The 114,445-nt window shown below is 68.7% G+C and carries 102 protein-coding genes, 3 tRNA genes and 2 pseudogenes (2 of these 107 only partly in view); 62 read left to right on the plus strand and 45 right to left on the minus strand.

What is annotated here, in order from left to right; all coding sequences use genetic code 11:
* The 3 genes in view from AC5Y5B_RS08550 to AC5Y5B_RS08560 are tightly spaced (each overlapping or abutting the next) and all read left to right on the plus strand, a layout consistent with a single transcriptional unit that may run on beyond the window.
* Positions 1-259, plus strand: the final stretch of a protein-coding gene (locus AC5Y5B_RS08550) for an acyl-CoA dehydrogenase family protein (protein WP_500005061.1). 1,025 nt of this gene lie to the left of the window's left edge; 259 of the gene's 1,284 nt are visible here — the last part of the coding sequence; its start codon lies off the left edge, out of view; the stop codon is at positions 257-259.
* Complete coding sequence (locus tag AC5Y5B_RS08555; RefSeq protein WP_500005276.1) at positions 240-863, plus strand: TetR/AcrR family transcriptional regulator; 624 nt, start codon at positions 240-242, stop codon at positions 861-863. The genes AC5Y5B_RS08550 and AC5Y5B_RS08555 overlap by 20 nt, the downstream gene beginning before the upstream one ends.
* Positions 863-1,831: an NADPH:quinone oxidoreductase family protein gene (locus tag AC5Y5B_RS08560; RefSeq protein ID WP_500005063.1), complete on the plus strand. Its 969-nt coding sequence runs from the start codon at positions 863-865 to the stop codon at positions 1,829-1,831. Before AC5Y5B_RS08555 ends, AC5Y5B_RS08560 begins: the two co-directional genes overlap by 1 nt.
* Positions 1,832-1,838: 7 nt before the next feature.
* Here the strand turns inward: AC5Y5B_RS08560 and AC5Y5B_RS08565 are convergent, their stop codons facing one another.
* The gene (locus AC5Y5B_RS08565) at positions 1,839-3,719 is read right to left on the minus strand and encodes an alkyl/aryl-sulfatase (protein WP_500005065.1); all 1,881 of its coding nucleotides are present in this window, start codon (positions 3,717-3,719) and stop codon (positions 1,839-1,841) included.
* 171 nt (positions 3,720-3,890) lie between these two features.
* On the opposite strand from AC5Y5B_RS08565, the gene AC5Y5B_RS08570 reads away from it, so the two are divergent.
* The gene (locus AC5Y5B_RS08570; protein ID WP_112632555.1) at positions 3,891-4,361 is read left to right on the plus strand and encodes a lipoprotein LpqH; all 471 of its coding nucleotides are present in this window, start codon (positions 3,891-3,893) and stop codon (positions 4,359-4,361) included.
* Position 4,362: 1 nt separating this feature from the next.
* Here the strand turns inward: AC5Y5B_RS08570 and AC5Y5B_RS08575 are convergent, their stop codons facing one another.
* From AC5Y5B_RS08575 to AC5Y5B_RS08600, 6 genes are all read right to left on the minus strand, one after another.
* The gene (locus AC5Y5B_RS08575; RefSeq protein WP_500005068.1) at positions 4,363-5,871 is read right to left on the minus strand and encodes a sensor histidine kinase; all 1,509 of its coding nucleotides are present in this window, start codon (positions 5,869-5,871) and stop codon (positions 4,363-4,365) included.
* Positions 5,849-6,553: a response regulator transcription factor gene (locus AC5Y5B_RS08580; protein WP_064880192.1), complete on the minus strand. Its 705-nt coding sequence runs from the start codon at positions 6,551-6,553 to the stop codon at positions 5,849-5,851. Before AC5Y5B_RS08580 ends, AC5Y5B_RS08575 begins: the two co-directional genes overlap by 23 nt.
* 150 nt (positions 6,554-6,703) lie before the next feature.
* The gene (locus tag AC5Y5B_RS08585; protein ID WP_007771976.1) at positions 6,704-6,859 is read right to left on the minus strand and encodes a DUF6131 family protein; all 156 of its coding nucleotides are present in this window, start codon (positions 6,857-6,859) and stop codon (positions 6,704-6,706) included.
* Positions 6,860-6,882: 23 nt separating this feature from the next.
* Positions 6,883-7,122, minus strand: a complete 240-nt coding sequence (locus tag AC5Y5B_RS08590; protein ID WP_064880197.1) for a hypothetical protein — start codon at positions 7,120-7,122, stop codon at positions 6,883-6,885.
* 104 nt (positions 7,123-7,226) lie between these two features.
* A complete protein-coding gene (locus AC5Y5B_RS08595; protein ID WP_500005070.1) occupies positions 7,227-7,637 on the minus strand; it encodes an MmcQ/YjbR family DNA-binding protein in 411 nt (136 codons plus the stop codon).
* A gap of 63 nt (positions 7,638-7,700) precedes the next feature.
* Positions 7,701-8,645 (minus strand): class I SAM-dependent methyltransferase, encoded by a 945-nt coding sequence (locus tag AC5Y5B_RS08600; RefSeq protein ID WP_500005072.1) that lies wholly within the window; start codon positions 8,643-8,645, stop codon positions 7,701-7,703.
* Positions 8,646-8,770: 125 nt separating this feature from the next.
* Here AC5Y5B_RS08600 and AC5Y5B_RS08605 point away from each other — a divergent pair, with 125 nt between their 5' ends.
* The 4 genes from AC5Y5B_RS08605 to AC5Y5B_RS08620 all read left to right on the plus strand — a co-directional run bounded on the left by AC5Y5B_RS08605 (position 8,771) and on the right by AC5Y5B_RS08620 (position 11,293).
* Complete coding sequence (locus AC5Y5B_RS08605) at positions 8,771-9,130, plus strand: nuclear transport factor 2 family protein (protein WP_112632559.1); 360 nt, start codon at positions 8,771-8,773, stop codon at positions 9,128-9,130.
* A 39-nt stretch (positions 9,131-9,169) separates the two neighbouring features.
* Positions 9,170-10,168 (plus strand): phosphotransferase family protein, encoded by a 999-nt coding sequence (locus tag AC5Y5B_RS08610; protein WP_500005277.1) that lies wholly within the window; start codon positions 9,170-9,172, stop codon positions 10,166-10,168.
* 19 nt (positions 10,169-10,187) lie between these two features.
* Positions 10,188-10,709 (plus strand): hypothetical protein, encoded by a 522-nt coding sequence (locus tag AC5Y5B_RS08615; protein ID WP_500005074.1) that lies wholly within the window; start codon positions 10,188-10,190, stop codon positions 10,707-10,709.
* A gap of 335 nt (positions 10,710-11,044) precedes the next feature.
* A complete protein-coding gene (locus AC5Y5B_RS08620; RefSeq protein ID WP_500005077.1) occupies positions 11,045-11,293 on the plus strand; it encodes a GNAT family N-acetyltransferase in 249 nt (82 codons plus the stop codon).
* Here AC5Y5B_RS08620 and AC5Y5B_RS08625 read toward each other — a convergent pair.
* The 3 genes from AC5Y5B_RS08625 to AC5Y5B_RS08635 all read right to left on the minus strand — a co-directional run bounded on the left by AC5Y5B_RS08625 (position 11,290) and on the right by AC5Y5B_RS08635 (position 11,722).
* The gene (locus AC5Y5B_RS08625; protein WP_500005079.1) at positions 11,290-11,418 is read right to left on the minus strand and encodes a hypothetical protein; all 129 of its coding nucleotides are present in this window, start codon (positions 11,416-11,418) and stop codon (positions 11,290-11,292) included. The two genes, AC5Y5B_RS08620 and AC5Y5B_RS08625, sit on opposite strands and share 4 nt — an antisense overlap.
* A 92-nt stretch (positions 11,419-11,510) precedes the next feature.
* Positions 11,511-11,583, minus strand: a tRNA-Arg gene (locus tag AC5Y5B_RS08630).
* Between the two features lie 50 nt (positions 11,584-11,633).
* A tRNA-Ser gene (locus tag AC5Y5B_RS08635) sits at positions 11,634-11,722 on the minus strand.
* Between the two features lie 83 nt (positions 11,723-11,805).
* On the opposite strand from AC5Y5B_RS08635, the gene hisC reads away from it, so the two are divergent.
* Positions 11,806-12,873, plus strand: a complete 1,068-nt coding sequence (hisC, locus tag AC5Y5B_RS08640) for a histidinol-phosphate transaminase (protein WP_500005081.1) — start codon at positions 11,806-11,808, stop codon at positions 12,871-12,873.
* Positions 12,874-12,882: 9 nt separating this feature from the next.
* Positions 12,883-13,347 carry a DUF4334 domain-containing protein gene (locus AC5Y5B_RS08645; RefSeq protein WP_112632563.1) on the plus strand — a complete coding sequence of 155 codons (465 nt, stop codon included), beginning with the start codon at positions 12,883-12,885 and terminating at the stop codon, positions 13,345-13,347.
* A 131-nt stretch (positions 13,348-13,478) separates the two neighbouring features.
* Here AC5Y5B_RS08645 and AC5Y5B_RS08650 read toward each other — a convergent pair whose 3' ends face one another.
* Positions 13,479-14,063, minus strand: coding sequence for a TIGR03086 family metal-binding protein (locus AC5Y5B_RS08650; protein ID WP_205869069.1), 585 nt, complete (start codon positions 14,061-14,063; stop codon positions 13,479-13,481).
* A gap of 23 nt (positions 14,064-14,086) precedes the next feature.
* Here AC5Y5B_RS08650 and AC5Y5B_RS08655 point away from each other — a divergent pair, with 23 nt between their 5' ends.
* From AC5Y5B_RS08655 to AC5Y5B_RS08670, 4 genes are all read left to right on the plus strand, one after another.
* Positions 14,087-14,911, plus strand: coding sequence for a crotonase/enoyl-CoA hydratase family protein (locus AC5Y5B_RS08655; protein WP_112632565.1), 825 nt, complete (start codon positions 14,087-14,089; stop codon positions 14,909-14,911).
* A 78-nt stretch (positions 14,912-14,989) separates the two neighbouring features.
* On the plus strand, positions 14,990-16,228 hold the full coding sequence (gene lipE, locus AC5Y5B_RS08660; RefSeq protein WP_500005084.1) for a lipase LipE: 1,239 nt from the start codon (positions 14,990-14,992) through the stop codon (positions 16,226-16,228).
* A 28-nt stretch (positions 16,229-16,256) separates the two neighbouring features.
* Positions 16,257-16,445, plus strand: coding sequence for a hypothetical protein (locus AC5Y5B_RS08665; RefSeq protein ID WP_112632567.1), 189 nt, complete (start codon positions 16,257-16,259; stop codon positions 16,443-16,445).
* Positions 16,446-16,482: 37 nt separating this feature from the next.
* Positions 16,483-17,601: an Rv2629 family ribosome hibernation factor gene (locus tag AC5Y5B_RS08670; RefSeq protein ID WP_112632568.1), complete on the plus strand. Its 1,119-nt coding sequence runs from the start codon at positions 16,483-16,485 to the stop codon at positions 17,599-17,601.
* A 7-nt stretch (positions 17,602-17,608) separates the two neighbouring features.
* Here the strand turns inward: AC5Y5B_RS08670 and AC5Y5B_RS08675 are convergent.
* Positions 17,609-17,695 (minus strand) — tRNA-Ser (locus AC5Y5B_RS08675).
* A 37-nt stretch (positions 17,696-17,732) separates the two neighbouring features.
* Here AC5Y5B_RS08675 and AC5Y5B_RS08680 point away from each other — a divergent pair.
* Entirely contained in the window at positions 17,733-18,701 is a 969-nt protein-coding gene (locus tag AC5Y5B_RS08680; RefSeq protein ID WP_205869070.1) for an NAD(P)H-quinone oxidoreductase, read from the plus strand.
* Here the strand turns inward: AC5Y5B_RS08680 and AC5Y5B_RS08685 are convergent.
* Complete coding sequence (locus tag AC5Y5B_RS08685) at positions 18,698-19,894, minus strand: cysteine desulfurase-like protein (protein ID WP_500005085.1); 1,197 nt, start codon at positions 19,892-19,894, stop codon at positions 18,698-18,700. The two genes, AC5Y5B_RS08680 and AC5Y5B_RS08685, sit on opposite strands and share 4 nt — an antisense overlap.
* Positions 19,895-20,012: 118 nt before the next feature.
* On the opposite strand from AC5Y5B_RS08685, the gene AC5Y5B_RS08690 reads away from it, so the two are divergent.
* The 20 genes and pseudogenes from AC5Y5B_RS08690 to AC5Y5B_RS08785 all read left to right on the plus strand — a co-directional run bounded on the left by AC5Y5B_RS08690 (position 20,013) and on the right by AC5Y5B_RS08785 (position 46,213).
* On the plus strand, positions 20,013-22,010 hold the full coding sequence (locus tag AC5Y5B_RS08690) for a DUF6541 family protein (protein WP_500005086.1): 1,998 nt from the start codon (positions 20,013-20,015) through the stop codon (positions 22,008-22,010).
* Positions 22,011-22,088: 78 nt separating this feature from the next.
* Positions 22,089-22,544 (plus strand): bacterial proteasome activator family protein, encoded by a 456-nt coding sequence (locus AC5Y5B_RS08695; RefSeq protein ID WP_500005278.1) that lies wholly within the window; start codon positions 22,089-22,091, stop codon positions 22,542-22,544.
* A gap of 19 nt (positions 22,545-22,563) precedes the next feature.
* Positions 22,564-23,358, plus strand: coding sequence for a galactan export ABC transporter ATP-binding subunit Wzt/RfbE (gene wzt, locus AC5Y5B_RS08700; protein WP_500005087.1), 795 nt, complete (start codon positions 22,564-22,566; stop codon positions 23,356-23,358).
* Positions 23,355-24,269 (plus strand): galactofuranosyltransferase GlfT1, encoded by a 915-nt coding sequence (glfT1, locus tag AC5Y5B_RS08705; protein ID WP_500005088.1) that lies wholly within the window; start codon positions 23,355-23,357, stop codon positions 24,267-24,269. Before wzt ends, glfT1 begins: the two co-directional genes overlap by 4 nt.
* Positions 24,266-25,096: a galactan export ABC transporter permease subunit Wzm/RfbD gene (gene wzm, locus AC5Y5B_RS08710; RefSeq protein WP_500005089.1), complete on the plus strand. Its 831-nt coding sequence runs from the start codon at positions 24,266-24,268 to the stop codon at positions 25,094-25,096. Before glfT1 ends, wzm begins: the two co-directional genes overlap by 4 nt.
* A 69-nt stretch (positions 25,097-25,165) precedes the next feature.
* Positions 25,166-26,591, plus strand: a pseudogene (locus AC5Y5B_RS08715) (HNH endonuclease signature motif containing protein).
* Positions 26,592-26,663: 72 nt separating this feature from the next.
* A complete protein-coding gene (locus tag AC5Y5B_RS08720) occupies positions 26,664-27,143 on the plus strand; it encodes a GreA/GreB family elongation factor (protein WP_112632575.1) in 480 nt (159 codons plus the stop codon).
* A 112-nt stretch (positions 27,144-27,255) separates the two neighbouring features.
* Positions 27,256-27,621 (plus strand): GtrA family protein, encoded by a 366-nt coding sequence (locus AC5Y5B_RS08725; RefSeq protein ID WP_112632622.1) that lies wholly within the window; start codon positions 27,256-27,258, stop codon positions 27,619-27,621.
* 32 nt (positions 27,622-27,653) lie between these two features.
* A complete protein-coding gene (dprE1, locus tag AC5Y5B_RS08730) occupies positions 27,654-29,045 on the plus strand; it encodes a decaprenylphosphoryl-beta-D-ribose oxidase (protein WP_112632576.1) in 1,392 nt (463 codons plus the stop codon).
* Positions 29,046-29,810 (plus strand): decaprenylphospho-beta-D-erythro-pentofuranosid-2-ulose 2-reductase, encoded by a 765-nt coding sequence (dprE2, locus tag AC5Y5B_RS08735; RefSeq protein WP_500005090.1) that lies wholly within the window; start codon positions 29,046-29,048, stop codon positions 29,808-29,810.
* Between the two features lie 2 nt (positions 29,811-29,812).
* Positions 29,813-31,735: a galactan 5-O-arabinofuranosyltransferase gene (locus AC5Y5B_RS08740; RefSeq protein ID WP_500005091.1), complete on the plus strand. Its 1,923-nt coding sequence runs from the start codon at positions 29,813-29,815 to the stop codon at positions 31,733-31,735.
* 6 nt (positions 31,736-31,741) lie between these two features.
* Complete coding sequence (locus AC5Y5B_RS08745) at positions 31,742-35,020, plus strand: arabinosyltransferase domain-containing protein (RefSeq protein WP_500005092.1); 3,279 nt, start codon at positions 31,742-31,744, stop codon at positions 35,018-35,020.
* 67 nt (positions 35,021-35,087) lie between these two features.
* Positions 35,088-35,411: an ArsR/SmtB family transcription factor gene (locus AC5Y5B_RS08750; protein WP_112632580.1), complete on the plus strand. Its 324-nt coding sequence runs from the start codon at positions 35,088-35,090 to the stop codon at positions 35,409-35,411.
* Positions 35,408-35,893 (plus strand): SRPBCC family protein, encoded by a 486-nt coding sequence (locus tag AC5Y5B_RS08755; protein ID WP_112632581.1) that lies wholly within the window; start codon positions 35,408-35,410, stop codon positions 35,891-35,893. Before AC5Y5B_RS08750 ends, AC5Y5B_RS08755 begins: the two co-directional genes overlap by 4 nt.
* A complete protein-coding gene (locus tag AC5Y5B_RS08760) occupies positions 35,890-36,513 on the plus strand; it encodes a maleylpyruvate isomerase family mycothiol-dependent enzyme (protein WP_500005093.1) in 624 nt (207 codons plus the stop codon). Before AC5Y5B_RS08755 ends, AC5Y5B_RS08760 begins: the two co-directional genes overlap by 4 nt.
* 78 nt (positions 36,514-36,591) lie before the next feature.
* Positions 36,592-39,918: an arabinosyltransferase domain-containing protein gene (locus tag AC5Y5B_RS08765; protein WP_500005095.1), complete on the plus strand. Its 3,327-nt coding sequence runs from the start codon at positions 36,592-36,594 to the stop codon at positions 39,916-39,918.
* On the plus strand, positions 39,915-43,154 hold the full coding sequence (locus tag AC5Y5B_RS08770; RefSeq protein WP_500005097.1) for an arabinosyltransferase domain-containing protein: 3,240 nt from the start codon (positions 39,915-39,917) through the stop codon (positions 43,152-43,154). Before AC5Y5B_RS08765 ends, AC5Y5B_RS08770 begins: the two co-directional genes overlap by 4 nt.
* Positions 43,155-43,320: 166 nt before the next feature.
* A complete protein-coding gene (locus AC5Y5B_RS08775; RefSeq protein ID WP_112632585.1) occupies positions 43,321-43,836 on the plus strand; it encodes a hypothetical protein in 516 nt (171 codons plus the stop codon).
* A gap of 114 nt (positions 43,837-43,950) precedes the next feature.
* The gene (locus AC5Y5B_RS08780) at positions 43,951-44,397 is read left to right on the plus strand and encodes an FHA domain-containing protein (protein WP_112632586.1); all 447 of its coding nucleotides are present in this window, start codon (positions 43,951-43,953) and stop codon (positions 44,395-44,397) included.
* Between the two features lie 40 nt (positions 44,398-44,437).
* Positions 44,438-46,213, plus strand: a complete 1,776-nt coding sequence (locus AC5Y5B_RS08785; protein ID WP_500005099.1) for an acyl-CoA dehydrogenase family protein — start codon at positions 44,438-44,440, stop codon at positions 46,211-46,213.
* Positions 46,214-46,216: 3 nt separating this feature from the next.
* Here AC5Y5B_RS08785 and AC5Y5B_RS08790 read toward each other — a convergent pair whose 3' ends face one another.
* The 11 genes from AC5Y5B_RS08790 to glf form a co-directional block, all read right to left on the minus strand.
* Complete coding sequence (locus tag AC5Y5B_RS08790; protein ID WP_112632623.1) at positions 46,217-47,782, minus strand: acyl-CoA carboxylase subunit beta; 1,566 nt, start codon at positions 47,780-47,782, stop codon at positions 46,217-46,219.
* Between the two features lie 5 nt (positions 47,783-47,787).
* Positions 47,788-53,112, minus strand: a complete 5,325-nt coding sequence (gene pks13 / locus AC5Y5B_RS08795) for a polyketide synthase Pks13 (protein WP_500005279.1) — start codon at positions 53,110-53,112, stop codon at positions 47,788-47,790.
* An 85-nt stretch (positions 53,113-53,197) separates the two neighbouring features.
* Complete coding sequence (gene fadD32, locus AC5Y5B_RS08800) at positions 53,198-55,096, minus strand: long-chain-fatty-acid--AMP ligase FadD32 (RefSeq protein WP_112632588.1); 1,899 nt, start codon at positions 55,094-55,096, stop codon at positions 53,198-53,200.
* A gap of 325 nt (positions 55,097-55,421) precedes the next feature.
* A complete protein-coding gene (gene culp6, locus AC5Y5B_RS08805; RefSeq protein WP_112632589.1) occupies positions 55,422-56,432 on the minus strand; it encodes a carboxylesterase Culp6 in 1,011 nt (336 codons plus the stop codon).
* Between the two features lie 111 nt (positions 56,433-56,543).
* Positions 56,544-57,455 carry an esterase family protein gene (locus AC5Y5B_RS08810; RefSeq protein WP_112632624.1) on the minus strand — a complete coding sequence of 304 codons (912 nt, stop codon included), beginning with the start codon at positions 57,453-57,455 and terminating at the stop codon, positions 56,544-56,546.
* Between the two features lie 151 nt (positions 57,456-57,606).
* Positions 57,607-58,644 (minus strand): diacylglycerol acyltransferase/mycolyltransferase Ag85A, encoded by a 1,038-nt coding sequence (gene ag85A / locus AC5Y5B_RS08815; RefSeq protein ID WP_500005104.1) that lies wholly within the window; start codon positions 58,642-58,644, stop codon positions 57,607-57,609.
* 339 nt (positions 58,645-58,983) lie between these two features.
* Entirely contained in the window at positions 58,984-60,957 is a 1,974-nt protein-coding gene (gene aftB / locus AC5Y5B_RS08820) for a terminal beta-(1->2)-arabinofuranosyltransferase (RefSeq protein WP_500005106.1), read from the minus strand.
* Positions 60,944-61,852: a decaprenyl-phosphate phosphoribosyltransferase gene (locus AC5Y5B_RS08825; RefSeq protein WP_112632592.1), complete on the minus strand. Its 909-nt coding sequence runs from the start codon at positions 61,850-61,852 to the stop codon at positions 60,944-60,946. The genes aftB and AC5Y5B_RS08825 overlap by 14 nt, the downstream gene beginning before the upstream one ends.
* A complete protein-coding gene (locus tag AC5Y5B_RS08830) occupies positions 61,845-62,381 on the minus strand; it encodes a phosphatase PAP2 family protein (RefSeq protein ID WP_205869072.1) in 537 nt (178 codons plus the stop codon). The genes AC5Y5B_RS08825 and AC5Y5B_RS08830 overlap by 8 nt, the downstream gene beginning before the upstream one ends.
* Positions 62,374-64,260 carry a glycosyltransferase gene (locus tag AC5Y5B_RS08835; protein ID WP_500005110.1) on the minus strand — a complete coding sequence of 629 codons (1,887 nt, stop codon included), beginning with the start codon at positions 64,258-64,260 and terminating at the stop codon, positions 62,374-62,376. The genes AC5Y5B_RS08830 and AC5Y5B_RS08835 overlap by 8 nt, the downstream gene beginning before the upstream one ends.
* Complete coding sequence (gene glf, locus AC5Y5B_RS08840) at positions 64,261-65,469, minus strand: UDP-galactopyranose mutase (protein WP_500005112.1); 1,209 nt, start codon at positions 65,467-65,469, stop codon at positions 64,261-64,263.
* A 253-nt stretch (positions 65,470-65,722) separates the two neighbouring features.
* Between glf and AC5Y5B_RS08845 the strand changes: the two genes are divergently transcribed.
* Both AC5Y5B_RS08845 and AC5Y5B_RS08850 read left to right on the plus strand, forming a co-directional pair.
* On the plus strand, positions 65,723-66,787 hold the full coding sequence (locus AC5Y5B_RS08845) for a PirG (protein WP_289176316.1): 1,065 nt from the start codon (positions 65,723-65,725) through the stop codon (positions 66,785-66,787).
* 130 nt (positions 66,788-66,917) lie between these two features.
* Positions 66,918-68,555 (plus strand): N-acetylmuramoyl-L-alanine amidase, encoded by a 1,638-nt coding sequence (locus AC5Y5B_RS08850; protein ID WP_500005117.1) that lies wholly within the window; start codon positions 66,918-66,920, stop codon positions 68,553-68,555.
* Positions 68,556-68,619: 64 nt separating this feature from the next.
* On the opposite strand, the gene AC5Y5B_RS08855 is transcribed toward AC5Y5B_RS08850, so the two are convergent.
* The 4 genes from AC5Y5B_RS08855 to AC5Y5B_RS08870 are packed head-to-tail and all read right to left on the minus strand — an operon-like array spanning position 68,620 to position 71,799.
* On the minus strand, positions 68,620-69,435 hold the full coding sequence (locus tag AC5Y5B_RS08855) for an HAD family hydrolase (protein ID WP_500005119.1): 816 nt from the start codon (positions 69,433-69,435) through the stop codon (positions 68,620-68,622).
* 34 nt (positions 69,436-69,469) lie between these two features.
* Entirely contained in the window at positions 69,470-70,255 is a 786-nt protein-coding gene (locus AC5Y5B_RS08860; RefSeq protein ID WP_112632598.1) for a lysophospholipid acyltransferase family protein, read from the minus strand.
* 14 nt (positions 70,256-70,269) lie between these two features.
* Positions 70,270-71,025: a lysophospholipid acyltransferase family protein gene (locus AC5Y5B_RS08865; RefSeq protein ID WP_112632599.1), complete on the minus strand. Its 756-nt coding sequence runs from the start codon at positions 71,023-71,025 to the stop codon at positions 70,270-70,272.
* 6 nt (positions 71,026-71,031) lie between these two features.
* The gene (locus AC5Y5B_RS08870; protein WP_112632600.1) at positions 71,032-71,799 is read right to left on the minus strand and encodes a lysophospholipid acyltransferase family protein; all 768 of its coding nucleotides are present in this window, start codon (positions 71,797-71,799) and stop codon (positions 71,032-71,034) included.
* A 153-nt stretch (positions 71,800-71,952) separates the two neighbouring features.
* On the opposite strand from AC5Y5B_RS08870, the gene AC5Y5B_RS08875 reads away from it, so the two are divergent.
* Together AC5Y5B_RS08875 and AC5Y5B_RS08880 are read left to right on the plus strand one after the other, a co-directional pair.
* On the plus strand, positions 71,953-73,503 hold the full coding sequence (locus AC5Y5B_RS08875; RefSeq protein ID WP_500005123.1) for a Rieske 2Fe-2S domain-containing protein: 1,551 nt from the start codon (positions 71,953-71,955) through the stop codon (positions 73,501-73,503).
* Positions 73,500-73,832 carry a hypothetical protein gene (locus tag AC5Y5B_RS08880; protein WP_500005126.1) on the plus strand — a complete coding sequence of 111 codons (333 nt, stop codon included), beginning with the start codon at positions 73,500-73,502 and terminating at the stop codon, positions 73,830-73,832. Before AC5Y5B_RS08875 ends, AC5Y5B_RS08880 begins: the two co-directional genes overlap by 4 nt.
* Here the strand turns inward: AC5Y5B_RS08880 and AC5Y5B_RS08885 are convergent.
* Together AC5Y5B_RS08885 and AC5Y5B_RS08890 are read right to left on the minus strand one after the other, a co-directional pair.
* The gene (locus AC5Y5B_RS08885) at positions 73,829-75,403 is read right to left on the minus strand and encodes a phytoene desaturase family protein (RefSeq protein WP_500005128.1); all 1,575 of its coding nucleotides are present in this window, start codon (positions 75,401-75,403) and stop codon (positions 73,829-73,831) included. The two genes, AC5Y5B_RS08880 and AC5Y5B_RS08885, sit on opposite strands and share 4 nt — an antisense overlap.
* A gap of 47 nt (positions 75,404-75,450) precedes the next feature.
* Positions 75,451-76,074, minus strand: a complete 624-nt coding sequence (locus AC5Y5B_RS08890) for a TetR/AcrR family transcriptional regulator (RefSeq protein ID WP_112632604.1) — start codon at positions 76,072-76,074, stop codon at positions 75,451-75,453.
* Between the two features lie 69 nt (positions 76,075-76,143).
* Here AC5Y5B_RS08890 and AC5Y5B_RS08895 point away from each other — a divergent pair, with 69 nt between their 5' ends.
* Positions 76,144-76,629, plus strand: coding sequence for a DUF2834 domain-containing protein (locus AC5Y5B_RS08895; RefSeq protein WP_500005131.1), 486 nt, complete (start codon positions 76,144-76,146; stop codon positions 76,627-76,629).
* On the opposite strand, the gene AC5Y5B_RS08900 is transcribed toward AC5Y5B_RS08895, so the two are convergent.
* Positions 76,626-77,198: a class I SAM-dependent methyltransferase gene (locus tag AC5Y5B_RS08900; protein WP_112632606.1), complete on the minus strand. Its 573-nt coding sequence runs from the start codon at positions 77,196-77,198 to the stop codon at positions 76,626-76,628. The genes AC5Y5B_RS08895 and AC5Y5B_RS08900 overlap by 4 nt on opposite strands.
* A gap of 54 nt (positions 77,199-77,252) precedes the next feature.
* On the opposite strand from AC5Y5B_RS08900, the gene AC5Y5B_RS08905 reads away from it, so the two are divergent.
* A complete protein-coding gene (locus AC5Y5B_RS08905; protein WP_500005133.1) occupies positions 77,253-78,002 on the plus strand; it encodes an AraC family transcriptional regulator in 750 nt (249 codons plus the stop codon).
* On the opposite strand, the gene serS is transcribed toward AC5Y5B_RS08905, so the two are convergent.
* Positions 77,999-79,258 (minus strand): serine--tRNA ligase, encoded by a 1,260-nt coding sequence (gene serS, locus AC5Y5B_RS08910; RefSeq protein WP_500005136.1) that lies wholly within the window; start codon positions 79,256-79,258, stop codon positions 77,999-78,001. The two genes, AC5Y5B_RS08905 and serS, sit on opposite strands and share 4 nt — an antisense overlap.
* A gap of 108 nt (positions 79,259-79,366) precedes the next feature.
* Here serS and AC5Y5B_RS08915 point away from each other — a divergent pair, with 108 nt between their 5' ends.
* The 3 genes and pseudogenes from AC5Y5B_RS08915 (at position 79,367) to AC5Y5B_RS08925 (ending at position 81,386) form a co-directional block, all read left to right on the plus strand.
* Positions 79,367-80,767 carry a septum formation family protein gene (locus tag AC5Y5B_RS08915; protein WP_112632609.1) on the plus strand — a complete coding sequence of 467 codons (1,401 nt, stop codon included), beginning with the start codon at positions 79,367-79,369 and terminating at the stop codon, positions 80,765-80,767.
* A 4-nt stretch (positions 80,768-80,771) separates the two neighbouring features.
* Positions 80,772-81,194 (plus strand): annotated as a pseudogene (locus tag AC5Y5B_RS08920) (metallopeptidase family protein); the annotation flags it as partial.
* Positions 81,195-81,386, plus strand: a complete 192-nt coding sequence (locus AC5Y5B_RS08925; protein ID WP_112632611.1) for a hypothetical protein — start codon at positions 81,195-81,197, stop codon at positions 81,384-81,386.
* An 8-nt stretch (positions 81,387-81,394) separates the two neighbouring features.
* Here the strand turns inward: AC5Y5B_RS08925 and AC5Y5B_RS08930 are convergent, their stop codons facing one another.
* Positions 81,395-82,081: a histidine phosphatase family protein gene (locus AC5Y5B_RS08930; protein ID WP_500005138.1), complete on the minus strand. Its 687-nt coding sequence runs from the start codon at positions 82,079-82,081 to the stop codon at positions 81,395-81,397.
* Complete coding sequence (gene pheA, locus AC5Y5B_RS08935) at positions 82,078-83,028, minus strand: prephenate dehydratase (RefSeq protein WP_500005140.1); 951 nt, start codon at positions 83,026-83,028, stop codon at positions 82,078-82,080. Before pheA ends, AC5Y5B_RS08930 begins: the two co-directional genes overlap by 4 nt.
* An 89-nt stretch (positions 83,029-83,117) precedes the next feature.
* Here pheA and AC5Y5B_RS08940 point away from each other — a divergent pair, with 89 nt between their 5' ends.
* Both AC5Y5B_RS08940 and AC5Y5B_RS08945 read left to right on the plus strand, forming a co-directional pair.
* Complete coding sequence (locus AC5Y5B_RS08940) at positions 83,118-83,912, plus strand: DUF2470 domain-containing protein (protein WP_112632614.1); 795 nt, start codon at positions 83,118-83,120, stop codon at positions 83,910-83,912.
* 52 nt (positions 83,913-83,964) lie between these two features.
* A complete protein-coding gene (locus tag AC5Y5B_RS08945; RefSeq protein WP_500005143.1) occupies positions 83,965-85,158 on the plus strand; it encodes an LCP family protein in 1,194 nt (397 codons plus the stop codon).
* Between the two features lie 9 nt (positions 85,159-85,167).
* On the opposite strand, the gene AC5Y5B_RS08950 is transcribed toward AC5Y5B_RS08945, so the two are convergent.
* Entirely contained in the window at positions 85,168-85,992 is an 825-nt protein-coding gene (locus AC5Y5B_RS08950; RefSeq protein WP_289176314.1) for a glycerophosphodiester phosphodiesterase, read from the minus strand.
* 4 nt (positions 85,993-85,996) lie between these two features.
* Positions 85,997-87,043, minus strand: coding sequence for a DUF4328 domain-containing protein (locus tag AC5Y5B_RS08955; RefSeq protein WP_289176313.1), 1,047 nt, complete (start codon positions 87,041-87,043; stop codon positions 85,997-85,999).
* A gap of 482 nt (positions 87,044-87,525) precedes the next feature.
* On the opposite strand from AC5Y5B_RS08955, the gene AC5Y5B_RS08960 reads away from it, so the two are divergent.
* The 9 genes from AC5Y5B_RS08960 to rraA all read left to right on the plus strand — a co-directional run bounded on the left by AC5Y5B_RS08960 (position 87,526) and on the right by rraA (position 93,224).
* The gene (locus AC5Y5B_RS08960; RefSeq protein ID WP_165821908.1) at positions 87,526-87,681 is read left to right on the plus strand and encodes a hypothetical protein; all 156 of its coding nucleotides are present in this window, start codon (positions 87,526-87,528) and stop codon (positions 87,679-87,681) included.
* 148 nt (positions 87,682-87,829) lie between these two features.
* Complete coding sequence (locus AC5Y5B_RS08965; protein ID WP_112635762.1) at positions 87,830-88,453, plus strand: superoxide dismutase; 624 nt, start codon at positions 87,830-87,832, stop codon at positions 88,451-88,453.
* Between the two features lie 194 nt (positions 88,454-88,647).
* Positions 88,648-89,181, plus strand: a complete 534-nt coding sequence (locus AC5Y5B_RS08970; protein ID WP_066863795.1) for a peptidase — start codon at positions 88,648-88,650, stop codon at positions 89,179-89,181.
* 601 nt (positions 89,182-89,782) lie between these two features.
* Positions 89,783-90,181, plus strand: a complete 399-nt coding sequence (locus AC5Y5B_RS08975) for a helix-turn-helix domain-containing protein (RefSeq protein ID WP_112635758.1) — start codon at positions 89,783-89,785, stop codon at positions 90,179-90,181.
* A 142-nt stretch (positions 90,182-90,323) separates the two neighbouring features.
* Complete coding sequence (locus tag AC5Y5B_RS08980; RefSeq protein WP_500005147.1) at positions 90,324-90,980, plus strand: DUF6474 family protein; 657 nt, start codon at positions 90,324-90,326, stop codon at positions 90,978-90,980.
* A gap of 28 nt (positions 90,981-91,008) precedes the next feature.
* Positions 91,009-91,671, plus strand: coding sequence for a YcnI family copper-binding membrane protein (locus AC5Y5B_RS08985; RefSeq protein WP_112635754.1), 663 nt, complete (start codon positions 91,009-91,011; stop codon positions 91,669-91,671).
* Complete coding sequence (locus tag AC5Y5B_RS08990) at positions 91,668-92,168, plus strand: copper resistance CopC family protein (RefSeq protein ID WP_289176312.1); 501 nt, start codon at positions 91,668-91,670, stop codon at positions 92,166-92,168. Before AC5Y5B_RS08985 ends, AC5Y5B_RS08990 begins: the two co-directional genes overlap by 4 nt.
* A 107-nt stretch (positions 92,169-92,275) precedes the next feature.
* Positions 92,276-92,716: an Rv3852 family protein gene (locus AC5Y5B_RS08995; protein ID WP_500005150.1), complete on the plus strand. Its 441-nt coding sequence runs from the start codon at positions 92,276-92,278 to the stop codon at positions 92,714-92,716.
* A 25-nt stretch (positions 92,717-92,741) separates the two neighbouring features.
* Positions 92,742-93,224, plus strand: coding sequence for a ribonuclease E activity regulator RraA (gene rraA, locus AC5Y5B_RS09000; protein ID WP_112635156.1), 483 nt, complete (start codon positions 92,742-92,744; stop codon positions 93,222-93,224).
* A 4-nt stretch (positions 93,225-93,228) separates the two neighbouring features.
* Here rraA and AC5Y5B_RS09005 read toward each other — a convergent pair whose 3' ends face one another.
* A complete protein-coding gene (locus AC5Y5B_RS09005) occupies positions 93,229-94,698 on the minus strand; it encodes a flavin-containing monooxygenase (RefSeq protein ID WP_500005153.1) in 1,470 nt (489 codons plus the stop codon).
* Positions 94,699-94,774: 76 nt separating this feature from the next.
* On the opposite strand from AC5Y5B_RS09005, the gene AC5Y5B_RS09010 reads away from it, so the two are divergent.
* The 3 genes from AC5Y5B_RS09010 to AC5Y5B_RS09020 all read left to right on the plus strand — a co-directional run bounded on the left by AC5Y5B_RS09010 (position 94,775) and on the right by AC5Y5B_RS09020 (position 97,550).
* A complete protein-coding gene (locus tag AC5Y5B_RS09010; protein ID WP_500005155.1) occupies positions 94,775-95,416 on the plus strand; it encodes a TetR/AcrR family transcriptional regulator in 642 nt (213 codons plus the stop codon).
* A gap of 23 nt (positions 95,417-95,439) precedes the next feature.
* Complete coding sequence (dinB, locus tag AC5Y5B_RS09015) at positions 95,440-96,645, plus strand: DNA polymerase IV (RefSeq protein WP_500005157.1); 1,206 nt, start codon at positions 95,440-95,442, stop codon at positions 96,643-96,645.
* Positions 96,646-96,794: 149 nt separating this feature from the next.
* The gene (locus tag AC5Y5B_RS09020; RefSeq protein ID WP_500005160.1) at positions 96,795-97,550 is read left to right on the plus strand and encodes a YoaK family protein; all 756 of its coding nucleotides are present in this window, start codon (positions 96,795-96,797) and stop codon (positions 97,548-97,550) included.
* Between the two features lie 8 nt (positions 97,551-97,558).
* On the opposite strand, the gene AC5Y5B_RS09025 is transcribed toward AC5Y5B_RS09020, so the two are convergent.
* The gene (locus AC5Y5B_RS09025; protein ID WP_500005162.1) at positions 97,559-98,566 is read right to left on the minus strand and encodes a PHP domain-containing protein; all 1,008 of its coding nucleotides are present in this window, start codon (positions 98,564-98,566) and stop codon (positions 97,559-97,561) included.
* 22 nt (positions 98,567-98,588) lie between these two features.
* On the minus strand, positions 98,589-99,029 hold the full coding sequence (locus AC5Y5B_RS09030; RefSeq protein WP_500005164.1) for a hypothetical protein: 441 nt from the start codon (positions 99,027-99,029) through the stop codon (positions 98,589-98,591).
* A 51-nt stretch (positions 99,030-99,080) separates the two neighbouring features.
* Here AC5Y5B_RS09030 and AC5Y5B_RS09035 point away from each other — a divergent pair, with 51 nt between their 5' ends.
* Positions 99,081-99,932, plus strand: a complete 852-nt coding sequence (locus AC5Y5B_RS09035; protein WP_112635142.1) for an LLM class F420-dependent oxidoreductase — start codon at positions 99,081-99,083, stop codon at positions 99,930-99,932.
* Between the two features lie 381 nt (positions 99,933-100,313).
* Here the strand turns inward: AC5Y5B_RS09035 and AC5Y5B_RS09040 are convergent, their stop codons facing one another.
* A complete protein-coding gene (locus AC5Y5B_RS09040; RefSeq protein ID WP_500005165.1) occupies positions 100,314-101,780 on the minus strand; it encodes a glutamate synthase subunit beta in 1,467 nt (488 codons plus the stop codon).
* Positions 101,773-106,356: a glutamate synthase large subunit gene (gene gltB, locus AC5Y5B_RS09045; protein WP_500005166.1), complete on the minus strand. Its 4,584-nt coding sequence runs from the start codon at positions 106,354-106,356 to the stop codon at positions 101,773-101,775. The genes AC5Y5B_RS09040 and gltB overlap by 8 nt, the downstream gene beginning before the upstream one ends.
* Before the next feature lie 644 nt (positions 106,357-107,000).
* On the opposite strand from gltB, the gene AC5Y5B_RS09050 reads away from it, so the two are divergent.
* Positions 107,001-108,218: a MinD/ParA family ATP-binding protein gene (locus AC5Y5B_RS09050; protein ID WP_289176311.1), complete on the plus strand. Its 1,218-nt coding sequence runs from the start codon at positions 107,001-107,003 to the stop codon at positions 108,216-108,218.
* On the opposite strand, the gene sigI is transcribed toward AC5Y5B_RS09050, so the two are convergent.
* Positions 108,215-109,072, minus strand: a complete 858-nt coding sequence (sigI, locus tag AC5Y5B_RS09055; RefSeq protein ID WP_112635666.1) for an RNA polymerase sigma factor SigI — start codon at positions 109,070-109,072, stop codon at positions 108,215-108,217. The two genes, AC5Y5B_RS09050 and sigI, sit on opposite strands and share 4 nt — an antisense overlap.
* A 112-nt stretch (positions 109,073-109,184) precedes the next feature.
* On the opposite strand from sigI, the gene AC5Y5B_RS09060 reads away from it, so the two are divergent.
* Positions 109,185-110,036, plus strand: a complete 852-nt coding sequence (locus AC5Y5B_RS09060; protein WP_112635668.1) for an NAD(P)H-binding protein — start codon at positions 109,185-109,187, stop codon at positions 110,034-110,036.
* A gap of 1 nt (position 110,037) precedes the next feature.
* Positions 110,038-110,478, plus strand: coding sequence for a nitroreductase family deazaflavin-dependent oxidoreductase (locus AC5Y5B_RS09065; RefSeq protein WP_112635670.1), 441 nt, complete (start codon positions 110,038-110,040; stop codon positions 110,476-110,478).
* 5 nt (positions 110,479-110,483) lie between these two features.
* Here AC5Y5B_RS09065 and eccA2 read toward each other — a convergent pair whose 3' ends face one another.
* From eccA2 to mycP2, 3 genes are all read right to left on the minus strand, one after another.
* A complete protein-coding gene (gene eccA2 / locus AC5Y5B_RS09070; protein WP_112635672.1) occupies positions 110,484-112,322 on the minus strand; it encodes a type VII secretion system ESX-2 AAA family ATPase EccA2 in 1,839 nt (612 codons plus the stop codon).
* A gap of 62 nt (positions 112,323-112,384) precedes the next feature.
* Entirely contained in the window at positions 112,385-113,995 is a 1,611-nt protein-coding gene (gene eccE, locus AC5Y5B_RS09075; RefSeq protein ID WP_112635674.1) for a type VII secretion protein EccE, read from the minus strand.
* A protein-coding gene (gene mycP2, locus AC5Y5B_RS09080) for a type VII secretion system ESX-2 serine protease mycosin MycP2 (RefSeq protein ID WP_289176310.1) crosses the window boundary here: on the minus strand, positions 113,992-114,445 show its end. The gene runs 1,178 nt beyond the window's last position; the window shows 454 of its 1,632 coding nt (coding positions 1,179-1,632); the start codon falls outside the window, past its right edge; it ends in the stop codon at positions 113,992-113,994. The genes eccE and mycP2 overlap by 4 nt, the downstream gene beginning before the upstream one ends.

Here is a 114,445-nt window from a genome sequence, read left to right on the forward strand (position 1 = left end):
AGTGCTCAAATCGATTGCCCTGCGGGCGATTCAGGTGCACGGCGCGCTGGGCCTCACCGACCAACTGCCACTGGTCAACGTCCTGCTGGGTGGCATCGCGCTAGGCCTGGCGGACGGGCCCACCGAGGCGCACAAGGTGAACCTGGCCCGGATGCTGCTCAAGGGCTACGCGGCCGAAGAAGGTGACTGGCCCAGCGAGATGCTCGATGTGCGGCGTGCGGCCGCACGCGCCAAATATGGTGAGCTCGTTGACCTCTGACCGGGTGACCGCGGCGGTCGAGCGGGCGCTCGACGACCGCCACCGGGGGGCCACCGAGGAAGTGGAACGCATCCTGGCCGCCGCGGTGCGCGTCATGGAACGCGTCGCGCCCGAAGCACCCCGGGTTAGCGATATCGTCGCCGAGGCGGGCTCGTCGAACAAGGCGTTCTACCGATATTTCGCCGGCAAGGACGACCTGATCCTGGCCGTGATGGAACGCGGCGTGGCGATCGTGGTGTCCTACCTCGAGCACCAGATGGCCAAGGAACCCCGCCCGCGCGACAAGGTCATGCGGTGGATCGAGGGCACGCTGGCCCAGGTGGCCGACCCCCACCTGATCAGCATGACCCGCGCGGCGGCCGGCCAGATGTCGGCGGGTACCACGTGGCATGCGGCCGACCAGGAGATGATGCGGCCGCTTCGCGATCTCCTCGTGGAACCCGTTGCGGCCCTCGGCAGTACCGACGTCGAGCGCGACGTCGAGGCGGTGTTCAGCTGCACCGCCGCCACCATGCGTCGCTACGTGGGTTCGGCCCAGCAGCCCGGCGCCGACGACATCGCCCACCTGGTGCGGTTCTGTTTACACGGATTGGGGGTCAGTTGATGCGCGCGGTGATTTGTCGCTCCTACGGCACACCCGAGGACCTGGTGATCGACGACGTGCCCGAACCCGTCGCGGCTCCGGGCCAGCTGCTGGTGCGGGTCCGTGCCGCCGCGGTCAACTTTCCCGACGTGCTGTTCATCGCCGGCAAGTACCAGGTCAAAATCCCGCCTCCGTTCATACCCGGCAACGAGATCGCCGGCGAGGTCATCGCCGTCGGGGACGGCGCGCCGTTCCGTCCCGGGCAGCGTATTTCCGGAACCACCTTCGGTGCGTTCGCCGAACAGGCGCTGCTCGACGCGAGCCAGGCCGAGCTCATGCCCGACAACGCCGACTTCGCCTCGGCCGCCGCCTTCGGCGTCACCTACCGCACCGCCTATCACGCGCTGCGCTCGACGGCCGCTGTCACACAAGGCGATTGGGTGGTCGTGCTCGGGGCCGCGGGCGGCGTCGGGCTGGCCGCGGTGGACCTGGCGGTCGCGATGGAGGCCCGGGTGCTGGCCGCGGCGTCGAGCCCGGAGAAGCTCGAGCTGTGCCGCCTGCGCGGGGCCGAGGCAACCGTGGACTACGACCGCGAGGACCTCAAGATGCGCATCCGTGAACTCACCGGGGACCACGCCCGTGTGGTGCTGGACCCGGTGGGGGGAGCGTATTCGGAGCCGGCACTGCGCGGGCTCGCGCGTGGCGGCACCTTCGTCACGCTGGGCTACGCGGCGGGCACCATCCCGGCCATTCCGCTGAATCTCATTCTGTTGAAAGATATCTGCGTGCGCGGCATGGAGATCCGGACCTTCATGACCGATCGGCCCGACGACGCCGTGCGCGACCTGGCGGAGTTGGCGCAGATGTTCGCCGCCGGCACGGTGCGGCCGTATATCGGGGCGCGATTCCCGCTCTCGGAGACCGCGGCGGCGTTACGGCATGTGGCCGACCGCAAGGTGCTGGGCAAGGTGGTGATCGACGTCGCGTGACGCGGCGTCACGGCGTGACGATGTTGAAATTCGGGTCCGGCGCGTCGAGCACACCGAGCAGTGCCTGCAGCGCGCCCTGATCACCGGAGAGCTCCAGGCCCGGTGAGCCGAAATCGCCCATGGCCACCGAGAGGAGCCGAATCTTGTTGGCCAGTTTGATCGTAACGGTCGCCGTGGCGGGATCGGGCGCCGCCTTGCGCCGAACCAGTACCCCATTGCGCAGGGTGAGCCGATAGTTGACCGCGGTGTCGGCGAAGGCGATGTCGATGGCGATGTCCAGATCCCAGCTGCGCGGTCCGTTGACGCGGATGGCCAGGCCGTCGAAGATCTGCTCCGGGGTCAGTTGGGACAGCAGGGTGGGCGAAGCGACCTGCCCCGCGGTGCCGAAGTTGCCGTCGCGCAATTCCGTTGCCCCGCTGAGAAAGAAGTTGCGCCAGGTCGCGTTTTCGGCTCCGTAGGCCAGCTGCTCGAGGGTGTCGGCGTAGAGATCTCGTGCACCGGCGTGCTCGGAGTCGGTGAACATCGCATGGTCCAACAGCGTGGCGGCCCAACGGAAGTCCCCGGACTCGAGCGCGGCCCGGGCCAGGTCGACGACCCGGTCGATTCCGCCCATCGCGTCGACATATCGGGGCCCCAGCGCTTCGGGCGGATGAGGCCACAGCCGGCCGGGATTGCCGTCGAACCAACCCATGTAGCGCTGGTAGATCGCCTTGACGTTGTGGCTCACCGATCCGTAGTACCCGTGTGTATGCCAGGCCCGATCGAGAGCCGGTGGCATCTGGAACATTTCGGCGATCTCGACGCCGGTGTGGCCCTGGTTCAGCAGGCGCAGGGTCTGATCGTGCAGATACGCGTACATGTCGCGCTGCAGCGACAGGAACTCGACAATGTTCTCGCGTCCCCAGGTCGGCCAATGGTGGGAAGCGAAGACCACGTCGGCGCGATCGGCGAACGTGTCGATCGCTTCGGTGAGATAACCGGACCAGGCGTGCGGATCGCGCACCAGCGCGCCGCGCAGGGTCAGCAGGTTGTGCAGGTTGTGCGTCGCGTTCTCGGCCATGCACAGCGCGCGGAAACGCGGGAAATAGAAGTGCATTTCGGCGGGCGCCTCGGTGCCCGGCGCCATCTGGAACTCAATCTGAACCCCGTCGATGGTGTGCGTTTCGCCGGTAGCGCGGATGTCGACGGTGGGCACGATGACGGCGACCTCGCCGGTGGAGGGCGCCTGACCGAGGCCGCAGCCGACCTGATCCAGCGGGCCGCGCGCCAGCAGGGCGCCGTACATGTAGGTCGCCCGCCGTGTCATTGCCGGTCCGGCATAGACGTTTTCGGACACCGCGTGCTCGATGAAGCCTTGCGGCGCCAAGACCGTCACCGCTCCGGCGTCCACCTCCGCCTGCGAGGTGACGCCCAGTACGCCGCCGAAATGGTCGACGTGGCTGTGGGTGTAGATCACCGCGACCACGCGGCGCTCGCCGCCTCGGTGGGTGCGGTACAGCGCCAGCGCCGCCGCCGCCACTTCGGTGGACACCAAGGGGTCGATGACGATGATGCCGCTGTCGGACTCCACGAGGGTGATGTTCGAGATGTCCAGCCCGCGAACCTGATAGATGCCGGGCACCACTTCGTAGAGGCCTTGCTTGGCGGTCAGCGTCGACTGCCGCCAGAGGCTGGGATGAACCGACGCCGGGGCGGGACCGCTCAAAAACGAGTAGATGTCGTTGTCCCACACCACCCGCCCGTCGGCCGCTTTGACTACGCACGGAGACAGGGCGGCGATGAAGCCGCGGTCGGCGTCGGCGAAATCCGCCGCGTCATGCAATGGCAGGTCGTGGTCGCGATGGGCCGACTCGACGACTGCGCTGGGAGGCTTGTGGTCCACCGTCACACCTTGCCATCAACGCAGCATCAACCACGGTGATTCGGGCGGCTTTTCGCCGTCCAATTAATGAACACAGCAACAATTTCTTCGGGTTCTGGATCGCGGCCCAGTTAACCCGCATACTGCCCAGACGGCCCTCAATGCCGAGGACCGCAACTATCGGGCAAAGGAGAACAGGTGAAGCGTCAACTGACGGTCGCGGTTGCCGGTGCGGCCATTCTGGCCGCTGGTATTTCCGGCTGTTCGAGTAACAACAAGTCGAATGGCGTTTCGACCTCGGTGCCGGGAGGTTCCGTGTCGGCCGATGGCAACAACTCGTCGAAGGTCATCATCGACGGCAAGGACCAGAACGTCCAGGGCACCACGATTTGCACCAAGGCTGGCGGCAACATCTCAATCGCGGTCGGCGGGAACACCACCGGGATCAGCGTCGTGCTCGCCGACGCCGATCCGCTCGCGGTGAAGGCGGTCCAGCTCGGCAACGTCAACGGCGTGACGCTTCAGTACGCGCAAGGGGGCCAGGGCAACGCCTCGGCGGCCAAGGACGGCAACACGTACAAGATCACCGGCACTGCCACGGGCGTCGACATGGCGAACCCGATGCAGCCGGTGAACAAGCCGTTCGAAATCGACGCGACTTGCTCCTGACCTAATCCCCTGCGGGCGGTTGCCATCCGTTGGGTGGCAACCGCACCGTGAACTCGGTCCGCCCCGGCGCGCTGTCCACCGCGATGGTTCCGTTGTGCGCCTTGACAACCGCGGAGACGATCGCCAAACCCAGCCCGGTGCTGCCGCCCTTGCGCGAACGCGAAGAGTCGCCGCGCGCGAACCGTTCGAAAACCTCGGATTGCAGCGCCGCCGGGATGCCGGGTCCGTTGTCGATGACCTGCAGCACGGTGTGCGACGGCTCGGTGCTCAGCCGCGTGGTGACGATGGTGCCCGCCCCGGTGTGGACGCGGGCGTTGGCAAGCAGATTCGTCAGCACCTGGTGTAGCCGCGCCGCGTCGCCGGTGACGACCACCGGCTCCTCGGGCAGGTCGAGTTCCCACTGATGGTCGGGCCCGGCGACGTGTGCGTCGCTGACCGCATCCACCGCCATCCGCGACAGATCCACCGGTTCGCGTTCCAGCGGCCGGCCCGAGTCCAGCCGGGCCAGCAGCAGCAGGTCCTCGACCAGGCGCGTCATCCGTTCGGTTTCGGACGCCACCCGGCTCATCGCCTGCGCCACCGCCTCACGATCGTCGCCCATCCGCTGGGTCAGTTCGGTGTAGCCGCGGATCGCCGCGAGCGGTGTGCGCAGTTCATGACTGGCGTCGGCGACGAACTGGCGGACCCGCGTCTCGCTGGCCTGCCGCGCCGACAGCGCGGCGGCGATGTGGTCCAGCATCTGGTTGAGCGCGGCGCCGAGCTGTCCCACCTCGGTGGAGGGATTCGCGTCGGATTCGCGTACGCGCACCGGCAGTTCGACCTCGCCTCGGGCCAGCGGCAGGCCGGCTACCTTGCTCGCCGTCTGCGCGACGCGACGCAACGGCGCCAGCGCCCGCCGGATGATGATCACGCCGGCCGTGGTGGCGGCGACCAGCGCGATGACCGTGACGATGCCGAAGATCACCAGCATCCGCATCAGCGTGGTGTCGATGTTGGCCATCGACAGCCCGGTGACGATGACGTCACCGCCACTTCGGCTCGGGGCCGCGATCACCCGGTAGCGGCCCAGCCCGTCCAGGTTCAGCGTCACCGGCTTGCGGCTGGCCGCGATCCCGGCCAGCTGCTGCTGCGCGGTGGGGCTCAGCTCGGCCCGGTCGCCGCTGCTCGTGGTGTAACCGGCATCCACGGTGTTTCCGTGGCTGACCACCGCCGCCACCATGCCCGCCGGCTGGCCCGGGGCATCCAGGAACCGCGGACCGGGGCCCGGCCGTGGATAGACGTGCTGATGCCGCCAGCCCGAATGCGGCGGCTCGGGATACATGAGCGCCGAGCGATAGGAGGTGCCGGCCAGCTGCCCGTCGAGCTGGGCCACCAGGTGGTGCAGCAGCGCCAGTTCGGTCGCCGCGGTGATGCCGACGCAGACGAGGGCCAGAACGACGATCTGTCCGACCAGCAGCCGCAGCCGCAGCGACCAGACCCTTCGCGTGTCAGCGGGCCGGCTTGAGGACATAACCCGCGCCGCGCAGCGTGTGGATCATCGGTTCTCGGCCGTTGTCGATCTTCTTGCGCAGGTAGGAAATGTAGAGCTCGACGATGTTGGATCGGCCGCCGAAATCGTAACTCCACACCCGGTCCAGGATTTGGGCCTTGCTCAGCACCCGTTTGGAGTTGCGCATCATGAATCGCAAGAGCTCAAACTCCGTGGAGGTCAACGAGATTGGCTCGCCGGCGCGGGTGACCTCGTGGCTGTCCTCGTCGAGCACCAAGTCACCGACCACCAGCTGCGCGCCGCTGTCCACCGTGGTCACCCCGGTGCGGCGCAACAGCGCACGCAGACGCAGCACGACCTCTTCGATGCTGAACGGTTTGGTGACGTAGTCGTCGCCACCCGCCGTCAGGCCGGCGATGCGGTCTTCGACGGCGTCCTTGGCGGTGAGCAGCAGCACCGGCAGCTGCGGGTTCTCCTCGCGCAGTTTGTGTAAGACGTCGAGACCGCTCATGTCGGGCAGCATCACGTCGAGAACCACCACGTCGGGCCGCTGGGAGCGGGCCGACGCGATGGCCGAGGCGCCGTCGCCGGCGGTGGAGATGTTCCAGCCCTCGTACCGCAGTGCCATTGACACCATGTCGGCCAGGACGGATTCGTCGTCGACGACCAAAACGTTGATGGGGTTGCCGTCCGCGCGGCACATGACAACCCGCTCTACCGAGGCCCGGGGCTGCGTCACAAGTTCCAGTATCCGCCGGCGGCTGAGGCGCGGCTATGCCGAACCTATGCGTGTCCTGTGAAACAAATCGCGCGACTGCTGAGCAGCCGCGCGATCCGTTCTTCAGTCAAGCCGTTAATACCAATAGCGCCGGCCGGCCACCGGGCGGCCCACCGAACCCAGGATCCACAGGATCGCGCCGATGACCAAGAGCACGATGCCCAGCGTGGTCAGGATCGGTACGTGGAAGAAATATCCGAGAATAAGCAGGACAATCCCTAAGATAACCATTTCAACTTCCTTCGAGTGAGCGGTTAGAGGTTGATCGATTGCATTGAACTTGGTTGCGGCAGATGACAATCCGTGACTTTCGGATTGACACCGAAATAATTCAAGGGTCCGGCGATCACGGTCACCGCAACCGTGCCCGCCGACGCGCATGATGTGTTGTCGTTTTTGAAGTAGTCGCGCTGCCACGCCGCGAAGACTCCGATCAGCAACCACACCAACGCAACCGTTCCGATGATCCCGCTGCCACGCATCGTGACCTCCAATGTGGACGAGAAGAAGTTTCTCGTGGACGTGAAGTTACCCATTCGACTCATGTCTAAACATGCAATGGGTTATGCGGCAGTGCTTGTCGGCACCGCTCGCGACGTCAGAGGTGGTCGGCGAGCCAGGTGGCGGCCCGCTTCTTCGACGCACGGGACAACCAGGCGTCCTGGATCAGCTCAGCTAATTCAGTTCTGCTGATTTCACCCAGCCGACTGGCTCGCACCAGGACCGACGGGTGCCCGTCGAAGTGGTCCGTGGTGAAAAACGGCGATTCGGGATCGGAGACCAACGCCAACTTGTCGCTCTCCGATTCCACCCAGAGCATGATCACGTCCGCATAGCGTTCACCGGTGTCCGGATCGGTCGCGTCGGGCCGCGGCGTGCGGAAAAACACGAACGACTTCCCGCCCACTTGGTAAATGGCGTTGCCCTTGGGGCCTTCCACGCGCTGAACGTGCGGCATCGCGGCGGCGAACTCGTGCACGTCGCTGAGCCGGGCACGTCGGGCAGCCATGACGGCGAGCGTACCGACTGCTCGTGACGTCGATGAGAGACGTTGCGTCTAAGAGGGTTTTGATCAGTCCGCTCGCCGCTGCGCGGACACGTAGAGGGTGGGCGGCATCGAGTCCTCCGCGCCCTGCGGGACGCTGCGGTCATAGCGCGCCATCAAGTCCGCGAACGACGCCGTCGTGACATCCCAGCCACGTTCACGCAGCCAGCCGTCGACCGGCGTGCGCTCCTCCGGGTACCAGAGGTCGTCGAAGTCGGTGATCTCGGCGTTGACGAGTTCGGCGGCCGCCGCCCGCATGCGTCGCATGTCGTCGCGCTGGCGCTGCACCCGGCCGGGATCGGTGAAACCCGAATCGGGCACGTTGGATGCGAGCCGGCTGCCCGCGACGCTCAGCGAGTCGATTCGCTCGAACAGCAGGTCCTGGGCCTGCGCCGGCAGGTAACGCACCAGGCCTTCGGCCGACCAGACGGCGGGCTTCGAAGCGTCAAATCCCGCCTCCTGCAGCGCTTTCGGCCAGTCCTGGCGCAGGTCTATCGCAACGGTGACCAGTTGCGCCTTCGGTTGCGCGCCGTGCTCGCGCAGGGTCTTCGATTTGAATTCCAGCACCTTGGGCTGGTCGAGCTCGTAGACGACCGTGCCGTCGGGCCATGGGAGCCGCCAACTGCGCGCGTCCAGACCGGCCGCCAGGATCACCACCTGCCGAACGCCGGCGTCGGCGGCGTCGAGGAAGAACTCGTCGAAGAACGCCGTCCGGGTGGCCATGAAGTCGACCATCAGCTGAAGCCGATCCCGCAGATCCGGCTCGATGTCGCCGGCCTTGGCCAGCAGCGCCGGATCGGCATAGATGCTCCACATGCCCTCGCCCGCGGCGTCGACGAACACCCGCGCGAACGGATCGTTGATCAGCGGGTTCTCGCTCTCGGTCTCGGCCGCACGAGCCGCGGCGACCCCCAGCGCGGTGGCGCCCACGCTCTGAGTGATCTCCCAGGAATCATCGTCGGTCCGCGGCATGGCCAGTTCCCTTCCCCAGAAAGTAAGTTATGCACACTATTCTTCCAGCCACCGCCGCCCGGGGCCGCCCGTCGCCCTTGTCCTAGTCTTTTTCCCAGACGGTCCACAGGTTGCAAGGGAGTGCCATGACGCCCAACCCGTCGCGCACGCCGCAGGAGGTATTCGCCCACCACGGCACCGCACTGGCCGCGGGTGACCTCGACGAGATCGTCGCCGACTACGCCGAAGAGTCCGTGGTGATCAGCCCCTCCGGCATCGCCCGTGGCAAGCGGGCCATCCGCGGGGTGTTCGAGGCGTTGCTGGCCGATCTGCCGGATGCCCAGTGGGACTTGAAAACTCAGCTCTTCGACGAGGACGTGCTGTTCCTGGTGTGGACTGCCGATTCGGCCCGCAACCGGGTCGACGACGGCGTTGACACCTTCGTGTTTCGTGACGGCATGATCCGAGCGCAAACGATCCGATACACGCCGCACCCGAAGGGCTGACCAGTGGAATACGTGAACCTGGAAGCCGTCGCGGAGTGGATGTCCGGGCAGGGGCTCGGCGAGGGGCCGCTGCAGGACGTTTCGAGCGTCACCGGTGGAACCCAGAACGTCATGCTGCGGTTCACCAGGGCCGGCCGGCCCTACGTGCTGCGGCGCGGGCCGCGACACTTGCGGCCACGCAGCAACAGCGTGATCCTGCGGGAGACGAAAGTCCTTGCCGCACTTGCCGGTTCAGACGTCCCCCATCCGCATCTGATCGCCGCCTGCGAGGACCCGGGTGTGCTGGGCGACGCCGTCTTCTACCTGATGGACCCGGTCGATGGCTTCAACGCCGGCGAGGGCCTGCCGCCGCTGCACGCCGGCGACGCCACGGTGCGCCACGGCATGGGCCTGTCGATGGCCGACGCGCTGGCCAAGCTGGGCGCCGTCGACCACGTTGCGGTGGGGCTCGCCGACTTCGGCAAGCCGCAGGGTTTCCTGGAACGCCAGGTGCCACGCTGGCTTTCGGAGCTGGAGTCCTACAACGAGTACGAGGGGTACCCAGGGCCCGACATCCCGGGCATCGAGGAAGTGTCCACCTGGCTGGAACGGCACCGGCCGGCCAACTGGACGCCGGGCATCATGCACGGCGACTACCACGCGGCCAACGTGATGTTCTCGCGCACCGGACCCGAGGTGGTCGCGATCGTCGACTGGGAGATGTGCACGATCGGGGATCCGCTGCTGGACCTGGGCTGGCTGCTGGCCACCTGGCGTCAGCCCGACGGGACCAGCGTGTTCAGCCACGCCCTGGGCGGGCAGGAGGGGCTGGCCAGCACCGACGAACTTTTCGAGCGCTACGCCGCCAACACCACCCGCGACCTGTCGAACATCACCTGGTACACCGTGCTGGCCTGCTTCAAGCTCGGGATCGTGATCGAGGGGACGCTGGCCCGGGCCTGCGCCGGAAAGGCGGAGAAGGAGGTCGGTGACCAGTTGCACGCCGCCACGGTGCATCTGTTCGAGCGGGCGCTGGGTCTGATCTCCAGCGAGCGCTGACCTACTAACATCTCCTCTCGTGCCGCCTTATCCCGAGGAACCGGATTTCTACTCCGAGCCCACCGCGGCCGCGCGGTACGGCGGATACTACGAGTCCGAGCCACCGCCGCCCGAGCCCCCGACGCCGTGGTATCGCCGTCCGGCGGCGCTGGTCGCGGCCGGCGCCCTCGGGGTGATCCTGCTGGCCGCGCTGGTGTTCGCGGTGGTCAAGCTCACCAGCGGTTCGCCGGCGCCCAGCCCGGCGACCACGACGACGACCGTCCCGTCCACCACCACGCCGGTGACCACCACGACCCACCCGCCGCGGCACCACGGCGGCGGCGGCGGCGGTGGCGGCGGTGGCGGCGGTGGCGGTGGTGGCGCGCCCACCGAGACGGTGACCGAAACCGCCCCGCCGCCGAGCACCGACACCCCCACGACGGCGGAGCCGCCGAGCACCGTCACGGTTTCGCCGAGCACCGAAACCAGCACCGTCACGCAGACCGTGACCGAACCGCCCCGTCGGGGGCCGTTCGGCGGACCCTTCCAGCAGCGTCCCTAGCGCGGCGGCGTGCACGCGAGCGGCGGCCTGGTCCGCCCGGCATGCGCGGCGGATGCGGCTGCGTGCCTTGCCGTTTACCGGCCGTACGTCGAGCGCACGGTTATCAGTTGGGAGATCGACGTCCCGACCGAAAACGAGATGGCCGCGCGGATCGCCGCCGCGCAGGCGAGCCACGAATGGCTTGTCCTGGAACGCGATCGCCTGGTGGTCGGCTTCGCCTACGGGCACGCGTTCAATCGCCTTGCCACGTACCGGTGGTCAACCGAGACCGGGATCTACCTCGAGGCCGGCCACCGCCGAACCGGCGGGGGCCGTGTGCGCTCTACACGGAGCTGTTGCGCAGGCTCACCGAGCGCGGCTACCGGCAGGCGTTCGCCGGTATCACCCAACCCAACGAAGCCAGCACCGGATTCCACCGCGCCTTCGGGTTCACCGACGCAGGGCTGTACCGCCGCGTCGAATGGAAACACGGCGCCTGGCACGACGTCGCGTGGATGCAACTGGACCTGACGGCCGGCGCCGCGCCGGATGAGCCACCCGGCCCGATCGTCGCGCCGGGCCGGGTGCGCGAGTCGGGGGCTTAGCCGCCGGCGCCGCCGCCACCCAGGAAGCCCCCGCCGGCGCCACCGCCGACGAAGCCGCCACCGGCGCCGCCACCCAGGAAACCGCCGCCCGCGCCACCACCGATTTGCTCACTGGTGATTGTCATGGGCGGAAGGTATCGACGGAAAACCGCGCCCACAAGAAACTGGGTCTGAACGATTCGAATCATTTTGGGTTGCCCAACCCTGAGCTAATGAGCGCGCCCGAAGGGATTCGAACCCCTAACCTTCTGATCCGTAGTCAGATGCTCTATCCGTTGAGCTACGGGCGCCTGTTCTTCAGTTGTCTTTCCGTGTTCCGTGTTCCCGCTAAGGGATCTAGCGGAGGCGAGAGGATTTGAACCTCCGGTCCCCTTTGAGGGGGACAACTCATTAGCAGTGAGCCCCATTCGGCCGCTCTGGCACGCCTCCCTTGGACTTTCTGAGGGTACCGACCCCTTTCCGGTCTCGCGGAACCGGCCATACTGTACACAGTTGACACGTAAACTGTCGAAGTGACTGCCCGCCTGCGCAACGAACTGGCCGGACTGCCGGTGTATGTGCCCGGCAAGAACGTGCCGGGCTCGATCAAACTGGCCAGCAACGAAACCGTGCACGGCCCGCTGCCCAGCGTGCGCGCGGCGATCGAGCGCGCGGTTGCCGTCGTCAATCGCTACCCCGACAACGCCAGCGTGGACCTCAAGGCCGCGCTTGCCATGCACCTGGGTTCCGACGTCGCGGCCGAGCACATCGCGGTGGGCAGCGGTTCGGTCACGCTGTGCCAGCAGCTGGTTCAGATCACCGCCGCCGCCGGCGACGAGGTGATGATCGGCTGGCGCAGCTTCGAGTGCTACCTGCCCATCATCCAGGTGTCAGGGGCGGCCACCGTCAAGGTGCCGCTGACCGACCACACGCACGACCTCGACGCGATGCTCGCCGCGGTCACCGACCGCACCCGGCTGATCTTCGTGTGCAACCCCAACAACCCGACGTCCACCGTCGTCGACCCGGACGCGCTGACGCGGTTCGTGGAGGCCGTGCCGCCGCACGTCCTGATCGCCATCGACGAGGCCTACGCCGAATACATCCGCGACGGCCTGCTGCCCAACAGCCTGGAGCTGGCCCTGACTCACAGCAATGTCGTTGTGCTGCGGACCTTTTCGAAGGCCTACGGGTTGGCCGGTCTGCGTTGCGGTTACGCGGTGGGCCACCCGGACCTGATCACCGCGCTGGACAAGGTGGTGATGCCGTTCGCGGTGACGAACGTCGCGCAGGCGGCCGCCATCGCGTCGCTGGAGGTCTCCGACGAGCTGATGGCCCGCACCGACGCGCTGGTCCGCGAGCGCGACCGGGTCAGCGCCGGGCTGCGCGACGCCGGATTCGAGCTGCCCCCGTCGCAGGCCAATTTCGTCTGGTTGCCGCTGGGCGAACGCACCATGGACTTCACCGAGCAGGCCGCCGAGGCGCACCTGGTGGTGCGGCCATTCGCGGCCGAGGGCGTGCGTGTCACCATTGGTGCGCCGGAGGAAAATGACGCCCTGCTGCATTTTGCCCGCGATTGGATTGCCCGCACCGAATCGTAAGGAGCCGCCGTGGACCTCGCGAGGAAGAAGTTCACCGAGTTCAAAGAGCGCAGCGGCGACATCGCGGATTCCGAGCTCGACGACTTCTGGGCCGAACTGGCGCCCGCGACGATCGAGGGGATGCTCGGCGAGTGGAAGGGCGGCGAATTCCAGACCGGCCACAAGATGAACGGCCAACTGGAAAAGGCCGGGTGGTACGGCAAGACCTTCAAGTCCGCCCGCGATGTGCAGCCGCTGGTCTGCCTGGACGCCGACGGGAACAAGTTCTCAAACGTCCGGATGGGCAAGGGCGAGGCCAGCCTGTGGCTGGAGGAGTTCCGCGGCGAGGTCACCGCCACCATGGTTTACGACGGCCAGCCGGTGCACGACCACTTCAAGAAGATCGACGACGACGCCGTGATGGGCATCATGAACGGCAAGGGCGTGCGGGACAACGGCAAGTACTACTACTTCTACCTTGAGCGGGAGCGGTAGCTCTGTCGTGTTGCCGTCGAGTGTGAACTGACGGCTTCGACTGTGCGTCCAGGGCGGCGACGCGCCGGGCGCGACCGCCGTGGCTGCACACCCAACGCCGAGGTTTCACACTCACCCCGCGAGCAGCCGAGCTATCCCGCCGGGTTGCGGCCGGTGAACGCGACCAGCTGCTCGAGCGCGCCGGCGTCCTCCGGGACATCGACCGGGTCGTCGAATCCGGCCTGACCGCGTAACTGCGGCCTGATGATCTGGCGCGCCAGGCCCAGCACATATTCGGACAACGGCTCGGGCGCTTTGACGTTGCGGCCCACCGCGGCGGCGTAATCCCAAGCGTGCACCAGGAATTCGATCGACAGGACGCCGCACGCGCTTTTGGCGGGCATCTCGCCCTTGCCGAACGGCACCGACCCGTCCAGGCCGCGGCGGTGCCAGGCATCCAGCGCGGGCCGGGCCGCGGCGATCACCTGGCGCTCCACCGAATCGCCCTCGTCGCGCTCGGGGATCTGCGCGCCGACCATGCCCCCGAGCGCCGAGATCGAGTTCAGCAGATGCTCGGTCAGCGCGGACACGTCGAATTCCCGGCACGGCGTCCGTCGCGACAGGTCGTCGTCGGCGATGGTGTGCAGCACCCGCTGCAGTACCCCCAGCGTGTCCTCGGCGCTGTGCAGCTCGTCGGTGGGCGGGGAATGCGGTCCGGGTCGCAAGTCAGGAGCCATATTCGCCACGCTACGGTCTCGATATGGCGCAAGCATACGAATCCGTCACCGTCGAGACGAAAGACCACGTCGCCCAGGTGACGCTGATCGGACCGGGCAAGGGCAACGCGATGGGACCGGCGTTCTGGTCGGAGATGCCGGAGCTGTTCGCCGCGCTGGACGCCGACCCCGAGGTGCGGGCCATCGTGCTGACCGGCTCGGGCCGCAACTTCAGCTACGGGCTGGACGTGCCGGCGATGGGCGGTTCGTTCACCCCGCTGCTGTCCGGCGACGCGCTGGCCGGACCGCGCGCGGTCTTCCACCGCGAGGTCAAGCGCATGCAGGGTGCGATCAGTGCGGTCGCCGATTGCCGGACCCCGACCATCGCCGCGGTGCACGGCTGGTGCATCGGCGGCGGCGTCGACCTGATCTCCGCAGTCGACATCCGCTATGCCAGCGCCGACGCCAAGTTCTCGGTGCGTGAGGTCAAGCTCGCCATCGTCGCCGACGTCGGCAGCCTGGCCCGCCTGCCCATGATCCTGAACGACGGGCACCTGCGCGAGCTGGCGCTGACCGGCAAGGACATCGATGCGGCCCGCGCCGAGAAGATCGGTCTGGTCAACGACGTGTACGCCGACGCCGATGCCGCCCTGGCCGCCGCGCACGCCACCGCCGCGGAGATCGCCGCCAATCCCCCGCTGACCGTGCACGGTATCAAGGACGTTCTCGACCAGCAGCGCATCGCGGCGGTCTCGGAGAGCCTGCGGTACGTGGCCGCCTGGAACGCGGCCTTCCTGCCGTCCAAGGACCTGACCGAGGGCATCGCGGCGACGTTCGAGAAGCGCCCTCCGCAGTTCACCGGCGAGTAGACCCGCGCCACGTACCCTCGCTGGGGTGACCCGCGCCGGCGACGATGCAGAGCGCAGCGATGAGGAGGAGCGGCGCCAGTGACCCAGCCAGACGGCAAGATCCGCGTCCCGGCCGACCTGGACGCCGTGACGGCGATCGGCGCCGAGGACCATTCCGAGATCGACGGCGCCGCCGTCGACCGGATCTGGCAGGCCGCCCGGCACTGGTACCGCGCCGGCTTTCACCCGGCGATCCAGCTGTGCATCCGCCGCAACGGCCGCGTCGTGCTGAACCGGGCGATCGGCCACGGTTGGGGCAACGCCCCGAGCGATTCGCCCGACGCCGAGAAGATCGCCGTCACCCCCGACACACCGTTTTGTGTGTACTCGGCGGCCAAGGGCATCGCGGCGACGGTGGTGCACATGCTCGTCGAGCGCGGCGTCTTCTCGCTCGACGACCGGGTGTGCGACTACATCCCCACGTTCACCAGTCACGGCAAGCACCGCATCACCATCCGGCACGTCATGACGCACAGCGCGGGACTGCCCTTCCCCACCGGACCGCGGCCGGACGTCACCCGCGCCGACGACCACGAGTACGCGCAACAGAAGCTGGGCGAGTTGCGGCCCCTCTACCGTCCGGGACTGTTCCACATGTACCACGCGCTGACCTGGGGTCCGCTGGTGCGTGAGATCGTCTACGCGGCCACCGGCAAGGAGATCCGCGAGATTCTGGCCACCGAGATCCTCGACCCACTCGGCTTCCGCTGGACCAACTTCGGCGTCGCGAAACAGGACGTCCCGTTGGTCGCGCCGAGCCACGCCACCGGGCGGACGCTCCCGCCGGTGGTCGCCCAGATCTTCCGCAAGGCGATCGGCGGAACGGTGCACGAGATGATCCCGTACACGAATTCGCCGATGTTTTTGACCACCATCATCCCGTCGTCCAACACCGTGTCGACCGCGCAGGAGATGTCGCGGTTCGCCGAGATATGGCGGCGCGGAGGCGAACTCGACGGCGTGCGGGTGATCAGCCCGGAGACCATGTACGGCGCGGTGACCGAATGCCGAAGGCTGCGACCGGATTTCGCCGTCGGGCTGCAGCCTGCCCGGTGGGGTACCGGCTACATCCTCGGCACCGACCGGTGGGGGCCGTTCGGCCGTCACGCGCCCCATGCGTTCGGCAACCTGGGCCTGGTCAACATCGCGATCTGGGCCGACCCGGCGCGAGGCCTGTCGGCAGGCGTGGTGAGCAGCGGCAAACCCGGGCGCGACCCCGAAGCCCGCCGGTACACCGCCCTGCTGGACACGATCACCGCCGAAATCCCATCCGGTTGACGACGACGGCAGTGGGAACACTGCCCTCATGGCTACCTATCGAGTGCTCGACCCGAAGGGCGAGGTCGTGGCGACCAAAGACATCGACAGCGCCGACGACGCACACGCGTGGTTCGTCGACCAGAAGGCCGACAACAGCGAGCTCGGCTGGCGCATGGAAGTCGAACACGACGGCGAGTGGCATTTCTTCGACGACAGCGAGGGCGACCGAAGCTAGGTGTTTGTCCCCCGGCACGCGGGGCAACCAACAAGGCATGGACTCGCAACGCTTCCGCAAGCTGCTGGACGCACCGGGGCCGTTCGCTTCGGTGTACTTCGACGATTCACACGACACCCACGACGCCGAGGCTCAACTCGAGCTCAAGTGGCGGGCCGTCAAAGAGGAGCTGGAACGCTCGCACGCCGGCGCGACGGTGGTCGACCAGATCGAGGACGCGATCAAGAACCTGCGTCCGCCGATCGGCCGCAGCGGACGGGCGGTGATCGCCAGCGCCGACGGCGTGGTGATCAACGAACACCTGGCCCGCCCCGCCGCCACCGACGTCGTCCGGGTGTCCGAATTGCCTTATCTGGTACCGATTCTCGAGCAGAGCTTCGATCATCCCGATTATGTGCTGGCGGTCGTCGACCACAGCGGAGCGGACATCACCACCCACATCGGTGGAACGCTGCGCGCCGAGACCGTGGACGGCGGTGGCTATCCCGTGCACAAGGCGGCCGGCGCCGAGACCGCGGGCTACGGCGACCCCCAGTTGCGCACCGAAGAGGCCGCGCGCAAGAACCTGCGCGCCGTCGCCGACCGCGTCGCCGAACTGGCCGACGACAAGGCGATCGAGGTGATCTTCGTGGTGGGCGAGGTGCGCTCGCGATCCGATCTGCTGGCCGCGCTGCCCGAACGGCTGCGGGAGCGCACGGTGGCGCTCGAGGTCGGGGCGCGGCACAGCGGACACGACTTCGGCGAGATCGAGCAGGCCATCGAAGCCGAGTTCGTCAAGCGCCAGCTGCGCACCATCGACGATGCCGCGCAGCGCTTTACCGCCGAAATCGGGCGGCAGTCGGGGCTGGCGGCCGAGGGGTTGGGCGCGGTCTGTTCGGCGCTGCGTCAGGGTGCCGTGGAGACGCTGATCATCGGTGACATCGGCGACGCGACCGTCGTCGCCGACGAAGGCTTGACGACGCTCGCCCCCAACGAGAACGTGCTGTCCGAGCAGGGCGCCGCTCCCGCCAAGACGCTGCGGGCCGACGAGGCGCTGCCGATGTCGGCGATCGCGGTGGGCGCCGCGCTGGTGCGCACCGACGAGCGGATCTCCCCGGCCGACGGGGTGGGCGCGGTGCTGCGCTACGCGCCGACGCTGCACCAGAGCGTGGAGTGATCACGAGCGGTGGCGGAGGGATTTGAACCCCCGGACGGTGTTAGCCGTCTCTCGCTTTCAAGGCGAGTGCATTAGGCCGCTCTGCCACGCCACCGCTGATCAGGGTAGCGGGAGTCGGTAGCGTGGCCTCCATGCGCGCCATCGTCGCCGAATCTTCCGATCAACTCTCCTGGCAGGACGTGCCGGATGTGTCCGCCGGGCCCGGCGAGGCGGTGGTCAAGGTCACCGCCGCCGGAGTGAACCGCGCCGACCTGCTGCAGGCGGCCGGGAAGTACCCGCCGCCGCCGGGAGCGAGCGACATCATCGGCATGGAAGTGTCCGGCGTCATCAGCGAAGTCGGGCCCGATGTGGCGGAATGGTCTGTCGGACAAGAGGTTTGCGCCCTGCTCGCCGGGGGCGGCTACGCCGAGTACGTCGCGGTTCCCGCCGGCCAGCTGCTGCCGATTCCCGACGGCGTCGATCTGGTCGACGCGGCCGGGTTGCCGGAAGTGGCCTGCACCGTGTGGTCGAACCTGGTGCTGACGGCGCACCTCGGCAAGGGGCAGCTGCTGTTGATGCACGGCGGGGCGAGCGGCATCGGCAGCCACGCCGTCCAGGTCGCCCGCGCCCTGGGAGCGCGCGTGGCCGTCACCGCCGGATCGGCGGAGAAGCTGGAGTTCTGCCGCGATCTGGGCGCGGAGATCACCATCAACTACCGCGACGAGGACTTCGTCGCGCGCCTGCAGGAGTTCGGCGGCGCCGACGTGATCTTCGACATCATGGGCGCCTCCTACCTGGACCGCAACATCGACGCCCTGGCCACCGACGGGCAACTCGTCATCATCGGGATGCAGGGCGGGATCAAGGGCGAGCTCAACATCGGCAAGCTGCTGGGCAAGCGGGCGCGGGTCATCGGCACCACGCTGCGCGCCCGCCCGGTCACCGGGCCCAACAGCAAGACCGAGATCGTCCAGGCAGTCACGGCCGAGGTGTGGCCGATGATCGCCGAGGGCCGCGTCCGCCCGATCATCGGCGCCCGCCTGCCCATTCAGCAGGCCGGGGAGGCCCATCAACAGCTCACGTCGAGCAAGGTGACCGGAAAGATCGTCCTGACGGTCTAGCCCAGGGAAGCCAGCGCGCGGACCAACTGATCGACTTCGGCCGTCGTCGAGTAGTGCGCCAGGCCGACGGTCACCGCGCCGCCAACGTCGTTGACGCCCAATACGTCGAGCGCGCGGGAACTTTCGTTGGTGACGGCCAGAATCCCGTTGTCCGCCAACCGCTGCACGACGCGCTCGGCGGGCACGCCGTTCAACGCGAAACTGACCACCGGGATCCGCACCTCCGGGCGCCCGATCACCATCACCAACGGCAGCGACCGCAACGACACCATCAAGTAGTCGTAGATCCGGTTCAGATACGACGTGGCGGATTGCATCGACACCGCCAGACGTTCACGCCGGCTGCCGCGGGCGGATTCGTCGAGCGAGGCAAGGTACTCGATGCTGGCCACCACCCCGGCCAGCAGACCGAACTGGTGCGCACCGATCTCGAGGCGCGCCGGCCCGGTCGCCTTGGGATCCGGCGAAATGGAACTGAACGAGTTCAGCAGCGCGGGATCGCGGAACACGACGGCCCCGATCGGCGGGCCGCCCCACGCCGCGGCGTTCACCGCCACCACGTCGGCGTCGGTCTCCTTCACGTCGAGCAGCCGGTAGGGCGCCGCGGCGGAATGGTCGACCACCACCAGGCCACCGACGTCGTGCACCAGCTTGGTCATCGCCCGCAGGTCGGTGACCGTGCCCAGCGTCGCCGAGGCCGAGGCGACGGCGACCAGCCGGGTCGACTTGCCGATCAGGCCCTCCCACTGCCACGTCGGCAGCTCACCCGTCTCGATGTCGATCTCGGCCCACTTGACCTTGGCGCCGTAGCGGTGCGCCGCGCGCAGCCACGGGGCGATGTTGGCTTCGTCGTCCAGCCGGCTGACGATGACCTCGTAGCCCAGGCCGGCCCGCGACGACGACGCCTCGGCCAGCGCCGACAGCAGGATCGCCCGATCGGCGCCCAGCACGACGCCCGCGGGCTCGACGTTGAACAGATCGGCCACCGCCGCCCGCGCCGCCTCGAGAACGGCGGCACTGCGCTGCGCCGACGGGTGCGCGCCCACGGTGGTGGGACCGGAGCGGCGAAAGGCCGTCGACACGGTGGTCGCGACCGAATCGGGAACCAGCATGCCGCTGGGGGCGTCGAAGTGTACCCACCCGTCACCCAGCGACGGATGGAGTCCGCGCACCCGGGCGACGTCGTATGCCATGTGGGCCACCTTAAAGCTTCCGCTTTTTTGCGAAACTGTGACGGTAGCGGGTGCCACAGACGTTCCGGCCAGTTGGTGGCCTCCCGAGCCAGGGCACCCGGCCAGCCATACTAGTCGAGTGGGGCTCTGCTTCGGAACGCTCATTGCATTGTTTTTGCTGATAGCGCCCGGGGCGATCATCGCACGTATCAGTCAGTTGTCATGGCCGGTCGCTGTCGCGGTCGGCCCGGCGCTGACCTACGGCGTGGTCGCGCTCGCCATTATTCCGTTCGGTGCCATCGGGATTCCGTGGAACGGGTGGACGGCGCTGGCGTCGCTGGTCGTGGTGTGCCTGCTGATGACCGGTTTACAGCTGCTGCTCGCCCGCTACCGCGACCGCGACGCCGAAGCCCGCGGGGTCAGCCGCTGGCCGGCCATCACCGTGGGCGCCGGAGTGGCGCTGGGGGCCCTGCTCGTCATGTGGGCCGCCTACCGCGGGCTGGCCGCCCATTGGCAGACCATCCCGAGCACCTGGGACGCCGTCTGGCACGCCAACGAGGTGCGGTTCATCCTGGACACCGGCCAGGCGTCGTCGACCCACATGGGCGAGCTGCGCAACGTCGAGACCCATAAGACGCTGTACTACCCGTCGGTGTTCCACGCGTTGATCGCGGTGTTCTGCCAGCTGACGGGAGCGGCGCCCACCACCGGCTACACGCTGAGTTCGGTTGCCGCATCGGTGTGGCTGTTCCCCACCAGCGCGGCGATGCTGACCTGGCATCTGCTGCGGCCGCGCACCACCGAATGGCGCTGCGCCGGGGCGGCTGCCACCGCGGCCGCGCTGTCGGCGTCGTTCACCGCGATCCCCTACGTCGAGTTCGGCGTCGCCGCGATGCCCAACCTGGCGGCCTACGGGGTGGCGGTGCCCGCGTTCGTCCTGATCGCCTCCACGCTGCGACACCGCGACCGCATCCCGGCGGCCGTGCTGGCCTGGGTGGGCGTCATGTCCGTGCACATCACCGGCGGGGTGATCGTGTTGTTGTTCCTGGTGGCCTGGTGGGTGCTGGACGTGCTGTGGCACCCGGTGCGCGGCAGGCTGGCCGATTTCGCCGCCCTGGCCTGCGTTGCGGTGGTCACCGGGCTGATCCTGCTGCCGCAGTTCATCAGCGTCCAGGGCCAGGAGGACATCATCGCGGGGCACTCCTTTCTGACTCACCTGAGCAAGAAGCGGGGGGTTTTCGACGCGGTCTTCCAGCACTCCCGGCACCTCAACGACTTCCCGTACCAGTACGGGCTGATGGCGCTCGCGATCCTCGGCGGACTGCTCTTCGCCTACAAGAGAATCTGGTGGCCGCTGGCGTTGTGGCTGTTGCTCGTGGTGGTCGAGGTCGACGCGGGAACGCCGCTGGGGGGTCCGGTCGGCGCGGTGGCCGGGATGTTCGGCGAATTCTTCTACAAGGACCCGCGCCGGATCTCGGCCGCCATCACGCTGCTGCTGGCGCCGATGGCAGGCGTCGCGCTGTTCGCGATCGTCGTGGGCGTGGTGGGCCTCGCCACACGGGTGGCCGCCCGGTTCAGGCCGTCCCTGGCAAGCGATCCGCGCGTCGGGCCCGTCCCGCTGTGGATCGCCACCACCGCGGTGCTGCTGGTGATCGCCACGGTGTTCACCGGGCGTCACTACCTCTACCGGCACATCGTGTTGTTCGGCGACAAATACGACTCGGTGATGATCGACCAGCGCGATCTGATGGCGATGGCCTACCTGGCCAAGCTGCCCGGCGCCCACCAGACGCTGATCGGCAACGCCAACACCGACGGCACCGCCTGGATGTACGCCGTCGCCGACCTGCATCCGTTGTGGACCCACTACGACTACCCACAACAGATGGGTCCGGGTCCCAACCGCTACATCTTCTGGACGTCGGCCCGCAAAGGTGATTCCGATCCGCGGGTGCTCGAGGCGATCAAAGCGCTCAACATTCGCTACATCTACACCAGCTCGCCGACTGTCCGCGGGTTCGCCGTACCCGAAGGACTAGTGTCACTGGATAAGTCGAAGTCGTGGGCGTTGATCTACGACAACGGCGGTGCCCGAATTTATGAATGGCGCGGAAACGGCCCGACGCCCCACTCATAGTCCACAAAGGATGGTGAACAGTTGAGTACCCGCAACGATGACGACGGTGTCGAAATCATCGGCGGCGTCGACCCGCGGATGATGGCACTGGCCGACAACGACGACGCCGACGAGCGTTCCCTGACCGACCTGGTCGAGCAGCCGGCCAAGGTGATGCGCATCGGGACCATGATCAAGCAATTGCTCGAGGAGGTCCGGGCCGCACCGCTGGACGACGCCAGCCGTAACCGGCTGCGCGAGATCCACGCGACCAGCATCCGGGAATTGGAGGAGGGCCTGGCGCCGGAACTGCGGGAGGAACTGGACCGCCTCACCCTGCCCTTCAACGAGGACGCCGCGCCGTCCGACGCGGAATTGCGCATCGCGCAGGCGCAGTTGGTGGGCTGGCTGGAAGGGCTGTTCCACGGCATCCAGACGGCGTTGTTCGCCCAGCAGATGGCGGCCCGCGCGCAGCTGGAAAAGATGCGCCAGGGGGCGCTGCCCCCGGGCATGGGTAAGCCGGGCGGTGCGCCCGGACACGGTCAGTACCTGTAGCGAACTCGAGTAGTTGACGGTGTCGGGTCCTCACATCGAGACGCACAACGCATGGGTGGAATTTCCCATCTTCGATGCCAAGTCGCGCTCCCTGAAGAAAACCTTCCTGGGCAAGGCGGGCGGCACCATCGGCCGCAACAGCTCCAACGTCGTGGTGGTGGAAGCGTTGCGCGACATCACCATGTCCCTCGAGCTGGGCGACCGGGTGGGGCTGGTGGGCCACAACGGTGCGGGCAAATCGACTCTGCTGCGCCTACTTTCGGGCATCTACGAACCCACCCGGGGTTGGGCGACGGTCACCGGCCGGGTCGCGCCGGTGTTCGATCTCGGGGTCGGCATGGACCCCGAGATCTCGGGTTACGAGAACATCATCATTCGCGGCCTGTTCCTGGGTCAGACGCGAAAGCAGATGCTGTCCAAGGTCGATGAGATCGCCGAGTTCACCGAATTGGGCGACTACCTGTCGATGCCGCTGCGCACCTACTCCACCGGCATGCGGGTGCGGCTGGCGATGGGCGTGGTCACCAGCATCGACCCCGAGATCCTGCTGCTCGACGAGGGCCTCGGCGCGGTGGACGCCGACTTCTTGAAGAAGGCACAGTCGCGGCTGCAGAGTCTGGTGGAGCGCTCCGGAATCCTGGTGTTCGCCAGCCATTCCAACGAATTCCTGGCCCGGTTGTGCAAGACGGCGATGTGGATCGACCACGGCGTCATCCGCATGTCGGGCGGCATCGAGGACGTGGTGCGCGCGTACGAGGGTGAGGACGCGGCGCGGCACGTCCGCGAGGTGCTGGAAGAGACCGCCGCGGGATGAGTGAGACCGTCTTCGCCGTCGTCGTCACCCACCGGCGCCCCGACGAGCTGGCCAAGTCGCTCGATGTGCTGAGCACCCAGACCCGGCTGCCCGATCACCTGATCGTGGTGGACAACGATTTTTCCGGCGACGGCCGCGTCCGCGACCTGGTGGCCGGCCAGCCCGTCCCCACCACCTACCTGGCTTCGCGCCGAAACCTCGGCGGCGCAGGGGGTTTCGCGCTCGGCATGCTGCACGCGCTGGCGCTGGGCGCCGACTGGGTGTGGCTGGCCGACGACGACGGGCGCCCGCAGGATTCGGGCGTGCTGGCCACGCTGCTGGCCTGCGCCGACAAGCACGGCCTGGCCGAGGTGTCGCCGATGGTGTGCAATATGGACGACCCGGAGCGACTGGCGTTTCCGTTACGCCGTGGCCTGGTATGGCGAAGGCGCGCAAGCGAATTGCGCACCGAGGCGGGTCAGGACCTGCTGCCCGGCATCGCCTCGTTGTTCAACGGCGCCTTGTTCCGGGCCACCACGCTGGACGCGGTCGGCGTCCCGGACATGCGGCTGTTCATCCGCGGCGACGAGGTGGAACTGCACCGCCGGCTGGTGCGGTCCGGCCTGCCGTTCGGGACCTGCCTGGACACCATCTACCTGCATCCGTGCGGATCCGACGAGTTCCGGCCGATCCTGGGCGGCCGGATGCACACCCAGTATCCCGACAACCCCACCAAGCGGTTCTACACCTACCGCAACCGCGGCTACCTGCTGTCCCAGCCCGGCCTGCGCCAGCTGCTGGTGCAGGAGTGGGTCCGGTTCGGCTGGTTCTTCCTGGTGAGCCGCCGCGACCCGCGCGGTCTGGCCGAATGGATCCGGTTGCGGCGCTTGGGACGTCGTGAGCAATTCGGCAAGCCGGGAGGACCGTCATGACGTTTCTGGACGCCGCCGCCCAGTCGCGGACCTTCACCCGCGCCCGCGGCGACCTGGTCGACGGCTTCCGCCGTCACGAGCTCTGGCTGCACCTGGGCTGGCAGGACATCAAGCAGCGCTACCGGCGCTCGGTGCTGGGGCCGTTCTGGATCACCATCGCGACCGGTACCACCGCCGTCGCGATGGGCGGCTTGTACTCCAAGCTGTTTCATCTCGAGCTGTCGGTGCATCTGCCGTATGTGACGCTGGGGCTGATCATCTGGAACCTGATCAACGCCGCCATCCTGGAGGGCGCCGACGTCTTCGTCGCCAACGAGGGCCTGATCAAGCAGTTGCCGACGCCGCTGAGCGTGCACGTCTACCGGCTGGTGTGGCGGCAGATGATCCTGTTCGCGCACAACATCGTCATCTACGTAGTCATCGCGATGATCTTCCCGAAACCCTGGTCGTGGGCCGACCTTTCGGTGCTTCCCGCCCTGGTGCTGATCGTGCTCAACTGCATCTGGGTGTCACTGTGCTTCGGCATCCTGGCCACCCGCTACCGCGACATCGGGCCGCTGCTGTTTTCGATCGTGCAGCTGCTGTTCTTCATGACGCCGATCATCTGGAACGACGACACCTTGCGGCAGCAGGGCGCCGGGCGCTGGTCGAAGATCGTGGAGCTCAACCCCCTGCTGCACTACCTCGACATCGTGCGCGCCCCGCTGCTGGGCTCGCATCAGGAACTGCGGCACTGGGCCGTGGTGCTGGTGCTGACGGCCGTCGGCTGGCTGCTGGCCGCCTTCGCGATGCGCCAATATCGCGCCCGGGTGCCGTACTGGGTGTAGTCCGGCGGTTATCCACAGCCCGGATTCGTCGGACGGACAGCTGTCGGGAAGGCGGCTACAGTCGAATGTATGTTCGATGGTCGTCCCGACGCCGAGGTGGTCGATGCCATCTCGGATGCGGCGCGCTCGCAGAATGCGCAGTGCGCGCGGGAGCTGGCGGCCATCGGCGAGTTGTATGCGCGGCGGGCGCCGGCCGATGATGCGGATCGTTCCAATTGGGCCGTCGACGGACACGAGAATGTGGTCGCCGAGGTGGCCGCGGCGTTGCGGATCAGTCGCGGGCGCGCCGCGGGACGGCTGCGGTACGCGATCGCGCTGCGTGAGCGTTTGCCCCGGGTGGCCGAGGTGTTCGCACGCGGCGACATCGACTTCCGGGTGATGGCGGCACTCGTCTTTCGCAGCGAGCTCATCGAGGACGCCGGGCTGATCGCCCGGCTGGACGCCGCGGTTGTCCGGCACGCGCCGGGATGGATGCAGCTCTCGGGCCCGAAACTCATTGAGCGCATCGATATGTGGGTCGCGCGGGTCGACGCCGCCGGGCTGCGTGTGCCGGGCCAGCGGACCCAGGATCGTTATGTCGAGATCGACACCACCAGCCCAAGGGCTGGCCGCGGTGTGGGCGCAATTGCACGCCACCGACGGGGCGGCGTTGGACGGCAAACTCGACGCCCTCGCCGCGACGGTGTGCCGCGACGACCCCCGGACCAAAGCCCAGCGCCGCGCCGACGCCCTGGGTGCGCTGGCCGCCGGATCCGACGTGCTGCGCTGCTGCTGCGGCGCGCCGGGTTGCCCGGCGGCGCAAAGACCGCCGAACACCAGCGTGGTGATCCACGTGGTGGCCGAACAGTCCGCGCTCAACGGCGAATCGCACGCGCCCGGGTATCTACCCGGGTTCGGTCCGTTGCCGGCGGTGACGCTGCGCGACCTCGCGGGTGCCGCCAAACGCAAACCCCTGTCTGTGCCGCCGGACCGGGCGGAAGCCGGCTACCGACCCTCGACGGCGCTCGCTGAATTCATCCGGTTCAGGGATCTGACCTGCCGGTTCCCCGGCTGCGACGCTCCCGCCGACGTGTGCGACGTCGACCATACGGTCCCGTTCCCGCTCGGCCCCACGCATCCGTCCAACCTCAAGCTGCTCTGCCGGTACCACCATCTGCTGAAGACGTTCTGGACGGCCTGGCGCGACACGCAATTGCCGGACGGCACCGTGCAGTGGACGTCGCCCTCCGGGCAGACCTACGTCACCAAAGCCCTTGGCGGCCTTTACTTCCCCGCCCTGTCGGTCCCGACCGGTGCGCTTCCGCCACCCGCCGCACCGCCCCCACCCGCCGGAGATCGTGGCGTCATGATGCCGGTCCGGCGGCGCACCCGGGGACAGGATCACGCCGACCGGGTGCGCCGGGAGCGCGGCATCAACGAAGCGCGCATCGGCGCCGACGCGGCGCGAGACGCCGCGCGCTTGGCGCCCAACAACAACGATCCGCCGCCGTTCTAGATGGTGGCGGGGGCCCCGTCGTGGTGTCACACTGGAACGCCACCTGAGCAACCGGTCGAAAGGTCCACCGACGTGAGCAAAAAGGTCCCCTCGGCAGCGGACGCCGCGCGCAACAATCTCGAAGCGGAACTGGACCGGCTACGGCAACGGCGCGAGCGCCTGGAGGCCGAGGTCAAGAACGACCGCGGGATGGTGGGCGATCACGGTGACGCGGCCGAGGCGATCCAGCGCGCGGAGGAACTGGTGGTGCTGACCGACCGGATCGCCGAATTGGACCGACGCCTGCGGGCCGGGCCGTCGGACGCCGACGCGTCGGAGACGCTGCCCGGCGGCACCGAGGTGACGCTGCGGTTCTCCGACGGCGAAGTGGTCACGATGCAGGTGATCTCGATCGTCGAGGAGACACCGGTCGGCCGGGAGGCCGAAACGTTGACCGCGCGCAGTCCGTTGGCCCAGGCCCTGGCCGGGCGCAAACCCGGCGACACCGTCACCTATTCGACGCCGCAGGGCGAGAACCAGGTCGAGTTGATCTCGGTCAAGCTGCCCCGCTGACGCTTGCCGGGCAGTGCCCGGCGGCCCCGTTAGACTCCCCTCGATGGTTGCCCCGCTGCCCGATTCCGCGTCAGAAGACGTGCGCCCGGACTTGCCCCTGACGACGCAGGTCATCCGGTTCGTCGTCACCGGTGGCCTGGCGGGCATCGTGGACTTCGGGCTCTACCTGTTGCTCTGGAAGGTCCTGGGTGTCCAGGTCGATCTGTCCAAGGCCACCAGCTTCATCGTCGGCACCGTCACCGCCTACCTGATCAACCGCCGCTGGACCTTCCAGGCGACTCCCAGTACGGCCCGGTTCGTCGCGGTCATGGTTCTCTACGCCATCACGTTCGCCGTCCAGGTCGGCCTCAACCACCTGTGCCTGGCATTGCTGCACTACCGGGGGTGGGCGCCGCTGATCGCGTTCGTGATCGCGCAGGGCACCGCGACGGTGATCAACTTCGTCGTGCAGCGGGCCGTAATCTTCCGCATTCGCTGAGCCGCCACCGGCAGGCGGTACCCTCTTTGACGATGTCGAGCACCGATCCCGTGACCAAGCCCGCCCAGTTGATGGGCTTCGGGCGCACCGCGCCGTCGGTGGCTCAGGTGCTGTCCACCCGCGATCCGGAAGCGATCGCCAAGGCGGTCGCCCGGGTGGCCGACTCGGACGACGCCAAGGGTCGCGGCGTGATCGCCCGCGGGCTGGGCCGCTCCTATGGCGACAACGCCCAAAACGGCGGCGGGCTGGTGATCGACATGACCGGGCTCAACCGCATCCACTCGATCAGCGCCGACACCCGGCTGGTCGACGTCGAGGCCGGCGTCAGCCTGGACCAGTTGATGAAGGCGGCGCTGCCCTTCGGCCTCTGGGTTCCGGTGCTGCCGGGCACGCGCCAGGTAACCGTCGGCGGCGCGATCGCGTGCGACATCCACGGCAAGAACCACCACAGCGCGGGCAGCTTCGGTAACCACGTCCGCTCGATGGATCTGCTCATGGCCGACGGCACCGTCCGCACCATCACCCCCGACGGGGAGGACGCCGAGCTGTTCTGGGCCACCGTCGGAGGCAACGGCCTGACCGGGATCGTGCTGCGCGCCACCATCGCCATGACACCCACGGAGACGGCGTACTTCATCGCCGACGGCGTTGCCACCAGGGACCTCGACGAGACGGTCGCCGTCCACCTCGACGGCAGCGAGGCCAACTACACCTACTCCAGCGCGTGGTTCGACCTGATCAGCCCGCCGCCGAAGCTGGGCCGCGCAGCGGTCAGCCGGGGCAGCCTGGCCAAGCTGGACCAACTGCCGAAGAAGCTGGCCAAAAACCCGCTGAAATTCGATGCGCCGCAGCTGTTGACGGTGCCGGACGTGTTTCCGGTCAGCGCGATGAACAAGCTGTCGTTCATGGCGATCGGCGAGGTGTATTACCGGCTGGGCGGGACCTACAGCGGCAAGATCCAGAACCTGTCGCAGTTCTATCACATGCTCGACCTGGTCAGCGGCTGGAATAACGCTTACGGCCCAAGGGGTTTCGCTCAGCATCAGTTCCTGGTTCCGCCGGATGCGATGGACGAGTTCAAGGCCATCATCCGGTGGATCCAGACCTGTGGCCACTACTCGGCGCTCAACGTGTTCAAGCTCTTCGGCCCGGGCAACCGCGCGCCGCTGAGCTTCCCGATGGCCGGCTGGAACGTCGCCATGGACTTCCCCAACAAGCCGGGGATCAACGAGTTCCTCAACGAACTCGACAGGCGCGTGCTGGAGTTCGGCGGCAGGGTCTACACCGCCAAGGATTCCCGGACGACCGCCGAAACCTTCCACGCCATGTATCCGCGCATCGACGAATGGATCGCCGTGCGCCGCAAGGTGGATCCGACGGGGGTGTTTGCCTCCGACATGGCCCGACGTTTGGAGCTGCTCTAAATGGTGCTCGATGCCGTAGGTAATCCGCAGACCATCCTGCTGCTCGGCGGTACCTCCGAGATCGGCCTCGCCATCTGCGGACGCTACCTGCAGAACGCGCACGCACGAATTGTGTTGGCCGCCATGCCCAGCGACCCCGGCCGCGACGCCGCGGTGGCGCAGATGCAGGCCGCCGGCGCGCGCTCGGTCGAGCTGATCGACTTCGAGGCCACCGACCCGGACACCCACCCGAAGACGATCGAGGCGGCGTTCGCCAACGGCGACGTCGACGTGGCCATCGTCGCATTCGGCATCCTCGGGGACGCCGAAGAGTTGTGGCAGAACCAGCAGAAGGCGGTGCTGGCCGCCGAAATCAACTACACCGCAGCGGTTTCGGTGGGCGTGCTGCTGGGCGAGAAGATGCGCGCCCAGGGGTTCGGCCAGATCATCGCGATGAGCTCGGCGGCCGGCGAGCGGGTGCGGCGGTCCAACTTCGTCTACGGCTCCACCAAGGCCGGGCTGGACGGATTCTATCTCGGCCTCGGAGAGGCGTTGCGCGAGTCCGGGGTTCGCGTGCTGGTGATCCGGCCCGGTCAGGTGCGTACCCGGATGAGCGCTCATGTCAAGGAAGCCCCGCTCACCGTCGACAAGGAATACGTCGCCAACCTCGCGGTGACTGCGGCCGCCAAAGGTAAGGAATTGGTTTGGGCACCAGCAGCATTCCGCTATGTGATGATGGTGTTGCGACACGTCCCGCGTCCCATCTTCCGCAAGCTTCCCATCTGATCATGCGCAACGCGCTGGCCACCCTGGGCCAGATGGCCCTGGCGGCGCTCGTCGCGGTTGCCGTCGCGGTGGTATCGCTGATCGCCATCTCCCGGGTGCAGTGGCCGGCGTTTCCGTCCTCCAATCAGCTCCACGCGCTGACCACCGTCGGCCAGGTCGGCTGCCTGGCCGGGCTGGTCGCCGTCGGCTGGGTGTGGCGGCGTTGCACCCGTCCCCGCGACCGGCTGTTGACCCGATTGGGTGGGCTGGTTTTCGTGTCCGCGTTCACCGTGGTGACCCTGGGCATGCCGCTGGGGGCGACCAAGCTGTACCTGTTCGGCATCTCCGTCGACCAGCAGTTCCGCACCGAGTACGTGACCCGGCTCGCCGACAGCCCCGCGCTGCGCGACATGACCTACCTCGGGCTGCCCACCTTCTACCCGCCGGGCTGGTTCTGGATCGGCGGGCGCGCCGCCGCGCTCGGCGCCACACCCGCTTGGGAGATCTTCAAGCCCTGGGCCATCACCTCGATCACCATCGCCGTCGCGGTCGCGCTGGTGCTGTGGTGGCGCATGGTCCGCTTCGAGTACGCGCTGATCGTCACCACCGCGACGGCCGCCGTGACGCTGGCCTACGGCTCGCCCGAGCCCTACTCGGCGATGATCACCGTGCTGTTGCCGCCGATGCTGGTGCTGACCTGGTCGGGTCTGCGCGCCGGTGACCGGCCGGACGCGCCCTCTCGGGCCGGCTGGGGCGCGGTGATCGGCGCCGGGCTATTCCTCGGCTGGGCGGCCACCTGGTACACGCTGCTGTTCGGGTTCACCGCGTTCGCGGTGGCATTGATGGCCCTGTGGCTGGCCGGCGTGCGCTGGCGGCGCAACCGCCAAGGCGGCGGCCGCGCAGCCGCCCTCGATCCGCTGCGGCGCCTGGCCGTCATCGCCGGCATCGCCGTCGTGATCGCGTGCACCACCTGGCTGCCGTTCGCGTTGCGCGCGGTGCGCAGCCCGGTCAGCAACTCCGGCAGCGCCTTCCACTACCTGCCGGCCGACGGCGCCGAGCTGACGTTCCCGATGCTGCAGTTCTCGCTGCTGGGCGCGATCTGCCTGCTCGGCACCCTGTGGCTGGTGGTGCGGGCCCGTTCGTCGGTGCGGGCGGGCGCCCTGGCCATCGGCGTGCTGGCCATCTATCTGTGGTCGGTGCTGTCGATGCTCACCACGCTGGCGCGCACCACCCTGTTGTCCTTCCGGCTGCAGCCGACCCTGAGCGTGTTGCTGGTCGCCGCCGGGGCGTTCGGCTTCGTCGAACTCGCGCAGGCGCTCGACGCCGCGGGCCGAGACCGCAGTTGGGGCCGCGCGGTCTTTCCGGTGGCCGGGGCCGTCGGCCTGGCCGCCGCCATCGCCTTCAGCCAGGACATCCCCGACGTGCTGCGGCCTGACCTCACCATCGCCTACACCGACACCGACGGTCATGGGCAACGCGGGGACCGCCGGCCGCCCAGCGCCGAAAAGTTCTACGCCACAATCGATCACGCCATCACCCAGGTGACCGGCAAGCCACGCGATCAGACGGTCGTGATGACCGCCGACTACAGCTTCCTGTCCTTCTACCCGTACTGGGGTTTCCAGGGGCTCACCTCGCACTACGCCAACCCGCTCGCGCAATTCGACCTGCGGGCCGCGCAGATCAACAAGTGGTCCAACCTCAAAACCGCCGACGAACTGATCCATGCCCTGGACACCTGCCCCTGGCCGCCGCCCACGGTTTTTCTGATGCGCCGCGGCACCGGGGGCAACTACACGCTGCGGCTGGCCGAGGACGTCTATCCCAACCAGCCCAACGTGCGGCGCTACACCGTCGAGCTGCGCGGGGCGCTGTTCGACAGCCCGCGTTTCGCCGTCCAGAGCGTCGGACCGTTCGTGCTGGCCATCCGCAAGCCGGGGACGTAACCGCTGATGAGCACCGACACCGCGCCTCAAACGGGGCCCCGCACCGCCAAAGAACTAGCATCTAGCACCGTGAAAGAGACGGACGGCAATCACCGGATCGCCCGGCTGGTTGCGTCCGTCGCCGGACTGCTCGGCGTGCTGCTGGCGATCGCCACCCCGCTGCTTCCGGTCAACCAGACCACCGCCCAACTGAACTGGCCACAGAACGGCACCTTCGGCAGCGTCGATGCCCCGCTGATCGGCTACGTCGCCACCGATTTGACCATCACCGTCCCGTGCGACGCCGCCGCCGGGCTGGCCGGACCCGGCAACGCCGGCAAGACGGTGTTGTTGTCGACCGTGCCCAAGCAGGCACCCAAGGCCGTCGACCGGGGACTGCTGATCGTGCGCGCCAACAACGACCTGGTGCTGGTGGTGCGCAACGTCCCGGTGGTGACCGCCCCGCTGAGCGAGGTGCTGAGTCCGGCCTGCCAGCGGTTGACCTTCACCGCGCACGCCGAGAAGGTCACCGCCGAGTTCGTCGGACTCACGCAGGGACCCAATGCCGAGCACCCCGGCTCGCCGCTGCGCGGCGAGAAAAGCGGCTACGACTTCCGGCCGCAGATCGTCGGCGTCTTCACCGATCTGAGCGGACCGGCGCCGTCGGGCCTGCACTTCTCGGCGACCATCGACACCCGCTACAGCAGCAGCCCCACCCCGCTGAAGATGGCCGCGATGATCCTGGGGCTGGTGCTGACCGCCGCCGCCCTGGTGGCCCTGCACCTGCTCGACACCGCCGACGGCACCCGGCACCGCCGCTTCCTGCCCGCCCGCTGGTGGTCGCTCGGCGGGCTGGACGCGCTGGTCATCGGCGTGCTGATGTGGTGGCACTTCGTCGGCGCCAACACGTCCGACGACGGTTACATCCTGACCATGGCCCGCGTCTCCGAGCACGCCGGCTACATGGCCAACTACTACCGCTGGTTCGGCACGCCCGAAGCGCCGTTCGGCTGGTACTACGACCTGCTGGCGCTGTGGGCCCACGTGAGCACCACCAGCATCTGGATGCGGCTGCCCACCCTGGTGATGGCGCTGACGTGCTGGTGGGTGATCAGCCGCGAGGTCATGCCCCGGCTGGGTCATGCCGTCAAGCAGAACCGGGCCGCGGCCTGGACCGCCGCGGGGATGTTCCTGGCCGTCTGGCTCCCGCTGGACAACGGCCTGCGGCCCGAGCCGATCATCGCCCTGGGCATCCTGCTGACCTGGTGCTCCGTGGAACGTGCCGTGGCCACCAGCCGGCTGCTGCCGGTGGCGATCGCCTGCATCATCGGCGCCCTGACCCTGTTCTCCGGGCCGACGGGCATCGCCTCGATCGGGGCGCTGCTGGTCGCGATCGGGCCGTTGCGGACCATCCTGCATCGCAGGATCACCCGGTTCGGCGCGCTGCCGCTGATAGCGCCGCTGCTGGCCGCCGTCACCGTCACCGCCATCCTGATCTTCCGTGACCAGACGCTGGCCGGTGAGATCCAGGCCAGCATGCTCAAGCGGGCCGTCGGGCCCAGCCTGAGTTGGTTCGACGAGCACATCCGCTACGAGCGGCTGTTCATGGCCAGCCCGGACGGATCGGTCGCCCGCCGCTTCGCCGTGCTGGCGCTGGTTCTCGCGCTCGGCGTCACGGTCGCAATGTCGTTGCGCAAGGGCCAGATTCCGGGCACCGCCGCCGGGCCGAGCCGGCGCATTGTCGGCATCACCATCATCTCCTTCGCGGCGATGATGTTCACCCCCACCAAATGGACCCACCACTTCGGGGTGTTCGCCGGACTGGCCGGGCCGCTGGGCGCGCTGGCCGCCGTCGCGGTGACCGCCGTGGCGATGCGGTCGCGGCGCAACCGGACCGTGTACGCCGCGGTGGTGCTGTTCCTGGTGGCCTTGTCGTTCGCCAGCGTCAACGGCTGGTGGTACGTCTCGAATTTCGGTGTGCCCTGGTCGAATGAGTTCCCCGCCTGGCATTACGCCTTCGCCACGGCGCTGCTCGGGTTGACCGCGGTGGTGCTGCTGCTGGCCGCCTGGTTCCACTTCGTCGCCCCGGACAACGGGCCGCCCAGAACCCGGCTGGGGGCACGGGCGGCCGGAATCATCCAGTCCCCCTTGGCAATTGCGACGTGGGTGCTGGTGGTGTTCGAGGTGGCCTCGCTGACGCTGGCGATGACCGACCAGTATCCGGCGTGGTCGGTGGGTCGGTCCAACCTGCAAGCGCTGACCGGGAAGTCGTGCGGACTGGCCGAGGACGTGCTGGTGGAGCAGGATCCCGACGCCGGAATGCTAACGCCGGTGGGCCCGTCGGTGGCAGACGCGCTTGGCGCGGGCCTGTCGGAAGCCTTCACGCCCAACGGGATTCCCGCCGACGTGCGCGCGGACCCGGTGATGGAACGGCCCGGTGACCGCAGCTTCGTCAACGACGAGGCGAAGACGGGCAGCAACCAGCCGGGCACCGAGGGCGGCACCACCCCCGCGCCGGGGATCAACGGCTCGTCGGCCCAGCTGCCCTTCAACCTCGACCCCGCCCGCACACCGGTGCTCGGCAGCTGGCGCTCGGGCATCCAGATTCCCGCGCACCTGCGGTCGAGCTGGTATCGACTGCCGCCGCGCGACGCGGCGGGTCCGCTGCTGGTGGTGAGCGCCGCCGGGCGCTTCGACCCCCGCGAGGTCCAGGTGCAGTGGGCCACCGACGACCAGGCGGCCGGCGGGCACCCCGGCGGTTCGTTCCAATTCGCCGACGTGGGGGCCTCCCCGGCGTGGCGCAACCTGCGGCTGCCGATGTCGGCGATTCCGAGTTCGGCCACCCAGATTCGGCTGGTCGCCGACGACGAAGACCTGGCCCCACAGCACTGGATCGCCCTGACCCCGCCGAGGATTCCGCAGCTGCGCACGCTGCAAGACGTGGTGGGCTCCGCCGACCCGGTGTTCCTGGATTGGCTCGTCGGGCTGGCCTTCCCCTGCCAGCGACCGTTCGGCCATCAGAACGGCGTCGACGAGACTCCGCGCTGGCGCATCCTGCCCGACCGCTTCGGCGCCGAGGCGAACTCGCCGGTGATGGACAACAACGGCGGTGGTCCGCTGGGGGTGACCGAGCTGCTGGTGAAGGCGACCACGATGGCCACCTACCTCAAGGACGACTGGTCGCGCGACTGGGGCTCGCTGCAACGACTGACGCCCTACTATCCCGACGCGCAGCCCGCCCAGCTGCTGCTGGGGACGGCCACGCGCAGCGGCCTGTGGAACCCGGCGCCGCTGCGCAAGACCTAGGCGCGCTTCGGGCGCCCTCGGCCGCGGACCTTGAAGGCCGAGATCCGTAAGCCTAGACTTACGGTTCGTGGTCACTTACCAAAGCGGTGACGTGTGGCTGGCGCTGGCGGACGGGACCCGGCGGGCCATCGTGGAGCGCCTTGCCCACGGCCCGTCGGCGGTCGGCGAGCTGGCCCGCGACCTGCCGGTCAGCAGACCGGCCGTGTCCCAACATCTCAAGGTGCTCAAATGCGCCGGGCTGGTGCGCGACCGCGCCGCGGGAACCCGTCGGGTCTATCAGCTCGATCCCGCCGGACTGCAGGCGCTGCGCGCCGATCTCGACCGCTTCTGGACGCAGGCGCTGGCCGGCTACGCGCAGACCATCGACGAGATGAACGAAGGAACAACATGACGCAGCGGATTCCGAACGTCAACCACCACGTCGTCGTCAACGCCCCCATCGAGCGCGCGTTCGCCGTCTTCACCGAGCGGTTCGGCGCGTTCAAGCCGCGCGAGCACAACCTGCTGGCGGTCCCGATCGCCGAGACGGTGTTCGAACCCCAAGTGGGCGGCCACATTTACGACCGGGGCGTCGACGGCAGCGTGTGCCGGTGGGCGCGAATCCTGGTCTACGAACCGCCCCACCGCGTGGTGTTCAGCTGGGACATCGGTCCCACCTGGCAGCTGGAAACCGACCCGGCCAGGACGAGTGAGGTCGACGTCCGCTTCACCGCCGAGTCCGATCAGCGCACCCGGGTCGAACTCGAACACCGCCATCTGGACCGCCACGGGCCGGGCTGGGAGTCGGTCGCCGACGGCGTCGACGGCGACGCGGGTTGGCCGTTGTATCTCGGTCGGTACGCCGAGCTGTTCATCGGTGGTGACGCGCGATGAGCTCCGACCTGATGGCCATGGCCCGCGCCGAGCGGACCGACCTCGCGGAATTCTTGGTCACCCTGACACCGCAAGACTGGCAAGCCCCCACCCTGTGCACCCGATGGAACGTGAAAGACGTTGTCGCGCATGTGATCAGCTACGAAGAGCTGGGCGCGCTGGGCCTGCTGAAACGGTTCGCCAAAGGCGCGGTCGTGCGGGCGAACCAGGTGGGCGTCGACGAGTTTGCGGACCTGACCCCGCAGCAGCTGCTGGAGTTCCTGCGCAGCCACCTCGAACCACGGGGATTGACAGCGGGTTTCGGCGGGATGATCGCGCTCGTCGACGGCACCATCCATCACCAGGACATCCGTCGCGCGCTCGACCGGCCGCGCGAGGTGCCGCCCGATCGGCTCGCGCGGATCCTTCCCCTGGTGCCCGGCAATCCCCGACTCGGCGCCGGACGCAGGATCCGGGGATTGCGCCTGCGCGCCACCGACGTCGAGTGGACGCACGGCGACGGGCCCGAAGTGACGGGCCCCGGCGAGGCACTCCTGCTGGCCATGACCGGGCGTCCGGCCGCCCTGGCCGACCTGGACGGTCCGGGGGTCGCCACGCTGGCGGCCCGGGTCCGCGGATAGCCGTCGATCCCCCAGGTCTGCTCCCCCGCGGCCCCGCGTCCTCATCGGACAAAGCCGCGTCGCTTACGATCGAGCCTCGTGCCCCACGACGGTAAAGAGCGATCGCAGCGGATCCCCCGGTCGGTGGCCGCCATCGCGGGAATCGTGGGCCTGCTGCTGTGCCTGTCCGTTCCGCTGCTCCCGGTCCGGCAGACCACCGCAACGGTTCTGTGGCCGCAGGGCAGCACGGACGGGCACGTCAGCCAGCTCACCGCGCCCCTGGTGTCGGGGGCGCCCCGCGCGCTGGACATCTCCATTCCCTGCGCGGACATCGCCACCCTGCCCGCGAGCGGCGGGCTGGTGGTCTCCACCCTGCCGCCCGGCGGCATGGACGCCGGGAAGAACGGGCTGTTCGTGCGGGCGAACACGGACGTCGTCGTCGTCGCGTTCCGCGACACCGTGGCCGCGGTCGCGCAACGCTCGGCCGTGGCGGCCGGGGGCTGCAGCGTGCTGCACGCCTGGGCCGACGCCGGCGCGACCGGCGCGGATTTCGTCGGCATACCGGGTGCGTCCGGCATCCTGTCGCCCGAGAAGAAACCGCAGGTCGGCGGCCTCTTCACCGACTTGAAGGTGCCCGCGGGACCGGGGTTGTCGGCCCGCATCGACATCGACACCCGATTCATCACCGCGCCCACGGTCCTCAAGGAAATCGTGATGGTCCTGGGCGCGCTGGCCGTGCTGACGGCCATCGTCGCGCTCGCGGTGCTGGACCGGCGCAGCCGGGGCGGCAGCACGATGCTCAACTGGCGCTCGCCGATCGCCTGGCTCTCCAGGTATCGCCCGGGCACGCACCTAGCCAACTGGCGCCGGGTGGGCATCGCGACGTGGATCGCCGACGCCGGCGTCATCGCGACGCTGCTGGTGTGGCACGTCATCGGCGCCACCTCGTCGGACGACGGCTACAACCTGAGCATCGCCCGCGTCGCCCCCGGCGCCGGTTACATCGCCGACTACTACCGCTACTTCGGCGCCACGGACGCGCCCTTCGACTGGTATCTGAGCCTGCTGGCCAAGATGGCCTCGGTGAGCACGGCCGGCGTGTGGATGCGGCTGCCCGCCACGCTGGCCGCGATCGGGTGCTGGCTGATCATCAGCCACTGGGTGCTGCGCCGGCTCGGACCGGGCCGCGGCGGCCTGGCGGCCAACCGGGTAGCGGTCTTCACCGCGGGCGCGGTGTTCGTGGCGGCGTGGTTGCCCTTCAACAACGGACTGCGGCCCGAACCGCTGATCGCCCTCGGCGTGCTGGTCACCTGGATGCTGGTGGAACGCGCGATCGCGCTGCGGCGGTTGGCCCCGGCGGCGGTGGCCATCATCGTGGCGCTGCTCAGCGCGACGCTGGCACCGCAGGGCCTGATCGCGGTCGCCGCGCTGCTGACCGGGGCACGCGCGGTCGCCCAGACGATCCGGCGCCGCCGGCCGAGCGACGGCCTGCTCGCGCCGCTGGCCGTGCTGGCCGCCTCGGCGTCCCTGATCCTCGTGGTGGTCTTCCGCAGTCAGACGCTGGCCACGGTCGGCGAGTCGGCCCGCATCAAGTACAAGGTCGGCCCGACTATCGCCTGGTACCAGGATTGGCTGCGCTACTACTTCCTCACGGTGGAATCCAACCCCGACGGATCGATGGCCCGGCGATTCGCCGTGCTGGTGCTGCTGCTGTGCATCTTCGGGATGCTGGTCACCCTGCTGCGCCGCGGCCGGATCCCCGGCGTGGCCAGCGGGCCGGCCTGGCGGTTGATCGGCACCACCGCCTTCGGCCTGCTGCTGCTGACGTTCACGCCTACCAAGTGGGCGGTCCAGTTCGGTGCGTTCGCCGGGCTGGCCGGCGCGCTGGGCGCGGTGACCGCGTTCGCCCTGGCCCGCATCGGCCTGCACAACCGCCGCAACCTGACCCTGTACGTGACCGCGCTGCTGTTCGTCCTGGCGGTGGCGACCTCCGGTGTCAACGGCTGGTTCTACGTCGGCAACTACGGGGTTCCGTGGTACGACATCCAGCCGGTCATCGCGAGCCACCCGGTGACGTCGATGTTCCTGGCGCTGTCGATCGCGACCGGCCTGCTGGCCGCCTGGCAGCACTTCCGGATGGACTACGCCGGGCACACCGAGGTCAAGGACAACCGGCGCAACCGGGTGCTGGCGTCGACGCCGCTGCTGGTGGTCGCGACCATCATGGTCGTCGGCGAGGTCGCCTCGCTGACCAAGGGCGCGGTGCTCCGCTACCCGCTCTACACCATCGGCAAGGCGAACTTCGCGGCGATCAGTTCGGGGTTGTCGACGACCAGCTGCGCCATGGCCGACGACGTGCTGGCCGAGCCGGACCCCAACGCGGGCATGCTGCAGCCGGCGCCCGGGCAGACGTTCGGTCCGGACGGCCCGCTGGGCGGGGTCAACCCGGTCGGCTTCAAACCCGACGGCGTCGGCGACGACCTGCGGTCGTATCCGGTGGTGACCAAGCCCGGCGTGGTGAATTCCACCGGGTCGCCCAACAAACCCAATGCCACCATGAGCGACTCCGCGGGCACGGCCGGCGGGAGAGGCCCGGTCGGGGTGAACGGGTCCCATGCCGCGCTGCCGTTCGGGCTGGACCCGGCCCGCACCCCGGTGATGGGCAGCTACGGCGAGAATTCGCTGGCCGCCACCGCGACCTCGGCGTGGTACCAGCTGCCGCCGCGTAGCCCGGACCGCCCGATCGTCGTGGTGACGGCCGCCGGTGCCATCTGGTCGTACAAGGAGGACGGCACCTTCACCTACGGGCAGCAGCTCAAACTGCAGTGGGGCGTCGCCCGTCCCGACGGCACCACCCAGCCGCTGGCAGCGGTGTATCCGATCGACATCGGCCCGGAGCCGGCATGGCGCAACCTGCGGTTCCCGCTGACCTGGGCGCCGCCCGAGGCGAACGTGGCCCGGATCGTCGCCTACGACCCGAATCTGAGCTCGGATCAGTGGTTCGCGGTCACCCCGCCGCGGGTCCCGGTGCTGCAGACCCTGCAGCAGTTGATGGGATCGCGCACACCCGTGCTGATGGACATCGCCACGGCCGCGAACTTCCCCTGCCAGCATCCGTTCTCGGAACACCTTGGCGTGGCGGAACTTCCGGCGTACCGGATCCTGCCCGATCACAAGCAGACGGCGTCGTCGTCGAACGGGTGGGAGGCCAGCGAGGACGGGGGGCCGTTCCTGATCACTCAGACGATGCTGCGTACCTCCACGATCGCGACGTACCTGCGTGGCGACTGGCATCGTGACTGGGGATCCGTGGAGCAGTACTTCCGGTTGGTGCCGGCTGATCAGGCGCCGGACGCCGCAATCGAACAGGGTGTGATGACTGTGCACGGCTGGAGCCGCCAGGGACCGATTCGGGCACTCCCATGAGCGTCACGACCGTCGACAACCACGCGGGCCAGACGGCAGCCCGCCAAGACGTGCGCGTGACGCGCTGGGTCGCGACGATCGCCGGGCTGATCGGTTTCATCCTGTCGATCGCCACCCCACTGCTGCCCGTCGTGCAGACCACCGCCACGCTGAACTGGCCGCAGAACGGCCAGCTGAACAGCGTTACCGCGCCGCTGATTTCGCTCACCCCGGTCGACGTCAAGGTCACCGTGCCGTGTTCGGCGGTGCGCGGCCTGCCGCCGGAGGGCGGGGTCGTGCTCAGCACGGCGCCCAAGAAGGGCAAGGACGCCGCTCTCAACGCGCTGTTCGTGGTCGTCAACGGCAAGCGCGTCGACGTCACCGACCGCAACGTGGTGATCGCCAGCGCGGCCCGCGACCAGGTGGAGTCGCCGCAATGTCAGCGTATCGAGATCACGTCGACGAAGGCGGGCGCCTTCGCCACCTTTGTCGGGCTGAACGATCCGGCGGGCAAGCCGCTCGGCGGCGGCTTCCCCGACCCTAACCTGCGGCCCCAGATCGTCGGGGTGTTCACCGACCTCAGCGGGCCTGCCCCGGCCGGTCTGCAGCTCTCGGCGACCATCGACACCCGGTTCTCCACCACCCCAACGACTTTGAAGCTGGCCGCGATGGTGCTGGCCATCGTGTCCACCATCGTCGCGCTGATCGCCTTGTGGCGGCTGGATCAGCTGGACGGTCACCGGATGCGCCGGCTCATTCCGGCGAACTGGCGCACGTTCACGCTGGCCGATGTCACGGTGATCTCCGGCTTCGTGCTGTGGCATGTGATCGGGGCGAACTCGTCGGACGACGGCTACATCCTGGGCATGGCCCGCGTCGCCGACCGCGCCGGCTACATGTCGAACTACTTCCGCTGGTTCGGCAGCCCCGAGGACCCCTTCGGCTGGTACTACAACCTGCTGGCGCTGATGACCCATGTCACCGACGCCAGCCTGTGGATGCGGTTGCCGGACCTTATCGCCGGAATCGTGTGCTGGCTGCTGCTCTCGCGCGAGGTGCTGCCCCGGCTGGGACCCGCCGTCGCCGCAAGCAAGCCGGCGAATTGGGCGGCGGGCATGGTGTTGCTGACGGCCTGGATGCCGTTCGACAACGGCTTGCGCCCCGAGCCGATCATCGCCGTCGGGTCGCTGATCACCTACGTGCTGATCGAGCGCTCGATGCGCTACAGCCGGCTGACGCCCGCGGCGCTGGCCGTCATCACCGCCGCGTTTACGCTCGGGGTGCAGCCGACCGGATTGATCGCGGTGGCCGCGCTGGTCGCCGGTGGCCGCCCGATCCTGCGCATTCTGGTGAAGCGCCATCGCCTGGTCGGGACCTGGCCACTGGTGGCGCCGATGCTGGCCGCCGGCACGGTCATCCTGACCGTGGTGTTCGCCGATCAGACGCTGTCAACGGTGTTGGAAGCCACCAGGATTCGCACCTCGATCGGCCCCAGCCAGGCCTGGTACACCGAGAACCTGCGCTACTACTACCTGATCCTGCCCACCGTCGACGGGTCGCTGTCGCGCCGGTTCGGCTTCCTCATCGCGGCGCTGTGCCTGTTCACCGCGGTCTTTATCATGTTGCGGCGCAAGCGAGTTCCCGGTGTGGCACGCGGGCCGGCCTGGCGGCTGATGGGCGTCATCTTCGGCACCATGTTCTTCCTGATGTTCACCCCCACCAAGTGGGTGCACCACTTCGGGCTGTTCGCCGCGGTGGGAGCGGCGATGGCCGCGCTGACGACGGTGCTGGTGTCGCACGAGAGCTTGCGCTGGTCGCGTAACCGCATGGCATTCCTGGCTGCGCTGTTGTTCGTGCTGGCGCTGTGTTTCGCCACCACCAACGGCTGGTGGTACGTGTCGAGCTTCGGTGTTCCGTTCAACAACGTGATGCCGAGGATCCACGGAATCAGCATCAGCACAGTATTTTTCGCGCTGTTCGTCATTGTCGCGCTGTACGCGGCGTACCTGCATTTCGCGCCTCGGGACCGCGGCGAAGGACGACTGGCGCGGGCGCTGACCGCCGCGCCCATCCCCCTCGCGGCCGGCTTCATGGCGCTGGTCTTCATCGCCTCGATGGTGGCCGGCATCGTGCGGCAGTACCCCACCTACTCCAACGCCTGGGACAACCTGCGCGAGTTCAGCGGCGGCTGTGGGCTGGCCGACGACGTGCTCGTCGAGCCGGACAGCAATGCCGGCTTCATGGTGCCTGTCAAAACAGGGGAGCCGGACAATTACGGCCCGCTCGGGCCGTTGGGTGGGGTGAACCCGACGGGCTTCAGCCCCAACGGCGTCCCGGACCGCACCCTGGCCGAATCGGTCAAGGAGACGGAGGTGGCGCAGCCCGGCACCGACTACGACTGGGACGCGCCGACCAAGCTGAAGACCCCGGGCGTCAACGGCTCGACGATGCCGCTGCCGTATGGCCTCGACCCCAGCCGGGTGCCACTGGCCGGCAGCTACACCACCGGCGCCCAGCAACAGAGCAGGCTCACCTCGGCGTGGTACCAGCTGCCGAGGCCCGATGACGGGCACCCGCTGGTGGTGGTGACCGCCGCGGGGACGATCGCCGGCAACAGCATCCTGCACGGCCACACCAGCGGGCAGACCGTGGAGCTGGAATTCGGCAGGCCCGGCCCCGGCGGCGCGGTGCAGCCGGCCGGGCGCCTGGTCCCCTACGACCTGTACGGCGAGCAGCCGAAGGTGTGGCGCAACCTGCGCTTCGCGCGATCGGAGATGCCCACGGACGCAGTCGCGGTGCGGGTGGTCGCCGAGGACCTGTCCCTGACGCCGGACGACTGGATCGCGCTGACCCCGCCGCGGGTGCCGGAGCTGCGTTCGCTGCAGGAGTTCGTCGGTTCCAAGCGGCCGGTGCTGATGGACTGGGCGGTCGGGCTGGCGTTCCCCTGCCAGCAGCCGATGCTGCACTCCAACGGCGTCGCCGAAATCCCGGAGTTCCGCATCACCCCGGACTACAACGCCAAGAAGCAGGACACCGACACCTGGCAGGACGGCGTCAACGGCGGCCTGCTGGGCATCACCGACCTGTTGCTGCGGGCCCACGTGATGTCGACGTACCTGTCCCACGACTGGGGCCGCGACTGGGGATCGCTGCGCAAATTCGACACGATCGCCGACGCGCACCCCGCGCAGCTCGACCTGGGCACCGCCACCCGCACCGGATGGTGGACACCCGGACCGATCCGCATCAAGCCGTAACGGGCGCCGAAATGGTGCAAATGCCTTTGCGCCGCCGTTATTTTCCGGCGGCATATCGCCTGGAATTAACGCCCCAGTAATTACTGGTCAGAGGTTTATTTTGGCGATTTTTGGGTCAATACTCATTTCACTGTGATCCAGTTCACACCGCGGAATGAGGGGCCGAATGCACACGCTGACACGCCTGGGAACCTGCGCGGCCGCGGCCACCGCGGTCATCGCCCCGGCCGCGGGCACCGCGCTTGGCACCGCGTCCGCCGAGGGCGGCGGCACGACCGTCGTTTTCGACAACTATCTGCGGCGATGCGATTTCAGCAAGATCAGCATCGCCCCCAAGGTGCCCAGCTCGACGCTCGGCACCGGTTCGGCCGTCGTCCGCACCAGCGGATCCAGGGCCGTCGCCGAGGTGCATCTCGTCGACGCGACGCAGCCGGGCACGCAATTCGACGTCGGCCTCATTGAAGAACCCCGCCCGTCCTCCTCGACCTGCGGGCCCGGCGACCCGGGCACCGCGTTTACCAGCATGGTCACCGACGGCGCGGGAATCGGATCGGCGACCGTTGCTGACACCATTCGGCCGGGCACCACCGGCGTTTGGCTGATTATCGAGCGGCCGAATGCGAACTCGCAGAACCCGGTGGAGTTCTATACGTCCGAGTTCGTGGTGCCGGTGGGTTCCTAGCCACCGCCCACCCGCCCAAGCGGCGACAGGTGAAGCAAGGACTTCCGGCCCTATTTGACGTTTTTGTCAAATGTTGCGATGGGGGTATCCGAGGAGTCTGGTGAGGGGGGAGCGGTGTCGGCGTCGAAGGACACAAGCCAGCAGCGAATCGCGGCGGCGGATGACGCCACCGGCGACATGGGTTCGTTGCTGCGCGCCGACGCCCGCGACGACATCGACATGTCATCGGCTGTCGCCGACGCGGCGGCGACTTTGGACCGCGGTTCGGCCATGCTCGTGGTGAAGCGGGGCCCCAACGTCGGGGCGAAGTTCGTGTTGAACCAGCCGGTCATGAACGCGGGCCGGCACCCGGACAGCGACATCTTTCTCGACGACATCACCGTCAGTCGCCGGCACGCCGAATTCCGCTCCGAGAACGGCGAATTCCGCGTCGTCGACCTCGGCAGCCTCAACGGCACCTACCTCAACCGCGCCGCCGTCGACTCGGCGGTCCTGGCCCACGGGGACGTGCTCCAGGTCGGGAACTTCCGGTTGCTTTTCCTCACCGCCCAGCCGACGTGACACCGACGCTGCGCCCGGCTCGGCGCGTAGCGTCTCCCCCATGAGCGACTACGCCGCAGAGGCGGTGGACCGGCTGCCGTTTTCCACCGAGGAGAAGTCGCGGCGCTACGCAACGGAGAACTACCGCGGCGCCGTGGGGCTCAACTGGTACCTGACCGATCCCACGCTGCAGTTCACCATGGCCTACTACCTCGAGCCGGAGGAACTGGAGCTGGCCGAACGCCATCTGACCCGCATCGGCGAGCTGATGGGCGGCCCGGTGGCGCGGTGGGCCGAAGAGACGGATCGCAACCCGCCGCAGCTGCAGCGCTACGACCGATGGGGTCACGACATCAGCGAGGTGGTCATGCCGGCCTCCTTCACCCAGTCCAAGCGGGCGGTCCTGGACGCCCAGCGGGCACTGCGCACCGAGGCGCGCGCGGCGAAGATGAGCTCGTCGCTGCCCATGTTCGCGTCGAATTACCTGCTCAACCAGGCCGATATCGGCATGGGCTGCGCGCTGGGCACCGGCGGCGGAATGGTCCAGTCCCTGGTGGCGGCCTACGCGCCGCCCGACGTGGCCGAGCACGTGCTGGCCAAATTCGCCTCCGGCGAATGGGCCGGTGAGACCGCGCAGCTGTTGACCGAACGCACCGGAGGCTCCGATCTGGGAGCGCTCGAGACGACCGCCACATGTCACGGCGACTCGTGGCTGCTGAACGGCTTCAAGTGGTTTGCGTCCAACTGCGCCGGGGAAGCGTTCGTCGTCCTGGCCAAACCCGAAGGCGCACCGGACTCTTCGCGGGGCGTCGCCAACTTCCTGGTGCTGCGCACCCGCCGCGACGGGTCCCGCAACGGGGTGCGGGTCCGGCGGCTCAAGGACAAGCTGGGCACCCGCTCGGTGGCCTCCGGCGAGGTCGAATTCGTCGATGCCGAGGCGTTTCTGCTGTCCGGGCAGCCCACCGACGACGCCGCGGGCCCCTCGGACGGCAAGGGCCTGGGTCGCATGATGGAGCTGACCAACGCCGCGCGCCTGGGCATCGCCCTGTTCGGGCTCGGCAATGCGCGGCGCGCCCTGGTCGAATCGCTGTGTTACGCCCGGCAACGACGGGCGTTCGGCGGCGCGCTCATCGACAAGCCGCTGATGCGGCGCAAGCTCGCCGAGATGATCGTCGACGTCGAGGCCGCGCAGGCCTTGGTGTTCGACGGCACCGGCGCCACCAACCACCGTCAACCGCGCAGCATGCGGCAACGCATCGCCGTGCCGGTCACCAAGCTCAAGGTGTGCCGGCTGGGAATCACCGCCGCGTCGGACGCGATCGAAATCCACGGCGGCAACGGCTATATCGAGACCTGGCCGGTAGCAAGGCTTTTGCGCGACGCGCAGGTAAACACCATCTGGGAGGGGCCGGACAACATTTTGTGCCTGGACGTGCGGCGCGGGATCGAGCAGAGCCGCGCGCACGAGACGCTGCTGGCGCGGCTGCGCGACGCGGTCTCGGTCGCCGACGATGGCGAAACCACCCGGCTGGTCGCCGGCCGGATCGAGGACCTGGACGCGGCGATCACCGCGTGGACCAAGCTCGACAGTCAGACGGCCGAGGCTCGGCTGTTCCCGCTGGCCCAATTCATGGGCGACGTCTACGCCGGCGCACTGCTGATCGAGCAGGCCGCGTGGGAACGGGAAACCCGCGGCGGTGAGCGCAAGGCGCTCGTCGCGGGGCTGTACGCGCAGCGCTATCTCGCCGATCGCGGTGCACTGCGCGGCATCGACGACGAGTCCGACGACGCGCTGGAGCGCTTCGACGAACTGCTCGGCGGTTCGCTTCGGCTCTAAGGCCTAGATCGGGATGAGGCCGTGCTTGCGTGCCGTGCGGAACCACAGTTGCTTGTCCCGCAACAGCCGCATCGACTTGCGCAGCAGCAGCCTGGTCTCGTGCGGATCGATGACCGCGTCGATGAAGCCGCGTTCGGCGGCGGTCCACGGGATCGCCATGTTGAGGTTGTAGCCCTCGATGAAGTCCTTCTTGATCTGCTGCGCCTCGGGGGTGGTGGGGTCGGGGAACCGCTTCATCAGCAGCTGGGCGGCCCCCTCGGCGCCGATCACCGCAATGCGCGCGGTCGGCCAAGCGAAGTTGAAGTCCGCGGTCAGCTGCCGGGAGCCCATCACGGCGTAGGCGCCGCCGTAGGACTTGCGGACCGTGATCGTCACCTTCGGCACGTCGGCCTCGACGACCGAGTACAGGAACCGGCCGCCGCGCTTGATGATGCCGTTCTTCTCCTGCTCGGCACCCGGCAGGAAGCCGGGGGTGTCCACCACGAACACCAGCGGGATGTTGAACGCGTCGCAGAACCGGATGAAGCGTGCCGCCTTGTCGGAGGCCTCGTTGTCGATCGACCCGGACAGGTGCATGGGCTGGTTGGCGATCACGCCCACCGGGCGGCCGTCGACCCGGGCGAACCCGGTGATGATCGCCGGCCCGTGTTGGGCGGCGACGTCGAGGAAGTCGCCGTCGTCGAAGATCCGCAGCAGGATCTCGTGCATGTCGTAGGCCATGTTGTCCGAGTCCGGCACGATCGAGTCGAGCTCCAGATCGGTCGGCGTGGTCTCCGGCTCGAGGCCGGGGTTGACGATCGGCGGGTCGCTGACGGCGCTCGACGGCAGGAACGACAGGAAGTCGCGCACGTACTGGAACGCCTCGGCCTCGGAGTTGACCACCTGGTGGATGTTGCCGTAGCGGGCTTGGGCGTCGGAGCCGCCGAGCTCGTCGAGGGTGACCTCCTCGCCGGTGACCTCCTGGATCACGTCGGGCCCGGTGACGAAGAAGTACCCCTGGTCGCGCACCGAGACCAGCAGGTCGTCCTGGATCGGCGAATACACCGCTCCCCCAGCGCATTTGCCGAATATCAGGGAGATCTGCGGTACCAGTCCGCTCAACGCCTCGTGGCGGCGGCCCAGCTCGGCGTACCACGCCAGCGAGGTGACGGCGTCCTGGATGCGGGCGCCGCCGGAGTCCTGGATGCCGATGATCGGGCAGCCGACCATCGCACACCACTCCATCAGCCGCGCGACCTTGCGCCCGAACATCTCGCCGACGGTGCCCTGGAACACGGTCTGGTCATGCGAGAACACCCCGACGGGCCGGCCGTCGATCATGGCGTGGCCGGTGACGCAGCCGTCGCCGTAGAGCGCGTTCGGGTCGTTCGGTGTCTTGGCCAGCGCCCCGGTCTCGAGGAAGGTGCCGGGATCGACCAGCGCGTGCACCCGGGCGCGGGCGCTGGGGATGCCCTTCTTGTCGCGCTTGGCGACGGCCTTCTCACCGCCGGGCTCTTTGGCCAATTCCAGGCGACGGTAGAGCTCGGCCAGCTTCTCGGCTGTGGTGTGCTGGATGGGGGCCGGCGCCATCTCCGTCACGACTTGCCTACCTCACTTGTCTGGGTGATGTCGGCCTCCACCTTATTCAGCACGTCGGCGAGGTGAGCACCGACCTTGCCGATGATCGGTTCGTCGATGGCCTGGATGTGCTCGCCGCCGATCGGCACCACCTCGAGGTCGGCCACGTACTCGCCCCAGCCGCCGTCGGGCTTGCGGATCGCGTAGCGCGGCTCGAACTCGATGACGTCGTCGTGGTAGCGGTCGGCCATGTACAGGGTGACGTGTCCGTCGTACGGCTCGATCTGGACGGTTTCGAGCGCCCGGTTGTCCAGGTACGACGTCCGCTGGTGCTCGACGATGCCACCCGGGATCTGCACACCGCTCTGCTGGACGATGTCCAGCACGAACTTGACCTGGCCCTCGTCGTCGAGCTCTTCGAGCTGCTCGTAGGGGATCGCGGGAATCTCGACGTTGAAGGTGCGCTCGGCGAACTTCGCGTACCGGTCCCAGCGCTTGCGGGTCTCCTCCTGCGTCTGCGGGATCTCCTCGCCGGCGCGCACCGTGTCGATCATCCCGACGAAGCGGACGTCTTCGCCGGCCCGCTTCAGGCCGATCGCGCACGCGTAGGCCAGCGCGCCGCCGAGCGACCACCCGGCCAGGATGAACGGCTTGCCCGCGTTCATCTCCAGCAGCTTCGGCACGTACTGGGCGGCCCGCTCCTGCACGGTGCCCTCCACGCGCTCGAAGCCGTACATCGGCGTCTCCGCCGGCAGCCGGTTCAGCAGCGGCTCGTAGACCACGGTCGACCCGCCGGCCGGATGGAACACGAACACCGGGGGCTTGGAGCTGCCCTCGGGGCGCGCCCGCAGCGTGCGGACGAAGCCGTCGATCTGACCGGCCTCCAGGTACTGACGCACCCTTTCGGCCAGCGCCTCGATGGTGTCCGACGTCAGGACGTCCTCGGCGGTGATGTCGCCCTCGGCGCGTTCGGAGAGCCGCTGCGCCATCTTGGCCGCGGTGTCCTCGTCGAGCTTGGGCAGCGGGTTGAAGATGCCGCCCGGCGACTTGCCCGTGACGATGGCCCAGGTGGCGAAGGTGACCCGCTCGGCGGCGTCGCGCGGCGGCACATCGGAATTCAGCGCCTTGGACACCGCCTCCTGGCTGAGCGCCCCGGCCAGATCCGGCGTGGCGCCGTTGGTCGCGGCGCCCTTCGGGCCCGACGGGTCCGTCGGCGGCGGCGGGATCGTCGCGTCCGACGGCGGTGGTGCGGGCTGAGTCTCGGGCTCGGCCTGCGGGTCCGGAGCCGGTGCGGCGGCCGTCGTCGGCGTCGCCCCGCTGAGCAGCTGCGCCTGCTCTCTGGCGATCTCCTCGGGCGTCTGCGTCTTCTGGTGCTCGTGCAGCTGGTCGACCTCGTCGCGGTGCTCGACGGCGTACTCGATCAGCTTCTCGATGGCGTACAGGTTGGCGTCCCGCACGGCCGTCAATTGGATTGGCGGCAGGTCGAAGTCGTATTCGACCCGGTTCTTGATCCGCACGGCCATCAGCGAGTCGAGGCCGAGCTCGATCAGCGGCACCTCCCACGGCAGGTCCTCGGGCTCGTAGCCCATGGCCGCCGAGACGATCAGGCCCAGCCGCTCGCCGACGGTCTCACCGGAATCCGGCGACCACCGGCCCACGCTGGACGGCAGGTAGCGGTTGGTCAGGCTGTCCGACAGCGTCTCGGCGTCGGCCTCCTCGGCGGCTGCGGGCGCTTGCGGCGCCTCGATCGGCGCCGCGATCGCGGTGCCGGCGCCTACCGCGGTCGGCAGCACCGACGCGGTGCCCCCGCGTGACACCAGCGCGTCGTAGACCAGTGTGAACGACTCGTCGATGCGGGCGTGCACCTGAACCGAGGCGCCACCCGGGTGCCGGGTCATGGTCGTCACCAGCCGGGCGCCCGCGCCGGGCACCGCGCGCTGCTCGGACGCCACCAGCTGCGCGTCCGAAAGGACTTGCTTGGCGGCGGATTTCACCAGCGCGGCCAGGTCGGTCTCACCGTTGCGCGGGGCGTACTCCCAGACGTGGCGCCCGTCCGGCAGCGCGACGTGGGTGCCCGGCATGATCACCGAGCCGTCGCCGGAGAAGTGCACGTCCAGCCAGTGCTCTTTGCGCTTGAACTTCGTCAGCGGAATGTTCGCGTAGTCCTCGGGGCCCTGCGCGCGGGTGAACAGCGTGCGGATGTCCAGGTCGTGACCGTGGACGTAGAGCTGGGCCATGGCCGAGATCATCGACTCGACGTCGTCCTGCTTTTTGGCTAGCGTCGGAATCAGTTGCGCGTCATGCAGACCCGCGGCGGCGGTGGTCAGGCCGATCTGCATGAGCGCCACCGGGTTTGGCGCGAGCTCCAGGAACGTGGTGTGGCCGCTGTCGACGGCGTTGCGCACGCCGTGGGTGAAGTAGACCGAATGCCGCATGCCCTTGACCCAGTACGCGACGTCGTGGATCGGCTCGCCGCCGGGCTTGATGTAGGTGCCCTCGTGCACCGTCGAGAAGATTCCCACGGTCGGGCTCATCGGCTCGATGCCCTGCAGCTCCGCGGAGAACTCACCGAGCAGCGGATCCATCTGGGAGGTGTGGCCGGCGCCCTTGGTCTGCAGCTTGCGGGCGAAGCGGCCCTCCGCCTCGGCGCGCGCGACGATCGCGTCGATCTGCTCGGGCGGACCGCCGATCACGGTCTGACTGGGCGCGGCGTAGACGCACACCTCCAGGCCGGGGAAGTCGGCGAACACCGTCTTGAGCTCGTCGGCGGAGTACTCGACGAGCGCCATGAAGCGGATGTACTCGCCGAACAGCATCGCCTCGCCCTCGCCCATCAGGTGCGAGCGCGACGCGATCACGCGGGCCGCGTCGGCCAGCGACAGCCCGCCGGCGAAGTACGCCGACGCGGGCTCGCCGAGCGACTGCCCAATCACCGCGGCGGGCTTGGCGCCGTGGTGCTTGAGCAGCTCGCCGAGCGCGATCTGGATCGCGAAGATGACGACGTTGGACGTCTCGATGCCGTACTCGTGCGAGTCGTCGAGGATGAGCTCGAGCACCGAGTAGCCGCGCTCGTCCTGGATCAGCGCGTCGACCTTCTCGATCCACTCGGCGAAGACCGCGTTGCGCAAATACAGGTTCTTGCCCATCTTGCGGTGCTGCGCGCCGAAACCGGCCATCGCCCACACCGGGCCGCTGGTCACCGGACCGTCGGTGCTGAACACGTTCGGCCGCTGCTTGCCCTCGGCGACCGCGCGCAGGCCCTTGATGGCCTCTTCGTGGTCGTGCGCCAGCACCACCGCGCGCGAGCGGCCGTGGTTGCGCCGCGACAGCGACCGGCCGATCGATTCCAGGGACGACGCCTGGCCTTCCGGGCTTTCCATCCAGTCCGCGAGCTCGGCGGCGGCGGCCTTCTTGCGTGACGTCAGGAACCCCGACACCGCGAGCGGGATCAGCGGCTTGGTCGGCTCCGATTCCTCTTGCGCGGCAAGCTCTTCCAGGGCGATCTCTTTGAGACGCAGCGCCTCGTCGGTGACGCCGGGCAGCTCGTAGGCTTCCTCCACCGCCTCGGAGGCGTCGGGGATGATGTTGCCGAAGTCGTCGAATCGCAGCGAGTGGCTTTCGAGCGTGGGCGCCTCGGCCGGGTCCTCGCCGGCCGCCGCGGGCGCGATGATCTCGGCCTGCGGTTCCGGCTCCTTCTCGATCACGTCGCGGGGCAACACCTCGCGCACCACCAGGTGCGCGTTGGCCCCGCCGAAGCCGAAGCTGGACACCCCGGCCAGCGCGTAACCGCCGTAGCGCGGCCAATCGCTGGCGGTGTCAACGACTTTCAAGCGCATGCCCTCGAAGTCGATGTAGGGGCTCGGGCCGGCGAAGTTGATCGACGGCGGCAGCTTGTCGTGCTGCAGCGCCAGCACCACCTTGGCCAGGCTCGCCGCACCGGCGGCCGACTCCAGGTGTCCCACATTGGTTTTCACCGCGCCCAGCAACGCCGGACGGTCGGCGGGGCGGCCGCGCCCGACGACGCGGCCCAGCGCCTCGGCCTCGATGGGGTCACCCAGCACGGTGCCGGTGCCGTGCGCCTCGATGTAGTCGACGGTCCGCGGGTCGATCCCGGCGTCCTTGTAGGCCCGGCGCAGCACCTCGGCCTGGGCGTCCTGGTTGGGGGCGATCAGGCCGTTGGACCGGCCGTCGTGGTTGACCGCGCTGCCGGCGATGACCGCCAGGATCTGGTCGCCGTCGCGGCGGGCGTCGTCGACCCGCTTGAGCACGAACATGCCGCCGCCCTCGGAGCGGGTGTAGCCGTCGGCGTCCGACGAGAACGACTTGATCCGGCCGTCGGGCGCCAGCACCGCGCCGATCTCGTCGAAACCGAGCGTCACCAGCGGGGTGAGCAACGCGTTGACACCGCCGGCGACGGCCACGTCGCACTCGCCGTTGCGCAGCGCCTGCACCGCCTGGTGCGTCGCCACCAGCGAGCTCGAGCAGGCGGTGTCCAGCGCCACCGAGGGACCGCGGAAGTCGTAGAAGTAGGACACCCGGTTGGCGATGATCGAGCTGGCCGTTCCGGTGATCGCGTAAGGGTGGGCGACCGTCGGGTCGGACACCGCCAGGAATTGGTAGTCGTTGTTGGAGAAGCCGACGTAGACGCCGACGGCCTCGCCGCGCAGGCTCGACGCCGGGATGCGGGCGTGCTCGAGCGCCTCCCAGGTGAGTTCGAGCGCCATCCGCTGCTGGGGGTCGATGTTGTCGGCCTCGGTCTTGGCGACCGCAAAGAACTCCGAGTCGAAGCCCTTGATGTCCTTCAGGTAGCCGCCGCGGGTGCGCGCGGTGCCCACGCGCTCGGCGATGCGGGGTTCCTCGAGGAATTCCGACCAGCGGCCCTCGGGCAGGTCGGTGATGGCGTCGCGGCCTTCCATCAGCGCCGCCCACGTCTCGTCCGGGGAGTTCATGTCGCCGGGCAACCGGGTCGCCAGGCCCACGATCGCGATGTCGACGCGCTCGGCCGGGCCGGTGCGGGTCCAGTCGGCACCGTCCAGCTCGTCGTCGGCCACCTCGGGCTCACCCTCGATGATGCGGGTGGCCAGCGATTCGATGGTCGGGTGCTGGAACGCCACCGCGACCGACAGGGTCACACCGGTCAGGTCTTCGATGTCGGCGGCCATTGCCACGGCGTCGCGCGACGCCAGGCCCAGCTCGACCATCGGCACCGACTCGTCGATCTCGTCGGGGGACTTCCCGACGGCCCGGCCCACCCAGTTGCGCAGCCATTCGCGCATCTCGGGGACCGTGGTTATGCGCCGCTTCTCAGCATCGCTTCGCTCTGCATCGTCGCCGGCGCGCATGTCGGCCTTCTTCGCGGGCACCTCCCCGTCAGGGCCCGGGGTGTGGTTTTCGGGGTGCTCAGTGTCAGCCATGTTCCTCAGGGATTCAGTCAGTGGAGCTGGCGAAGGCCGTCGGGGAACCGACGCCGCTTCGCAAACTGCCGTCGAGGTAGGCCGCGCGGCAGGCGCGGTGCCCGATCTTGCCGCTGGAGGTGCGCGGGATCGTGCCCGACTGCACCAGCAACAGGTCGCGGATCGTCACGCCGTGGCGCACGGCAATGGCCGCCCGGATGTCGTCGGCGATGGGCTGGTAGTCCAGCTTGTGCGAGCCGGCCGCGCGCTCGGCGACGATCACCAGCTGCTCGGAGACGTCGTCGGGGTCGTACTTGATGCCGGCGTGCGGGTTGTCGAAGACTTCCTTCGGCAGTTGGTTGGCCGGCACCGAGAATGCGGCCACGTAGCCGGTGCGCAGCGCCTTGCTGGCTTCCTGCGCCGAGTACTCGAGGTCCTGCGGGTAGTGGTTGCGGCCGTCGATGATGACCAGGTCCTTGATGCGGCCGGCGATGTAGAGGTGGCCTTTGTGGTAGGTGCCGTAGTCGCCGGTCTTGACCCACGTGCCGTCGTCGGGGGCGCCCTCGGCGTGCGACTGGCTGATCCGCGACTTGAGGATGTTGCGGAAGACGTCGTTGGTTTCGTCTTCCTTGCCCCAGTAGCCAGTGCCCAGGTTCTTCCCGTGCAGCCAGATCTCGCCGATCTGACCGTCCGGCAGCTCGCTGGCGGTCTCCGGGTCGACGATGACGGCCCATTCGTCGACGCCGATGATGCCGGCGGACACCTGCGGAACGGCCTTCGGGGAATCGGCGGACACCTCGACGAAGCGCTGCTTGTTCAGCTCGTCACGGTCGACGTGGATGACCGTCGGCGCCTCGTCCATCGGCGTGGTGGAGACGAACAGCGTCGCCTCGGCCAGGCCGTAGGACGGCTTGATCGCGGTCTCCCGCAGGCCGTACGGCGCGAACGCCTCGTAGAACTTGCGCATCGACGCCGGGGATACCGGCTCGCTGCCGTTGAGGATGGCCTTGACGTTGCTCAGGTCCAGCGGCGGCTCGCCCTCCTTGGGCACCCCGCGCACCGCCGCATGCTCGAACGCGAAGTTCGGCGCGACGGTGAAGACCTCGCTGTCGGGGTCGTCCTCGGGCTTGCGCGCCATCTCCCGGATCCAGCGGCCCGGCCGGCGCACGAAGGCGGCCGGCGTCATGAAGGTGAAGTTGTGGCCCAGCACCGGGGAGAGCAGCGCGGTGATCAGCCCCATGTCGTGGAAGAACGGCAACCACGACAGGCCGCGGTCGCCCTCCTTGCCTTCCAGCCCGTTGAGCACCTGCAACACATTGGTGGGCAGGTTGAGGTGGGTGATCTGCACGCCGGTCGGGGTCCGAGTCGAGCCGGACGTGTACTGCAGGTAGGCGATGGTGTCCTCGTCGGCCTCCGGCGGCTCCCAGGTCGAGGCGACCTCGTCGGGGACCGCGTCGACGGCGATGACGCGGGGGCGCTCCTTGGCCGACCGGGCGCGGATGAACTTGCGGACGCCTTCGGCGGCGTCGGTGGTGGTCAGGATCGTCGACGGGGCGCAGTCGTCGAGGACGGCGTGCAGGCGGCCGACGTGACCCGGCTCGGCGGGGTCGAACAGCGGGACCGCGATCCGGCCGGCATACAGGGCGCCGAAGAACGCGATGAGGTAGTTCAGGTTCTGCGGGCACAGCACGGCGATGCGGTCGCCCGGCTGGGTGACCTGCTGCAGGCGGGCGCCCACGGCCCGGTTGCGGGCGCTGAAGTCGCGCCACACGATGTCGCGGTATTCACCGTCGCGTTCGGTGGAGAAGTCGACGAACCGGTAGGCGAGCTTGTCACCCCGCACCCTCGCCCATTTCTCAACGTGCTTGACCAAGTTGGTGTTGTCCGGGAACTTGATCTTTCCATTCACGATGAACGGGTTGTGGTAGGGCATTGCGCTCTCCTGTCGCACCTGTTTTCGGTCGGCTCGGCCGACGCTTTGTTCCTTGGCCGGCTCCGCCGACGGGTTCGTTCTTCAGCCGGCTGGGCCGACGGTTACATGTCTACGCACGCGCGCCGGACCTCGCACGGCACCCACTGGGGAACGCCGGCTCATGTGCCAGCCCAGCCAGCATCGACCCCGACTGGGTGCGCGACGAAGTCCGATAGCTCTTAAATTCCTCTTAATGTTACGGGGCTGCCTACGGCAGACCAAATCACAAGGTACCGCTGATCGCTACCGTCAACCGCTACCTGAGGCTTGTGTCCCACCGCCCCGGTCATCCGTGTTTTGGTTGTGGCGCATTTGCGATCAGACCGTGAGCCCAGTTCAGCGTCCAGTCGGTCGCCGGTGCCCCGTCGATGCTCCAGCACTGCGTCGTGGCGTAGAGGGCGTGGACCGGTTGGCCGGCCCCGCCGGCCAACGTGTTCAGCGTGGCCGGCAGGTTGGCGATGCTGAAAGCTTCCTCCGGAGCTGCACAAATCAGGTCGCCGGGCGCGCAGATCTCGTTGGTCTTGTCGTTGAGGTCGCCGAAACCACCGGGGCGCGGGCCGGTCATCGTCAGGCCCATCCCGGACAGGATGGGCACCTCGTGCAGCGTGACCTCGGCGCCCTGCCCCGGCGGGTTGGGTCCGATGTCGTTGCCGACCCCGATCTGCCGGCGACCGTCGGCGATCAAAGTCACACCCAGCACCAGGTCGTCGTCGACGGGTCCGCGGCCGTTGCCGATATCGCTGGCGATGTCGCCCGCGATCACCGCGCCCTGCGAAAAGCCCATCAGCACGTAACTGGTCAGCGGGCACTTGGTGTTCATGTCGGTCATTGCCTGCACCGTGGCGCGGGTGCCCTCGGCGCGGCTGGCGTTGTAGGACATCTGGGTGTCGCCACTCAGCGGGTTGTGGAACTGCGCGGTGTACGGGGTGGTGTAGGCCTGCAACCGCGACGACGGGAACTGCTGGGTCAGGCTCACGGTCGCCTTGTGCAGCAAGGCGTTGGGGAATTGCGTCGGATTGGCGGGGTCGTCCGCAACGGCGGACTCCCACGTGCCCGGGACATCGACCAGCAACACATCGGGGCACGACGCGTCCTGCGAGGCGGGCCGCGGCTTGTGCGGGTGCGTCGTGGTGGACGGCGCGGGCAGAACGCCGGGCGGCACCGCGCTGGGCTCGGAGTTGTGGCCGCGCAGCAGGGTGACCGCGGCAAGGATGCCCAACAGGACGACGGCGGCGACCGACAGGGCGGCAATCCAAGCGAGGGTGCGTTGGCGCTTACGCCGCGCGCTGTTAGCCATGGTCTCCTGCCAGCAGAGTCGGTGGATCGCAGCTACGCGGTCCTCCCGACCCCCGCTGCACCCCCTACACGGTACCGGCTCGGCCGAGTGGGCCGATCGGGCAGCGACCGGCTACCGGATGGCGCCGACGATGTCGCCCGACATGGCCCCGAGCTGCCCCGACCACGAGCCCCAGCCGTTGTCGCCGCCGCCGGGGAAGTCGAAGTGGCCGTTGTGTCCGCCGTTGCTGCGGTACTGCTGATAGAACTCGCGGGAACTGCCCATCGCGGCGCCCGCCTGGCCGATCATGGCGGCGTCGTCGCCGCCCATGTTGGTCGGGCTCCACACCCACACCCGGGTGTTGTTCTGCGCCAGCAGCGAGGCGTGCACGTAGGGGTCGTGCCACTTCCACCGGCCCAGCTGCGGGGCGCCCCACATGCCGTTGCCGTCGACGCCGCCGAACTGCTGCAGGCCGGCCAGGATGGCGCCGTTGTAGTTGGTGCTCGACGGGTAGAGGAACCCGGACAGCGACCCGGCGAAGCCGAAGCGGTCGGGGTGGAAGGCGGCCAGCGCCATCGCGCCGTACCCGCCCTGCGAGGCGCCGACGGCGGCGTGGCCGCCGGGGGCCAGGCCCTTGTTGGCGGCCAGCCAATCGGGCAGCTCGCTGGACAGGAAGGTGTCCCACTGCTTGCTGCCGTCCTGCTCCCAGTTGGTGTACATGCTCCAGGCGCCGCCGGCCGGAGCCACCACCGAGATGCCCTTGCCGCCGAGGGTGTTCATCGCGTTACCGGCGGTGACCCAGTTGCTCACGTCCGGGGCCGCGTTGAAGGCGTCCAGCAGGTAGACCGCGTGCGGGCCGCCGGCGAGGAAGGCCACCGGGATGTCGCGGCCCATCGCCGCCGACGGGACCATCAGGCTTTCGTAGCCCGCCGCGCGGGCGGTGCCGACGGTTGTGGCGGGCTGCAGCGCGAACGCCAACCCGACCGCTAGTACGGCTACGCAGAACAACCGCAGAAGCGCTGACATACCCCGCCCGACCGTCATGTCCACCCTCCATCGTCTAGTCGCTGCAAGCACAGTAGCCAGCGCCTTAGTTCCCCGACTCGCGGGGTAGTGAAACACGTCACAGCGGAGCAAACGACTAACGGCGGGAACCCCGAAGGGTTCCCGCCGCTCGTCGTGCTGCCTGGAGTGTTTAGGTGCCCTGGCCGTTGCCGGCGTTGGTGGCCGCGGCCGGACCCGCACCCGGGGTGGCGCCCAGCACCGACTGCAGGTCAGGCTTCATCGCCTGCAGCTGCGCGCCCCAGTAGGGCCAGTCGTGGGTGCCGTTGGCGTCGAAGTTCCACACCGCGTTGTTGCCGCCGGCGGCTTTGTACGCGTCCTGGAACTTCAGGTTGGACGTCCGCACGAAGCCCTCGAGGAACTTGGCGGGCAGGTTGTCGCCACCGAGGTCGGATGGCTTGCCGTTACCGCAGTACACCCAGATGCGGGTGTTGTTGGCGACCAGCTTGCCGACCTGCAGCGACGGGTCGTTGCGGGCCCAGGCCGGGTCCTCCTTGGGACCCCACATGTCGGCGGCCTTGTAGCCACCGGCGTCGCCCATGGCCAGGCCGATCAGCGACGGGCCCATGCCCTGCGACGGGTCCAGCAGCGCCGACAGCGAGCCGGCGTAAACGAACTGCTGCGGGTGGTAGGCGGCCAGGATCAGCGCGGACGAACCGGCCATCGACAGGCCGACCACGGCGCTGCCGGTCGACTTGACCTGCTTCTGGCTCTCCAGGTACGCGGGCAGCTCGCTGGTCAGGAAGGTCTCCCACTTGTAGGTGACGCAGCCGGCCTTGCCGCAGGCGGGCTTGTACCAGTCGGAGTAGAAGCTGGACTGGCCACCGACGGGCATGACCGTCGAGATGCCCGACTGGTTGTACCACTCGAACGCCGGGGTATTGATGTCCCAGCCGTTGAAGTCGTCTTGCGCACGCATGCCGTCGAGCAGGTACAACGCCGGCGAGTTGGCGCCACCGCTTTGGAACTGGATCTTGATGTCGCGGCCCATTCCAGCGGACGGAACCTGCAGGTACTCCACCGGCAGACCCGGGCGCGAGAAGGCCCCGGCGGTCGCCGAGCCTCCGACGGCGCCAATCAGGCCCGAGAGCAGCGCCGCACCGGCGGCCGCCACGACGAGCCGGCGCGGCATACCCGCCACGGCGCCGCGCAATCTGTCGACAAGCGTCATCCTTGCTTCCTCTATCCTTCTTGCGGCCTTTCGGCGCATTTCACCGATCGGGCGCTTCTTGATTGGGTCGAACCTGCCAGCGCGCAGGCGCGGCAGTGCTCGTGTAGTCAACCACACCTTATGACGTTCGGCCGCATCGAGGCGGCGCCGCCCACCGCCGAGCGGCCCTCCTACCCAGCGGTTTTCAATTCAAACACGTGTCCAAAAGGCGAGGTCTTGGCATGTGCTTGATCGTGATTGCCAGCTGGTGAGGGGCCAAATGTGATGTTGCTGGCATTTTTTCGCGGCGGGCGGGATGTGATTTGTTCGGTAGCTACCGAAATTTCTTCTGCGCGACGCTTACTCGCGCGGTGGCGGGGGTGCCTCGTCGGGAACCGGTAACCCGCACCGGGCCAATTCATATCGCGGTACCCGGTCGATGCGGTACCCGGTGAACTTGACGGAGTTCACCAGGTTGGACAGGAAACGGTGCGGGGTCATCGGCGCGCGCACGGAGCTGAGCACCGCCTTGGTGTCCGGACACTGCAGCGCCGAGACGGCCTCCGCGACCCATTGCACGTCCAGGTAGCCGGGCACCCCGGGATACACCTTCACCCAGGGCCCGTCGGCGATCACCCAGTCGGGAAAGAGGTTCTTGTCGTGCCCGATCCGACCGTGCTTGAGCCGTTCCGTGTGCTGCGCAAGCGGATTCGCCAAACCGATCTGGTCGATCACCCGGACGTCGAGCCCGACGTTCATGCCCACCATGCCGAGGTTGGTGAAAAACACTGCATGCTGGGGTTTTTGCGGGGACTTGTCGCCCGGCGCCGGCTGAGCTTGCGGCACCAGGTCCCATTGAATGTAGTTGCCCGACGGCAGCAGCAACGCGCCGTCGGGAGTGTTGTTCAGGGCGGTCAGGATGGCCGCCATCCGCGGATAGCCCAGGTAATCCGCGGCGGTCAGCGGGTGCGCGTGACCGGTGGCCTGGGCATAGAACCGGCGCTCGTCGACGATCCCGGAATAGGTGACGTGGGTGGCGTCGTCGCCCATCCCCGGCGAATTCGCCGCCCACAGCGCCCATCCGGCCAGCCCCAGCCACAGCGCACCGGCGGCGCCGGCGACCCAGTTACCGGTCTCCCGCGAGTAGTCCTGGCCGTCAGGGATGGCGATCGGGACGACGGCGACGGGTGCCAGCAGGCAGAACAGCGGCGCCAGCAGCACCCGGGCGTGCATGAAGTCGCCGCCTTGCCGGATCCAGTAGAGGGCCTGCAGCAGACCGCTGACCAGCACCCAGGCCACGACCGCCGGCGGGCTGTGCACGGCGCGGGCCCAGCGCCCGTAGTCGGGGGCCAGCGCGGGGCGCAGAAACGACGGGCGGCGCCGCGCGGCGAACAGCAGCACCCCCAGCGGTATCAGCAGGACCAGGGGGATCCACACCGCGTAGGGCGCGTCGAAGTTGAACAGGTAGATCATGCCCTGCGACCACTTATCCCCGGCCGCGTCCTTGGCCAGCGCGGTGCCGGGCACCAGCAGGCCGTAGTACCCCATCCGGAAGATCTCGTAGGCAACCGGGAGGAAGCCACCGGCCACCACGATCAATACCCGGTGGCGCCAGGTCCGGGCCGCGATCAACATCATGATCAACGCCAGGCCGCCCATGAGGGCCAGCTCCGGCCGCACCAGCACGCTGAACCCGGCAACGAAGGCCAGCGCTCCGGCGAACACCTTGTTGTCCGGGCGGTTGCGCACCGGCTGCGCCCAGCAGACCATCATCCACCACAGCAACCCGAGATAGGCCAGCGCCAACCCGCTCTCCAGCCCGGACGTGGCGAAGTCCCGCGCGGGCGGCAGCGCGATGTACACGAGCGCGCCGGCGGGCAACATGATCGCCCTGCGGCCGCGCAAGCTCGGCGCGTACAACCGCGCGGCGCCCAGCATCAGCAGCGCCACGCCCGCCACCGACAGCACCAGCGCGAGGGCGAGCGCCACGTACTCCATGCGCAACGGCCCGCCGACCCAGCTACCCAGATACATCAGGTATGTCCAGGCGGTGGAGGTGTTGGCCTCCACCCGCTCACCCTGGTTGAACACCGGCCCGTTGCCGGCGAGCAGATTGCGCACGGTGCGCAACACGATCAGGCCGTCGTCGGCGATCCACCGCCGCTGCCAACTCCCCCAGCCGAACAGCACGGCGACCACCGCCACGCTGATCCACAGGCTGACCCGCGACAGGGTGGTGTAGGGAAACATGGGCCAGCCGGGCCGCCTGATCACCGGCCGGCTGCGCATCATGCGCGCTTTGAGAGCCTGCAGTTCGGGGCTAACCGAAGGCAACGGCGGCTCCGACCGTCGCGATCCACGCCAGGAACAGCAGCTGCAGCACCCGGTCCCGCAGCGCGATGTCTTCGGGTTCGCCGGCCAGCCCGCCGTCGACGTCGACCGCGTAGCGCAGGATCGCGATGGTGAACGGCACCAGCGACACCGCGTACCACGACCCGGAGTGGTGGTCGCGCTCGAACGCCCACAGTCCGTAGCAGATCACCACCGCGGTCGCCGACATCGTCCAGACGAATCGCAGATAGGTGCTGGTGTAGCTCTCCAGCGATTTGCGGATCTTCGCGCCGGTGCGCTCGGCGACCTGCAGCTCGGCGTAGCGCTTACCGGCCACCATGAACAGCGACGCGAAGGCGGCCGACAACAGGAACCATTGGGAGAGCGGGATTTCGGTGGCCACACCGCCGGCGATGGCGCGCAGCAGGTATGCCGACGACACGATGCAGATGTCAAGCACCGCTTGGTGTTTGAGGCCGAAGCAGTACGCCAGTTGCATGGCGAGGTAGATCGCCATCACCAGCGCCAGGTTCGGCGTCACCAGCCACGCGATGCCGAGCGAGGCCGCACCCAGCAGCACCGCCAGGAAGTAGGCCAGCCATTCGGGCACCACGCCCGCGGCGATCGGGCGGAACCGCTTGGTGGGGTGCTCGCGATCGGCCTCGACGTCGCGGACGTCGTTGACCAGATAGACCGCCGACGCCCCCAGGCTGAACACCACGAACGCCAGCCCCACCTGGGTGAGCATCTGTCCGTAGTCATACCGAATGCCGCTGCCCAGGCCGGCCACCGGCGCGGCCAGCACCAAGACGTTCTTCACCCACTGCCGGGGCCGGATCGCCTTGATTACCCCGGTGATCAGGTTGCCCGGCGGCCGGGTCACGACGTCCTCACTCATCCAGCCACACCTCTCGTGCGCGGCGCGCGACCGCCGCAACGACGGCACCCAGAGCGATGCCGAAGGCCACGTCGCTGGGGTAGTGCACACCCAACAGCATCCGCGACAACGCCATCGGCGGCACCAGGACCGCGGGCAGCGGCAGGCCGGTGGTCCGGCCCATCAGGATGGCCGCGGCGGTGGTCGAAGTGGCATGTGCGGACGGGAAACTCAGCTGGCTGGGCGTGCCGACGTTCACCGCGACGGCGGGGTCATGCGGCCGCTTGCGGCGCACGATCCGCTTGACGATGACGGCGGCGGCGTGTGCGGCGAACGCACCGGCCCCGGCGACCAGCCAGTCCCGGCGCCGCTTCGGTGACAGCAGCGCGCCGAGCACGGCGACGGCCACCCAGCCCAGACTGTGCTCGCCGAAGTGGGACAGCGCTCGCGCCGTGGGGAGCGCCGCGGGCCGATCGCTCAGCGCCGCCTGGATGGCGACCAGCGCGGCCACCTCGCCGCGCGCCGCCTGCGCAGCGGCGGCCTCATGCATGTTCTGCAGCGGGCAGCAACGCCGTCTCCCACTTCTGCTTGCTGGACAACACCGGCAGCGCGTCGCGATACACCCGGCGCATCTCGTCGAAGCGGCTGAGCAGCTGACGCTGACGGCGCAGCGATGCGAACAAGAGCGAGAACATCTTTCGGCGGTCCCGCTGCCGATAGACCACGCCACAGCCGTCCGCCGTGGTGACCGTCACGCCGTCGACCGTGCACAGCCGGAACCAACGCGCATCCTGGGTGGGCACGTTGAACTCGGGCCGAATGTGGGATTCGGTGTCGGCCTTGGTCATGTTGTGCAGGATGCCGCGGGCCAGCCGGTAGCTGATCGAGACAGGGTTCACCGGCGGCTTCATCGCCTTGGTCTTGTGCGAGGGCGCCGGCAGTTCGCTGGCCGCCGGCAACACGACGGCGTCCGGGTATTCCTTGCGCAGCCGGTGCACTTCCGGCAGACCCGATTCCAGGATCGAGAAGATGTGCTCCGGGCCGGCGAGGAAGTCGTCGATGGCCCTGTTCTGAATCGCGACCGTCGAATACTCAAGGCAGGCAAGGTGTTTCAGGGTCGCCTTGAGATGGCTGCGGACCAGGCCGGTGATGTCGCCCTCCCAGTGCAGCGCCGCCACCACCAGCCGGTTGCGCAGGTGGAAGTAGGCCTGCCAGTCGATGGCGTCGTCCTTGTCGCTCCAGGCCATGTGCCAGATCGCGGCGCCGGGCAGCGTGACCGTCGGATAGCCGTGTTCGCCGGCGCGCAGACCGTATTCGGCGTCGTCCCACTTGATGAACAGCGGCAGCGGCTGGCCCAGCTCCTCGGCGACCTGCCGCGGGATCATGCATGTCCACCAGCCGTTGAAGTCGACGTCGATGCGCCGGTGCAGCAGCGCGCTGCGATCGTTCTTGTCGTTCAACGGAAATGTGGCGAAGTCGTGGTCGTACTCGGCGTGCGGTGCGGCGGTCCACATGAAGTTCGCCTGGTTGACGACCTCACCCATGATGTGCAGGTGCGACGGCTCCTGCAGGTTGAGCATCTGCCCGCCGATCAACGTCGGCGTCTTGGCGAACCGGCTGAGCGCCAGCACCCGCAGGATCGTGTCCGGCTCGATGCGGATGTCGTCGTCCATGAACAGGATCTGTTGGCAGTCGGTGTTTTTCAGTGCCTCGTACATCACCCGGCTGTAGCCGCCGGAGCCGCCGAGGTTGGGCTGGTTGTGGATGGACAGCCGGCTGCCCAGTCCCGCGGCCGCCGCCGCGAAGTCCGGATGATCGCGCACCTTCCGGGTGCCCTGGTCCGGGACGATGACCGCACCGATCACCTTGTCCACCAACGGATCCGCGGTGAGGTCGGCCAGCGCGTTGACGCAGTCGGCGGGCCGGTTGAACGTGGGGATGCCGACGGCGATGTTGGCCGTGCCGGGGGCGGGCTCGGTTGCGTACCAGCCGCCACTGATGAGGTTGACCGCGGTGTCGGTGGTGATGTCGAACCAGATCCAGCCGCCGTCCTCGAACGGCTTGAGCGGTACCTCGATCTCGACGACGGCGGGCTGCTCGTCGGTGCCGACGAATTGGCGGCCCTGCACCGAGATTCGCACCCCGGTGGCCTTGGTCCGGTAGACGTCGACGCGGCCGGTGCCGGTCAGCTCGACCCGCAGCACCACCGACTGACAGATCGACCAGCGCCGCCAGTAGCTGGCCGGGAACGCGTTGAAGTAGGTGGCGAACGACACCTCGGACTCTTTGCCGATCTCCAGCGACGTACGGCTGGTCGCGTGGGCGCGCCGGGCGTTGGTCGTCGACTCCTCGAGGTACAGCTTGCGCACGTCGAGCGGCTCGCCGGGACGCGGGAGGATGATCCGGGACAGCAGGCTCACGGCGGACATTTAGCGCGCGCCTTCCTCTTTGTTCTGGGCTTCCGTCAGGGATGCGCCGTCACGCAGGTGCGGCGCGAGAACGTTGTCGTACATGTTCAGGGCGCTGGCGATGGCCATGTGCATATCCAGGTATTGGTAGGTGCCCAGCCGGCCGCCGAACAGTACCTTCGACGACGCGGTCTCGGCTTTCGCCCTGGCCCGATAGGCGGCCAGCAGGGCGCGGTCGGATTCGGTGTTGATCGGATAGTAGGGCTCGTCGTCGTCCTCGGCGAAGCGCGAGTACTCGCGCATGATCACGGTCTTGTCGGCCGGATAGTCGCGCTCGGTGTGGAAGTGGCGGAACTCGTGGATGCGGGTGTAGGGCACGTCGGGGTCGTTGTAATTCATCACCGGTGTGCCCTGGAAATCGCAGATGGGCAGCACTTCCAGCTCGAAGTCCAGCGTGCGCCAGCCCAGCCGGCCCTCGGCGTAGTCGAAGTAGCGGTCCAGCGGCCCGGTGTAGACGACGGGGGCGTCGGGGCTGTCCGCGTGCAGTTGGTCGCGCACGTCGAACCAGTCCGTGTCCAGCCTGACCTCGATGCGGTCGTCGGCGGCCATGTTGCGCAGCCACGCGGTGTAACCGTCGACGGGCAGCCCCTCGTAGGTGTCGGAAAAGTAGCGGTTGTCGAACGTGTAGCGCACCGGCAGCCGGGTGATGTTGGCGGCCGGCAGCTCCTTGGGATCGGTCTGCCACTGCTTGGCGGTGTAGCCCTTGACGAAGGCCTCGTAGAGCGGCCGGCCGATCAGCGAGATCGCCTTCTCCTCGAGGTTCTGCGCGTCAGCCGTGTCGATCTCGGCGGCCTGCTCGGCGATGAGCTTGCGCGCCTCGTCGGGGGTGAAGTACCTGCCGAAGAACTGCGAGACCAGGCCGAGCCCCATCGGGAACTGATAGGCCTGCCCGTTGTGCATGGCGAAGACCCGGTGGCGGTAGTCGGTGAAGTCGGTGAACTGCCGCACGTAGTCCCACACCCTCTTGTTGGAGGTGTGGAACAGGTGGGCGCCGTACTTGTGCACCTCGATGCCGGTGTGTGGCTCGGCCTCCGAGTAGGCGTTGCCACCGATGTGCGGTCGGCGGTCCACGACGAGGACGCGCTTCTGAAGCTGGGTAGCCACGCGCTCGGCAATGGTCAGTCCGAAGAATCCAGAGCCGACGACGAAAAGATCGAAACGAGCTGTCATCGGTTGCTTAGGGTATCCGACCGCGTGGCCCTAACCCATTTGGCGAGGCCATGCGGCGGGCTCGGCCCCGTAACGACCGCCGTTGCGGCGCCGCGAATCCGCGATCACAGTCGGGGTCGCAATTGCCTCACGATTCAATATCACCACTCTAGTAACAGGGTCACCACTCGTACCATCGACTTTGTGTGATTCCCACCAGCTAGGACCGGCGGGACGCGCCGACACAACACATAGTCAGATAGAGGAGACTTCCGTGCCGAACCGACGCCGACGCAAGCTCTCAACAGCCATGAGCGCGGTTGCCGCCCTGGCAGTGGCGAGTCCTTGCGCATACTTCCTTGTCTACGAATCGACTGCCGGCACCAAGGCGCCCGAGCACCACGAGTTCAAGCAGGCAGCGGTGATGAGCGACCTGCCCGGTGAGCTGATGGGCGCCCTGTCGCAGGGGCTGTCGCAGTTCGGGATCAACATGCCCCCGATTCCGGCCTTGAACGGGGGTGCGACCGGCACGCCGGGTCTCGCCAGCCCCGGCCTGGGCACTCCCGGCCTGGGCGCTCCGGGCCTGGGCACTCCGGGCCTCGGGACTCCCGGGCTGGGGACGACGGGCCTGACCAATCCGGGCGTGACCAGCCCCGGTCTGGCCAGCCCCGGTCTGACCAGTCCCGGCGTGACGAGTCCTGGCCTGACCAGCCCCGGTGCGGCGCCCTTGACGCCCGGGCTTGCGGCCCCCGGCGCGTTGCCGACCACCCCCGGTGGCGGTGTCGCGACCCCCGGTGCCGGGCTCAACCCGGCGCTGTCCAACCCCGGGCTGACCAGCCCGGCCGGTGTGACCCCGGGTCTGGGTGGGCCGGCGTTGTCGCCGAGCGAGGTGCCGATCGATTCCGGGGCCGGGTTGGACCCGGGCGCCGGTGGCACCTACCCGATCCTGGGCGACCCGTCGACCTTCGGTAACGCGTCGCCGGTCGGCGGCGGGACCGGCCTGGGCGGCGGTTCGGGCACCGGTGGTGCCAGTGGCGGTCTGGTCAACGACGTGATGCAAGCCGCCAACCAGCTGGGTGCCGGCCAGGCGATCGACCTGCTCAAGGGCCTGGTCATGCCGGCCATCACGCAGGGTATGCAGGGTGGCGCCGCCGGTGCCCTGCCGGGTGCCGCGGGTGCCCTGCCTGGCGCCGCGGGTGCCCTGCCGGGTGCGGCGGGTGCTCTGCCGGGTGTCGCGGGTGCCCTGCCGGGTGCGGCGGGTGCTCTGCCCGCCGCCGCGGGTGCGGCCGGTGCGTTGCCGGCGGCCGCCGGCGCGGTGCCGGCGCTGCCCCCGGTCTAGTCCTTTACAAACCCTCCACAAGACGGCACCGCAGAAATATCTGCGGTGCCGTCGATTTTGGTCGAGATTCGCCGACGCTCAGCTCGTGTCGTCACATAGATAACATTAGGAACACACGTAACATCAGCTGGTGTCCCGCAGTCGTGCGCCAACGATGCTGCTCACCGCAATGGCGGCGACCGTCGTCCTCGTCTCGTGGGTGGCGGACACGACACGCGATCGCGGCGCCGCCAGCGCGCGGCCGTCCCGCGGCACCCAGCTGGTCGAACAGCCGCTGGTCGGGCTGGGGGCCGGCGTCACGGTTCGCGAAATCAGTCAGGACGCGCCCTTCTCCCTCGTCGCCCTCACCGGCGACCTGGCCGGCACCTCGACGCGTGTGCGGGCCAAGCACCGCGACGGCTCGTGGGGCCCGTGGTATCAGACCGAGTACGAAACCGCGGCGCCCGACGGGGCCAGCGCGGCCGGGTCCCTCGAGGGACCCCGCGGCACCGACCCGGTGTTCGTCGGCGCCACCACGACGGTCCAGATCGCGGTCACCCGCCCGCTCGACGCCGCGGTGACCCAACCGCCGCCGGCACCCCCGAGCGACAAGGCCGAGCTGGGCTACAAGCCGGCCTCCCGGGAACAGCCCTTCGGCCAGAACATCTCGGCCGTCCTCATCTCCCCGCCGCAGGCGCCGGCCGACACGCATTGGACACCACCGGCCGGAGTCTTGATGCCCGGCCAGGCTCCGCCCATCATCAGCCGCGCGGAATGGGGCGCCGACGAATCGTTACGATGCGGTTCCCCGCAGTACGACAACGGGATTCGCGCCGCGGTGGTCCACCACACCGCGGGCAGCAACGACTATTCGCCGCTTGAATCGGCCGGCATCGTCAAGGCCATCTACACCTACCACAGCAAGACGCTGGGCTGGTGCGACATCGCATACAACGCGCTGGTGGACAAGTACGGCCAGGTGTTCGAGGGCAGCGCCGGCGGAATGACCAAGGCGGTGGAGGCTTTTCACACCGGCGGGTTCAACCGCAACACGTGGGGCGTGGCGATGATCGGCAACTTCGACGACGTGCCGCCCACCCCGATCCAGCTGCGGACCATGGGCCGGTTGCTGGGCTGGCGGCTGGGCCTGGACGGCGTCGACCCGAAGGGCACGGTGCAACTGGAATCGGCCGGCAGCCACTACACGACCTTCCCGGCGGGCGCCATCGCGACGTTGCCGACGATCTTCACCCACCGCGACGTCGGCAACACCGATTGCCCGGGCAACGCGGCGTACGCGTTGATGGACGAAATGCGGGACATCGCATCGCACGTCAACGATCCGCCCGAAGAGTTGCTCAAGGCGCTGCAGGGCGGTGCAATCTATGACCACTGGCAGGCGATCGGCGGGATGAACAGCGTGCTGGGCGCCCCGACCTCACCGGAAGACAGCGCCGAAGGCGACGCCCGCTTCGTCACGTTCGCCCGGGGCGCGATGTACTGGTCACCCGAGACCGGCGCCCAGCCGGTGACCGGCGCCATCTACGACGCCTGGGGCTCACAGAGCTATGAACGCGGCCCGCTCGGACTGCCGACCAGCGCGGAAATACAAGAGCCGCTACAGATTACGCAGAACTTCCAGCACGGCACCCTGAACTATGAGCGGCTGACCGGAAACGTCAGCGAGGTCGTCGACGGGATCACGATTCCGCTGACCACCGAATCCCCAAGCGGCCCAACGGTACCGGCCGAGCACTTCTCGCTGCCGGCACACCCGACGCCGACGTGACCGGCCGCTAAAGCCGACTGCGCCGCTCCTCCCACGCCGCTACGCGGCGCGCATCGTCGCGACGCTAAAGCCACCAGCGTTCCAGCACTCGGCCCACCCCGTCGTCATTGTTGGGGGCGGTGACCTCGTCGGCGGCGGCCTGCACGTCGGGATGGGCGTTGCCCATCGCCACGCCATGCCCGGCCCAGCGCAGCATCGGCAGGTCGTTGGGCATATCGCCGAACGCCACCACCTCCTCGGAGGCGATCTCCAGCGGCCGCGCGATCTCGTCGATGCCGGTGGCCTTGCTGGTCCCCAACGGGACGATCTCGATCAGGCCGTTGTTGGTGGAGTAGGTGATGTCGCCCTCGATGCCGACGTGCTTGGCCAGCTCGGCCGCCATGTCGGCGCTGCGGGCTCCGGACCGGCGGATGAGTAGCTTGATCGCCGGGGCACTGAGCAGATCCTGGATCGACACCTCGGTGTTGTCCGGGTTCAGCCAGGCATGCTCGTAGCCCGGCGAGCTGACGAACTGCGGCGTCGCGGTGTCATGCGCGCTTTCGCCGATCCGCTCGACGGCCAGGCCCGCGCCCGGGATGACGCGGGTGGCCAGCTCCGCCAACTCGGCCAGGGTGTCGACGCCCAGCGTGCGGGCGGACACCACCCGGTCGGTTGCGGCGTCGTAGATGACAGCGCCGTTGGCGCACACCGAGATCGGCGCGAAACCCAGCGCGTCGACGACCGGACGGATCCAGCGCGGCGGGCGGCCGGTCGCCACCACGAACTGCGCACCGGCGCCCACCGCGGCGCGGATGGCGTCGCGGGTGCGCGGGGAGATCTTCTCGTCGTCGTCGAACAGGGTGCCGTCGACGTCGCACGCGATGAGCGCCGGCAGGGTCATGAAAACCACCCGCTACGGCGGCCGGCCGGACCGCTCAATGCAGCCCGCTCTGGTTCTGCCCGGGCCGGGTCACGCCGTCGGTGCCGTACTTTCGCAGCCGTTCCTGGAGCTCCGACAACCGCAGGGCCCGGGAATCCTCCTGGGTGGGCGCGCTGCCGCCCAGGCGCCGCGGCACCCAGTATTCGTCCTTCGGGTGCGGATATTCCTCCTGCACCCAATACAGCAGGTCGTTCATCGCCGAGCGCAGCAGCAGGTTGAGTTCCTCGGGCGTGCCCCGCGGGGGCAACGGCTGCCCGGCCGCCACGGTGATCGGCACCTTGTTGCGGAATACCTTCTTGGGATGGTCCTTGGGCCAGATGCGGTGCGCGCCCCAGACGACGATCGGGACGATCGGCACGCGGGCGTCCAGCGCCATGCGCGCCGCCCCGGTCTTGAACTCCCGCAGTTCGAAGCTGCGGGAGATGGTGGCCTCGGGATGCATCCCGATCAGCTCGCCCTCGCGCATGCGCTGCACGGCCACCTCGAAAGCGTCGTGCCCCGCCCGGCGGTCCACCGGGATGAGCCGGGCGTGATTGATGACGTAGTTGACCGCCTTCACGTCGGCCATCTCGGCCTTGATCATGAAGTACGCCCGCCGCTTGCGCTCGCGGACGGCCATCAGCGTCGGGAGCCAGTCCAGGTAGCTGGTGTGGTTCTGGGCGAGCAGGGCGCCGCCGCGCTCGGGAATGTTCTCCAGGCCGTGATAGGTGAACTTGGTCCCCTGCATCGCGACCATCGGCGGAACGATCCATTCCGCCAGCCGGTAGAACCCCTCGGGCATGTCTTCTCCTTCGCCTACTGCGACGGGCGCTCGGCCCTTTTAGCCGAGCGGGCCGCCGCCTCGGTGGCCTCTATGCGAGCGGCCTCGGCCATAGTCGGCGCTCCGCCGCCCAGGCGGCGCGGCATCCAAAACGCTCCGGGCTCGCCCGGATAGTCCTCTTGAGCCCGGTGCAGCAAGGTGGTCATCGAGTCGCGCAGGGCGGCGTCGGTCTGCGCGATGTCTTCGCGCGCCGCTAACGGCGCGCCTACCTGCACAGTAATGGGTATTTTGGCGCGGCCCACATTTCGCGGGTGATCCTTGGTCCAGATGCGCTGCGCTCCCCAGACGATCAGCGGCACGATCGGGACGTCGGCCTCGATGGCCATCCGCGCGGCGCCGGTCTTGAATTCCTTGAGCTCGAAGCTGCGGCTGATGGTGGCCTCGGGATACACCCCCACCAGCTCGCCCTCGCGCAGCCGCTGCACCGCCACCGCGTAGGCGCCCGCCCCGGCGCCGCGATCCACCGGGATGGTGCGGGTGTGCTTGATCAGGAAATTGACCGGCTTGACCTGCTGCATCTCGGCTTTGATCATGAACCTCAGCCGACGCCCCCGGCGGTGGACGGCCAGCGCGGCCGGCAGGAAGTCGACGTAGCTGGTGTGGTTGATCGCCACCACGGCGCCGCCCCGTTCGGGGATCTGCTCCTCACCGCGGTAGGTGATCCTGGTCCCGGTGGCCTTGACGACCAGATGAGCCAGCAGCTCCAACGCGCGGAAGGTCGGCTCCACCATCGATCACTACTCCGGCGCTCCTGCGGACCGGGCCCGCCGAGCCGCCCGGGCGGCCGCCTCCTCGGCCTCCAGCTGGGCCGCCTCCGCCAGCGACGGGGCGCCGCCGCCCAGCCGGTGTGGCACCCAGAACTCGCCGGCCGGATGCGGCCCGTACATCTCCTGCGCGCGCTCGAGCAGATGCTGCATGCGCGAGTGCAGCAGCCCCTTGAGTTCCTCGATGGCCAGCGTGGGCTCGATCGGTTCGCCGACCAGCACCGTGATCGGAACCTTGGGCCGCCAGAGCTTTTTCGGGTGATCCTTGGTCCAGATCCGCTGGGCGCCCCAGACGATGTGCGGAACGATCGGCACCCCGGCCTCGACCGCCATCCGCGCGGCCCCCGATTTGAATTCCTTGATCTCGAAGCTGCGACTGATCGTGGCCTCGGGGTAGACGCCGACCAGCTCGCCGTCCTTGAGGTGGCGGACAGCGGCTTCGAAGGAGGCGGCGCCGTCCTGGCGGTTCACCGAGATGTGCCGCAGGCTGCGCATGATCGGCCCGGTGACCTTGTGGTCGAACACCTCCTGTTTGGCCATGAACCGCACCTTGCGTCCCAGGCCCTGCTTGTAGGCCGGCAGCCCCGCGAAGGTGAAGTCGAGATAACCGGTGTGGTTGATCGCGATCACCGCTCCGCCGCTGGTCGGCAGGTTCTCCACGCCGGCGACCGTGATCTTCAGGCCCTGGACGCGCCACACCAGGCGGGCGAGTTGAATGACAGTCCCGTAAACCGGTTCCACAGCAGTTCAGCCTAATGCTCCCGGCCGCGTGCCGCCCCCACAGCCGGAAATCGCAGGTGGCTCGCGCTAAGCTCGGGTGCTGAAAAGCCGTCATCCCCGGCCGAGGCCGCAGAAGCCTTTCGCAGGCCTTCTACCGGCCCCAGGAAGGTATCAGTGCAGGTCACCAGCGTCGGCCACGCCGGATTTCTGATCCAGACCCAAGCGGGCAGCATCCTGTGCGACCCCTGGGTCAATCCCGCCTACTTCGCGTCCTGGTTCCCGTTCCCGGACAACAGCACGCTGGACTGGGACGAACTGGGCGCCTGCGACTACCTGTACGTGTCTCACCTGCATAAGGACCACTTCGACGCGAAGAATCTGGCTGAGCACGTCAACAAGGACGCCGTCGTGTTGCTGCCGGACTTTCCGGTGCCCGACTTGCGAAACGAACTGCAGAAGCTGGGTTTTCACCGATTCTTCGAGACGACCGATTCGGTCAAGCACCGGGTCACCGGCCCGAACGGCGAGCTCGACGTCATGATCCTCGCGCTGCGGGCCCCCGCCGACGGACCGATCGGCGATTCGGCGCTGTTGGTTTCCGACGGCGCGACAACGGTTTTCAACATGAACGACGCCCGTCCGGTGGACCTCGACGTGCTCGCCTCCGAATTCGGGCAGATCGACGTGCACCTGCTGCAGTACTCCGGGGCCATCTGGTACCCGATGGTCTACGACATGCCGGCCCGCGCCAAGGAGTCGTTCGGCGTCCAGAAGCGGCAACGCCAGATGGACCGTGCCCGCCAGTACCTCGCCCAGGTCGGGGCGACGTGGGTGGTCCCGTCCGCGGGACCGCCCTGCTTCCTCGACCCGGAGCTGCGCCACCTCAACGACGACCACGCCGATCCGGCCAACATCTTCCCCGACCAGATGGTGTTCCTCGATCAGATGCGCAGGCACGGCCACCACGGCGGGCTGCTGATGATCCCCGGATCGACCGCCGATTTCACCGGCTCGCAGTTGAATTCGCTGACCCATCCGCTGCCCACCGATCGGGTCGAGGCCATCTTTACCACCGGCAAGGCCGACTACATCGCCGACTACGCCGAGCGGATGGCGCCCGTCGTCGCCGCGCAGCGGGCGAGCTGGGCGCCGGCCACCGGCGAGCCGCTGCTGGAGCCGTTGCGCGCGCTGTTCGAGCCGATCATGTCGCAAAGTGACGAGATCTGCGACGGAATCGGCTACCCCGTCGAACTGGTGCTCGGGCCGGAAACCGTCGTCCTGGATTTCCCGAAACGTGCTGTGCGCGAACGCATTCCGGATGAGAAGGTCCGCTACGGCTTCGAGATAGCGCCGGAGCTGGTTCGCACCGTGCTGCGCGATCGCGAGCCGGACTGGGTCAACACCATCTTCTTGTCGACCCGGTTTCGGGCCTGGCGAGTCGGCGGCTACAACGAGTACCTGTACACATTCTTCAAGTGCCTGACCGACGAACGGATCGCCTACGCCGACGGCTGGTTCGCCGAGACGCACGACGACTCCGCGTCGGTCACACTGGATGGCTGGGAGATTCAGCGCCGCTGCCCGCACCTCAAGGCCGACCTGTCGAAGTTCGGCGTCGTCGAGGGAAACACGTTGACCTGCAACCTGCATGGGTGGCAGTGGCGGCTGGACGACGGGCGCTGCCTGACCGCCAAGGGCCATCAGCTGCGGAGTTCGCGAGCGTGAACGGGTCCTACGACGACGGCCTGGTCCAGTTGGATCGCGCGGCGATCACGTTGCGCCGCTACCACTTTCCTTCGGGCACGGCGAAGGTGATCGCGCTCGACGCGATCCGCGGGTACAAGGCCGAGCAGCTGGGGCTGTTCACCCAGCGGTTCCGGATCTGGGGCAGCTCGGACTTCCGCCGCTGGCTGCCCCTGGACATCCGCCGCCCGCTCAAGTCGACGTTGATCACGCTGGACGTGCCGGGCACACGGCCCAGCCCCGCGTTCACGCCGGCGCGTCCCGAGGAGTTCACCGCCCTGCTGGACGACCTGCTGAGCCAGCGCGGCTAGGGCGCGGCCGCGCCCCCGCGGTCGGCGAGCGCCTGGTGCGCCGCGTTGTAGCCGGGGATGAAGGTGATTCCGGGGCCCCCATGGCAGCCCGCGCTACCCAGGTACAGGCCCTCGATCGGGATCGGCTGGCCGAGGAAGCCCCGCGGGCCGGGCCGGTTGGGCCCGACCTGGTTGGCGTTCAGCAGGCCGTGGCAGTAATCCCCGCCCGGGGCGCCGAACATGACGCCCATGTGCTTGGGCGTGAAGGTGGTGTGCCGGATGATGCTGCGTTCGAAATTCGGGGCGAGCCTGGTGATCTTGTCGATCACCCGTTGGCCCATCTCGACCTTGGCCTGCCCGTAATCGACGTCGCCCTCGATAGGGAAGAACAGCGCGAACGCCGACGCGGCGTGCTTTCCCGCGGGTGCCAGGTCCGGGTCGTTCTGCGACGGGATCTGCAAGACGACGGTCGGGTCGGCCGGGACGATGCCGAGCCGTGCGTCCTCCCACTGCTGCTGGACTTCCTCCGGAGTGCAGAACAAGCCGATCGAGGCCTGCATGGCCGGTTCGTTGAGGGCCTCATACGGCGCGGCGAAGACGGGGGCCTCCTCGAGCGCGAAGTGCATCTGCAGGTAGCTGCCGCGGTGGTCGATGCGCGCATAGCGCTCCCGGATGTCGGCGGGCAGCGCGGCGGGGTCGATCATCTCGTTGAGCGTGACGTCCGGGGCGATCCCGGAGACCACGATCGGGGCGTTCAACGTCTCGCCCGCCTCGGTGCGCACGCCGGTCACCCGCCCGTCGTCGACGAGGATCTCGGTCACCTTGGTGCGCAACCGAAGTTCGCCACCGTGGCGTTGCAGCACGTCGCACAGGTGCGAGGTGAGCGCGCCGATGCCGCCGCGCAGCTTCTTCATCTGCATGGTGTCGCCGTCGGGAACGCCGAGGCCGAAGGCGAGCGCGGCCGCGCTGCCCGGCGTGGCCGGTCCCCGGTAGAGCGTGTTGACGGCGAGCACGGTCATCGAGCCGCGGATCGCGCCGAACTTCTCGCGGTCGGGCAGATAGCGGTCCAGCACGTCGGTGACCGAGCCGAACAGCATGTCGTCGATCGCCGAGCGCTCGAATTCGTTTGTGGCGCAGGCATACATCTCGTCGATGCTCTTGGGCGGTGTTCCGGCTTCGAACCGGCCCAGCGCGCGGGTCGGGCCCTGGCTCCACGCCATCAGCCCGGCCATCCCGTTGACGGCGTCGGCCCCGTGCACCTCGTTGAGATGGGTGAACAGCTTGATGGGATCGCTGTATTGCACCAGCGGATCGTCACCGACGCCGCGCACCGCCACCGACATCACGTCCAGGTCGATGGTCGGCAGGGCGTCCAGGCCCAGCTCGTCGACCACCACCTGCGACGTCGGGAACTGCACCGAGCCGGCGATCTCGAACTGGTACCCGTCGAAAAGCTCCACGGTGGAGGCCATGCCACCCGCGTAGAGCTTGGGGTCCAGGCACACCGTGCGCAGCCCGGCCTTCTGCAACAGCACTGCCGCGGTCAGCCCGTTGTGGCCCGCGCCGATGACGATCGCGTCGTATTCAGTCATGTCTGCCCTCCGAAAGGGAGGCTCGCACGGCGGCAAAGTTTTGTCAATTATGACGAAACTGCGGTGATCCACGTGCCGGAGATCCCGCCGCGCAGCGACTCGAGCGCCACGTGGGTGATCCGGGCCAGCTCGCCCAGCGACCGTTCGTCGCCGACCATCCAGGCCTCCATGGCGCCGAACACCGCCGCCGCGATGCACCGCGCGCTCACGGTGATCCGCAGCCGCATGTCCGGAGTGGGATCGGCCGCGGCGCCGCGCCGGCGCAGCTGCTCCTCGATGGCGTCGGCCAGGTCGGCCTGGACGTCGCGGATGTGCCGCACGATGCGCCCCTGGTCCACGTCGCCGCCCCGCAGCGCGGCGATTTTCGTCACGGCCTCAACGTCATAGGGGAACGCGAAGACGGCCGCCTGCACCGAGTCGATCACCGGCTCGTCGACCGGCCTCGCGGCCAGCGCCGCACGAAACCAGTGCAGCCCGGTGTAGTCCGCGAACAGCAGGTCGTGCTTGGAGCTGAAGTGGCGGTAGAACGTCCGCAACGACACCCCGGCGTCGGCGGCGATCTGCTCGGCCGACGTGTCCTCCACGCCCTGGGCCAGGAATCGCACCAGGGCGGCCTGGCGCAGCGCTTCGCGCGTGCGCTCGCTGCGCGCCGTCTGAGCGGGCCGGACCATGGCAGTAAGGTACCAAGAAACTTTTTGACAATATTGACAAAACTTCGGGAGTCGGGTGAGACTGCGCCCATGGTCTCGCTACTCACCCACGCGGTACTCGGACTGGCGGTCATCAGCTGGATCGTCATGGCCAACAGAGCGGTTTTCGCCCGGCCGGCCACCGGCCCGCTGTTCTCCCCAATGGAAGTCGTGTACTACGTCGTCGGCATCGCGTCGGTCGCCCTCGGCTGGTACTTCAACATCACCTACGTGCAGGAGTACTCGCACGGATCCACCAACCCCCTGTGGGGTGAACACGGCAGCTGGCTCGAGTACATCAGGCTGATGTTCACCAACCCGGCAGCCAGCTCGGCCAGCCAGGACTACACCATCGCCAATGTCGTTCTGCTGCCGCTCTTTACGATCGTGGACGGCTATCGCCGGGGCGTGCGCCACCCGTGGCTGTACTTCGTGTCCAGCCTGTTCACCAGCTTCGCGTTCGCCTTCGCGTTCTACTTCGCCACCATGGAGCGCCAGCGCCGCCACGAGCGAGACCGCGCCACGGTCGCCGCCTAGCCGATCGGTTTGGCGGCCCGCCATTTCTGCCGGCCGCCCCGGACCTCGGTGTGGATCTCGGTGAATCCCGCCGCCGCCAGCCGCCCGCGCAGGTCGGCCGGCGCGATCGGGTTGTAGGTGTCGGCGACGTGCAGCAGCCGGAACGCCAACGACGGGACGCCGTCGCTGCCGGCGAAAACCCCGCCCGGCTGCAGCACCCGGAACGCCTCGGCGAAGAGGCGGTCCTGCAGCTCGGCGCTGGGAATGTGGTGCAGCATCGTGAAACACACCACCGACGTGAAATGGTCCGCGGGCAAACCCGTTTCGGTGCCGTCACCGTGAATGATGCGCGCCCGCTCGCCGTACTTGCGCTGCAGGCGATCGGCCATCACGCCGTCGACCTCCACGGCGGTCAGCGACGCCGCCCGATCGAGCAGCGCGCGCAGTGTCGCCCCGTATCCGGGGCCGATTTCCACAGTGCGCGCGCCCAATTCGACGTCCTGCAGGGCCCACGGCAACAGCTGATCGGCCACCGACTTCTCCCAGCCCGCCGAGCTACAGCGGCGCCGGTGCAACAGATTCATCGCCATATCGGCAACGCTAGGCGCCCGGACGGATGCGGGCTTCCGATATCCTGCCTTGATATGTCGGATTTCAGCCATCACGGGTTGGCGACTTCGTCGCAGACGCTGCCGCCGGGGTCCCACATCGAGCGGCATCGACATCCGCTGCACCAGATCGTCTACCCGTCCTCGGGTGCCGTCTCGGTGACCACCCCGACCGGAACGTGGATGACGCCCGCCAATCGCGCGATCTGGATACCGGCCGGGTGCTGGCACGAACACAGGTTCCACGGCACCACGCAGTTTCACGGCGTCGCGCTGGACCCCGACCGCTACCGCCGCGGCCCCTCGGCCCCGGCCGTGCTGGCGGTCAATCCGCTGATGCGCGAACTGATCATCGCGTGTTCGCAAACCGATGGCACCGACACCGACGAGCACCACCGGATGCTGGCGGTGCTGCACGATCAGTTGCAGGCGACCAGCATTGCCGAGGCGCTGTGGATTCCGACACCGGTCGACAGCCGGTTGCGGCAAGCGTGCGCACTGATCGCCGGAAACCTGCGTGAGTCGTTGTCGCTGCGGCAGATTGGCGACCGGCTCGGCGTCGGCCAGCGCACGCTGAGCCGCCTGTTCAGCGACGAACTGGCGATGACGTTCCCGCAGTGGCGCACCCAGGTCCGGCTGCAACACGCCCTCGTGTTGCTCGCCGAGCGGCGCGATGTCACGTCGGTGGCGGCCGAATGCGGTTGGGCCACACCGAGTGCCTTCATCGACACCTACCGGCGGGCCTTCGGCCACACCCCCGGTCAGGTGGCCGGCAAGGCGTTTTAGCCGACCGGTTCGAGCACTTCGGTGCCGACGAACGGCACCAGGGCCTCGGGCACCCGGACGCTGCCGTCGGGCTGTTGGTGGTTCTCCAAAATCGCCACCAGCCACCGCGTGGTGCCCAGCGTCCCGTTGAGCGTGGCGGCGGTCTGCGGTTTGCCCGCCTCGTCGCGATAGCGGGTGGCCAGCCGGCGCGCCTGGAACGTGGTGCAGTTGGACGTGGACGTCAGCTCGCGGTAGGCGCCCTGGGTGGGAACCCAAGCCTCACAATCGAATTTGCGCGCGGCCGACGAACCCAGGTCGCCCGCGGCCACGTCGATCACCCGGTATGGCACCTGGATGAGGGCCAGCATCTCGCGCTGCCAGCCCAGCAGCCGCTGGTGTTCCGCCTCGGCGTCCGCGGGTGTGCAGTAGACGAAGCCCTCGACCTTGTCGAACTGATGCACCCGGATGATGCCGCGGGTGTCCTTGCCGTAACTGCCTGCCTCGCGGCGAAAACACGACGACCAGCCCGCGTACCGCAGCGGCCCGCCGGACAGGTCCAGGATCTCGCCGGAGTGGTAGCCCGCCAGGGGCACCTCCGAGGTGCCCACCAGGTACAGGTCGTCGGCCTCCACGCGGTAGACCTCGTCGGCGTGCGCGCCCAGGAATCCGGTGCCGGCCATCACCTCCGGGCGCACCAGCACCGGCGGGATCATCGGGATGAAGCCGTTCTCGACGGCCAGCCGCAGCGCCAGCTGCAACAGGCCGAGCTGGAGCAGCGCGCCCTTGCCGGTCAGAAAGTAGAACCGCGACCCGGACACCTTGGCGCCGCGCTGCATGTCGATGAGCCCGAGCGCCTCACCGAGCTCGAGGTGGTCCTTCGGGTTGTCGATCGCCGCGGGCTCGCCGACCACGTCGAGCACGGCGAAGTCGTCCTCCCCGCCGGCGGGCACCCCGTCGATGACGACGTTGGAGATCGCCATGTGCGCCGCGGTGAACGCCGCCTCCGCGTCGGCCTGGGCGGCTTCGGCGGCCTTGACCTGCTCGGCCAGTTCCTTGGCGCGCGCCAGCTTGGCCGGGCGCTCCTCCGGTGAGGCCGCCCCGACGCTCTTGCTGGCGGACTTCTGTTCGGTCCGCAGCCCGTCGGCCGACGAGATCGCGGCCCGGCGGGCGGCGTCGGCGGTCAACAAGGCGTCTACCAGCGCCGGGTCTTCGCCGCGGCTCAGCTGGGAGCGGCGCACGGCGTCGGGGTCTTCCCGGAGCAGCTTCAGGTCGATCACGGCCCTGAGACTACTTTCACCGGTTCGGGCCGGCTGGCGGCGCATCCCGGAAAGTCGCAGGACTCACATCAGTAACTTTTGTCACCGGTCTCAGGCGCTGCTGTCAGAATGGAGCGGATGTCGCAAGCGCCCGAGAAGGAACTTTCGGAAGCCCGGGAAGGCCGGGGGGTCGAGTCGTCCGCCGGCTCGGCCGGTGAGTCGTCCGAACTGCAGCCGTCGGCCTTCGGCTGGCCGCGCAGCCTGCAGGCCCGCGCGACCCGGCGCGCGCTGCTGCTGACCGCGCTCGGTGGCCTGCTGATCGCGGGGCTGGTGACCGCGATCCCCGTCGGCGGTCCCGGCTCGGGTCGGTTCCTCGACAGCAGCCCGGTGCGCAGCACCGGAACCAAAAGCGACGCCGCCTTCAACCGGGCCACGCCCGGGGAGTGCCTGATGTGGCCGGACACCACGCCCGAGTCGGCGCGGATCGTCAACTGCGGCGACGACCACAAGTTCGAGGTCGCCGAATCCATTGACATGCGGACCTTCCCGGGCTCCGAGTACGGGCCCAATGCCGCGCCTCCGACGCCGGCGCGCATCCAGCAGATCACCCAGGAGCAGTGCGAGGCCGCCGTTCGCACCTACCTCGGCCCCAAGTTCGATCCGAACAGCAAGTTCACCGTCAGCCTGCTGTGGCCCGGCGACCGAGCCTGGCGCCAGAACGGCGACCGCCGGATGCTGTGCGGCCTGCAACTGCCCGGCATGAACAACCAGCAGCAGCCCTTCAAGGGCAAGGTCGCCGACGTCGACCAGTCCAAGGTGTGGCCGGCCGGCACCTGTCTGGGCATTGACTCGGCGACCAACCAGCCGACCGACGCGCCCGTGGACTGCGCGGCGCCGCACGCCATGGAGGTCACCGGCACGGTCAACCTGGCCGAGAAGTTCCCCGGCGGCCTGCCCGCCGAGCCCGACCAGGACGGCTTCATCAAGGATTCGTGCACCAAGATGACCGACGCGTACCTGGCTCCGGTCAAGCTGCGCACCACCACCTTGACGCTGATTTACCCGACGGTGCCGCTGGCCAGTTGGACGGCGGGCAGCCGCGAGGTGGCCTGCAGCATCGGCGCGACGCTGGGCAACGGCGGCTGGGCCACCCTGCTGAACAGCGCCAAGGGCCAGCTGCTGATCAACGGTCAACCGCCGGTGCCGCCGCCCGACATTCCCGAGGAGCGGCTCACCATGCCGCCCATCCCGCTGCAGGCCCCGGCCCAGCCGCCGTCCACCCAGTCCGGCGCCGGCACCGGCTCGGCCCCGGAGATCCCGCCGAACAACCAGCACCTGCCCGGCCAGCAGCCCGCGCAGCAACCCCAGCAGCAGGCCCCCCAGCAGCAGGCGCCCGCCCAGCAGGCGCCGCCCGCGGACAACGGCGCCCCGCCCGCCAATCCGGCACCCGAGGCGCCCGCGCCCGCGCCGCCGCCACCGGCCAATCCCGCCCCCGAGGCACCGCCCGCCGAGCCGCCGCCGGGAGGCTAGGCGGGTGTCCGTCAGGATGGATCCGCAGCGCTTCGACGAACTGGTCTCCGACGCCCTCGACCTCATCCCGCCCGAGCTGGCGGCGGCCATGGACAACGTCGTCGTGCTGGTCGAAGACCGCCATCCCGAGGACGCCGAACTGCTCGGCCTGTACGAGGGGGTGGCGTTGACCGAACGCGACTCCGACTATTTCGGGTCGCTGCCGGATGCCATCACCATCTACCGCGACGCGCTGCTCGACGTCTGCGAATCCGAGGACGAGGTCGTCGAGGAGGTGGCCATCACCGTGATCCACGAAATCGCGCACCACTTCGGCATCGACGACGACCGCCTCCACGAGCTGGGCTGGGCCTGACAACCGCACACGGCGCCCCTTGCTGGGCGCGGCATCCCGGTTTTGTCCGCGACGCGTGCTATGAACTCACCTATGAGCATTGACTGCCGCGACTGCCGGGCAGGCTTAGATCACTGTCACGGCACCATCATTCGCCACGCGCTGCACCGGTCGGAATGCACGGAGCCGGACTGCTTCAGTCCCGAGTTGTTGCCGCACGCCTTCGTCATCGACTGCGACGCCGTCGGGTGCGTGTGCACCGAAGCGATCGCGCTGGCAGTCTGACCGAGGGGTCAACCCATCGGGTCGGTGCTTGACAGCACCGCGTCCGCGACCGGCGTCGCCTCTTCCTCCGGATAGAACGGCGGGGTCAACGTTCCCCAGCGCACGCAACTCCACCGCCCGTCGGTGATCGGGGTCAGGGCCACCGATTGCGCGTTGTCCAGGTGATTGTCCAGCGCGAAGTCGGCTTCGACGCCGGCCAGCACCGCGGCGGCCAGCCGGATCGCCGCGCCGTGGCTGACGACGACGATGTCGCCGTGGAAGTCGCGGTCGTCGAGGTAGCGCAGGCGCAGGTCGGTGAGCACCGGAACGTAGCGGTCCAACACGTCGTTGCCGGTCTCGCCGCCGGGCAGCGCCACGTCGAGCTCGCCGTGATGCCACCGCTGGTAGATCGCATTGAACTCGGCGACCGCGTCGTCGTCGTTGCGGTTTTCCAGCCGCCCGACCTGCACCTCGTGCACCCCGGCCACCTCGATCGGGGACATGTCGACCTGGCCGCCGATCACCTCGGCCGTCTGCGACGCCCGGGTGGCGACCGAGTGCGCGAGCATCGCGGGGCGACCCGTGCCGCGGGCGAACGCCCGGGCCTGGTCGCGGCCCAGCGGGGTCAGCTCCGCGCCGGGCGGGCGGGTGTCGAGGCGGCGTTCGACGTTTCCGAAGGACTGGCCGTGGCGCACCAGGATCAACCGGCCGCTCACCGCTGCGCTCCCCCCGCGGATTCGTCGCGCTTGCCGTCGCGCAGCTGACGAAGCCAGCGCGCGGCCTCCTCGGCGGGCGGCGGCAACGCCCCGGCCGGCGAGCCCGTGGGCCAGGAACCGAGATAACGCACATCAGCACAACGACGGTGCAGCGCTTTGAGTGCCTCGGCGACGGCGTCGTCATCGATGTGGCCCACGCAGTCGGCGAAGAACCGGTAGATGCCGAGTCCCGTTCTGGTCGGCCGGGATTCGATGCGGGTCAGGTCGATGCCCCGGACGGCGAATTCGGCGAGCGCGGCCAGCAGCGCGCCCGGCGCGTTGTCGATGCGCAACACCACCGAGGTGCGGTCGGCTCCGGTGCGGGCCGGCGGAGGCCCCGGCCGGCCGACCAGCAGGAAGCGGGTCCGGGCGTTGGATTCGTCCACCACACCCTCGGCCAGGGTGGCCAGGCCCCAGTGCGCGGCGGCCAGCGGCGAGGTCACCGCCGCGTCGACGCGGCCTTCGGCCACCTGCTGGGCGGCGTCGGCGTTGGAATACGCCGGCCGCAGCGCGGCGTCGGGCAGATTGGCGGCCACCCACTGGCGCACCTGGGCCGCCGCCACCCCGAAGGCCGCCAGCGTCCGCACGTCCGCCGCCTCGCGGCCGGGTTTGACGACGATGCTGAACGCGACGTCGAGCGTCGTTTCGGCGAATACCTGCAGGGCCGAGCCGATGGCCAGGCTGTCCAGCGTCGGTGTCACCGAACCGTCGATCGAGTTCTCGATCGGGACGCAGGCGTAGTCGGCGGAGCCGTCGCGCACGGCGTCCAGCGCCGCGGAGGTGCTGTCGACCGGCGATGGTTGCACGCCGGCCGGGCCCGCTCCGGGGACCAGTCCCGCGGCGGTGATCTGTCGCAACGCCGCCTCGGTGAACGTCCCCTCCGGACCGAGGTAAGCGATGCGGGCCACGTCCCAACCCTAGCGGCGCGCGGCCCAGAAAAGTCTTGCGACGCCACCGCGGGTAAGTTAACTTAGGCTTACCTAATCGAAGGATGAGAATGGTGTTACCGCTGAGCTGCCCCGCCCCGTCGACCGCCGAACGCATCCGCAGCGCCTGTGTCCGCGCCAGCGGCGCGCTGCTGGCCATCGAGCACGACGACCCGGTCCCCACCCCGCTGCACCACCTGATGGACGACGGATCCGTTGCGCTGGCGCTTCCCGTCGAGCGGGAGCGCGAGTTGGTGCGACCCGTCTCGGGATCCCAAGCGCTGCTGGAGCTGACGGACTACGCGCCGCTACCGCTGCGCGAACCGGTCCGTTCGCTGGTGTGGGTGCGCGGGCGCCTGCAAGAGGTACCCCCGACGGACGTCCTCGACATGCTCGACCTGATCGCCGCCGAGTGCCCGAACCCGGCCCTGCTGGGCATCGACACCCCCCGCTGCGCCCCCGGCGACCACCACGAGCCGCGCTACACGCTGTTGCGGCTCGAGATCGCCTCGGTGGTCGTCACCGATGCCACCGGCGCCGAGCCGGTCAGCGTCGGCGACCTGCTCGACGCCCGGCCGGACCCGTTCTGCGCGCTCGAGTCGAGCCTGCTGTGGCACCTGGACACCGCCCACAGCGACGTCCTGGCGCGGCTGGTGTCCCGGCTGCCGGCGCCCCTGCGGCGCGGGCACGTGCGGCCCCTGGGCCTGGACCGCTACGGCGTCCGGTTCCGCGTCGAGGGCGACGATCGCGACCACGATGTCCGGCTGCCGTTCCACAAACCGGTCGACGACATGACCGGCCTGAGCCAGGCGATCCGGGTGCTGATGGGCTGCCCGTTCATCAACGGGCTCCGGGCGCGCGGCTAGCCGGGAGCGCGGCGCACGGCGCCTCCGCGGGCCGGCCACGTACGTTTACCGGGTGAACGGCGACCGCTCACCGCACCGCCGGCGGCCTCCCGGAGGGGGCCCGCCCGGCCCGCCGCACCCCGAGCCTGCGCAGGTGATCCACCGCCAGACCGTCCCGCCGCCGTCGCCGACGGCGGAGACCCAGCCGCTGCACCGGCCGAGGCCGCAACCCGTCGCCGTGCCCGCGCCCAGCGCGGCGCCGCCGCGACCGCAGGCCCCGAGCACACCGCGCAGGCGCCGCAAACGTCGCGTGCTCCGCACGGTGCTGTCGGTCCTGCTGGTGGGGGCGCTGCTGCTCGGCGGGGGCACCCTCGCAGGGGCGGTCTGGTTCGACCACAAACTGCGTCGCGAACAGGTGCTCGCCGACTATCCGGACCGTCCCGCGGCCGGCCGGGGCACCAACTGGCTGATCGTCGGATCGGACAGCCGCCAAGGCCTCAGCGCCGAGCAGCAACAGGACCTGGCCACCGGCGGTGACATCGGTAACGGGCGTACCGACACGATCCTGCTGGTTCACGTGCCGGGCATCGGATCCGCGGCGCAGACGTCGATGGTGTCGATACCGCGCGACTCCTACGTCCCGATTCCGGGGCACGGCAAGGACAAGATCAACGCCGCGTTCGCGATGGGTGGCGCCCCGCTGCTGGTGCAGACGGTGGAGCAGGCCACCGGGTTGCGCCTCGATCACTACGCGGAGATCGGGTTCGGCGGGTTCGCCGGGTTGGTGGATGCGCTGGGCGGGGTGACGGTGTGCCCGACGACGTCGTTCGACGACCCCTTGGCCGGCATCGACCTGCAGGCGGGTTGCCACACCCTCGACGGCCGCACCGCGCTGGGCTACGTCAGGTCGCGCGCCACGCCCCGCGCCGACCTGGACCGGATGGTCAACCAGCGTCAGTTCGTCGCCGCGCTGCTGCATCGGGCCGCGAGCCCCGCGGTGTGGCTCAATCCGTGGCGCTGGTATTCGGTGCCGCGGGCGGCCGCCGACGCGCTGACCGTCGACCGCGGCGACCACGCCTGGGACTTGGCCCGGCTCGGCTGGGCGCTGCACGGGCCGACCACCACCATGACCGTGCCGATCGGACAGTTCACCAGCGGTGACGCCGGGTCGGTGGTGGTGTGGAATCACGACGCGGCCGCGCGGCTGTTCGACTCGCTGGCCTCCGACGCGCCCGTGCCTCCCGCCGCGTCGGACGAACCTCAGTAGACGAGCGACCTAGCGGCTGCCGTCGCCGGCACGGTTGCCCTCCAACCACGCCTTGGTGCGACCGGGATGGTGCGTGGCGAGCCAGGCCACCCCGACGTCGCGGCAGAAATCGATGTCTTCGTAGTCGTCGACGTTCCAGCAGTAGACCGCCCTGCCCTGGGCGATGGCCCGGTCGGCGAGCTGGGGATATTCCCTCAGCGTCGACAGCGAGGGCCCCACGGCCGTGGCGCCGACGGCGGTGGGCGCGCCGCTGGTCAGATAGCGACCGGTCTTGCCGAGCAGCACCGTGGGCAGCAGCGGGGCGGCCCGCCGGATCCGCCAGACCGCGGAGGCCGAGAACGACATCACCACCGCGCGGGACCGGTCCGCCGACGCCGGAGCGGCGATGCCGAACCGATGCAGCGCCGCGAGCAGCTTGGTCTCGACCAACGAGCCGTACCGCACCGGGTGCTTGGTTTCGATGAACAGCTTCACCGGCCGATGCCAATCCAGCACCAGCGAGACCAGCGCGTCCAGCGTCAACAAGCTGGTGTCGCCGTGGGTGCCGTCTTCGCGCCAGCTGTCGTGCCACGCCCCGTATTCGAGCTCGCGCAGCTCGGAGAGGGTCATCGTGCTCACCAAGCCGGCGCCGGTCGAGGTCCGGTCCAGCCGGCGGTCGTGCACGCACACCAGGTGGCCGTCGCGGGTCAGCCGCACGTCGCATTCCACGCCGTCGGCGCCTTCTTTGAGCGCGAGGTCGTAGGCGGCCAGCGTGTGTTCGGGCCGCGCGGCCGAGGCGCCACGGTGGGCGACGACATAGGGATGCCCGGCGAGCACCTCGTCGGCCCACGTCATACCCCTATGCTGCCGGTTCCTGCCCCTTCAACTCAACTGGGTCGGCCGACGCCGGCGCGGCGGGCCCGTCCTCGGGAACCGCGACCCAACGATGCGCGGGACGCGCGACGGGTTTGCGCTGGAATCCCTCGAAGACGCGTGTCGCGGCGGCCAGCGCGGCGGCGGCGAACAGGTACGCGAAGACCATCAGCACGGTGTTGTTGGCGATGCCCTGGGCGTCGGTGGCGAAGCTGGTCGCGATGGCGGCGATGGACACGGCGTAGCTGCAGACCCACGCCGCCCACCACTGCAGGATGGTGCCGCGCAGCCGGGCGTAGTGCTCTTCGAGCAGCGCCAGCTCGATCACGTACACCGGGGCCCACAGCAGGTTGGCCAGCGGCACGACGCAGCCTGCCCACAGCGCCCGCGTGGAGCGCGGCTCGGGCAGACCGTGATGGGCGAACACGGCGGCGCGGCGGGCGATCATCCAGCGGATCAGCAGCACGCCGGAGGCGATCACCGCCGCGCCCGCGCCCACGCTGGCGAGCACGCCGAGCCAGTCGGCGCCGATGGCCACCCATGAGTTCAGCAAGGTGTTCCGGTTGATCACCAGCAGCACGTAGCGCACCACGTAGACCAGGGCGGCGATGCTGAGCACCAGCACACCCACGAAGGAGGTGGTGCGCACGATCTGCGCCGAGGGACCGGACGGCGCGGCCGCCGCGGCGGCCGCGGGCGCCTGCTCGACTCGGTCGGCCAGACCCCAGCGCGGGATGACGGTGTAACGCGGCGTGGGCCCGAGTGGACGGCGCCCGTGTCGCGCCGGCGGCGCCGCGCCGGGGCGCACCGCGATCCAGCGATAGCCGGGCGGCAGCCGCGGCGGGGTGCGCTGCCACCCGGTCGGCCTCGAGGAGCGGGCCGGCGCCGGGGCCCCGGGCGCACTCCAGCGCGGGTCGGCCGGTGGGGCGTCCGGCGGGGGCGCCAGCAGGGCCCCGCGGCAGCGTGGACACCATTCGCGTTGCCGGTCACGCACGTTCCAGCGGGTGCCGCACTGGGAGCACACCTGGATCACCGGACCAGACTAACGCCGTCCCGACACCGGCCGTCGAACCGCGGGCCGCGGGCCGCGCGGCCGGCCGCCGCCGTCTGCCGCGAGGGCCGGATTGGCAACCCGCCCAGGGACCGCCGACTATCCACAGTTTCCACAGGTTTATCCACATAGACAGAGGGGGTATAGAAAGCATCGCTACAGCCCCTGGCGGCTGACGGTGGTGTAACTGTGGATAACACCCCGGCGGTGTCGGCACCCCATCGACAGCCGAAGCGGGTCGCCGAGCGAAATGCATTGCCTTGCTAAGCACCCTTACGACCAGCGCGTCCGGCCGCGGATCGGCCCCCACCCGGTGCGGCGCTTCCGGCCCCGCCGCCCCTCGCCAACGCCCAGCTCAGCGCGATATTTCTCAAGGCCGCCACGAAGCGCTATGATCGCGTTCGCGAAAAGTGTTTGTGACTCACCTCACTGACGCGAGGTGACCGGGGGGTGGAAGGCGATTGATGGCCACGCAGTCGTTCGGTCCGGGTTCACCGGGCCCGTCGAAGTCGTATTGCGGCTCGCCGGCGTGGAATCACAGCTATAGCATCGCCGCGCTGCGCGCCGGGCTGATCGCCCTGGCGTTGCTGGCCGTGCTCGCAGTCATCGTCTTGTCTTGAATCGCCGCTCAGCGGGTATCCGCGTTCCGGCTCACAAGGGTCGTTCTTGCGGAGCGCGCGGTCATGGAGCAGGGTTGATAACGGCCGGCCGCCGCAAGCCGGCGCCGCGCGGCTGAGCGTCAAGACGATAATCGAAGAAAGGAATGCCGTGGCTGAATACACCCTGCCCGACCTGGACTGGGACTATGCAGCGTTGGAACCGCACATCTCCGGGCAGATCAACGAGATCCACCACACCAAGCACCACGCCACGTACGTCAAAGGCGTGAACGACGCTCTGTCCAAGCTCGAAGAGGCCCGCGCCAACGAGGACCACGCTGCGATCTTCCTGAACGAAAAGAACCTCGCCTTCCACTTGGGCGGCCACGTCAACCACTCCATCTGGTGGAAGAACCTGTCGCCGGACGGCGGCGACAAGCCGACCGGCGAACTGGCCGCCGCGATCGATGACGCCTTCGGGTCCTTCGATCGCTTCCGCGCTCAGTTCAGCGCGGCCGCCAACGGACTGCAGGGTTCGGGCTGGGCGGTGCTGGGTTACGACACCCTGGGCGGCCGGCTGCTCACCTTCCAGCTCTACGACCAGCAGGCCAACGTTCCGCTTGGCATCATCCCCTTGCTGCAGGTCGACATGTGGGAGCACGCGTTCTACCTGCAGTACAAGAACGTCAAGGCGGACTACGTCAAGGCGTTCTGGAACGTCGTCAACTGGGCGGATGTGCAGAAGCGGTACGAGGCCGCGACGTCGAAAACCCGGGGCCTGATTTTCGGCTGACTTCATTTCGATCGGCGGGGGCGTCGCGCGGTTGCGCGGCGCCCCCGTCGTTTGTTCGACCCGCACCGAACCGCACGAGTAGGCCTGCGCCGCTGACCGTGTCGTGTTGCATGGCGCCTAAACCGCAGGCATGCTTAATTATTCGGACTTGCCAGTGTGGTTGTTCCAATCGGAGTCATCGCGCGGAGGTCGAAATGGAAACTGGGTCGGATGGTCCTATCGGGGTGTCCCCGTTCCATTCTCGTGGCGCCTTGAAAGGGTTCGTGATCTCCGGGCGGTGGCCCGATTCGACCAAAGAATGGGCCCAGCTCCTCATGGTCGCGGTCAGAATCGCGTCGCTGCCCGGATTGCTCTCGACCACAACGGTCTTCGGTGCCCGCGAGGAATTGCCGGACGAACCCGAGCCCGGCACGGTCGGCCTGGTGCTCGCCGAGGGCACGGTGTTCGGTGAATCAGCCATCCAGCCAGGCTATTTCGCGGAGCATCAGCCGCCGGCGCTGCTCATGTTGCACCCGCCGTCGGAAACCACGCCGTCACTGCCCGAATGCACCGGCGCGGCATCGGGGTGCGTCTTGCTGCCGGGTCTGCCCTATCTGGGACTCGAGCACCGGGCGGCCTGGGTGGAAGCCGAGGCCGACGGAACCATCACCTCGATGGTGAGCCGGGTCGGCGTCGACCCGATCAGCCACCCCGACACGGCGATATTGGCGATGCTGCTCGCCGCGTGAGGACCTGCCCGACGACCGCCGCGGTTTCGCGGTCGGGTGCGAACCGCGATTCACCTTGCCGACCGTGGCGTGGGCCGGTTGGCACCCGCCCGAGCCGTTTCCGCAACCGCGGTCGCGTCGGCGTTGGCGCGCCGCAGAACCGTCGATGCGTTTCGGCGCGGTACCAGCGCCGTCCGGCTAAGTTAACCGCGCCTCGGCCATCGTCGCCCGGCGGCCGCGAAACCGGCGAACGGGACCGTCGCGGGGGCACTTTTCACACCCGGCAGCAAAGGGTGTGCTGAATCTGCCCTGATAACGGGCCCGTTGCGGAGCGATCGCCCAGCACGTCCCGGCATATTATCGCGCCCGTCAGCGCACCTTTCGCCCGCCACCTTGGAACGAACGTCCGATTCTGCGGATAACCTGTGAGTTTCAAGGATTTGGTGGACACCCCAGCGAATCAGTTAGACGCTCGTCTAGTGGGGAGTTGGTAAGCGTCAGCTACGCGGGTCGGGATTCCCTTGGGGTTTGCACCTGGTTACGATCACCAAGCCTCGCTACCATGATCAGCAAATATACCTAGGTAACAGTTCACTTCTACAGCCCAGTGGAGGTCATATCAATGAGCACGACGTTCGCTGCTCGCCTGAATCGCCTGTTCGACACGGTGTATCCCCCGGGACGCGGGCCGCACACCTCCGCGGAAGTGATCGCGGCGCTCAAGGCAGAGGGCATCACGATGTCGGCTCCCTACCTCTCCCAGTTGCGTTCCGGCAATCGCACCAACCCATCGACGGCGACCATGGCCGCTCTGGCCAACTTCTTCCGCATCAAGCCGGCCTACTTCACCGACGACGAGTACTACGAGAAGCTCGATAAGGAGCTGTCGTGGTTGGCCACGACGCGCGACGACAACGTGCGCCGCATCGCGGTGCGCACCGCCGAGCTGTCCCCGGAGGCGCAACGCGAGGTCATGGAGCGGGTCAACGAACTTCGCCGCGCCGAGCACCTAGACGCCTGACGTCCACGCCGGGCACCGGCCGTGGGGCGTGCCCTGGAGGGCTGCCGCCCGCCCATTCCCATTAGGGTTGGCTCAGCGGATCGCGCAACCGCGAGAGCGATAGACAACGATTGCCAGCGAGATCACCGGGAGGCGGCCGGGAATGGGCCTGTTCCGCAAGCGAAAGAGCCGCGCGACGCGTCGCGCCGAAGCCCGCGCGATCAGGGCCCGCGCGAAGCTCGAAGCCAAGCTGGCCGCGAAGAACGAGGTGCGCCGCGTCAAATCCGCTCAACGGGCGGAGGGCAAGGCGCTGCGCGCGCAGATCAAGGCGCAGCGAGACCGCGACCGCAACGCCCTGAAGGTCGCGGAGGCCGAACTCAAAGCCGCGCGGGAGGGCAAGATCTTCTCACCGACACGAATCCGCCGGGTGCTGACGGTGTCTCGCCTGCTCGCGCCGATCCTCACCCCGCTCATCTACCGGGCGGCGGTCGCCGCCCGCGCGCTCATCGACCAGCGGCGTGCGGATCAACTCGGCATTCCGCTGGCCCAGATCGGCCAGTTCTCCGGTCACGGCGCCCAGCTGTCCGCCCGCATCGCGGGGTCGGAAAAGTCGCTGCGCATGGTGCAGGACAAAAACCCCAAGGACGCCGAGACCAAGCAGTTCGTGTCCGCGATCGCCGAGCGGCTCACCGATCTGTCGGCGGCGGTCACCGCGGCGGAGAACATGCCGGCCGCGCGGCGCCGAGCGGCTCACGCCGCGATCTCGACGCAGCTCGACGGGATCGAGGCGGACCTGATGGCCCGCCTCGGCCTGAGCTGACCGCCCGCACGAAAGGCAGCATCCCGGCATGCCCGTCCACAGCAGGTGGATATCCCGCACCCTGACCGTCATCGCCGCGGCCATCGCCCTCTATCTCGGTTCGGCCGCCCAACTTCCCGCCGCCTGGGCCCACGTGCACGCCAGCAGCGACAACGCGGTGCGCGGGGCCATGGCGATCGTCACGTTCCAGGTGCCCAACGAGTCGAACAACGGGGCGCTCACCACCGCCCTGACCGTCACGCTTCCCAACGTCGCATCGGCGCGCACCGAAAGCCTGCCGGGCTGGACGGCCAGGCTCGACCGCGACGCGGCGTCGGGCACCGTGCGGTCGGTGACGTGGACCGCCGCCCTCACCGGCGGCATCGGGGCGGATCAATTCGCCCTGTTCCGGCTGTCGGTGAAGCTGCCCGACACCGACACCGTCAGCTTCCCCGCCACGCAGACCTACTCCGACGGAACCGTCGTGAAGTGGGATCAGCCGCCGCTGCCCGACGGGAGCGAGCCCGAGCACCCGGTTCCCATGCTCGCCCTGGCCACCGGCGCGGCGGCACCGCACCAACACCACGGCTCCCCCGGCACGGCGCCGGCGGGGCCGAATGGGGCCGACAACCCGGCCCGACTGCTGGGCGGCGCCGCCCTGGTGGTCGCCGCCGCGGGCATCGCGATGGCCCTGATCCGCCGGCGAGCATGAAGCGCCTGGCGGTTGGCGCGTGCGTCGGCGTCATGTTTGTCATCGCGACACTGACCGCGCCGGCCGCGTCGGCCCACGCCGCCCGCGTGGCCACCGACCCCGCCGCCGATGCGGCGCTGGCGACGGGCCCGCAGCGGGTGAGCGCCACGTTCAACGAGCAGTTGCAAACCACGTTCGCCGCCATGACGGTGGTCGGTCCCGACGGCAACGTCTGGTCCACCGGCGAGCCCACCGTGCAGGGCGCGGTGGTCGGCATCGCCCTGCGAGCGCTGGGCCCGGCCGGAACGTACACGGTGAACTACCGCGTCACCTCCGCCGATGGCCACGTGGTGTCCGGGTCCTGGTCGTTTCGGCTCACGGTGCCCGGCACCGGCACGCCTGGTCCTCCCGCGGCGGCCCCGGCGGGCGGCGGCGCGGTCCCGGTCTGGCCATTTGTCGCCGTCGCGGTGGCGCTGGTCGCCGGCGGCGCGTGGTGGGCGGCGCGGGGCCGCCGCTGAGTACGGTGGCCGGTGAGCGAGGCGCCGCGGCGCGCCCTGGCATGATGGGACCTTGAACCCGGTGAGCCAGGGGGAACGACGACAGAGGAAGCTCAAGGAGCGGCCGCATGGCAGACCCGCAGGACCCAACCAACAGCGCACCCGACGGCGCCGGCACCCCGCCGGAGAAGAAGCCGCCCGCCAAGGCGGTGAAGAAGACCGCGAAAGCGCCCGCCAAGAAGGCACCTGCGAAAAAGGCGCCCGCCAAAAAAGCGCCAGCCAAAAAAGCGCCCGCCAAGAAGGTGCCGGCGAAGAGCGCCGAACCGGCGCCCCCGACACCGCCCGAGCCGCCGCTCGACGTTGCGCAGCGGGCCGAAAGCAACGGCGACCTCACCGCCGCCGCCAAAGATGCTGCCGCGCAGGCGAAGTCCACCGTGGAGGCCGCCAACAACCCGGTGTCGCCGGCGATCGCCGGTCCGGCGGCGGGTCAGTCCCCGGTGCCCCTGATCGTTGCCCTGGCCGTCAGCCTGCTGGCCATCCTGCTCATTCGCCAGCTGCGCCGCCGCTGAGCGGCGAGCGTCTAACGTGTCAGAAGTGACGGTGGCATTCCGGCCGACGGCCGACCTCGTAGACAGCATCGGCCCAGACGTACGCAGCTGCGACGTGCAATTCCGCCAGTTCGGCGCCCGGGCCGAATTCGCCGGCCCGATCAGCACCGTGCGGTGTTTTCAGGACAACGCGCTGCTGAAATCGATCCTCTCGGAGCCCGGCGGCGGAAGGGTTTTGGTCATCGACGGCGACGGCTCCGTGCACACCGCGCTGGTCGGCGACGTCATCGCCGAGCTGGCCCGGTCCAACGGCTGGGCCGGGCTGATCATCAACGGCGCCGTGCGCGACTCGGCCACGTTGCGGGGCATGGACATCGGCATCAAGGCGTTGGGCACCAATCCCCGCAAGAGCACCAAGACCGGCGCCGGCGAACGCGACGTCGAGGTCATCCTGGGAGGGGTGACGTTCGCGCCGGGCGAGATCGCCTACAGCGACGACGACGGGATCGTCGTCGTCGCCGCCGACTGATCCGTTAAACCGCCACCGGCGCAGGCTTTTTCGCGAACTTCAAGCCTTCGTCGTCGACCCTGCCGCGCCGGATCGTGCGCATGTCGAAGAAGTAGTTCTGCTTGAGCCGCCACGGCGCCCGCGACCCCGACTTCGGCAGCAGGTGCATCGACCGCCGGAAGTAGCCGGGGGTGAAGTCCATGAACGGCAGCTCGTCGACGTCGCGACCCGGATGCTGCGGCTCGACGAAGTCAAAACCCTTGGCGTCCATGTAGTTCAGCAAGCGGCACACGAACTCGGAGACCAGGTCGGCCTTCAGCGTCCAGGACGCGTTCGTGTAGCCGAAGGTGATGGCGAAGTTCGGCACACCGGAGAACATCAGGCCTTTGTAGGTCATCAACGAGGTCAGCTCGATGTCCTCGCCGTTGCGGGTCGGCTTCACCCCGCCCAGCAGCTGCATGTTCAATCCCGTTGCGGTGATGATGATGTCGGCCGGCAACTCCTCGCCCGAGGTGAGCTTGATGCCCGTCTTGGTGAACCGGTCGATGGTGTCGGTGACGACGTCGGCCTTGCCATGGCGGATGGTCCGGAAGAAGTCGCCGTCGGGGGCCAGGCACAGCCGCTCGTCCCAGACGTTGTAGCGCGGGCCGAAGTGCTTTTCGACGTCGTAGCCCTCCGGCAGCCGTCGCTGCGCCATCGTCATCAACGTCTTGCGCATGTAGCCGGGGGCCTTGCGGGACAGCTGGTACTGGAAGGTGCTGAACGCGATGGCTTTCCAGCGGTTGGCCATGTGGGCGAGGCGCTCGGGCAACAACCGGTTGGCCTTCTCGGCGAAGGGATCGACCCCGGGCAGCGACCCGATGTAGGTCGGCGAACGCTGCAGCATCGTCACGTGTCCCGCGCCCGAGTTCACCAGGGCGGGAATCAGGGTGATCGCGGTGGCACCGGACCCGATGACGACGATCCGCTTGCCCGCGTAGTCGAGGTCCTCGGGCCAGTGCTGCGGGTGCACGATGGTGCCGCCGAAGTCGTCGGCGCCGGGGAAGGTGGGCGAGAACCCCTCGTCGTAGTTGTAGTAGCCGGTGCAGGCGAACAGGAACGAGCAGGTGATCTCGCTCTGCCGGCCGTCGCTCTCCACGGTCACCGTCCAGCGGTTGTCGGCGTCGGACCAGTCGGCGGCCACCACCCGGTGGCGGTAGCGGATCTTCGGCTCGATCTGGTTCTCGACCGCGGTCTCCTTGATGTAGGCCTTGATCGAGGCCCCGTCGGCGATGGACTTCGCCGAGCGCCAGGGCTTGAACCGGAAGCCCAGGGTGAACATGTCCGAGTCCGACCGGATGCCCGGGTACTTGAACAGGTCCCAGGTTCCGCCGAGGTCGGCGCGGCGCTCGAGGATGGCGTAGCTCTTTGTCGGGCAGCGTTCCTGCAGGTGCCAGGCCGCGCTCACGCCGGAGATGCCGGCGCCCACGATGAGGACGTCAAGGTGCTCAGTCATGACGCCACGCTATCAACACCGCGTCGAGCCGGTCAACACCCTGTCGAAACTGTCGACAACGTGTAAAGTAGCGGCCGTGACTACCGTCGGCCCGACCCGCGCCCTGCGCGGCCGCCGCGCCATCCGCCCGACGGGCGACGAGCGCGAGCAGGCCATTCTCGCGACCGCCGAACGACTGCTGGAAGAACGCTCGCTGGCCGACATTTCCGTCGATGACCTGGCCAAAGGCGCCGGCATCTCGCGGCCGACGTTCTACTTCTACTTCAAGTCCAAAGAGGCGGTGCTGCTCTCGCTGCTCGAGCCGGTGATCGCCCAGGCCGACTCCGAGTTCGACGGCGCCGTGCATCGGCTGCCGGCCGATCCGCGCCGGGTGTGGCGAAACGGCATCAAGGCGTTCTTCACCGCCTTCACCACGCACCGGGCCGTGGCGCGGACCGCGACCGAGGTGCTGGCCACCAGCACGGAATTGCGGTCGGTCTGGTCCGGCTACATGCAGAAATGGATCGACCAGACCGCGGCCATGATCACCGCGGAACGCGCCCGCGGCGCCGCACCGGACAACATCCCGGCCGCCGACTTGGCCACGTCGCTGAACCAGATGAACGAGCGCACCATGATGGCCGCGCTCTCCGCCGAAACACCCGCGGTCGAGGCGGAGCGGGTGGTCGACACCCTCACCCACATCTGGATCAGCAGCATCTACGGCGAATCCGGCTAGCTGTCACCACCGCATGCGAACATATGTTCGTGCGGTGCGATGCGTCCATCCTGCACGCGGACCTGGATTCCTTCTACGCGTCCGTCGAGCAGCGCGACGACCCGACCCTGCGGGGCCGCCCGGTGATCGTGGGCGGCGGTGTGGTGCTGGCCGCGAGCTACGAGGCCAAGGCCTACGGGGTGCGCACGGCCATGGGCGGGTCGCAGGCGCGGCGGCTGTGCCCGCACGCCGTGGTGGTGCCGCCGCGGATGAGCGCGTACAGCCGCGCCAGCGACGCCGTGTTCGGGGTGTTTCGCGACTGCACGCCGATCGTGGAACCGCTCTCGGTGGACGAGGCGTTCCTCGACGTCGGTGGGCTGCGTCGCGTCTCCGGGACGCCGGTGCAGATCGCCGAGCGGTTGCGTGCGGACGTGCGCGAGCGCGTCGGGCTGCCGATCACGGTCGGCGTCGCCCGCACGAAGTTCCTCGCCAAGGTCGCCAGCCAGGAGGCCAAGCCCGATGGCCTGTTGTTGGTGCCGCCCGACCAGGAGCTGACCTTCCTGCGGCCGCTGCCGGTGCGCCGGCTCTGGGGCGTGGGCGCGGTGACGGCCGAGAAGCTGCGCGCGCACGGCATCGTGACAGTCGCCGACGTCGCCGAGCTCAGCGAGTCCACGCTGGGCTCCATGGTGGGCGGGGCGATGGGCCACCAGTTGTACGCGCTGTCCCGCAATATCGACCGCCGCCGGGTGACCACGGGTGCCCGTCGCCGGTCCGTCGGCGCGCAGCGGGCACTGGGACGCGCCGGAAACACCATGTCGGCCGGCGAGATCGACGCCGTCGTGGTCAATTTGATCGATCGCATCGCCGGCCGCATGCGCGCCGCCGGGCGCACCGGTCGCACCGTGGTGCTGCGGCTACGCTTCGCCGACTTCGGCCGGGCGACCCGGTCGCGGACGCTACCGTGGGCCACGTCAGCCACGGCGCCCCTGCTGGCCGCCGCGCGCGGGCTGGTCGCGGCCGCCGCGCCGCTCATCGCGCAGCGCGGACTGACGCTGGTCGGGTTCGCGGTCTCGGGCATCGACCGCAGCGGTGCCCAACAGCTGACGCTGCCCTTCGCTGACGACAACAACCGTCTCGACATCGACGCCGCCATCGACCGGGTGCGCCGCCGCTACGGCAAGTCGGCGCTGACGCCGGCGGTTTTGGTCGGCCGCGATCCGGGTATAGAGACCCCACACCTCCCCGACTGACGGGGCGTGGGTGTTCGCTAATTGTCCTCTACCACAAGCCTTTTCGATGATGTGAGGTTGATTTGAATCGGCCTCGCGACGCCGCTTGTGCGACGGCCCGATTGTTAGGCTGGCGAAAACCCGACCTCGAAAGTGAGCAACTGAAACCGATGCCGCCGCACCAATCCCGCGACACCGGCCTGCCCCGCGAGGGTCTCCTGCTCGGTTACAGCGCGTTACTCGCCTTATCGGCGGGCTTCGTCAACGCTGTGGCGCTGCTGATTTTGGCGGTGCCCGTCGGCAATCTGACCGGGATCACCACCCAGCTGGGCATGAACACGGCCAACCCGTGGCTCTACGAAGGCCACGTGCTCGGCGCGATCTTTCTCGGCTTCCTGACGGGAGCGACCATAGCGGGGGCGATCCTCGCACCCACCGACGCCCTTGCGGGCCCACGCCACGCCGCGGTGCTCTTCCTCGAGGCGGCCTTACTCGTGCTTGCGGGGGCCGGGGTCGCGGAGACCGTCGTCAGGGCACAGCTCAATGCCCTGGGCATCGAGCAGACCGCGGTGCAGGCGCTGTTCGCCGCCGCGGCGCTCGGCCTGCAAAACGGGATGACCTCGAGCTTTCGCGGAATGGCGATCCGCACCACGCACTTCACCGGAACCGTCACCGACCTCGGGCTGATCCTCGGTCGCAGCCGGCTACACGGAATCAAGAACTGGAAAACGGCGATACTGGCGACGACCCTCGTGCTATTCCTCGGCGGCGGCGTGGCCGGGATCGCGTTCGGGGCTCGGCTGGGCGGCTACGCGTTGCTCATCCCGGCCGCGATTTGCGCGATCGTCGGCGCCGCCAACCTGCTGCAGGGCACCGCCCGCAGCGACGCACCGGTTCCCGAGCACGCCGAACCGGTGCAGGTCTGAGCGGCGTCTCAATTCGCGCCGGTCCACTCCAGCAACCGCTCGGCGGGCCAGGTGTTCACGATCCGGTCCACGGGGACGCCCGCGTCCAGCGCGCGCTGGGCGCCGTAGCCGAGGAAGTCCAGCTGCCCGGGCGCGTGCGCGTCGGTATCGATGGTGAACACGCAGCCGATCTCGAGCGCCAGGTTCAGCAGCCGGCTGGGCGGATCGCGCCGCTCGGGCCGCGAGTTGATCTCGACCGCGGTGCCGTGCTCGCGGCACGCGGTGAACACCGCCTCGGCGTCGAACTTGGATTCCGGCCGGATGCCGCGATTCCCGGATACCAGCCGGCCGGTGCAGTGCCCCAGCACGTCGGTGTGCGGGTTGGCCACCGCGCGCAGCATCCGCCGGGTCATCGCGGGCGCATCCATCGACAACTTGGAGTGCACGCTGGCCACCACCACGTCGAGGCGCTCGAGCAGCTCGGGTTCCTGGTCGAGGCTGCCGTCGTCGAGGATGTCGACCTCGATCCCGGTGAGGATGCGCATCGGCGCGAACTGCTCCCGCAGGCCGTCGATCACGTCGAGCTGGGCGCGCAACCGCTCGGGCGAGAGGCCGTTGGCGATGGTCAGGCGCGGCGAGTGGTCGGTCAGCGCGCAGTACTCGTGCCCCAGCGCCGCCGCCGAGGCCATCATCTCATCGATCGGTGCGGAGCCGTCCGACCAGTTGGAGTGCAGATGCAGGTCGCCGCGCAGCGCGGAGCGGATGTCGCCGCCGCCGAGATCCTCGGCGCTGGACCGCAATTCGACCAGCAGGTCGGGCTCGCGCCCCGACCATGCCTGGTCGATGACCTTGGCCGTCTTGGGCCCGATCCCCGGCAGGGACTGCCAGCTGTTGGCCTGGCCGTGCCGCTCCCGGGTCGCCTCGTCGAGGCCCTCGATGATGTCGGCCGCGTTGCGGTAGGCCATCACGCGCCGGGGGTCGTGGCGGCTGCGGTCCTTGAAATAGGCGATCTGCCGTAACGCCGCTACCGGATCCATGACTCCAGTGTGCCCGCCCCACTCACACGAGTTGGCCGGCCACGAATCCGGCCAGCAACACGCCGAATCCGCCGATCTCCCCGGCGATCAGCGCCGCCATCGCCAACGCGAGACGCCCGTCGGCGTTTTCGAACTGGTTGACGGTGTCGCGGCGCGCGCCGTGGCTGACGTAGGCGGCGATGGCGGCCACGAAGAAGAAGACGACGACCCCCGCCGCCGTCAGATTCACCCACACCGGCCAGGCGCTCAGTTGCACGAAGACCGCGAGCAGCAGCGTCGCGAACGAATACAGCAGCGCCGCCCGGTGGGCGATGTCGACGTAGGGATGCGCGAGGTGGTTCTCCGACGTCATCATCTCGCGGTATTTCCACACGCCCAGGATCAGCGCGAGCAGGAAGATCAGGCCCGCCGCCAGCAGGGTGATCTTGGTGTCGATTCCGAGGGAGCAACATGGGCAAGTCATGGCGCCGTCGAGTTTAGTTGCCCTTCATAAACACCGACTAACGTCGATTGCATGCGATTCGCGTTCAAGACCTCACCGCAGAACACCACCTGGGCCCAGATGCTGGCCGTCTGGCAGGCGGCCGACGACATCGATGTCTACGAGTCCGGGTGGACCTTCGACCACTTCTATCCGATCTTCTCCGACAGCAGCGGGCCCTGCCTGGAGGGCTGGACGACGCTGACCGCGCTCGCCCAGGCCACCACGCGGCTGCGGGTGGGCACCCTGGTCACCGGGATCCACTACCGCCACCCCGCGGTGCTGGCCAATATGGCGGCCGCCCTCGACATCATCTCGAACGGACGGCTCGAGCTGGGGATCGGCGCCGGCTGGAACGAGGAGGAGTCCGGCGCCTACGGCATCGAACTGGGCAGCATCAAGGAACGCTTCGACCGCTTCGAGGAGGCGTGCGAGGTGCTGACCAGCCTGCTCAGCCAGGAGACCACCGACTTCGATGGCAAGTTCTATCAGCTCAAGGGAGCCCGCAACGAGCCCAAGGGGCCGCAGCGCCCGCACCCGCCGATCTGCATCGGCGGCAGCGGGGAGAAGCGCACGCTGCGCATCACCGCCCGCTACGCCCAGCACTGGAATTTCGTGGGCGGTCCGCCCGACGTCTTCGCCCACAAGCGTGACGTGCTGGCCTCGCACTGCGCGGACATCGGCCGCGATCCCAAGGAGATCACGCTCTCGGCCCATCTGCGCCTGGAGCCGGATCTGAACTACGGGAAGGTCATCGAGGACGCCGCCGGGCTGGCCGCCGAGGGCTTGGATCTGGGCATCGTCTACCTGCCGCCGCCGCACGATCCGGCCGTGCTGGAACCGCTTGCCGAGGCGATCCGCGACTCGGGTCTATGGGAGCGCTGACGGCGCATCCGGGGTGACCCGGCCAAAATCGGCCGGGTGCGCCGTGAGCAAACCCGCCGCGCGGCGCTCAACGCGCCGGCCGGGCGGTCACGCACCGAACAGCAGCAAGTCCTGGGGGGTCACCAAGCGCTCGTGCTTGGCGGGAAACTCCCGACTTTTCACCGGGTGACGCAACCATGACCAGGCGATTCGCCCCATCCGTGACTGAGGTAATGGGTGGATATGCACAAGAATCTCTCCTGCGATCGGTCGTTCAACCGGGAAACCGGTGTGACCCCCATGTGAGCGGGCTCACAGCGGATTATTAGACACCCCGCGGCTGGCAAACAGTGGGAGACTCGCCGAGCGAAGAACGGCGTGTTTCTGGTGTGACTGGTGTGACTACTGAAGCGGCGCCGCGGTGGGCTTGACCGGCGCGGGCAGCGCCGTCGACCCCATCAGGAATCGGTCGGCCGCGGCGGCGGCCGCCCGGCCCTCAGCTATCGCCCAGACGATGAGCGACTGGCCACGACCCATGTCGCCGGCAACGAAGACGCCCGGAACCGAGGTGTCGAAATCGGCGCCGCGGGCGACGTTGCCGCGCTCGGTGAGCTTGACGTCGAGGTCGGTGAGCAGGCCCTCCTTCTCGGGGCCGACGAAGCCCATCGCCAGCAACACCAGGTCGACCTCGAGCTCGAACTCCGAACCCTCCACCTTCACGAACTTGCCGTCTTCCATCGTCACCTCGTGCGCCTTGAGCGCCGTGACGTGACCGTCCTTGCCGACGAACTCCTCGGTGTTGACCGAGAACACCCGCTCGCCGCCCTCCTCGTGCGCCGAGGACACCCGGTACATCAGCGGGTAGGTCGGCCACGGGGTGGACGGGGCGCGCGTCTCCGGCGGGCGCGGCATGATCTCGAACTGGTGGATGACGGTCGCGCCCTGCCGGTGGGCGGTGCCCAGGCAGTCGGCGCCGGTGTCCCCGCCACCGATGATGACGACCTTCTTGTCCTTGGCGGTGATCGGCGGCTGCCCGTCGGGCCCCAGCACGTCGTCGCCCTCCTGCACGCGGTTACCCCACGGCAGATACTCCATCGCCTGGTGGATCCCGTCCAGCTCGCGGCCGGGGATCGGCAGATCACGCCCCGCGGTGGCACCGCCGGCCAGCACCACGGCGTCGAAGTCGGCGCGCAGCTGCTCGGCGGTGATGTCCACTCCGACGTTGACGCCCGTGCGGAATTCGGTTCCCTCGGCCCGCATTTGGTCCAGCCGGCGGTTCAGGACACGCTTTTCCATCTTGAATTCCGGGATGCCATAGCGCAGCAGTCCGCCGATGCGGTCGGCCCTCTCGAAGACGGTGACGGTGTGGCCGGCGCGGGTCAGCTGCTGGGCGGCGGCCAATCCCGCGGGCCCGGAACCGACCACGGCGACCTTCTTGCCGGTCTTGGTGTCCGGCGGCAAAGGCTGCACCCAGCCCTCGTCGAAGGCCTTGTCGATGATCTCCAGCTCGATCTGCTTGATCGTCACCGGGTCCTGGTTGATGCCGAGCACGCAGGCCGGCTCGCACGGGGCCGGGCACAGCCGCCCGGTGAAGTCCGGGAAGTTGTTGGTGGCGTGCAGCCTTTCGATGGCGTCGCGCCACCGGTCCCTGCGCACCAGGTCGTTCCACTCCGGGATCAGGTTACCCAGCGGGCAACCGTTGTGGCAGAACGGAATACCGCAGTCCATGCAGCGGGTCGCCTGCTCGCGCAGGGTCTCGTTGTCGAATTCTTCGTAGACCTCGCGCCAGTCGCGCAACCGAATCGGGACAGGCCGACGCTTCGGCAGTTCCCGATGCGTGTATTTCAGGAAGCCGCTCGGATCAGCCATGCGCGGCCGCCATGATCGCCTTGTCGACATCCACGCCGTCGCGTTCGGCTTCGGCGATGGCCTGCAGCACCCGCTTGTAGTCCCGCGGCATCACCTTGGTGAAGTGCCGCCGGTGTTGCGGCCAGTCCCCCAGAATGCGCTGGGCGACAGCGGAATCGGTGGCATCAACGTGTGCCTGAATCATGCCGTGCAACCACTCGTAGTCATCGTCATCCAAGCTCTCGAGCTCGACCATCTCCGCGTTGAGATTGCCCGGGAATTCGCCCTGCGGGTCGTAAATGTAGGCCACGCCGCCGGACATGCCCGCCGCGAAGTTACGGCCGGTGCGACCGAGGACGACAACCTTGCCGCCGGTCATGTATTCGCAACCATGGTCGCCGACACCCTCGACGACGGCGTGTGCACCGGAGTTACGGACGGCGAACCGCTCACCCACGACGCCGCGCAGGTATGCCTCGCCGCTGGTCGCGCCGAACAGAATCACGTTGCCGCCGATGATGTTGTCCTCCGCCACGTAATCGGCGGGCGCGTCGTCCGACGGACGAACCACGATCCGGCCACCGGACAGCCCCTTGCCGACGTAGTCGTTGGCGTCGCCGTAGACGCGCAGCGTGATGCCCCGCGGCACAAACGCGCCGAAGCTGTTGCCCGCCGAACCGTCGAAGGTGATGTCGATGGTTCCGTCCGGCAACCCTTGGCCGCCATAGGCTTTGGTGACCTCGTGGCCGAGCATGGTGCCCACCGTGCGGTTGACGTTGCTGATGGTCGTGGAGAACCGCACCGGCTTCCCGGAGTCCAGCGCCTCGCGGCTCATCACGATCAACTGCTGGTCGAGCGCCTTGTCCAGGCCGTGGTCCTGACGCGAGCTGCAGTACAGGTCCTGGTTCATGAACGCCGATTCCGGCTCGTGCAGAACCGGGCCCAGATCGAGCCGGTGCGCCTTCCAGTGGGCCCGGGCCAGCGTCATGTCCAAGGACTTCACCTGGCCGACGGCCTCGTTGATGGTGCGGAATCCCAACTGCGCCATGTATTCGCGGACCTCTTCGGCGATGAACATGAAGAAGTTCTCGACGAATTCGGGCTTGCCGGTGAAGCGTTCGCGGAGCACCGGGTTCTGGGTGGCCACCCCCACGGGGCAGGTGTCCAGGTGGCAGACCCGCATCATGATGCAGCCGGAGACCACCAGCGGCGCGGTGGCGAAGCCGAATTCCTCGGCGCCGAGCAGCGCGGCGATCATCACGTCGCGGCCCGTCTTGAGCTGACCGTCGACCTGAACCACGATCCGGTCGCGTAACCCGTTGAGCAGCAACGTCTGCTGCGTCTCGGCCAGTCCCAGCTCCCACGGAGCCCCGGCGTGCTTCATCGAGGTCAGCGGGGTGGCGCCGGTGCCACCGTCGTGCCCGGAGATCAGCACCACGTCGGCGTGCGCCTTGGACACCCCGGCGGCCACCGTGCCGACGCCGTTCTCGGAGACCAGCTTGACGTGCACGCGCGCGGCCGGGTTGGCGTTCTTGAGGTCGTGGATCAGCTGCGCCAGGTCCTCGATGGAGTAGATGTCGTGGTGCGGTGGCGGCGAGATCAGTCCCACGCCGGGCGTGGAGTGGCGTACCTCGGCGACCCAGGGGTACACCTTGTGCCCCGGAAGTTGGCCGCCCTCACCGGGTTTCGCGCCTTGGGCCATCTTGATCTGGATGTCGGTGCAGTTGGTCAGGTAGTGCGACGTGACACCGAACCGCCCGGAGGCAACCTGCTTGATCGAACTGCGCCGCCAGTCGCCGTTGGGATCGCGGTCGAAGCGCTTGACGTCCTCGCCGCCTTCACCGCTGTTGGAGCGGCCGCCCAGCCGGTTCATCGCGATGGCCAGCGTCTCGTGCGCCTCGGCGGAGATCGAGCCGTAGCTCATCGCCCCGGTCGAGAAGCGCTTGACGATCTCGCTGGCGGGCTCGACCTCGTCCAGCGGGATCGGCGGGTTGATCCCGGCCCGGAACTTCAGCAGGCCGCGCAGCGAGGCCATCCGCTCGCTCTGGTCGTCGACCAGGCGGGTGTAGTCCTTGAACACCTTGTACTGGCCGGTGCGCGTGGCGTGCTGCAGCTTGAAGACGGTCTCGGGGTTGAACAGGTGGTACTCGCCCTCGCGGCGCCACTGGTATTCCCCGCCCACCTCGAGTTCGCGGTGGGCCCGCTCGTCCGGGCGGTCCAGGTAGGCCAGCGCGTGCCGGACGGCGACGTCGGCGGCGATGTCGTCCAGGGTGACACCGCCGATGGGACAGCTCAATCCGGTGAAATATTCGTTCAGCACGTCCTCGGAGATGCCGACCGCCTGGAACAGCTGCGCGCCGGTGTAGGAGGCCACCGTCGAAATGCCCATCTTGGACATGACTTTCAGCACACCCTTGCCGGCCGCCTTGATGTAGTTGCTCAGCGCCGTCTTGCGGTCGATGCCTTCGATGACGCCGCGGTCGAGCATGTCCTCGATGGACTCGAACGCCATGTACGGGTTGATCGCCGCGGCGCCGAAGCCGACCAGCGCGGCCATATGGTGGACCTCGCGGGCGTCGCCCGTTTCCACCACCAGCCCGACGTGGGTCCGGGTGCGATCGCGCACCAGGTGGTGGTGCACCCCCGCCACCGCGAGCAGCGACGGGATCGGCGCCATCCGCTCGTCGGACTCCCGGTCGGACAGGATGATCACGCGCGCGCCGTCAGCGATCGCCGCGGACGCCTGCGCGCGCACCTCCTCGAGTGCGGCGGCCAGCCCCGCGCCGCCCTCGGCGACCGGGTACAGGCAGCGAATCACCTTGGAGCGCATGCCATGTGGACGACCATTGACCTCGTCGTCGGGGTCCAGGTTGATCAGCTTGGCCAGCTCGCGGTTGCGCAGAATCGGCTGCGACAGGGCGATCTGGTGACACGAGCGTTCGGTCGGCGTGAGCAGGTCGCGCTCGCCGCCGGTGGTGCCCTGCAGACTGGTCACCACCTCCTCGCGGATGGCGTCCAGCGGCGGGTTGGTCACCTGCGCGAACAACTGCTGGAAGTAGTCGTAGAGCATCCGGGGTCGCTGCGAGAGCACCGCGACGGGGGTGTCGGTGCCCATCGAGCCGATCGGCTCGGCGCCGCTGCGCACCATGGGCGCCACCAAGAGGTTGAGTTCCTCGTAGGTGTAGCCAAATATCTGCTGCCGCTTGACCAGTCGGTCGTGGGGCATCCGCTTGTAGTTGCCCTGCGGCAGGTCGTCGAGCGGGACCAGGTTCTTGTCCAGCCACTCCTGGTAGGGGTGCTCGGCGGCCAGCTCCGCCTTGATCTCCTCGTCGGAGACGATGCGGCCCTGCGCGGTGTCCACTAGGAACATGCGGCCGGGCTGCAACCGCATCCGGCGGACCACCTTGGCGGGGTCCAGGTCCAGCACGCCGGCCTCGGAGGCCATCACCACCAAGCCGTCTTCGGTGACCCAAATCCGCGAGGGACGCAAGCCATTACGGTCGAGCACGGCGCCGATGATGGTGCCGTCGGTGAACGTGATCGACGCGGGTCCGTCCCACGGCTCCATCAACGAGGCGTGGTACTGGTAGAACGCCCGCCGCGCGGGATCCATCGACTCGTTGCGTTCCCACGCCTCGGGGATCATCATCAGCACGGCGTGGGCCAGGCTGCGCCCACCCAGGTGCAGCAGTTCGAGCACCTCGTCGAAACGCGCGGTGTCGGATGCCCCCGGGGTACAGATCGGGAACAGCTTCTCGACGTCGGCTTCGGTTCCGAACACGTCGGTCTTGATCAGCGCCTCGCGGGCCCGCATCCAGTTCTCGTTACCGGTCACGGTGTTGATCTCACCGTTGTGCGCGACGCGGCGGAACGGGTGCGCCAGCGGCCACGACGGGAATGTGTTGGTGGAGAACCGGGAGTGCACGATGCCCAGTGCGCTGGTCAGCCGATCGTCTTGCAGGTCAAGGTAAAACGCCTTGAGCTGCGGGGTGGTCAGCATGCCCTTGTAGACGAAGGTCTGACCGGAAAGGCTTGGAAAATAGACGGTTTCGCGTCCGGGTCCGTCCTGACCCGGGCCCTTGGTACCCAGCTCGTGCTCGGCACGCTTGCGCACCACGTAGGCGCGGCGCTCCAGCGCCATGCCGGATGCGCCCGCCATGAACACCTGGCGGAACGTGGGCATCGCGTCGCGGGACAGGGCGCCCAGCGACGAGTCGTCGATGGGCACGTTGCGCCAGCCCAGCACCGTCAGGCCCTCGGCTTCGGCGATCTTCTCCACGGCGGCACACGCGGTCGCGGCGTCCTTGGACGACTGCGGCAGAAAGGCGATGCCGGTGGCGTAGCTACCCGGGGGCGGCAGTTCGAAGTCCACGACCTCACGCAGGAAGGCGTCCGGGACCTGCAGCATGATGCCGGCGCCGTCGCCACTGCGCGGCTCGGCGCCCTGGGCACCCCGGTGTTCGAGGTTCAGCAGCGCAGTGATTGCCTTGTCCACAATGTCGCGGCTACGACGGCCGTGCATATCGACGACCATGGCAACCCCGCACGCGTCGTGCTCGAACGCGGGGTTGTATAACCCGACGCGCTTGGGCGTCATATGCACCTGACCCTTCACCTGAACGTTCTGCGCGGCCGTTAGCAGCGGCCCCGAGGAGGTCGCACCCGTGAGGTTGCGGGCTGTGACCCCTTCGGTCTTGTCTCGATGGGCTGTGCCCCAGGCGGAGATACTCCTGTTAGGGACGTCCGTGCAGCTCTGAACGGTGGCCTGGAACCGGTCTCGACAAGTCGTAAAACGATATGACAATACCCGCCTGACATGCCAACTTCGTCAAGTCTAGCCGCCAGCCCGCAGCGTCGTAAATTTCGCTGCCCGCGGTGAACGCCGATTCTGCCCACGCCCCGGCCGGGGCGCCGAATTCCTGTCACAGCTGGGGCTATTCCCTGCGGCCCCGCGCAACCGCTGTCCTTCCGGTCAAGTTTGCTGCGAAGGCCACGCGGGCGCCTCGGTGAGTTCGCCGGCGCGGGTGCGAGCGTGCTCAGCAGCCGGGGTGGGGCACAAGCGGGTTTTAGCAGCCAGCCGGCGTGTGTTTGCAGGTTCGCGCACACGGCGCAGCAGGAGATACTGGACGGGGATTGGTCACACCCGGCGTCGCAGGTTGGACCGTGGCGCTTATCACGTCACACCCTCGCCGCCGCCGGGCCACCCCCACGACGACCCACCGCCTGGCACCCGAGGAGCCCATGAACGAGCGCGACGAATTCCTGCGGGACCGTCTGCAGCCCGAGCGGCCTAACCCCCCGTCGGCGCGCCCGCCCGCTCCCCCTCCCCAACGGCCTCATCCGGCCCCGCACGAGCCCCGGGCCACCGCGCCTCCCGTCACCCAGCGGCCCGCCGCGCCGCGCCCGCCGTCCGCTCCCCCGCCACCCCCGCCGGCCCGGCCGCAGGGCTGGGGGGCGGCGCCGCCGTCAACGCCCGCCCCGTCGTTTCGGCCGCCGCCCGCGGCGTCGTCTGGCCAACCGACCCATTCCGCTCCCGCCGCCCCGACAGCGGAGCTACCCGATCGCGGGTGGCGACGCGTCCTGCGGCTGATCACCTTCGGTCTGATCAACTTGGGCCCCTCGCCCGCCCAGCAACAGGAGGCCCAGTTCGAGGCGGCCATCCGGACGCGCCTGTACGGCAATTACAAGGTCGGCGTGCTGGGCAAGGGCGGCGTGGGCAAGACGTCGGTCGCCGCGAGCGTGGGCTCGCTGTTCGCCACGCTGCGCCGGCAAGACCACGTCGTCGCGATCGACGCCGACACGGCCTTCGGAAGGCTCAGCAGCCGGATCGATCCCGCGTCGACGGGCTCGTTCTGGGAGCTGACCGCCGACAAGAACCTGCGGTCTTTCGACGATGTGGTGGCGCGGCTGGGCCGCAATGCGGCGGGTCTTCACGTCCTCGCCGGGGAACCGGCGTCAGGCCCGCGCCGAGTGCTCGATCCGGCGATCTACCGGGAAGCGGCGCTGCGACTGGACCGCCATTTCACGATCTCGGTGATCGACTGCGGTTCCACGATGGACGCCCCGCTCACCCAGGAGGTCCTGCGCGATCTGGACGCGCTGATCGTGGTGTCCTCCCCCTGGGCCGACGGCGCATCCGCCGCCGCGCGGACCATGGAGTGGCTGGCGGATCAGGGCCTGGACACGCTGCTGCGCCACACCATCGTGGTGCTCAACGATTCCGATGGCCATGCCGACAAGCGCACCCGGGCATTGCTCGCCCGCGAGTTCACCGATCATGGCCGGCCGGTGATCGAAGTGCCCTTCGATCCCCACCTGCGGCCCGGTGGCGTCATCGACGTGAGCCACGAGATGGCCCCGGCGACGCGGCGCAAATTCCTCGAGATCACCGCGACCATCGCCGGGTACTTCGCGGCGCGTCCCCACCGCGCCGCCGACAACGCCGGCAAGCAGAACTAGGCCCGCGCCGACGGATCGGCGATCGCCTCGATCTTGCGCACCCGCGACCCGCGGATCGTCAGCACGATGACGGCGAACAGGCGGCGCTCGCTGAAGGCCAGCAGCACCGGGCCCCCGACGGGACCGCTCACCAGGGTCACGTCCGGCCACAGGTAGCGCAACAGGTTGGTGGCCACCGCATCTGGCCCGTGGTTGATCTGCGGCGGCGGCGCCGGGTCCGCGAGGATGGTGCCCACGCCCCACACCGTCGGATCCAGGACGCCGGCCAACGCCTCGAGGTCGCCGTTGGCGCATGCGGTGATGAACTTCTCGGTGACCAACTGGTGCTCTGCCGATGCGACGTCGCTCAGTTTCGGTTGTGCCGCATGAAATTTCGTGCGGGCCCTCCGTGCTAGCTGACGGCAGGTGCCGACCGGGCGGCCCACCGTCTGCGAGATCGAGTCGAACGGGACGCCGAACACGTCGTGCAGCACGAAGGCGACCCGTTCACCGGGGCTGAGCCTGCGCAGGACTTCGAGCAGTGCGGTGCGGATCTCGTCGTCGAGCGTGACCCGGTCGGCCGGGTCGATGTGGCCCGGCGCCGGTCGCTCCGCAACCTCGCCGGGTCGTTCGTACCGGGCGCGCGCCGAACGCACCTGGTCGAGGCAGAGGCGGCTCGCCACCACGGTCAGCCATCCCCGCACGTCCTCGATCTCGCTGCCGTCGGCTCGCGAAAGTCGCAAAAATGCCTCTTGTGCAACGTCTTCCGCGTCACCGATGTCTCCCAGCATCTGATAGGCGAGGTTGACCAGGTATGGGCGGTGCCGACGCCAGGCCTCGCTGACCTGGTCGCCGGCTGACTGCGACTGGTTCATGACCCTTCGACGATCTACTGGGGCGAAAAGTTACAAGTTCTCGGGTGTAACTTTCCCACCTTTTGCCCCGTCGTTTTTCCAAGTGCACAAAGTTCACGGAAGGAAAACCGTCATGACCATCGTCGTCACCGGCGCGACCGGCAACGTCGGACGCCCACTCGTCACCGAACTGCTGGCCGCGGGAGCGCGCGTGCGGGCGGTCACCCGACAGCCGGGTCCGGCCGGATTTCCACCCGGGGTGCAGGTGTTCGGTTCGGCCGCCGAGGCGCTTCCGGGTGCCTCCGCGGTCTTCCTGAATTCCCGGGCGCTGGGCGGGCAACTCGACGACGTGGTGGACCAGTGCTGGCGCGCCGGTGTCACCAAGCTGGTGGCGCTGTCGGCGATCAACGCCGACGACGACGTCGCCCGGCAGCCGTCCCGGTTCCGCGGGGACCGCAACCGGGAGGTCGAACGCCTCGCGGTCGACTCGGGCCTGGAGTGGGTGAGCCTGCGGCCCACGGTGTTCGCCACGAACTTCGCCGGCATGTGGTCGGCCCAGATCCGCGCCGGTGACGTGGTCGCCGGGCCCTACGCCGCGGCATCGGCGGCGCCGATCGTCGAGGCCGACATCTCCGGGGTCGCGGCGCGCGCATTGCTCACCGACGAACTTGTCGGACAACGCATTCCGCTGACGGGGCCACAGGCCTTCACCAACGCGGAGCTGGTCGAGGTCATCGGCGCCGCGCTGGGCCGGTCGCTGCACTACCACGAGATCCCCGCAGACGCCGTGCGGCAACGATTCATCGGCCTCGGGTTCAGCGCCGGATTCGCCGACGCCTACCTCGCCATGCAGGCCGAGACGCTCGACAAGCCCGCCCTGGTCACCCACGACGTGGAGAAGATCCTCGGCCGGCCGCCAATCCCGTTCGCGCACTGGGTTTCCGCACACCGAGAGATGTTCAGCAACGAACAAGAAGGAGCCTGAGATGACCGATCCTCGCCCCCCGCGCTACCTCAAGGGAATGAACAAGTTCATGATGGCGGTCCAACGGCTCGGGATCCCGACCGGCCCCGCCATGGTGCTCACCGTGCCCGGCCGCAAATCGGGTCAGCCACGCCGTACCCCGATGACGCCCTTCGACTTTCAGGGCGGCCTCTACGTCGTGGCCGGCTACCCCGGCGCCGACTGGGCGGCGAATGCCCGGGCGGCCGGCGTCGGCACGCTGAGCCGCGGTCGACGGTCACGCACGGTGCGGATCGTCGAACTCTCCGCCCACGAAGCGCGGCCGGTGCTACGGGCCTTCCCTAGCGAGGTCCCGGTCGGGGTGGCCTTCGCGAAACGCTCGGGGATGGTGCGCGATGGGACGCCCGACGAATTCGAAGCGCTGGCGGGGAGGTTGGCCGTTTTCCGCTTCGAGCCGGCGTAATCCCGTCACCAGACGATGGCCGCCATGTCGCGGTTGTCCGAACACACGCTGCGCACCGCGGCCTCGATGTCGGCCGAGGTGATGATCTGCAGATCCTCGACCGTCACCGGTTGACCCGCGCGCTTTTGCGCCACCACCCGGGTGTCGCGAAAGCCCTCGGCGCGCTCGACGACGTTGCGGGCGAACCGACCGTTCTGCATGGCGTCGATGCCGTGGCGCCCACCGGGGGTGGTGTAGTTGCGGATCGTCGTCGCCGCGTCCAGGAACGTTTCCCGGGCGCCGTCGTCGAGCAGGCTGGCGCGCGGGGTGGCGTAGCGGTGGGCGATCTCGACGATCTCCGCCGGTGAATAGGACTCGAAGCGCAGCTTGCGGTTGAACCGGCCGGCCAGACCCGGGTTGACGGTGAGGAAGGCGTCCACTTGATCTTCGTAGCCCGCCCCGATGAAGCAGAAGTCGAACCGGTGCACCTCGAGCGCCACGAGGAGCTGGTTGACGGCCTCCATGCCGATCATGTCGGGGGTGCCGTCCTGATGGCGTTCGATCAGCGAGTAGAACTCGTCCATGAAAATGATTCGCCCCAGCGACTTTTCGATGAGCTCGTTGGTTTTGGGTCCGGACTCGCCGATGAAGTGGCCGCAGAAATCCGAACGGCGCACCTCCCGGATCTCGGGGTGGCGCACGATGCCCATGCCGGCGTAGATCTTGCCCAGCGCCTCGGCGGTGGTCGTCTTACCCGTACCGGGCGGGCCGACCAGCAGCATGTGATTGGTCTGCCCCTCCACCGGCAGGCCATGCTCGAGCCGCATCATCCGCACCTCGAGTTGGTCTTCCAACGCCGCGACCGCTTGCTTGACCGCGGCCAGTCCGACCTGCTTGGCCAGCAGCTTGCGCCCCTCGGCCAACAGCGCGGCGCGCACGTCGGCGGCGGCGTCGTCGTCGAGCTCGTCGCGGCTCTTGGCCGAGGAGGCGTCCCACCGGTCGGTGCGGCTGTCGATGGTTTCTTCGTCCGTGACGACCAGGTGCAGGTTCGGGTCGGCCAGTGCCTCTTTGGCCGCCTCGGTCAAAACCCCGTTGATGGTGGCCTTGGACAGCCAGATCTGGGCCTTGTCCTCCTCGCGCAGCTGGCGATACACCATGCCCCGCACATAGGCCAGATCGGCGACCAGCAGCGGAATGTCGGCCGGGCCGATCGACGCCGTCAGCACGTCGGCGTCGAAGCGCGACGACGACTGGTTGTGCCCGATCACGTCGACGCGGTCCAGCCAGTCCAGCGCGACCCGGCCCTGCCCGAGGTGGGCGGCGGCGTGGGCGGCCAACGCGCAAATCGACGCCGTCACAGCCGACATGACGATGGCCTGCGCGGGCAGCTCGTCGGCGGCCGCCAGTAACACGTCCGGCCAGCGTTGCGTCCGGTACATCAAGAACGTGCGGGCCAGCTGGTGCCACTGGTAATTGGTCCAGGAATCGAGCAGGTCGCGGTTGGCCAGCAGCCTGTCCGCCTCGGCGTATTCCCCGGCGATCGTCAGCGCGGACGCCAACGCGAGCCCGACCTGTGACGCGTCGGTGACGGTGATGCCGATGTAGGGGCCCAGCTGGATCTCCGCGGCCAGCGTCTGCCCGATGCGGGTGGTCTCACGGTGCAGCCATTCGCTGGTGGCGTAGAGCTGCCGCAACGACGCCAGGTCGCTGTCGCCGCACGCGATGCGACCCAGCCAGGCGTCGGCCATCGACGGGTCGGCGTCGGTGGCGGCGACGAACTCCGGCAGCGCCGCCGCCCGGCCCTGCCGGCTCTTGATCGCCATAGCCCGATCGAAATGCCTTCGGGCAGTTTGCAAATCACCCATCACAACCCCTCGCGGCAACGGCTGCTCATCACACCGTGCCTCAAACTCGCGTTACCGACCTGCTACGTGCCGACCGAGATGCCTACCGGCTCGAGACTGACGTAGCGGTTCTCGGCGCGGAACATGTCCATCTCGACAAGCCAATTCTCTCCTGCTGCACTGACGTTGACCACCGCCGGCCCGATCTGCTCGATGATCACCTCGAAGCCGTTCCGATGCCCCTCGGACAGCGTGGCCCCCGCGGGCGCGATGGTGATCACGGTCGCCGGCCGCGGCGTCGGTGAGATCGCCGCCTCGATACCGCCGCCTTCGAGCGCGCCCCCACCGCCGCCACGTCGCGGCGCGTACTCGACGACGCTGACGGTGGTCCGCGGTGCTGGACGCGGACTGCTCACCACGCTGATCTCCGGCATGCGCACACTGACCCAGCGCGACATGTCGCGGGTGTGCACGCACACCCGCTCGCCGGCACCGGCGGTCCGGATCACGATCCGCTTGGCGATCGGGTCGTCGGCGGCGACGAACACGCGCGAGAGCTCACCGGCATCGGTAACCGGTATCAGCAGCCGGTCACCGTTGCTGAGCTTGCCGATCAGCACGCCCGACGGTCCGATCTCGGTGATCAGCTCCGCCGGCAGCGGGCTGCGCCGCAATCCGCGCAGATGCGGACGCGGGCCGCACATGTTCGCGGATGCCGCGGCGGCCTGCTCGCCGTTGAGCCGGCGCAGGATGACGCTGGGCGGTGTCGGGGCCGGCGTGGGCGTGCGCACGGTGATGGTGGCGGTGCACTTGGCGTCCGGGTATACGGTCACGTTCTGGATGACCTCGTCGGCGCGCAGCGTCCACGCCTGCGAGAGGTTGCGTGACGTGATCGCCTCGGGCGGGTACGCATAGGTGGTCATCCAACCCGCTTCTCCGCGTATCGCTTTCCATCGCTGCACGGTTCCTGACACCGCGTCCCACCCCAACCGGCGGTCGAGCTCGACGAGGTCGGTGGCGGTGGCCACCTTGGCGCGCAACCCCTGGCAGCGCAGCAGTCCGGCGATGCGTTGCGCGACCGAAATGGCCGCCGAGCCAACGGTGGTGCGCCACAACAGGGCTTGGGCGTTGTCGATCACCGCCAGCCGCATGATCAGCCACGTCTCGCGCCGGCCCGCATACGGCGGGGTTCCGATCTCGGAGTCGTACACCCGCGGAAAGTCCCCGATGGTGCCGTGCCGCGAGCCGACGGTGACCACGCTGATCGAATCGAGCTGCAGGCCGAGGGCCTGGTGCAGCATCGGCACCAATTCGACGATGTCCAAGACGTTTTCGGTCTCGACGGTCACCGAGCCGGTCACCCTGGTGGCTCGGTGAGCCCTGCCCAGCAACTGCACCGCGACCACGGCGACGCCGTCGTGCACGCGCACGCCGCCACCGGATCGATTGTTGGCCACGGTGACCGGTGCCGACCAGTCGACCGGGTGCCTGCCACGCCGCCACAACACGGCCCACGACCACGCCGGCTGGCCCCACCAGCGCACGAAGACCAGCGCCACCCCCACCACCACGGCGACGGCGGCGCCGATGTAACCGCCCACCAGCCAGGCGGCGAAGGCGAGCAGGAACACCACCCACACGCCGACCACCCGGCGATTGCTGCCGCGGCTGAACCCGGTCAGTTCGGGTCTCATCGGGCCCTCCGCAGCCGGGCCGCGATCGCGAACACGAGCACGCCGGCGGCCACCGTTCCCAGGAACCCGATGGCGATGTTGCGCGCCCGGTGGTCGGGCGGCGGGGGCGGCGGTGCCGGGGTGATGACCCGGCTCTGCGCACCGGGGGCCATCCGATCGCCCGGGGGGATGTTGAAGGTCAGGGCGGCGACGGGGTCCACCATCCCGTATCCGACCTTATTGTCAACACCCGCAGGCGGATTGTGCGCCGACTGGACGATCCGGTTGATCACCTGATGCGCGCTGAGGTCGGGGAATTTCGCGCGCACCAACGCCGCGACGCCGCTGACGTAGGCCGCCGAGAAACTGGTGCCCCAGAACGGCATGTTCTTCTCGCCCGGTCGCGACGGCGGGTAGGCATTGACCGGGCCACCGCCTTGCGGTGAGAGGCCCATGATATGGGTTCCCGGT

Source organism: Mycobacterium sp. NGS33 (assembly GCF_059812885.1).

What these genes read in the sequence shown, in the direction of transcription:
- AC5Y5B_RS08560 (WP_500005063.1), top strand. Translation starts at nt 863, where the DNA reads ATGCGCGCGGTGATTTGTCGCTCCTACGGCACACCCGAGGACCTGGTG.
- AC5Y5B_RS08575 (WP_500005068.1), bottom strand. Translation starts at nt 5,871, where the DNA reads ATGTCCTCAAGCCGGCCCGCTGACACGCGAAGGGTCTGGTCGCTGCGG.
- AC5Y5B_RS08580 (WP_064880192.1), bottom strand. Translation starts at nt 6,553, where the DNA reads ATGTGCCGCGCGGACGGCAACCCCATCAACGTTTTGGTCGTCGACGAC.
- AC5Y5B_RS08585 (WP_007771976.1), bottom strand. Translation starts at nt 6,859, where the DNA reads ATGGTTATCTTAGGGATTGTCCTGCTTATTCTCGGATATTTCTTCCAC.
- AC5Y5B_RS08595 (WP_500005070.1), bottom strand. Translation starts at nt 7,637, where the DNA reads ATGGCTGCCCGACGTGCCCGGCTCAGCGACGTGCACGAGTTCGCCGCC.
- AC5Y5B_RS08600 (WP_500005072.1), bottom strand. Translation starts at nt 8,645, where the DNA reads ATGCCGCGGACCGACGATGATTCCTGGGAGATCACTCAGAGCGTGGGC.
- AC5Y5B_RS08605 (WP_112632559.1), top strand. Translation starts at nt 8,771, where the DNA reads ATGACGCCCAACCCGTCGCGCACGCCGCAGGAGGTATTCGCCCACCAC.
- AC5Y5B_RS08610 (WP_500005277.1), top strand. Translation starts at nt 9,170, where the DNA reads ATGTCCGGGCAGGGGCTCGGCGAGGGGCCGCTGCAGGACGTTTCGAGC.
- AC5Y5B_RS08625 (WP_500005079.1), bottom strand. Translation starts at nt 11,418, where the DNA reads ATGACAATCACCAGTGAGCAAATCGGTGGTGGCGCGGGCGGCGGTTTC.
- AC5Y5B_RS08650 (WP_205869069.1), bottom strand. Translation starts at nt 14,063, where the DNA reads ATGGCTCCTGACTTGCGACCCGGACCGCATTCCCCGCCCACCGACGAG.
- AC5Y5B_RS08655 (WP_112632565.1), top strand. Translation starts at nt 14,087, where the DNA reads ATGGCGCAAGCATACGAATCCGTCACCGTCGAGACGAAAGACCACGTC.
- AC5Y5B_RS08665 (WP_112632567.1), top strand. Translation starts at nt 16,257, where the DNA reads ATGGCTACCTATCGAGTGCTCGACCCGAAGGGCGAGGTCGTGGCGACC.
- AC5Y5B_RS08670 (WP_112632568.1), top strand. Translation starts at nt 16,483, where the DNA reads ATGGACTCGCAACGCTTCCGCAAGCTGCTGGACGCACCGGGGCCGTTC.
- AC5Y5B_RS08680 (WP_205869070.1), top strand. Translation starts at nt 17,733, where the DNA reads ATGCGCGCCATCGTCGCCGAATCTTCCGATCAACTCTCCTGGCAGGAC.
- AC5Y5B_RS08685 (WP_500005085.1), bottom strand. Translation starts at nt 19,894, where the DNA reads ATGGCATACGACGTCGCCCGGGTGCGCGGACTCCATCCGTCGCTGGGT.
- AC5Y5B_RS08695 (WP_500005278.1), top strand. Translation starts at nt 22,089, where the DNA reads ATGATGGCACTGGCCGACAACGACGACGCCGACGAGCGTTCCCTGACC.
- glfT1 (WP_500005088.1), top strand. Translation starts at nt 23,355, where the DNA reads ATGAGTGAGACCGTCTTCGCCGTCGTCGTCACCCACCGGCGCCCCGAC.
- wzm (WP_500005089.1), top strand. Translation starts at nt 24,266, where the DNA reads ATGACGTTTCTGGACGCCGCCGCCCAGTCGCGGACCTTCACCCGCGCC.
- dprE1 (WP_112632576.1), top strand. Translation starts at nt 27,654, where the DNA reads ATGTCGAGCACCGATCCCGTGACCAAGCCCGCCCAGTTGATGGGCTTC.
- dprE2 (WP_500005090.1), top strand. Translation starts at nt 29,046, where the DNA reads ATGGTGCTCGATGCCGTAGGTAATCCGCAGACCATCCTGCTGCTCGGC.
- AC5Y5B_RS08740 (WP_500005091.1), top strand. Translation starts at nt 29,813, where the DNA reads ATGCGCAACGCGCTGGCCACCCTGGGCCAGATGGCCCTGGCGGCGCTC.
- AC5Y5B_RS08745 (WP_500005092.1), top strand. Translation starts at nt 31,742, where the DNA reads ATGAGCACCGACACCGCGCCTCAAACGGGGCCCCGCACCGCCAAAGAA.
- AC5Y5B_RS08755 (WP_112632581.1), top strand. Translation starts at nt 35,408, where the DNA reads ATGACGCAGCGGATTCCGAACGTCAACCACCACGTCGTCGTCAACGCC.
- AC5Y5B_RS08760 (WP_500005093.1), top strand. Translation starts at nt 35,890, where the DNA reads ATGAGCTCCGACCTGATGGCCATGGCCCGCGCCGAGCGGACCGACCTC.
- AC5Y5B_RS08770 (WP_500005097.1), top strand. Translation starts at nt 39,915, where the DNA reads ATGAGCGTCACGACCGTCGACAACCACGCGGGCCAGACGGCAGCCCGC.
- AC5Y5B_RS08775 (WP_112632585.1), top strand. Translation starts at nt 43,321, where the DNA reads ATGCACACGCTGACACGCCTGGGAACCTGCGCGGCCGCGGCCACCGCG.
- AC5Y5B_RS08785 (WP_500005099.1), top strand. Translation starts at nt 44,438, where the DNA reads ATGAGCGACTACGCCGCAGAGGCGGTGGACCGGCTGCCGTTTTCCACC.
- AC5Y5B_RS08790 (WP_112632623.1), bottom strand. Translation starts at nt 47,782, where the DNA reads ATGGCGCCGGCCCCCATCCAGCACACCACAGCCGAGAAGCTGGCCGAG.
- pks13 (WP_500005279.1), bottom strand. Translation starts at nt 53,112, where the DNA reads ATGCGCGCCGGCGACGATGCAGAGCGAAGCGATGCTGAGAAGCGGCGC.
- fadD32 (WP_112632588.1), bottom strand. Translation starts at nt 55,096, where the DNA reads ATGCCCTACCACAACCCGTTCATCGTGAATGGAAAGATCAAGTTCCCG.
- culp6 (WP_112632589.1), bottom strand. Translation starts at nt 56,432, where the DNA reads ATGGCTAACAGCGCGCGGCGTAAGCGCCAACGCACCCTCGCTTGGATT.
- AC5Y5B_RS08810 (WP_112632624.1), bottom strand. Translation starts at nt 57,455, where the DNA reads ATGACGGTCGGGCGGGGTATGTCAGCGCTTCTGCGGTTGTTCTGCGTA.
- ag85A (WP_500005104.1), bottom strand. Translation starts at nt 58,644, where the DNA reads ATGACGCTTGTCGACAGATTGCGCGGCGCCGTGGCGGGTATGCCGCGC.
- AC5Y5B_RS08825 (WP_112632592.1), bottom strand. Translation starts at nt 61,852, where the DNA reads ATGAGTGAGGACGTCGTGACCCGGCCGCCGGGCAACCTGATCACCGGG.
- AC5Y5B_RS08830 (WP_205869072.1), bottom strand. Translation starts at nt 62,381, where the DNA reads ATGCATGAGGCCGCCGCTGCGCAGGCGGCGCGCGGCGAGGTGGCCGCG.
- AC5Y5B_RS08835 (WP_500005110.1), bottom strand. Translation starts at nt 64,260, where the DNA reads ATGTCCGCCGTGAGCCTGCTGTCCCGGATCATCCTCCCGCGTCCCGGC.
- glf (WP_500005112.1), bottom strand. Translation starts at nt 65,469, where the DNA reads ATGACAGCTCGTTTCGATCTTTTCGTCGTCGGCTCTGGATTCTTCGGA.
- AC5Y5B_RS08855 (WP_500005119.1), bottom strand. Translation starts at nt 69,435, where the DNA reads ATGACCCTGCCGGCGCTCATCGCGTGCGACGTCGACGGCACCCTGTTC.
- AC5Y5B_RS08860 (WP_112632598.1), bottom strand. Translation starts at nt 70,255, where the DNA reads ATGCCCGAGGGGTTCTACCGGCTGGCGGAATGGATCGTTCCGCCGATG.
- AC5Y5B_RS08865 (WP_112632599.1), bottom strand. Translation starts at nt 71,025, where the DNA reads ATGGTGGAGCCGACCTTCCGCGCGTTGGAGCTGCTGGCTCATCTGGTC.
- AC5Y5B_RS08885 (WP_500005128.1), bottom strand. Translation starts at nt 75,403, where the DNA reads ATGACTGAATACGACGCGATCGTCATCGGCGCGGGCCACAACGGGCTG.
- AC5Y5B_RS08890 (WP_112632604.1), bottom strand. Translation starts at nt 76,074, where the DNA reads ATGGTCCGGCCCGCTCAGACGGCGCGCAGCGAGCGCACGCGCGAAGCG.
- AC5Y5B_RS08895 (WP_500005131.1), top strand. Translation starts at nt 76,144, where the DNA reads ATGGTCTCGCTACTCACCCACGCGGTACTCGGACTGGCGGTCATCAGC.
- AC5Y5B_RS08900 (WP_112632606.1), bottom strand. Translation starts at nt 77,198, where the DNA reads ATGGCGATGAATCTGTTGCACCGGCGCCGCTGTAGCTCGGCGGGCTGG.
- AC5Y5B_RS08905 (WP_500005133.1), top strand. Translation starts at nt 77,253, where the DNA reads ATGTCGGATTTCAGCCATCACGGGTTGGCGACTTCGTCGCAGACGCTG.
- AC5Y5B_RS08915 (WP_112632609.1), top strand. Translation starts at nt 79,367, where the DNA reads ATGGAGCGGATGTCGCAAGCGCCCGAGAAGGAACTTTCGGAAGCCCGG.
- AC5Y5B_RS08925 (WP_112632611.1), top strand. Translation starts at nt 81,195, where the DNA reads ATGAGCATTGACTGCCGCGACTGCCGGGCAGGCTTAGATCACTGTCAC.
- AC5Y5B_RS08940 (WP_112632614.1), top strand. Translation starts at nt 83,118, where the DNA reads ATGGTGTTACCGCTGAGCTGCCCCGCCCCGTCGACCGCCGAACGCATC.
- AC5Y5B_RS08950 (WP_289176314.1), bottom strand. Translation starts at nt 85,992, where the DNA reads ATGACGTGGGCCGACGAGGTGCTCGCCGGGCATCCCTATGTCGTCGCC.
- AC5Y5B_RS08960 (WP_165821908.1), top strand. Translation starts at nt 87,526, where the DNA reads ATGGCCACGCAGTCGTTCGGTCCGGGTTCACCGGGCCCGTCGAAGTCG.
- AC5Y5B_RS08970 (WP_066863795.1), top strand. Translation starts at nt 88,648, where the DNA reads ATGGAAACTGGGTCGGATGGTCCTATCGGGGTGTCCCCGTTCCATTCT.
- AC5Y5B_RS08975 (WP_112635758.1), top strand. Translation starts at nt 89,783, where the DNA reads ATGAGCACGACGTTCGCTGCTCGCCTGAATCGCCTGTTCGACACGGTG.
- AC5Y5B_RS08980 (WP_500005147.1), top strand. Translation starts at nt 90,324, where the DNA reads ATGGGCCTGTTCCGCAAGCGAAAGAGCCGCGCGACGCGTCGCGCCGAA.
- AC5Y5B_RS08985 (WP_112635754.1), top strand. Translation starts at nt 91,009, where the DNA reads ATGCCCGTCCACAGCAGGTGGATATCCCGCACCCTGACCGTCATCGCC.
- AC5Y5B_RS08990 (WP_289176312.1), top strand. Translation starts at nt 91,668, where the DNA reads ATGAAGCGCCTGGCGGTTGGCGCGTGCGTCGGCGTCATGTTTGTCATC.
- AC5Y5B_RS08995 (WP_500005150.1), top strand. Translation starts at nt 92,276, where the DNA reads ATGGCAGACCCGCAGGACCCAACCAACAGCGCACCCGACGGCGCCGGC.
- AC5Y5B_RS09005 (WP_500005153.1), bottom strand. Translation starts at nt 94,698, where the DNA reads ATGACTGAGCACCTTGACGTCCTCATCGTGGGCGCCGGCATCTCCGGC.
- dinB (WP_500005157.1), top strand. Translation starts at nt 95,440, where the DNA reads ATGTTCGTGCGGTGCGATGCGTCCATCCTGCACGCGGACCTGGATTCC.
- AC5Y5B_RS09020 (WP_500005160.1), top strand. Translation starts at nt 96,795, where the DNA reads ATGCCGCCGCACCAATCCCGCGACACCGGCCTGCCCCGCGAGGGTCTC.
- AC5Y5B_RS09025 (WP_500005162.1), bottom strand. Translation starts at nt 98,566, where the DNA reads ATGGATCCGGTAGCGGCGTTACGGCAGATCGCCTATTTCAAGGACCGC.
- AC5Y5B_RS09030 (WP_500005164.1), bottom strand. Translation starts at nt 99,029, where the DNA reads ATGACTTGCCCATGTTGCTCCCTCGGAATCGACACCAAGATCACCCTG.
- AC5Y5B_RS09035 (WP_112635142.1), top strand. Translation starts at nt 99,081, where the DNA reads ATGCGATTCGCGTTCAAGACCTCACCGCAGAACACCACCTGGGCCCAG.
- AC5Y5B_RS09040 (WP_500005165.1), bottom strand. Translation starts at nt 101,780, where the DNA reads ATGGCTGATCCGAGCGGCTTCCTGAAATACACGCATCGGGAACTGCCG.
- gltB (WP_500005166.1), bottom strand. Translation starts at nt 106,356, where the DNA reads ATGACGCCCAAGCGCGTCGGGTTATACAACCCCGCGTTCGAGCACGAC.
- AC5Y5B_RS09050 (WP_289176311.1), top strand. Translation starts at nt 107,001, where the DNA reads ATGAACGAGCGCGACGAATTCCTGCGGGACCGTCTGCAGCCCGAGCGG.
- sigI (WP_112635666.1), bottom strand. Translation starts at nt 109,072, where the DNA reads ATGAACCAGTCGCAGTCAGCCGGCGACCAGGTCAGCGAGGCCTGGCGT.
- AC5Y5B_RS09060 (WP_112635668.1), top strand. Translation starts at nt 109,185, where the DNA reads ATGACCATCGTCGTCACCGGCGCGACCGGCAACGTCGGACGCCCACTC.
- AC5Y5B_RS09065 (WP_112635670.1), top strand. Translation starts at nt 110,038, where the DNA reads ATGACCGATCCTCGCCCCCCGCGCTACCTCAAGGGAATGAACAAGTTC.
- eccA2 (WP_112635672.1), bottom strand. Translation starts at nt 112,322, where the DNA reads ATGGGTGATTTGCAAACTGCCCGAAGGCATTTCGATCGGGCTATGGCG.
- eccE (WP_112635674.1), bottom strand. Translation starts at nt 113,995, where the DNA reads ATGAGACCCGAACTGACCGGGTTCAGCCGCGGCAGCAATCGCCGGGTG.